This is a genomic window from Pedobacter africanus (assembly GCF_040548825.1).
GTDB classification, from domain to species: Bacteria; Bacteroidota; Bacteroidia; order Sphingobacteriales; family Sphingobacteriaceae; genus Pedobacter; species Pedobacter africanus_A.
Genome location: NZ_JBEPSL010000001.1, coordinates 2,363,731 through 2,479,073, shown reverse-complemented (window position 1 = coordinate 2,479,073; position 115,343 = coordinate 2,363,731). Strand labels below are relative to the sequence as shown.

At 45.1% G+C, this 115,343-nt stretch carries 80 protein-coding genes (2 of these 80 only partly in view); 65 read left to right on the top strand and 15 right to left on the bottom strand.

The genetic code is table 11. From position 1 onward, the window contains the following. A protein-coding gene (locus ABIE26_RS10040; protein ID WP_310137181.1) for an RNA polymerase sigma factor crosses the window boundary here: on the bottom strand, positions 1-263 show its 5' end (the start). 343 nt of this gene lie to the left of the window's left edge; 263 of the gene's 606 nt are visible here — the first part of the coding sequence; its start codon is at positions 261-263; the stop codon falls past the left edge of the window. A gap of 185 nt (positions 264-448) precedes the next feature. On the opposite strand from ABIE26_RS10040, the gene ABIE26_RS10035 reads away from it, so the two are divergent. The 4 genes from ABIE26_RS10035 (at position 449) to ABIE26_RS10020 (ending at position 7,962) form a co-directional block, all read left to right on the top strand. Beyond that, entirely contained in the window at positions 449-1,639 is a 1,191-nt protein-coding gene (locus ABIE26_RS10035; RefSeq protein ID WP_310137184.1) for a FecR family protein, read from the top strand. Positions 1,640-1,856: 217 nt separating this feature from the next. Further along, on the top strand, positions 1,857-5,348 hold the full coding sequence (locus ABIE26_RS10030) for a SusC/RagA family TonB-linked outer membrane protein (protein WP_310137186.1): 3,492 nt from the start codon (positions 1,857-1,859) through the stop codon (positions 5,346-5,348). 11 nt (positions 5,349-5,359) lie between these two features. Further along, positions 5,360-6,775: a RagB/SusD family nutrient uptake outer membrane protein gene (locus ABIE26_RS10025; protein ID WP_310137187.1), complete on the top strand. Its 1,416-nt coding sequence runs from the start codon at positions 5,360-5,362 to the stop codon at positions 6,773-6,775. 14 nt (positions 6,776-6,789) lie between these two features. Further along, positions 6,790-7,962, top strand: coding sequence for a TlpA disulfide reductase family protein (locus ABIE26_RS10020; protein WP_310137189.1), 1,173 nt, complete (start codon positions 6,790-6,792; stop codon positions 7,960-7,962). An 11-nt stretch (positions 7,963-7,973) separates the two neighbouring features. Here the strand turns inward: ABIE26_RS10020 and ABIE26_RS10015 are convergent, their stop codons facing one another. From ABIE26_RS10015 to ABIE26_RS10005, 3 genes are read right to left on the bottom strand one after another with little or no spacing between them, the layout of a single operon-like run. Then, on the bottom strand, positions 7,974-8,522 hold the full coding sequence (locus ABIE26_RS10015; RefSeq protein ID WP_310137191.1) for a DinB family protein: 549 nt from the start codon (positions 8,520-8,522) through the stop codon (positions 7,974-7,976). Between the two features lie 60 nt (positions 8,523-8,582). Continuing rightward, positions 8,583-9,122 (bottom strand): Crp/Fnr family transcriptional regulator, encoded by a 540-nt coding sequence (locus ABIE26_RS10010; RefSeq protein WP_310137193.1) that lies wholly within the window; start codon positions 9,120-9,122, stop codon positions 8,583-8,585. 59 nt (positions 9,123-9,181) lie between these two features. Continuing rightward, a complete protein-coding gene (locus tag ABIE26_RS10005; RefSeq protein ID WP_310137195.1) occupies positions 9,182-11,053 on the bottom strand; it encodes an FG-GAP-like repeat-containing protein in 1,872 nt (623 codons plus the stop codon). Between the two features lie 350 nt (positions 11,054-11,403). Between ABIE26_RS10005 and ABIE26_RS10000 the strand changes: the two genes are divergently transcribed. The 3 genes from ABIE26_RS10000 to ABIE26_RS09990 all read left to right on the top strand — a co-directional run bounded on the left by ABIE26_RS10000 (position 11,404) and on the right by ABIE26_RS09990 (position 16,276). Then, positions 11,404-12,378: a 3-keto-disaccharide hydrolase gene (locus tag ABIE26_RS10000; protein ID WP_310137198.1), complete on the top strand. Its 975-nt coding sequence runs from the start codon at positions 11,404-11,406 to the stop codon at positions 12,376-12,378. A gap of 413 nt (positions 12,379-12,791) precedes the next feature. Next, positions 12,792-14,669 (top strand): hypothetical protein, encoded by a 1,878-nt coding sequence (locus ABIE26_RS09995; RefSeq protein ID WP_310137201.1) that lies wholly within the window; start codon positions 12,792-12,794, stop codon positions 14,667-14,669. Positions 14,670-14,677: 8 nt separating this feature from the next. Then, positions 14,678-16,276 carry a sulfatase gene (locus tag ABIE26_RS09990; protein WP_310137203.1) on the top strand — a complete coding sequence of 533 codons (1,599 nt, stop codon included), beginning with the start codon at positions 14,678-14,680 and terminating at the stop codon, positions 16,274-16,276. A 59-nt stretch (positions 16,277-16,335) separates the two neighbouring features. Here ABIE26_RS09990 and ABIE26_RS09985 read toward each other — a convergent pair whose 3' ends face one another. The 3 genes from ABIE26_RS09985 to ABIE26_RS09975 all read right to left on the bottom strand — a co-directional run bounded on the left by ABIE26_RS09985 (position 16,336) and on the right by ABIE26_RS09975 (position 22,460). Beyond that, entirely contained in the window at positions 16,336-17,919 is a 1,584-nt protein-coding gene (locus ABIE26_RS09985; RefSeq protein ID WP_310137204.1) for a SusD/RagB family nutrient-binding outer membrane lipoprotein, read from the bottom strand. A gap of 31 nt (positions 17,920-17,950) precedes the next feature. Then, positions 17,951-21,019, bottom strand: a complete 3,069-nt coding sequence (locus ABIE26_RS09980) for a SusC/RagA family TonB-linked outer membrane protein (protein ID WP_310137205.1) — start codon at positions 21,017-21,019, stop codon at positions 17,951-17,953. A gap of 232 nt (positions 21,020-21,251) precedes the next feature. Next, entirely contained in the window at positions 21,252-22,460 is a 1,209-nt protein-coding gene (locus ABIE26_RS09975; protein WP_310137206.1) for a glycoside hydrolase family 88 protein, read from the bottom strand. Between the two features lie 297 nt (positions 22,461-22,757). Here ABIE26_RS09975 and ABIE26_RS09970 point away from each other — a divergent pair, with 297 nt between their 5' ends. The 20 genes from ABIE26_RS09970 (at position 22,758) to ABIE26_RS09875 (ending at position 52,930) form a co-directional block, all read left to right on the top strand. Next, the gene (locus tag ABIE26_RS09970; protein ID WP_310137208.1) at positions 22,758-25,913 is read left to right on the top strand and encodes a SusC/RagA family TonB-linked outer membrane protein; all 3,156 of its coding nucleotides are present in this window, start codon (positions 22,758-22,760) and stop codon (positions 25,911-25,913) included. A 17-nt stretch (positions 25,914-25,930) separates the two neighbouring features. Further along, positions 25,931-27,559, top strand: a complete 1,629-nt coding sequence (locus ABIE26_RS09965; RefSeq protein WP_310137209.1) for a RagB/SusD family nutrient uptake outer membrane protein — start codon at positions 25,931-25,933, stop codon at positions 27,557-27,559. A gap of 2 nt (positions 27,560-27,561) precedes the next feature. Continuing rightward, complete coding sequence (locus tag ABIE26_RS09960) at positions 27,562-29,205, top strand: sulfatase family protein (protein WP_310137212.1); 1,644 nt, start codon at positions 27,562-27,564, stop codon at positions 29,203-29,205. 6 nt (positions 29,206-29,211) lie between these two features. Further along, complete coding sequence (locus ABIE26_RS09955) at positions 29,212-30,711, top strand: sulfatase family protein (protein WP_310137215.1); 1,500 nt, start codon at positions 29,212-29,214, stop codon at positions 30,709-30,711. A 5-nt stretch (positions 30,712-30,716) separates the two neighbouring features. Then, positions 30,717-32,105: a sulfatase family protein gene (locus ABIE26_RS09950; protein WP_310137217.1), complete on the top strand. Its 1,389-nt coding sequence runs from the start codon at positions 30,717-30,719 to the stop codon at positions 32,103-32,105. Positions 32,106-32,147: 42 nt separating this feature from the next. Beyond that, positions 32,148-36,218: a hybrid sensor histidine kinase/response regulator transcription factor gene (locus ABIE26_RS09945; protein WP_310137218.1), complete on the top strand. Its 4,071-nt coding sequence runs from the start codon at positions 32,148-32,150 to the stop codon at positions 36,216-36,218. Between the two features lie 92 nt (positions 36,219-36,310). Continuing rightward, on the top strand, positions 36,311-37,243 hold the full coding sequence (locus ABIE26_RS09940; RefSeq protein ID WP_310137222.1) for an ROK family protein: 933 nt from the start codon (positions 36,311-36,313) through the stop codon (positions 37,241-37,243). 2 nt (positions 37,244-37,245) lie between these two features. Beyond that, positions 37,246-38,502 (top strand): MFS transporter, encoded by a 1,257-nt coding sequence (locus tag ABIE26_RS09935; RefSeq protein ID WP_310137224.1) that lies wholly within the window; start codon positions 37,246-37,248, stop codon positions 38,500-38,502. A gap of 100 nt (positions 38,503-38,602) precedes the next feature. Further along, positions 38,603-39,484: a sugar phosphate isomerase/epimerase family protein gene (locus ABIE26_RS09930; protein WP_310137227.1), complete on the top strand. Its 882-nt coding sequence runs from the start codon at positions 38,603-38,605 to the stop codon at positions 39,482-39,484. Between the two features lie 162 nt (positions 39,485-39,646). Next, entirely contained in the window at positions 39,647-40,579 is a 933-nt protein-coding gene (locus ABIE26_RS09925) for a sugar phosphate isomerase/epimerase family protein (protein WP_310137230.1), read from the top strand. 45 nt (positions 40,580-40,624) lie between these two features. Next, a complete protein-coding gene (locus tag ABIE26_RS09920) occupies positions 40,625-41,626 on the top strand; it encodes a sterol desaturase family protein (RefSeq protein WP_310137233.1) in 1,002 nt (333 codons plus the stop codon). 115 nt (positions 41,627-41,741) lie between these two features. Next, entirely contained in the window at positions 41,742-42,788 is a 1,047-nt protein-coding gene (locus ABIE26_RS09915) for a LacI family DNA-binding transcriptional regulator (RefSeq protein ID WP_310137236.1), read from the top strand. Positions 42,789-43,027: 239 nt separating this feature from the next. Further along, positions 43,028-45,307: a glycoside hydrolase family 95 protein gene (locus ABIE26_RS09910; protein ID WP_310137238.1), complete on the top strand. Its 2,280-nt coding sequence runs from the start codon at positions 43,028-43,030 to the stop codon at positions 45,305-45,307. A gap of 68 nt (positions 45,308-45,375) precedes the next feature. Continuing rightward, on the top strand, positions 45,376-45,960 hold the full coding sequence (locus ABIE26_RS09905) for an RNA polymerase sigma factor (protein ID WP_310137241.1): 585 nt from the start codon (positions 45,376-45,378) through the stop codon (positions 45,958-45,960). A 2-nt stretch (positions 45,961-45,962) separates the two neighbouring features. Then, positions 45,963-46,697: a tetratricopeptide repeat protein gene (locus ABIE26_RS09900; RefSeq protein ID WP_310137243.1), complete on the top strand. Its 735-nt coding sequence runs from the start codon at positions 45,963-45,965 to the stop codon at positions 46,695-46,697. A 27-nt stretch (positions 46,698-46,724) separates the two neighbouring features. Then, positions 46,725-48,110 (top strand): S8 family serine peptidase, encoded by a 1,386-nt coding sequence (locus ABIE26_RS09895; protein ID WP_310137245.1) that lies wholly within the window; start codon positions 46,725-46,727, stop codon positions 48,108-48,110. 6 nt (positions 48,111-48,116) lie between these two features. Next, a complete protein-coding gene (locus tag ABIE26_RS09890) occupies positions 48,117-50,903 on the top strand; it encodes a CHAT domain-containing protein (protein WP_310137248.1) in 2,787 nt (928 codons plus the stop codon). A gap of 105 nt (positions 50,904-51,008) precedes the next feature. After that, positions 51,009-51,437, top strand: coding sequence for a hypothetical protein (locus tag ABIE26_RS09885; protein ID WP_310137250.1), 429 nt, complete (start codon positions 51,009-51,011; stop codon positions 51,435-51,437). 73 nt (positions 51,438-51,510) lie between these two features. After that, complete coding sequence (locus ABIE26_RS09880) at positions 51,511-51,981, top strand: hypothetical protein (RefSeq protein ID WP_310137252.1); 471 nt, start codon at positions 51,511-51,513, stop codon at positions 51,979-51,981. Between the two features lie 19 nt (positions 51,982-52,000). Further along, on the top strand, positions 52,001-52,930 hold the full coding sequence (locus ABIE26_RS09875) for an HTTM domain-containing protein (protein ID WP_310137255.1): 930 nt from the start codon (positions 52,001-52,003) through the stop codon (positions 52,928-52,930). 430 nt (positions 52,931-53,360) lie between these two features. Here the strand turns inward: ABIE26_RS09875 and ABIE26_RS09870 are convergent, their stop codons facing one another. Continuing rightward, positions 53,361-54,125 (bottom strand): IS3 family transposase, encoded by a 765-nt coding sequence (locus ABIE26_RS09870; RefSeq protein WP_310137258.1) that lies wholly within the window; start codon positions 54,123-54,125, stop codon positions 53,361-53,363. Further along, a complete protein-coding gene (locus ABIE26_RS09865) occupies positions 54,122-54,640 on the bottom strand; it encodes a transposase (protein ID WP_310137262.1) in 519 nt (172 codons plus the stop codon). Before ABIE26_RS09865 ends, ABIE26_RS09870 begins: the two co-directional genes overlap by 4 nt. Before the next feature lie 230 nt (positions 54,641-54,870). Here ABIE26_RS09865 and ABIE26_RS09860 point away from each other — a divergent pair, with 230 nt between their 5' ends. The 7 genes from ABIE26_RS09860 (at position 54,871) to ABIE26_RS09830 (ending at position 65,737) form a co-directional block, all read left to right on the top strand. After that, positions 54,871-55,446: an RNA polymerase sigma factor gene (locus ABIE26_RS09860; protein ID WP_310137264.1), complete on the top strand. Its 576-nt coding sequence runs from the start codon at positions 54,871-54,873 to the stop codon at positions 55,444-55,446. A gap of 54 nt (positions 55,447-55,500) precedes the next feature. Further along, positions 55,501-56,598, top strand: a complete 1,098-nt coding sequence (locus ABIE26_RS09855) for a FecR family protein (protein WP_310137265.1) — start codon at positions 55,501-55,503, stop codon at positions 56,596-56,598. 194 nt (positions 56,599-56,792) lie between these two features. Further along, entirely contained in the window at positions 56,793-60,521 is a 3,729-nt protein-coding gene (locus ABIE26_RS09850) for a SusC/RagA family TonB-linked outer membrane protein (protein ID WP_310137267.1), read from the top strand. Between the two features lie 12 nt (positions 60,522-60,533). Then, positions 60,534-61,994: a RagB/SusD family nutrient uptake outer membrane protein gene (locus ABIE26_RS09845; protein WP_310137269.1), complete on the top strand. Its 1,461-nt coding sequence runs from the start codon at positions 60,534-60,536 to the stop codon at positions 61,992-61,994. Between the two features lie 36 nt (positions 61,995-62,030). Further along, positions 62,031-63,161 carry a TlpA disulfide reductase family protein gene (locus ABIE26_RS09840; RefSeq protein ID WP_310137272.1) on the top strand — a complete coding sequence of 377 codons (1,131 nt, stop codon included), beginning with the start codon at positions 62,031-62,033 and terminating at the stop codon, positions 63,159-63,161. A gap of 20 nt (positions 63,162-63,181) precedes the next feature. Beyond that, positions 63,182-64,342, top strand: coding sequence for a TlpA disulfide reductase family protein (locus tag ABIE26_RS09835; RefSeq protein WP_310137275.1), 1,161 nt, complete (start codon positions 63,182-63,184; stop codon positions 64,340-64,342). A gap of 15 nt (positions 64,343-64,357) precedes the next feature. Next, entirely contained in the window at positions 64,358-65,737 is a 1,380-nt protein-coding gene (locus ABIE26_RS09830) for a thioredoxin family protein (RefSeq protein WP_310137278.1), read from the top strand. Between the two features lie 65 nt (positions 65,738-65,802). Here the strand turns inward: ABIE26_RS09830 and ABIE26_RS09825 are convergent, their stop codons facing one another. After that, complete coding sequence (locus ABIE26_RS09825) at positions 65,803-66,720, bottom strand: bestrophin family protein (RefSeq protein WP_310137282.1); 918 nt, start codon at positions 66,718-66,720, stop codon at positions 65,803-65,805. Positions 66,721-66,779: 59 nt separating this feature from the next. On the opposite strand from ABIE26_RS09825, the gene ABIE26_RS09820 reads away from it, so the two are divergent. Further along, positions 66,780-67,151 (top strand): DUF4180 domain-containing protein, encoded by a 372-nt coding sequence (locus ABIE26_RS09820; RefSeq protein ID WP_310137284.1) that lies wholly within the window; start codon positions 66,780-66,782, stop codon positions 67,149-67,151. Positions 67,152-67,165: 14 nt separating this feature from the next. Here ABIE26_RS09820 and ABIE26_RS09815 read toward each other — a convergent pair whose 3' ends face one another. Continuing rightward, positions 67,166-67,942, bottom strand: coding sequence for a LuxR C-terminal-related transcriptional regulator (locus tag ABIE26_RS09815; protein WP_310137287.1), 777 nt, complete (start codon positions 67,940-67,942; stop codon positions 67,166-67,168). A 113-nt stretch (positions 67,943-68,055) separates the two neighbouring features. On the opposite strand from ABIE26_RS09815, the gene ABIE26_RS09810 reads away from it, so the two are divergent. The 11 genes from ABIE26_RS09810 to ABIE26_RS09760 all read left to right on the top strand — a co-directional run bounded on the left by ABIE26_RS09810 (position 68,056) and on the right by ABIE26_RS09760 (position 79,942). Further along, positions 68,056-68,649, top strand: a complete 594-nt coding sequence (locus ABIE26_RS09810) for an RNA polymerase sigma factor (RefSeq protein WP_310137289.1) — start codon at positions 68,056-68,058, stop codon at positions 68,647-68,649. Between the two features lie 96 nt (positions 68,650-68,745). Continuing rightward, positions 68,746-69,906 (top strand): FecR family protein, encoded by a 1,161-nt coding sequence (locus tag ABIE26_RS09805; RefSeq protein ID WP_310137292.1) that lies wholly within the window; start codon positions 68,746-68,748, stop codon positions 69,904-69,906. A 213-nt stretch (positions 69,907-70,119) separates the two neighbouring features. Then, the gene (locus tag ABIE26_RS09800) at positions 70,120-73,383 is read left to right on the top strand and encodes a TonB-dependent receptor (protein WP_310137295.1); all 3,264 of its coding nucleotides are present in this window, start codon (positions 70,120-70,122) and stop codon (positions 73,381-73,383) included. Positions 73,384-73,400: 17 nt separating this feature from the next. Then, positions 73,401-75,041, top strand: coding sequence for a RagB/SusD family nutrient uptake outer membrane protein (locus ABIE26_RS09795; protein ID WP_310137298.1), 1,641 nt, complete (start codon positions 73,401-73,403; stop codon positions 75,039-75,041). 25 nt (positions 75,042-75,066) lie between these two features. Further along, a complete protein-coding gene (locus ABIE26_RS09790) occupies positions 75,067-76,281 on the top strand; it encodes a BT_3987 domain-containing protein (RefSeq protein ID WP_310137301.1) in 1,215 nt (404 codons plus the stop codon). A 22-nt stretch (positions 76,282-76,303) separates the two neighbouring features. Next, entirely contained in the window at positions 76,304-77,359 is a 1,056-nt protein-coding gene (locus ABIE26_RS09785) for a DUF6528 family protein (RefSeq protein WP_310137304.1), read from the top strand. Beyond that, positions 77,356-78,204: an endonuclease/exonuclease/phosphatase family protein gene (locus tag ABIE26_RS09780; RefSeq protein ID WP_310137307.1), complete on the top strand. Its 849-nt coding sequence runs from the start codon at positions 77,356-77,358 to the stop codon at positions 78,202-78,204. The genes ABIE26_RS09785 and ABIE26_RS09780 overlap by 4 nt, the downstream gene beginning before the upstream one ends. Positions 78,205-78,217: 13 nt before the next feature. Next, positions 78,218-78,457 carry an SGNH/GDSL hydrolase N-terminal domain-containing protein gene (locus ABIE26_RS09775; protein WP_310137309.1) on the top strand — a complete coding sequence of 80 codons (240 nt, stop codon included), beginning with the start codon at positions 78,218-78,220 and terminating at the stop codon, positions 78,455-78,457. A gap of 5 nt (positions 78,458-78,462) precedes the next feature. After that, positions 78,463-78,600 (top strand): hypothetical protein, encoded by a 138-nt coding sequence (locus ABIE26_RS09770; protein WP_310137313.1) that lies wholly within the window; start codon positions 78,463-78,465, stop codon positions 78,598-78,600. A 132-nt stretch (positions 78,601-78,732) separates the two neighbouring features. After that, positions 78,733-79,023, top strand: a complete 291-nt coding sequence (locus ABIE26_RS09765; protein WP_310137316.1) for a DUF255 domain-containing protein — start codon at positions 78,733-78,735, stop codon at positions 79,021-79,023. 10 nt (positions 79,024-79,033) lie between these two features. Then, a complete protein-coding gene (locus ABIE26_RS09760) occupies positions 79,034-79,942 on the top strand; it encodes a TlpA family protein disulfide reductase (protein WP_310137319.1) in 909 nt (302 codons plus the stop codon). A 193-nt stretch (positions 79,943-80,135) separates the two neighbouring features. On the opposite strand, the gene ABIE26_RS09755 is transcribed toward ABIE26_RS09760, so the two are convergent. Continuing rightward, positions 80,136-82,583, bottom strand: coding sequence for a mechanosensitive ion channel family protein (locus tag ABIE26_RS09755; RefSeq protein WP_310137320.1), 2,448 nt, complete (start codon positions 82,581-82,583; stop codon positions 80,136-80,138). Between the two features lie 198 nt (positions 82,584-82,781). Here ABIE26_RS09755 and ABIE26_RS09750 point away from each other — a divergent pair, with 198 nt between their 5' ends. Continuing rightward, a complete protein-coding gene (locus ABIE26_RS09750) occupies positions 82,782-82,973 on the top strand; it encodes a hypothetical protein (protein WP_310137322.1) in 192 nt (63 codons plus the stop codon). Here ABIE26_RS09750 and ABIE26_RS09745 read toward each other — a convergent pair. After that, on the bottom strand, positions 82,966-84,372 hold the full coding sequence (locus tag ABIE26_RS09745; protein WP_310137324.1) for an arylsulfatase: 1,407 nt from the start codon (positions 84,370-84,372) through the stop codon (positions 82,966-82,968). The two genes, ABIE26_RS09750 and ABIE26_RS09745, sit on opposite strands and share 8 nt — an antisense overlap. Before the next feature lie 219 nt (positions 84,373-84,591). Between ABIE26_RS09745 and ABIE26_RS09740 the strand changes: the two genes are divergently transcribed. Continuing rightward, positions 84,592-84,933, top strand: a complete 342-nt coding sequence (locus tag ABIE26_RS09740) for a hypothetical protein (protein ID WP_310137326.1) — start codon at positions 84,592-84,594, stop codon at positions 84,931-84,933. A gap of 17 nt (positions 84,934-84,950) precedes the next feature. Here the strand turns inward: ABIE26_RS09740 and ABIE26_RS09735 are convergent, their stop codons facing one another. Beyond that, the gene (locus ABIE26_RS09735) at positions 84,951-85,913 is read right to left on the bottom strand and encodes a hypothetical protein (protein ID WP_310137327.1); all 963 of its coding nucleotides are present in this window, start codon (positions 85,911-85,913) and stop codon (positions 84,951-84,953) included. Between the two features lie 210 nt (positions 85,914-86,123). On the opposite strand from ABIE26_RS09735, the gene ABIE26_RS09730 reads away from it, so the two are divergent. The 5 genes from ABIE26_RS09730 (at position 86,124) to ABIE26_RS09710 (ending at position 93,756) form a co-directional block, all read left to right on the top strand. Continuing rightward, positions 86,124-86,687 carry a hypothetical protein gene (locus ABIE26_RS09730; RefSeq protein ID WP_310137332.1) on the top strand — a complete coding sequence of 188 codons (564 nt, stop codon included), beginning with the start codon at positions 86,124-86,126 and terminating at the stop codon, positions 86,685-86,687. A 196-nt stretch (positions 86,688-86,883) separates the two neighbouring features. Further along, positions 86,884-90,966 (top strand): hybrid sensor histidine kinase/response regulator transcription factor, encoded by a 4,083-nt coding sequence (locus ABIE26_RS09725; protein WP_310137334.1) that lies wholly within the window; start codon positions 86,884-86,886, stop codon positions 90,964-90,966. 38 nt (positions 90,967-91,004) lie between these two features. Then, positions 91,005-91,883: an SAM hydrolase/SAM-dependent halogenase family protein gene (locus ABIE26_RS09720; protein WP_310137335.1), complete on the top strand. Its 879-nt coding sequence runs from the start codon at positions 91,005-91,007 to the stop codon at positions 91,881-91,883. 57 nt (positions 91,884-91,940) lie between these two features. Continuing rightward, a complete protein-coding gene (locus tag ABIE26_RS09715; RefSeq protein WP_310137337.1) occupies positions 91,941-93,155 on the top strand; it encodes an alpha/beta hydrolase family protein in 1,215 nt (404 codons plus the stop codon). Positions 93,156-93,177: 22 nt separating this feature from the next. Beyond that, positions 93,178-93,756 carry an RNA polymerase sigma-70 factor gene (locus ABIE26_RS09710; RefSeq protein ID WP_310137339.1) on the top strand — a complete coding sequence of 193 codons (579 nt, stop codon included), beginning with the start codon at positions 93,178-93,180 and terminating at the stop codon, positions 93,754-93,756. Between the two features lie 376 nt (positions 93,757-94,132). Here the strand turns inward: ABIE26_RS09710 and ABIE26_RS09705 are convergent, their stop codons facing one another. Next, the gene (locus ABIE26_RS09705; RefSeq protein WP_310137341.1) at positions 94,133-94,693 is read right to left on the bottom strand and encodes a hypothetical protein; all 561 of its coding nucleotides are present in this window, start codon (positions 94,691-94,693) and stop codon (positions 94,133-94,135) included. A 232-nt stretch (positions 94,694-94,925) separates the two neighbouring features. On the opposite strand from ABIE26_RS09705, the gene ABIE26_RS09700 reads away from it, so the two are divergent. The 12 genes from ABIE26_RS09700 to ABIE26_RS09645 all read left to right on the top strand — a co-directional run. After that, positions 94,926-95,513: an RNA polymerase sigma factor gene (locus ABIE26_RS09700; protein ID WP_310137343.1), complete on the top strand. Its 588-nt coding sequence runs from the start codon at positions 94,926-94,928 to the stop codon at positions 95,511-95,513. A gap of 94 nt (positions 95,514-95,607) precedes the next feature. Beyond that, positions 95,608-96,753: a FecR family protein gene (locus ABIE26_RS09695; RefSeq protein ID WP_310137345.1), complete on the top strand. Its 1,146-nt coding sequence runs from the start codon at positions 95,608-95,610 to the stop codon at positions 96,751-96,753. A gap of 188 nt (positions 96,754-96,941) precedes the next feature. Continuing rightward, positions 96,942-100,415 carry a SusC/RagA family TonB-linked outer membrane protein gene (locus ABIE26_RS09690; RefSeq protein WP_310137348.1) on the top strand — a complete coding sequence of 1,158 codons (3,474 nt, stop codon included), beginning with the start codon at positions 96,942-96,944 and terminating at the stop codon, positions 100,413-100,415. A gap of 12 nt (positions 100,416-100,427) precedes the next feature. Further along, complete coding sequence (locus tag ABIE26_RS09685) at positions 100,428-101,852, top strand: RagB/SusD family nutrient uptake outer membrane protein (protein ID WP_310137350.1); 1,425 nt, start codon at positions 100,428-100,430, stop codon at positions 101,850-101,852. Then, positions 101,852-103,009: a TlpA family protein disulfide reductase gene (locus tag ABIE26_RS09680; RefSeq protein ID WP_310137352.1), complete on the top strand. Its 1,158-nt coding sequence runs from the start codon at positions 101,852-101,854 to the stop codon at positions 103,007-103,009. The genes ABIE26_RS09685 and ABIE26_RS09680 overlap by 1 nt, the downstream gene beginning before the upstream one ends. A 144-nt stretch (positions 103,010-103,153) precedes the next feature. Beyond that, positions 103,154-104,296 (top strand): FecR family protein, encoded by a 1,143-nt coding sequence (locus ABIE26_RS09675; protein WP_310137355.1) that lies wholly within the window; start codon positions 103,154-103,156, stop codon positions 104,294-104,296. A gap of 181 nt (positions 104,297-104,477) precedes the next feature. Then, entirely contained in the window at positions 104,478-107,927 is a 3,450-nt protein-coding gene (locus tag ABIE26_RS09670; protein ID WP_310137357.1) for a TonB-dependent receptor, read from the top strand. An 11-nt stretch (positions 107,928-107,938) separates the two neighbouring features. Further along, a complete protein-coding gene (locus ABIE26_RS09665; RefSeq protein WP_310137360.1) occupies positions 107,939-109,405 on the top strand; it encodes a RagB/SusD family nutrient uptake outer membrane protein in 1,467 nt (488 codons plus the stop codon). Positions 109,406-109,417: 12 nt separating this feature from the next. Continuing rightward, positions 109,418-111,298: a glycoside hydrolase family 97 protein gene (locus ABIE26_RS09660; RefSeq protein WP_310137363.1), complete on the top strand. Its 1,881-nt coding sequence runs from the start codon at positions 109,418-109,420 to the stop codon at positions 111,296-111,298. Positions 111,299-111,419: 121 nt separating this feature from the next. Continuing rightward, positions 111,420-111,998, top strand: a complete 579-nt coding sequence (locus ABIE26_RS09655; protein ID WP_310137366.1) for an RNA polymerase sigma-70 factor — start codon at positions 111,420-111,422, stop codon at positions 111,996-111,998. Positions 111,999-112,071: 73 nt separating this feature from the next. Continuing rightward, positions 112,072-113,211, top strand: a complete 1,140-nt coding sequence (locus ABIE26_RS09650) for a FecR family protein (protein WP_310137368.1) — start codon at positions 112,072-112,074, stop codon at positions 113,209-113,211. Between the two features lie 204 nt (positions 113,212-113,415). Further along, a protein-coding gene (locus tag ABIE26_RS09645) for a TonB-dependent receptor (RefSeq protein ID WP_310137370.1) crosses the window boundary here: on the top strand, positions 113,416-115,343 show its 5' portion. The gene runs 1,447 nt beyond the window's last position; 1,928 of the gene's 3,375 nt are visible here — the first part of the coding sequence; it begins with the start codon at positions 113,416-113,418; its stop codon lies beyond the right edge, outside the window.

Below are 115,343 nucleotides of genomic sequence, written 5' to 3'. Positions count from 1 at the left end.
TAATTGTACACCAGGTTTTGTGCTACCGTATACATATAGGCCTGGAAAGATTTTTCGGTATCCAGTGTACTGCGCTTGTCCCATAGCTTTATAAAAAGTTCCTGAAGCAACTCGTCGGCAATGTCTGCATTTTTTACCATGCGGAGCACCCTGTAGTAAAGCGGTGGGCTATAGGCTTTATACAGTGCATTAAATGCCTGTTCGTCGCCACGGCTCAGTCTTACTAGTAAATCTTTCTGATATTTGTCCTCCAGGATTCTCAAGCTCCAAATGATATGTATTTACAAATTTAACACATTTTCAGCGTTTTTAGCGATGGGCCAGGTTTTGTAAATGATTTAAAAATATTAATCTGATTAACAGGCTGTTGTGTTTTTGTTTTGTTTTTTTTTCAATTAGGGTCATTGGATTTTGGCCTGGCGGTGTATTAGCTAACAAATTACCGGAAATGAAAGCCTCTGTAAACCATCTTTTTCATAAATATCTGCTCAACGGCTGTAGTGACGAGGAGATTAAGCTGCTGCTTGAACACTTTAAAACTGAAGATGAGGCAGCGGGTTTAAAAGCACTTATTGTTGCAGAACTTAAGCAGCAGGAAATGCCTGTTAATGCAACTGACATAGACCGGAGACTGGAACGGATCTATCAAAAAGTAAATGTCCATATCCGAAATGAAAATCAGGTTGTTAAGCTCCAAAATAACAGAAACCTAAGCTATATTGCCATTGCCGCATCTGTGGTCATGGTGCTAAGTGTTGGCCTGTATTTTTATAAAGGCTCAGCTAAACAGGAGCAACCACAGCTGGTGATGAACAATGATATTGCTCCGGGCAAAAAATCGGCAACATTAACATTGGCCAATGGAAAACAGATTGTGCTCTCAGCTCAAAGCAAGGGGCAGCTGGCCAATGAGGCTGGGGTCAGCATTTCAAAGACCGCCGAAGGAGAACTCCTTTATAAAGTAACCGCGAATGATCCTGTGAAACCCGGGCAGATGAATATTTTATCTACAGGCAGGGGAGAAACTTATACGGTAAGTTTGCCCGATGGAAGTAAGGTCTGGTTAAATGCCGCATCCTCAATCCGGTTTCCGGCCTCCTTTGCTGCTTTAAAACATAGAACGGTAATGCTCGCCGGAGAAGCTTATTTTGAAATCGCAAAAGATAAACTGCACCCTTTTGTTGTGCAGACCGACAGGCAGAAGACGGAAGTGCTGGGAACCCATTTTAACATCAATAGCTATAAAGAAGAAACCGTTACAAAAACTACTTTACTTGAAGGAAGTCTGCGTGTTACATCGTTGGCCGCTGGTAATGCCGATGAAAAAATCTTAAAACCAGGAGAGGCCTCCATATTGACGCAGGCGAGGGGCATTAAAGTGGGACCGGCAGATACCAGGGAAACTATGGCCTGGAAGAACGGATTTTTCCGCTTTACTGCACAGCCTATTGATAAGGTGATGCAGCAGATCAGCCGTTGGTATGATATTGAGGTAAGTTATGCAGGGGAAATGCCTGAAGAGCAATTTAGCGGGGCTATAGCCCGAAACAAAAACATAAGTGAAGTGTTGGGTATGTTGAGTTATGCCAGGGCCGTAAAATTTAAAGTAGAGGGAAGGAGGGTGACGGTAATGAAATAAAATGCTACGCAACAGGCCACAAAAAAACCAGCCCGACAGCAATCGGACCGGTTCAAGTACGGGTGGCAATAATTAATACGAATATCAACTCATTGCTGGATGCCGAGAATCTGGAAAATGCAAGGCAGACAGCTTAACAACCGAACCTAAACAAATGTACAAAATTTGCACCCAAATGCTGTGCGCATTGCAGGCACAGTATAAAATATGGAGAGTTATGAAGTTAACCACTCTGCTCTTATTTGCAGCGATTATGCAGGTCAGCGCCGGAACGTACGCGCAAAGGGTATCCCTGTCACTTAAGGAGGCCAAACTCCTGACCATTTTTGATCAGATCAGTGACCAGACAGGCTATAGTTTTGTGGTTACCAATTCTATTTTGAAAGATGCTTCAACAGTGACCATAAATGTAAAAAATGCGGCACTTAAAGAGGTACTGGAACAGGTTTTCAGAAACCAGCCTTTTGAATTTACCATCAATAACAATTCGGTATTGGTGAAAAGAAAAGAAACATCTGTTATTGAAAAGCTCATCGGACAGTTTACAGCGATTGATGTCAGAGGGAAAATAGTTGACGAAAAAGGTCTTCCTCTTCCTGGAGCAACTGTAAAAGTTAAAGGGGGCAGCAAACAGGTGCTTACCAATACCGAAGGTAATTTTACCCTGAACAGTATAGAAGAAAATTCTGTGCTTGTCATTTCCTTTTTGGGCTATAAAAATAAGGAAGTAAATGCAGCAAAGGATGTTGGCACCATAAGCCTGGAAGTCTCGGCCGGAGAATTGAATGAGGTAACCATATCAACGGGTTACCAGACCTTGCCAAAGGAGCGGGTTACCGGTTCTTTTTCCAGTGTTTCTGCAAAGGACCTGGAGCAGCAAAGGCTAAGCAATATGGGGTCCCTGCTGGAGGGCAGGATACCTGGTTACAACAACGGCCTCATCAGGGGCACAACTTCCATGACACAGAAATTGTATCCTTTGTATGTCGTTGACGGCTTCCCGATTGACAATGTAAATCTGAATTCAACTGAAACAGCTACAAATGGGATCCCCGGCTTGAACCTGGAGGATATTGAGAGCATCACCGTATTGAAAGACGCTGCCGCGGCCTCTATATACGGTGCCCGCGCAGCCAATGGCGTAGTTGTTATTGTGACCAGAAAGGGCAAAAAGGGCAAGCCCCAGATTTCTGCTTCGAGTACCTGGACGGTGTCGCCTTACCGCATGTACAATGACAATTTTACCAACGCTGCAGATGTGGTAGACCTGGAAAGGGAATGGGCAGCAAACAACCCTAACCTGAAAACGGCAAATGCAGCTACTTATGCGGCAAACCTGCTGCAGAATATTGCATACCCAAGTCAGGGTATCAATTCCATTCTTCGTTATTATGCCGGCCAGATCACGCAATCTGCCATGGAAACAAAACTGAACGAACTGGCATCGGCAGGTTATCAGTATTACGATGATGTAGAAAAATACAGCAAACGCAATCCCTTTTATCAGCAATATAACCTGAATGTGGGTACTGCAACCGAAACGAATGCCTTATATGCATCTGTAACTTACCGTAACAATAAAGCGGAAGATAAATATGCAGGTGACGAAACCATAGGTTTTAACCTCAACAATTCTACCCAGATCAGTAAATGGTTGAATATGCAGATAGGAACTTATTTATCCTATAACGAAGAAGCAAGGCAAAGTTACAATACGCTTTCTCCGGGCTATTCGTACATGCCTTACGACAGGCTGGTTAACCCTGATGGTAGTTATCTTACATCGCTGGCGGCATCACGTTTGAGCGCCAATACTATGAATGTTATCCAGAACAATGGCTTATACAACATGGACATTACCCCGCTCAACGAACAATCCATGAACCTTGGTAAGCAAAAAAATATGAGTGGCCGGTCGTTCATTAAACTGAATGCAAAAATTGACGATTGGATCAGCTACAATGCGAGTTTTCAATATGAATATGCTACTGGCCGTTTAAATCGCCTGTACGATAAAAACACGTATTATGTGCGCAGCTATGTGAACAGCTTTGCAACCGGAAACCCCGGAACTACCGCAACCTTTAATGTGCCTTATGGTAACATCAATTACAGTCAGAACAGGTTTAACAATTCCTATAACTTCCGGCAGCAGCTGAATATTGACAAAACCTTTGCTGAAAAACATAACCTTACTGCAATTGCAGGAACGGAGCTCAGAAATTCAAAATTGAGTACTGATCTTAAATACCTTTATGGTTATGACCCCCAGACATTGAACAACGTTTTGCTGAATGAAAAATTGCTGGGCAGTTTTGGCGGAGGTTTGCTGGGTGGAAATACCTTTAACAGCAGCTCCAGGGCCGAAGACATCAATCGCTTCATTTCCCTGTATGCGAATCTGGGTTATGCCTACGATGGTAAATACTTGCTTACCGGTAGTGTGCGCTGGGACAGGTCTAACCTTTGGGGTACAAGTTCGAAGTATCAGAATACGCCAATATGGTCATTTGGTGCGGGCTGGAATATCTATAAAGAGTCCTTTTTTGATGTGGCCTGGGTTGATGTGCTGAAGCTTAGGCTGTCTCATGGTATCGCTGGTAACGTAGATCCTTCAAATGCACCTTTTATGACGGTAAATTATTATGCCAACAACAATGTAGGCGGTGTATACGGTTCTATAGGCTCCAGGCCAAACCCATTGTTGTCCTGGGAAAAAACAACTACAACCAATGCCGGTCTAGATTTTACCTTGTTTAATAACCGCTTAACAGGAACATTGGATTACTATTACAAACAGGGCCGGGACCTGTTGGCTAATACCATGGGCGTGCCAACAGAAGGTTTTGGTTATTCAACTTATGCCATCAATAACGGACAAATGTCCAATAAGGGCATTGAAGTATCATTATCTGGTGATATTGTCCGCTCAAATGACTTAACCTGGAACCTGGGTGTTCAGTATGCCAACAATAAAAATAAGGTTACCTATGTTAATGTGGAGGCCCCGGTTTACTTTCTGCAACTGGATTATCCGCAAGCCTACCCCCGGATTGGAAATCCATACAACGCCATATACAGCTATCGCTGGGCCGGACTGACTTCTACTGGTTTGCCGCAGGTGTACAACGATAAAGGTGAAAAAGTACTGGCCTCTCCGGCCAACCTGCAATCGGTACATTACGCAGGTACAACTGTGCCGGTTTACAGTGGTTCCTTAAATAACATGCTGGAATACAAGAATTTTACCTTTTCTTTCCTCCTTACATTTGAAGGCGGGCATAAAATGAGAAATACTTTCCTGCCGGTGCTGGGCTCGGCATATAACGGTACCCTGGGAGGATATGTAACCCAGATCAGTGCGGTAAATAAAGACATTGTGAACAGGTGGAAAAATCCGGGCGATGAAGCCAGGACCAATATCCCGAGATTGGTGTTTGGCGAAGATCCTGCGTATAACAGCCAGAGCATGGACATTTATCAGAAAGCAGATATCAATGTTATTGATGCTTCCAATCTGCGCCTGAGAAACATCTCACTGGCCTATAAACTTCCCCAGGCTATCGCCAGAAAAGCGGCCATGAGCAATGTAAGGTTCCAGTTTAATGTAGAGAATGCATTCACCATTGCCAAAAGTAAAGAAGCCAAGTATTTACTGAACGGATATCGCTCGCCAAATTATGTATGGGGTGTTTATGTTAATTTTTAAGTGATTGAGATATGAAGACAATATTTTTAAATAACCTGAAAATGTCGGTTTTGCTGTTATTGCTCATCAGTTTCAGCGGCTGTAAAAAATTTATAGATGTTATTCCTCCCGGAAAAAAAATCCCTAAAACTTTCGCAGATTATGAGGCTTTAATACGCGATGAATATGGTAACCACCGGGCAGTGATTACCCAGGCGCTATTGTTGCAGAACGATAAGTTCGAATCCAGTTCAAACCTGAACTATTACCCGCTTTATACTGCCAATTATTTCTGGAATGAAAGCGCTGACAGGATAGCCATGAACAATGCAGATGAAACCACTTACTATGCTGGTTACGGTGCAATTTCAACCAGTAACCTGCTTGTTGAGCATGCTGGTGAAGCTACTGAGGCCACACAGGCACAAAGAAATGAGCTGATTGCACAGGCAAAAGTTTTAAGGGCACTGAATTATTATATTCTGGTCAACTACTATGCCGATACCTACGAAGAAGCAAATGCAGCGACTAAACTAGCTGTTCCGCTCATATTGAGTGCCGATATTGGTGCGGCATATACCCAGGTAAGCATTAAGGATATTTATGCCTTTATGCTGAAAGACGTAGACGAAGCCATCCCGGCTTTGCAGGCCACCAGTGCTACCGTATTGCACCCTAACCTGGGTGCAGCTTATGCTTTGAGGGCAAGAATTAACCTTACTATGGGCAGGTACCAGGAGGCATTGACGGCTGCTAACGAAGCTTTAAAATACAACGACAAACTGTTTGATTGGGTTCAATACTACAATACCTATAAAACACAGATTGAAGCGCCTAATGTATATACGAATGCGCCATCTCCAATGGGACATAATTATGTAGAGAACTATTATTTCCGTCATGGAGCTACCAATCAGCCCGGTAGGGAAGCTGCAATCCGCCTGGACCGGGCAACACGGTTTGAAAATGGTGATGCCCGTTTTAAATCGAGATGGAAATTAAGAACGGTTGGCGCAGATACCTATCATACCAGCATCACAACAGGTTTTTACAATATTGGCGGTCTGACCACTACTGAAGTGTACCTGATCAAGGCAGAGTGCCAGGCGCGTTTAAGTGATGTAGGAGGGGCAATGACGACACTTAATGCTGTACGTGTTAAGCGTATTTTTCCGTCAAATTATGTGGCACTTACCGCTGCAAATACTGCCGATGCTGTAAAACTGATACAACGTACGAAGGCTAATGAGCTGATATTTGGTATCAATGTATTTGCCGATGCCCGCAGGTTAAACAAAGACCCGCAATATGCAGTTACACTTACCAAAACAGAGAATGGCAGCAACTATAGTCTTTCACCAAATTCACATCTGTGGACCATGCCGTTCCCATATGGTGCAATTAAAAATCCGGGTAACGGAACATTGAAACAAAACGTAGACAAATAATTTAACTGTTCGATATGAAATCAATTAAAATAGGGGCAACATCAGTATTGCTGTTGCTGGCAATATTTGCAAATGCTTCCATCCTGCAAAAAGGATATAACATTAACGGGACATTTAAAGGTTTGGCTGATGGAACTGTGTTGGAACTTATCCCCTCCGGTACCCATGACGAAGAAAAGGCCGTAGCCAGCACGGTGATCAAAGACACCAGGTTCAGTTTTAACGGTACTGTAGATGGGCCAAGGTTGTTCAGGATTGCCGTAAAAGGGACCTATGGCGGCTGCCAGGTTATGGTATACCATACGAAAATTTCCATCACCGCTAATGCGGCGATTGCGGAGCGAAACAACAATAAATTTCTGGATTTGAAAGCGTTGAAAATTACCGGAAGCCCCGTGCATGAAACGTATTTGGAAAAAGTAGCCTACAGGGAAATGCTGAACGCGGATCATGAAGCCTATAACAAAAGAGGTGAAGCCATTACCAGCCAGTTATGGGCTGCTAAAAAAGAAAAGAACCAGGCCAAAGTCGATTCCCTGATCAATACTCCTGCGTACAAGCAGTTAATGGCAGAAGAAAAAGCTTTTTTTGATAAGGTAGGAAAGGTGTCAACTGAAACCATTCAGGCACATAAAGACTCCTGGTGGGGAGCTTTCCTGATGCTGAATGCTTACAGTTATTTTACACCTGAGCAGAAACCGCTGTTTGAATCTTTATCTGATGCCGCAAAAGACAGTTATTATGGCCGCAAGATAAAAGACGAACTGTTCCCGAAAGGATTTTTAAACCAGAAAGCACCGGTTTTCGAGGCGGCCAGCAGTGCAAAAAAAGATGCAGACCTTAGCCAGCTGGTAAAAGGCCATAAATATACGCTGGTAGATTTCTGGGCTTCCTGGTGCGGGCCTTGCCGAAAATCTATTCCAGGGCTGAGGGCTTTGTACGAAGAAATGAACAGCAAAGGACTACAGATTGTAAGTATTTCCATTGATAAAAAGGAATCCGATTGGCTGAAGGCCGAACAGGAGGAAAACCTGAAATGGCCAAGTTTCCTGGACAAAGGGACAACTTCTGCAGCCTGGAAAGTCAGGGCTATTCCGGCCATGTTCCTGCTCAATGAGAAAGGTGTTGTAGTTGCAGAAAATCTGAACCTTGAGCAACTTAAAGCTAAGTTAAAAGAAAGCATATAAAAGTTTTTTGCTTAGTTGACCATATTCAAGGCCTGAAGCATATGACGTTCCGTATGGTAGACCATAAAACGGAGTGTATCGCCCATATTCAGTTTAATGAACCGGCTCAATGCAGTTTCGACCTTTGGCTTATTCAGGTCAATGTTGAGGCATTGTTTTAACAACACTTTTAACAATTCCTGCTGCTTCAAAAAACGTTCGATTGTAAGGGTAACCAATAGTCCGCTTTCGGCTGTCATATGCTTCATGGCCTTGTATTTTTTTACCTTATTACCTTTTACCTGTATCATATTGGCAAAATAGTTGCCCAGCATCCCACCTTTAAAGCTGAGTTTGCCCTTACCTGGTTTTTGCTTCAGGATCTGTGCTTCAATTTTGGGCAGATAAAAATCGCCATAAAGGTTTAAATGTTCCAGGCATTGAAGTGCATTCCATTCCTGAGCATGGTTTTTGAAATTCAGCTGTTCGCTGCTTAATGTTTTAAGGTAGAGGGCCTCTGATATTGATTTTTCTGTTTTGCTTAAGAGCGCTGCGATGAGCACCTGGTTTTCTGCTTTCATAATTGATCTTTGATTCGATGCAAATTTGAAAAGAACGGATTTCCTGGTCCTTGATTGAAATCAAGAATTTCGGATCCGGCTTAAAGTCTCGGGCGCCATTCTTAAATAGGAGGCGATGTACTTCAATGGGATGTGCTGGAAAAGATCCGGACTGCGCCGCAGAACCCTGTTCAACCGCTCTGTAGGCGATAGCGTAAGCAGGTCAATCTCCCGTTCCATTTGCTGGACGATGACGGTCTCCATTAAACCGAGGTAGCCTCTCAGGTGGGCTTCATCCTGGTGGACCAGCTTTAAGACTTCCTCCCTCGAAATTACTTTGAGGGTAGTTTTACGGATGGCCTCTATATAAAAATCGGAAGGTTTGCCGCTAATGTAAGACGCTAATGAATTGATAACTGAGCCCGTGTAACCAAACCTGATGGTTTGTTCTTCATGCTCTGATAACAGAAAAACCCTGATGGCACCAGAGGCCACATAATAAAGGTTTTTTTCAATGTCTCCCTGTTGCAAAATAAAATCTCCGCGGGCAAATGATTTGCTGGTTCCGGAAATTTTTATCGTTTCTGCCAGCTGGCCGATAAAAGGAAGTTCATTACGCATAACTGGTTTAAAATAAAGCAGGCTGCAAAATACGATTTACAGCCTGCTTTATTACATTTTTATTTGGCGAAGTAGTTTCTCAGTTCGCCGGTATACTCTGCATAGTTCCAGCGGATCTGGTCTGCTTTCCCGTCACCGGTAATGTCTGCAAAATAGAAATTGGTATCTGCACTTTGCGAGGTACCCCTTAAGGAATAGATGGGGCCGCCAAAAGCATTTCCTGTAGTTGCAAAATAAGCTTTTATTTTGCCGAGGTAAAGGTCTGGCCGCCAGTAAACCTTATCGGCCCTGCCGTCACCATTGATGTCTGCAAAATAGAATACGGTTGATGCCGAAACGCTGCTGGCCCCAGAGTTGCTGAATGTTGAGGAAGCGGTAAAGGTGCCGTCGCCATCGGATAAATAAACCATGGTTTTTCCCGAATTCAGTGTAGGGTGCCACAGTATTTTGTCCATCTTTCCATCACCGTTTACATCGGCATAATAGAAAATAGTTCCCCCGGTAGTACTGGCACCTTCTGCACCATTTACTACCGAGCTGCTGAAGCTGCCGCCGGAGGTAGCCAGGTAAACCCGGGTTTTCCCGGAATCGAACGTTGCGTTCCAGTATATTTTGTCGGCCTTTCCATCCCCGTTTACATCTGCAAAATTATAAACCGTTGTGGTGCCTGCGCTTGTTCCTTCAGGGTTATCTACAACAGTTGCGCTGAAGCTGCCGCCGGTTGTAGCCAGGTATACACGTGTATGTCCGGAGTTTAGGGTCGGATTCCATAAAATCTGGTCGGCTTTACCATCGCCGTTTACATCGGCATAATGGTAACGCGTTGTGCTGAGCGTGGAAGCGCCGGCAGTATGTACCACAGCCGGAGAGGCAAAGGTGCCGTTGCCGTTAGACAGAAATACCTGTGGCCTGCCGCTATCGTAGGTAGGGTTCCAGTATATTTTATCCTGCCTGCCATCGCCATTTACATCGGCAAAGTAAAAGTTTGTACTGGCGCTGGCGCTTTTACCATTGGCATCGGTATGCGGACCGCCAAATATGCCCGGTACATAGGTGGCGATGATTGGCCAGTGGTCTGAAGGCCAGTAACCGCCATAGCTGGTGGTAATTACACTGGAAGAGGTGAAGGCCATGCTCCTGTCGCTCATGATCCAGTCTAGCTTTGAGTTGCCGGTAGCATCCCAGCCATGGAAAGTATAGTCGCCGGTACTGTCGCCCAGCGCATCTACTACGTCCAGGCCGCTTTTAAGATTTCCGATTTCGGTAGTACCCGGTTGCGCATTAAAATCACCAAACACAATTACCGGCAGGTTATCGGTATTGTATTGGTTTACCATATCAACCAATGCATTGGCGTTGGCAATACGTGTAGGCTGTGAATCGAACTGCCAGTGGCTGTTGCTGATGAAATATTTGTTGGAGGTGGTATTGTCCAGCAGCACTACCCATGTGGCTGTATTGATAATGGGGGAGGCACCAAGCCTTACCGTACCGCTTCGCTCCAGTGTAAACCTGGAGGTTTTATAGAAAATGGCTTTAGGGGTAGTGGTGATGGCGGTGCTGTAATATTCGCCATAGCCCAATGCCGACATTTGCGCCCTGAACCAGGTCTCAAAGAAATCGTCAGAAAATTCCTGTACACCGAAAACATCCGGGTTATTGTCAACAATGATCTGGCGGATGTTGCCTTTGCGCTGGTCAAGCGATTGAGGGTCGCCGGCATCGTCGTGCCTTACGTTAAAGGAAAGAACTTTGAAAGGACCTTCACCGGCCAGCAATGCGGCATTCGATAGTGCTTGCGGAGGTCTGCCTTTGGCATCCTCTTCCGGTTTGTTCATTTCGGCCTGCTTGCATCCTGCAAAGCAAAGCGCAGCAGTTAAAGTCAGGATTGACTTTTTCAGGCCATACCGGCCCAGCATTGTTTTCTTCATTTTGATGTAGTTTAAGTGATATTTAGTTTTTGGTTACGAATGCGTTTAAAAATAACCCCAACTCACGCTTGATGTATTTTGCTGCTGCTGCCTGATCTAAATACTGGTTACATCAATGTCTTTAAGAATAAAAAATATAATTTAATGTTTGTAAAGTACTAATATAATATTTTTTAATAAATTGAAATGTTATGTAATTAAAAAATAAATGTTATGAAATTTATAAAGGCAGTTTGCTGCACCGTTTGTGCAAAAAACAAATAAACCTTATCTTGCCGTTCACATACAAACCTGCCATTTGGACCATCTGGCTTAAAATGAACCTAAAAATGTTATTTAAAGAAAATCTAATGCGTAAAAACTTCCTTGCCCTGGGCATAGGCTGTTTATTGATGACTGGTACAGCTCCGGCCTTGCAGGCATCTGAAAATTCTACACCGGTTAGCATCCGTACCACTGCAGAGGCTAAAGACTTAATCGGGCGCTGGGACCTTACCGTTGATGTAAATGGTAAAACTGCGCCTTCCTGGCTGGAGGTGAAACTTTCGGGCTTTAAAACCCTGGTTGGTTATTTTGTAGCGATGTCGGGCAGCGCAAGACCAGTAGCCGAAGTGAAGTTTGACAATGGTAAATTCAGATTTGAGATTCCGCCGCAATGGGAAAGCGGAAGCCAGAACATGATCATAGAAGGGGAGCTGACAGCCACCGGTATGCTAGGTACCATGACCGATTGCGATGGAAAAAAATATAGCTGGAAAGGTGTTAAAGCTCCTTATTTAAAAAGAACAGCAGCCCCGGTATGGGGTAAGCCCGTTAACCTGTTTAACGGCAAAGACCTTAAAGGCTGGAAAGCCAGTGGCGAAAACCAGTGGATAGTGAAAAATGGCATATTAACGAGTCCGAAAGCAGGTTCAAACCTGATCACCGAACAAAAGTTCAATGATTTTAAACTGCATGTTGAATTTAAATATGCCAAAGGTGGCAATAGCGGCGTCTATTTGAGAGGACGTTATGAAACGCAGATAGAAGACAGTAAAAAAGATGCACATCCAAACAGTGTATTGTTTGGCGGTATTTATGGCTTTTTAACGGCCAATGAAATGGTAACCCTGGGGCCTGATCAATGGCAAAGTTATGACATCACCCTGGTTGGCCGTATGGTAACCGTGGTGGCAAATGGCAAAACGATCATCAGCAACCAGGAAATCCCGGGCATTACGGGAGGAGCGCTGGACAGCAATGAAGGCGAACCAGGACCAATTTATCTGCAGGGAGACCACCAGCCCATTGAGTTTAGAAAAATTGTGATCACTCCGGCCAAGTAAAGCTATTTTGCAATAGGTATAAAACTCCCTGTTAACACCGTTGGCAGGGAGTTTTTATTTTGCGCCAGCTGCTGTTTTCAGGTGTGATGCCAGATGTAGCTGTGTTTGTGCTGCGTTAGGGCTGTGTTCGGGCTGCGTTCTGGAGTGACAGCGCCTGGAACAGGTATTGCCTACCCTTTGTTAAGGCCTGTGGTTATATCAAGGCCTTACCAACCCCTTGTCAATGCGCTTTCAACGCAGCCTCAAAGTAAAACGCAGCCCGAACGCAGCCCAAACACAGGTCGAACACAGGTCGAATGCTGATTTCAATCAAATTCAAAAGTATTTAAAACAGAAGTGAAACTGTGCGGTGCAGTATTTTCATAAATTCGTTTGAATGGTGTGAAGGAAAAACAACAATCTAAATTGAGATCATGAGGATAACCATCTTATTTGTACTGCTAATTGTTTCAGGCAATTTATTTGCCCAGAAAGATCCTTACCGGGCTACATTACAATCCCTATGTGATGTACTGCTTACCACGCAGATCAGCAAAAGCTCCGATCCAAACTTCGGTGCCCTGGTTTGCAGGTCTGCCAATCCCGAAAATCACCCCATACATTCGCGGGCAGCAGAAGCCGTGTACCCTTTTGCCGTGGCCTATAAACTTACCCGCAAAATTCAATATCGTGATGCTGCCATTAAACTGGGCAACTGGCTGGTAAAAATCCAGGAAACAAAAGGCAAAAATGCCGGGGGATGGAGCGAGAGCTGGCCCGATCCTGAACAAAAAGGCTGGCATGGAACTACTACCGATCAGCTGATCTCGCTGGCCGGTGCCTATGCCATTCTGAAACCCTGGCTCAATGCGGCAGAAATAGAAAGCTGGAACCATACCATGAATGCCGCTGCCGATTATATCGTAGCCACATTCCCCCTGGGGAATATCAATTATAATCCTACCGGTGCCGCTACTTTGCTGTATACTTATAAGGTTGCTGCCAGACCTAAACAGAGCTGGCTCATCAAAGCCGATTCCCTGATGAACAACAGCACCTTAAATTTTGTAACCAGCGATAATTTTTTGAGTGGTGAAGGAAAAGGGGTTGATGAAGGCTATAATATTGCGCAAAGCATAGGCTATATTGCACTTTATGCGCTATTGAAAGACGATCCCCGGATCAGGCAGATTGCGGCCAATTTGCTTAAAACGCATACCTTGTTTGTATATCCCAATGGCACCATCGACAATTCATGGGGTACACGCGCTTTCAAATGGAATTATGAAAGCGGAACAAAAACTGCCCCTGGTGTTTATTTCAGTTTTGCCCTGCTGGCCGACATGGACCCGCAGTTTGGGGCAGCTGGATTAAAATGCCTGGAATATTTAAATACACATGCCATGCAGGATGGCTGGATTGGTTACGGCCCGCATGCTGCAAATCACAGCAGCAGTTCCCCGCCCTGCAATTACTCTACTTTTGCAAGGGCACAGAGCATTGCACTGGCCATTGAATATGGCGCCAAAACCAATGCTCCGGGAAAAGCTTTATTGCCGGCACAGCAGCTCAACTGGTACCGGTTTTTTCCGGATATTAAGGTGGCGGTTATCCGTACCCCTAAAATGATGGCCACGGTATCGGCTTATGGCGAAATAAGAAGATATCCGCGCGAATCTGTGTGCCGTGGTGGCAGCATTACCAATCTTTGGTACGACGGCTTCGGGGCAAACGGCTTTTTACAGTCTTCCTCTGTTTCTGCTTATGACAGGACCGAAGCCATGCACATGCCTGTGGAAAAGAACCTGCTTCCGCTCACATCCAGGATTGAGTTTACAAAAGATACCGCTTATTATGCCAATATATTTGAGGCCGATGGCGAAATGAATGTGCTGCAGGAGGCTGATCATGTTAAAGTAAGCACAGCTGGTAATATGCAAACCATTAAAGGCGTAAAATCGGCCAGCAGTTACAGTTTAACCAACCGTTTTTATGACAGTTATCTTGTAAAAGAGATTACCGTAAAAGGGGAGGATCAGCAATACCGAATTGTTGAGCCCATAGTGAAAGATAAGGGAACGACCTTCCGGTTGAAAAACGACAGCACGGTGATCATCAAAACAGCAGCTTCAAATGAGGAATGGGAATTAAAAGTGCTGAACAGCACCCTGCCTTATAAAATAACGCTGGGCAAAGATGCAGACCGGTACTGGTCGCCTTTCCCTGGCGTAGAGGCCTATCCGGTAATCATCAGTTTCAGCACAGGCTCAGCAGCCCCGCAAACGTTAAAAATAGCACTTGGTAAAAAATAAATACAATTATGATCTTAAGAACTCCGCTCGTTTCTTTTTTAATTCTGGCTGTATCCGGTCTCTCCGGCTTTGCCCAAAAGCCCGATAAGCCTAATGTTTTGTTCATTGCAATAGATGACCTGAAACCGCTGCTGGGTTGCTATGGCGACCGTTTGGCTAAAACGCCCAATATAGACCGGCTGGCGAAAATGGGTACGGTTTTCAAAAGCAATTACTGTCAGCAGGCGGTTTGCGGCCCAACCAGGGCCAGTATCATGACCGGAATGCGCCCTGATGTGACCAAAGTATGGGATTTGAAAACCAGGATGCGGGACATGAACCCGGATATTCTGACCATCCCACAATATTTTGCCAGTCAGGGTTATTCTACCCAGGCCATCGGCAAAATTTACGATCCAAGATGTGTGGACGAGGACCTGGATAAGCCCAGCTGGACTGTTCCGCATTACAAAACAGATAAAAGCTATTATGCCGCTTCAACCGGGCAACCTGTTTTAAATTATTACCAGGCAAAGGATACCAGGGCGCTGGTTGAAAAACAGAGGAGGGAGGCCGGTGAAAAGACCTTAACCGATCAGATGCTGCCGGCTACCATCCGGCCTTCGATGGAATGTGTGGATGTACCCGACAATGCTTATATCGATGGGGCCAATTCACTTCAGGCAAAGGATATTTTAGCTGCGCTTCAAAAGAAAAACAGGCCCTTCTTTTTTGCAGTGGGCCTGGCCAAACCGCATTTACCTTTCAATGCGCCTAAAAAGTATTGGGACCTTTATGAACGTGACAAGATGCCGGTGGCAGCATTTCAGGAGCAATCAAAAAATGCAGTGGACGTGGCTTATCAGAATTCGGGAGAACTGCGTGCTTACTCGGATATTCCGGCCTTACTGGCCTTTACCGATCAGAAAAGCTATGGGGTAACATTGCCTGTAGCGCGGCAAAAGGAATTGCTACATGGATACTATGCCGCAGTTTCCTATGCCGATGCACAGATTGGCATGGTGCTGAATGCCCTGGACTCACTGGGCTTAAGTAAAAACACGATTGTTGTGCTTTGGGGCGACCACGGATGGCACCTGGGCGATCATAACCTGTGGTGCAAACACTCCAATTTTGAGGAAGCCACACGCAGCCCACTCATTTTTTCAGCCCCTCATATTAAACCTTCTGCTACCCAATCCCTTTCAGAATTTGTAGATGTTTTTCCTACACTTTGTGAACTGAGCGGTATTCCGGTTCCGGCCCATCTGGAAGGTAAAAGCCTGGTGCCGCTGATGAAGAACCCGGGCGCTGCAGTTAAGGAATTTGCGGTAAGCCAGTACCCAAGAAGTGCCAATGCCATAGAAACACAGCGCATGACGGATGCTACAGCTAAGATCATGGGTTATTCCATGCGTACAAAAAGATACCGTTACACCATCTGGGTAGAAAATTTCAGGACTGACCAGCCATTTAAGGCCTCTGCTGTTGTAGGCCAGGAATTGTATGATTATGCGCAAGACCCCCTGGAAAAGGTTAACGTGCTGAATGATAAAAAATATGCGCAGACGGCCAGGCATTTGAAAGCTGAAATGATCCGTTATTTTAAAAGCAAAGAGAAGCGCTAGGCTACAATACACCAGCATAAAAAAGGTGTTACAGATTACTGTAACACCTTTTTTGTGGTTTAAGGGGTCCACCACAGTTTGGTAGTGACTTTATCCGGCCCGCCCAGTTTGCTGATGCCCGATGCCAGTCCGCCGGCATTTGCAGAGGCCTCAATAGGAGGATAGGTTAGCCTTTTTACCGCAGCCGGGTCACTGGCCGGCGCATCGGTATTGTCGGAATTTAAACGGGGATACAATTTAGGAAAACCCGTTCTTCTGACTTCGGCCCAGGCCTCCAGTCCGTACGGATAAAGTGCCAGCCATTTCTGGGTACCTATCTGCTCTCTTTGTACAGCTTCTGTACTGCCAAAGGCAACCGGAATGTTTGTCATGGCCGGTGTATTGTAAATGTCGCCCAGGGCTGAAGGTGTGCTGGTGCCGGTTTTGTAATTCCCGATCACTGTGGCATCTGTTACACCCCATTGTGCCATAGAAGCATCAATACCCTGCTGATAATAACTCTGCGCCGTACCTGCGCCCACTGTCCAGTTGTTCAGTTTGGCTTCGGCCATTAAAAAGAAGGTCTCTGCTGCGGTAAAAAGCGTCCAGGGAGCTACACCGCGATTGGCGAAACCAAATGAAGAATTGATATTACTGTTGTTGGCCACATTGTTTTGAGCAAGGCCAATCTGCACCTGCGATAATCCGTTGCGGATGCCTTTGTATACACCGCCACTGGCAGGGTCAAAAAACTTCTGTAAACGTGGGTCGTTATAGCCTTTTAATACGCTTTCCATGGCAGCACTCATACGAAATTCATTAAATGAGGATATAGAGGCAGTAAGGTGCGGAGTTGTTGTACTCACTTTCATCAGGGCATTGTCGGCATTGGCCGTAATCATACCGCCGGCTGCGGTAAGCGCAGCTTCGGCCTGCAGGCGGCCCAGCGCAGGATCTTTTTTAGACACGCGCATGGCTGCCCTTAACCAGAGGGAGTTACAGAATTTTGTCCATTTCTTTACATCACCACCATAAATCAGGTCCCCTTTTTCGAAATAGCGGGTGGTACCGGTATAGGCAGACAAAGTGGTATTGGCCTCTTTCAGTATTTTAAAGAAATCTTTATAGATGTCTTCCTGGCTGTCGTACCATACTTCGGTATTGCCATTGCCGGCCTGCGAATAGGGGATGGCGCCCCAGTTGTCGGTTACCGGCATAAACATAAACACCTTCCATACTTTAGTGATGGCGTGTTTTATAGGGTCCTGCAGTGGCCCGCCTTCTTTGGTTTGTTCCATTACTACGCTAAGCTGGGCGTTGGCATTGCTGTAAAAATGGTTCCAGCCATCGTTAAGCCAGTTGCCCACCATTACGTTCCTGTCCGACTCGGCAGATTGCGAGGTATTGGAGAAATATTGTGCCTGTGCATCCGAATAGCGGTTTGCGAAACGCTGGAAGGGGGTGGCACCAGAATTGGTGGTATTTGGGCCAAAACAGCCCCGGTATTGTGCTGCAGAAAAGATATATTCCAGTGTGGCATTGTCTACCGTCGAAATTTTGGTTTTATCTGTATTCAGGTCTTCAAAATTTTTGGTGCAGGACAGCATTACTGTTGCTGCCAGTAAGGTACCTAGTGTCTTTTTTATATAATGTGCTTTCATCATGGATATGAATTATTCTTCGGACAAGTCCGGATTAAAAAGTAAGGTTTAACGAGAGACCGAATGAGCGGGTGGTTGGCGGAGCAAAAGCCTCGATACCAACGGTAGAATTTCCGCTTCCGATCACCTGCTCCGGATCAAAGCCCTCGGCGCGGTTCAGCAAAAAGAACAGGTTACGTCCTGTTAGCGAGATGCTGGCCGATTGAAAAGGCTTTCCGTTTAAAAGTTTGCCGCTCAGGTTATAGCCCAATACAAATTCCCTTAAACGGATGTTAGAGGCGTCGTAAGTAAATACCTCACCTGCAGGGGTGTTCCTTCCACCCACTTTTTTCCAGTACTGTTCTGCGGTAATCTGTTTGTTGTTTTTGCTGCCATCGGCAAATACGCCGTCAAATATAAAACCATCGCGGTTTTGGGCCGTTTTTGCGGCTACACCGTCGGCATAGATATTGGCATTGGTAAATGAAGATACCACGCCACCCATGCGGGCGCTGATGACAAAGCTGGTAAAGAAGTTTTTGTACGAAAATTTGTTCACGATGCTGCCTGTCCAATCCGGACGTGTATTACCCACATATACATCCTGTGCGCCGCTGATTACAGGAAGGCCATTGACATCAACAATGATCTGACCGCTGGCATTGCGCAGGTAACCGCGACTATACAGTTCACCGAAAGGTTTACCCTTTACAATTTTAACCGTATTCATAAAGTCGCCTGCGGTGGTTAACAGAAACTCATTCAGCGTAGGCGAAATCTCCAGTACTTTATTGTTGTTTTTGGCATAGTTTACTGACACATCCCATTTAAAGCTGCTGGTTTTTACCGGGCTGCCGTTCAGCGTAAATTCTATACCGTCGTTTTTAATGTTACCGGCATTGATGTACTGGCTGGCCCATCCCGAACCTGCCGGCAGGGTAATGGCCAGCAATTGATTTTTAGAGTTGCTGTTGTACCAGGTCAAATCAAAACCTAAACGGCTGTTAAAGAACCTGGCTTCCAGGCCCAGTTCCTGGGCAGTGGTAATTTCCGGTTTCAGGCCGGGTATTGGCTTGGTAGCATCCCTGCCAATGGTAACACTGTTGCCCCCCTGAAATGAAGTATAAGTCTGACTAAGGTTATACGGGTCGGCATCGTTACCGGTTTGGGCAAAAGAGCCCCGTAATTTGGCAAAGCTGATGAATTCCGGAAGTTTATACATCTCCGAAAGTACTGCGCTAAGACCTACCGAAGGGAAAAAATAGCTGTTGTTCCCTTTGGGCAGGGTAGACGACCAGTCGTTCCGGCCGGTAACAGTTAAGGTTAAATAGTTTTTATAGCTCAGGTCGGCCGTTGCATACAGCGCCTGTTTTTCTTTCTGATAAATGCTCCTGCTTGGTGTTGAACCATTGGTATTGCCTACCGTAAACAGGTTTTCGATGATGAGGCTATTGTTCCGGGTACCTGTGGTTACAATATCATTTTTTTGGATATTTCCGCCAAAATTAGCGTTTAAGGTAAAAGCTTTGGACAGGTTTTGATTGTAAGAGAACAGGAAGTCGTGGTTGATCTCGCGTACATCTCTGGTATTGAGCTGGTAATCGCCCTGAGGCGCTATAACATAAGTATCGTTGTACCATTTAAATTCACCGTTGTCGGTATACCTGTCGATTCCCGAGCGCAGCATTACATTTAATGAGGGCAAGATCTTGTAGGTTAAAGCGGCAAAGCCGGTAAGCCTGTTTCTTTCCTCATCAGCAAGGTTCCTGTTTTTTGCCCAATATGGATTGGCTGCAGCAGTGGCGCCGGGGTTCCAATAGTTCTGGCGTAAAAAGCCTGAGCCATTGATATAATCGTAGTTCTGCAGATCTTCAGGAGCAATGTTGATGGGCACGCGGTAGATGCCCAGGTTAGGGTTATCGTTACCACCCCCAACACCTGGTCGGTTGATGATGTCCTGGTTCAGGTAGGTGGCTTTGAGATCTGCAGTAAAACGTTCCCCAAGTTTTCCGCTGGCCCTTAAGTTGAAATTATGACGTTTCAGTTTGTTGTTGTCTATGATACCCGTTGCGTTGGTATTGGTATAGGAGAAATAAACCTGTGCCTGTTCCGTGCCTGCATTTAAGGCAATGCTGTTTACCAGGTTGGTCCCCTTGCTGTAAAAATCCCTGAAATTATCCGGATGCGCAATATAGGCATTGGTTTTGCCTGCATCGGCAGGGTCTTTACTCCAGGTAGGAACCATTTTGCCGTCCAGCTTTGGCCCCCAGCTTTGTTCGCCCGAAGCACTGAAGATGCCTGAAGCACCTTGCCCGTATTCGGTCTGGAATTTTTGTAAAAAGATAGGTTGTTCTATTTGCAGGCCACCGGTATAGCTGATGCCTACGCCTTTGCGCTGCTTACCTTTTTTTGTGGTAATGATAATGGCCCCGTTTGAAGCCCGGCTTCCGTACAAAGCTGTGGCGGAAGCACCTTTTAAAACGTTTATGGATTCTATGTCATCCGGATTGAGACTGGATATGCCATCTCCTGAATCTCTGCCTCCATTAACCCTTCCGGCCTGGGCCGTAGAATTATCCAGGGGCACGCCATCTACTACCATCAGGGCCTGGTTATTGCCACTGATGGAGCGGTCGCCGCGTAGGGTTACCCTCGATGAACCACCCAGGCCAGAGGAAGAGCGGACCACATCAAGTCCGGCTACTTTTCCGGTAAGGGAGTTCACCACGTTCAATTCCCTTGCTTTGGTGAGTTCTTCGGTATTTACTGTTTGGGTAGAATACACCAGCGTTTTCTTTTCCTTAGTGATACCTAACGCAGTAACTACCACTTCATTCAGGGCTTTACTGTCGCTTACCAATACGATACGCAAAGTATTGCCATTTACCTGTTTTTCCTGGCCGATATAACCAATATAAGAGAAAACAAGTGTTGCATTGGAGGGCGCATTGATGGAGAAGGCTCCATTAGGATCGGTAGTGGTTACTGTTTTGGTGTTTTTTACAGTTACGGTAACCCCGGGTAAAGGCAGCTGCGTTTCATCAACTACAGTACCCTTGACCTGAGCAAGTGCAATCGTAGCCATGAAACAAAGTCCAGATAATAAGGAAAGTTTTCTTTTCATACATTTAATAGTTTGGTTATCAAACCAAATCTATCTTTCCCTATGCGCTTTGGGTTTCGCTTTTGATTTTTTTGATTTAGGTTTTGGCCAGTTCATCTGGATTTCTGCAAAATTCAAAGTCTGTTACTTTTTAAACGGATGATTTGCCAGGGCAGCTTGCGCGCCGGGCAAAAAAAAAGCCTGAATGCGATAGCATTCAGGCTTTAACAGCACTAATCCTGGTTGTTCCGTATTAAGACTGGTTCAGGGTTTTCAGGTCGATCTTTTTCAGCGCTGCATAACGTTTTAATGCTTCAAGGAAATAATAATCGGCATAATTTAATGGCGTGTCAATCTCTGAATTGTACAACAGCGCGCCTACGCTATGTTTCAGAATAAAAAACTTGTTCTCACCTGGTTTGGCCAGGTACTCATCAGAAGATAAGGTTTTCAGGATATCCTCGGCATATTTAAAATATTTCTGTCCGTCTTTAACCTGCGTGCTCAGGTCTAACAATGCAGAAGCAATTACAGCAGCAGCAGAGGCATCCCTTGGAGACCTGTCGCGGTTATGTACATCAAAGTCCCAGAGCGGAATTTTGTCGGCCGGCATTGCAGGATGGTTCATGATAAAGGCTGCAATGTGTTCTGCCTGCTCAATAAATTTCTTGTCTTTGGTATCCTTATAACTCATGGTATAACCATAAAGGCCCCATGCCTGTCCGCGTGCCCATGCCGATTCGTTGGTGAGGCCCTGGTGTGTTTCGCGCTGCAGTACTTTTCCGCTCAGGGTATCGTAGCTGATGACATGATAAGAGCTGTAATCTTTCCTGAAGTGGTTTTTCATGGTAGTTACGGCATGTGTTTTAGCGGCATTAAACCATTCCGGTTTATTGAATTCTTTACCGGCCCAGTATAGATATTCCAGGTTCATCATGTTGTCGATGATCACGGGATATTGCCAGTGGCCGAAATCCCAGGAGCGGATTACGCCTGCTTTTTTGTTGAAACGGGCATATAAGTTGGCTGCACCATTTTCTAAAGGTTTAAGGTAAATTTTATCGCCGGTTAATCTTAAGGCATTGCCATAAGAGCAATACAGCATAAACCCCAGGTCGTGTGTATCTTTTATGTATTGTATTGAATCCAGCGCCAGGGTAAATCTTTTTGCTTCGGCGGCCAGGTTTTGATCTCCCGACAGCTCATAGCCATACCACAGGCTGCCCGCAAAGAAACCGGTGGTCCAGTCGCGCAGTGGCGCAAGCCTTACCGTACCATCCGGATTGATAGACCTTGGGTTCATTCCTGGTGTATAGGTCTGCGCAGCTTTGGTTAACTGGTACACTGCAGTTTTTGTAGATTTCTTTAACCAGTCATCCCCGTTGCCTTTCGTGACTGCCATACTATTTACTGAGCCCATCAGGGCGATAGCTGCAGCAAACGTACTGAGTAGTGTTTTCATATTCCGATCTAAGTTTTGTTTTTAATGTTGATGAAGGTAGGAAGAGTAAAAAAGACAGGCTTTCAGAATGGGATATATTCATTTAAAAATTGTTGAATCCTGAAAATATTTGTTTCCCGGTGCGCGATAAGCTTCACCATAAAATAGGTTATTGATGGCAGAGCTTGTATTTTTGTAAAATAAACAGGGGATTAATCAAAAGTGATAGCATTTTAAACAATATCTAAATCCGTTCTTGTTATACTGCTTTACATTCGTTTTGTCAATAAAACCAAATTATGTAAATCCAAAAATGTTATGAAACGATTTTTACTGCTATTAATTATTGTTGCGGGTAACCTTACGCTCTATGCCCAAAATATAAGTGTAAAGGGGGTGGTTACCGATGAAGCGGGCAACCCGCTACCCGGTGCTACTGTAACCGAGAAAGGTGTTGCCAACGGAAAAGTAACCGATAACAATGGCGCGTATGAAATCAGGGTAAAACAGGATGCCATACTGGTCTTTTCTTTTATCGGATCGACCACTACCGAGCGTGCTGTTAAAGGGCGTACCGTTATCAATGTAAAACTTGCTGATGACAACAAGAACCTGAACGAGGTGGTTGTGATTGGTTACGGTACAGTGAAACGTAAAGACCTGACCGGATCGGTTTCTTCGGTAAAAGGGGAGGAGATAAGTAAAGTACCTGTGCCAAACGTAGCGAGTGCTTTGCAGGGCCGCGTTGCAGGGATGACCGTTGCGCCATCTGACGGAACGCCGGGTGCCCAGCCTACCATTACCATAAGGGGTGGTGGTTCCATTACCCAAAGTAACGAACCTTTATATGTAGTGGATGGTATTCCGCAAACAGACGGACTAAGCTTTCTTGATCCTATGGATATTGAAAGTGTGGACGTGCTGAAAGATGCCTCTGCTACTTCTATTTATGGTGCCCGCGGTGCAAACGGGGTAATCCTGATTACGACCAAACAGCCTAAAGCCGGAAAACTGACCATAAACTACGATATGTATTATGGTGCAAAAAAGATAACCAGGGAACTGCCTTTGTTAAACCCCTACCAGTATACCTTATTACAGTATGAAAGGTCTTTGGGGAATGCTACAGAGGAGGATCGTTATCTGAGGACATTTGGTGCTTTTTCAAGAAGGGATGAACTGTATGCCGGAAAAGCTGGCATAAACTGGCAGGATTTAGCCCTGGGCAGTACAGCAAACAGTCAGTACCATAAAGTAAGCATGAGCGGCGGAAGTACTGAAACCAGGTTTAACCTGTTTTATTCCCACAATAACGATGAAGGCACCATGCTAAACAGCTCTGCTGAGAAAGATGTGATGAAACTGACGGTGAACCATAACCTGGGTAAAAAATTGAAGGTAAACGGAATTGTAAACTACTCTAACCAGAATGTCTATGGAGTGGGTACCAGAGAAGGCAATAACCGTTTTAACCAGCTGCAAAATATTCTGCAGTACCGTCCAACTTTTGGTATTGGTGGTAGTGATGACGACCTGATCAACCAGGATACCGATCCTTTTCTGGATGAGAATTCGGGCAATGTGCTTCAAAACCCGATTACCAATGCTGAATCACAATTGAGATCGGCCAATAGCAAGCTTTTGAATTTGAATGCTTCGGTTGATTATGAATTTTTTCCTGGTTTAACTTACCGTGGTTTGGTAGGTTTTAAAACCGCCAACAACAAAACAAAGCTGTTTAATGATGCCCGCTCTATGAATGCCAAACGTTCAAATGGACCCAACGGATCTATTGCCCAGGCCGATCAGAACGGCTGGAACTACAGCAATACTTTAACTTATGTTCCAAAATTAAAAAAATCGCATAGCCTGACCGTGATGGCAGGTCAGGAACAATTGTATAACCTGTCTGAGAACTTCTCTATGGCAGCAAGCAATTTCCCGAATGTGAATTTAGGACTGGATGATATTGGCCAGGGTGCTGTACTGGGCCCATTGAGCTCCAGGAAAGAAGACGACAAATTGTTCTCTTTGTTTGGAAGGGCCAACTATTCTTATAAAGACAGGTACCTTTTGTCGGCCAGCTTCAGGGCCGATGGTTCATCTAAGTTTGGTGCCGACAATAAATTCGGTTACTTCCCGTCTGCAGCTTTTGCCTGGAGGGTAAGTGACGAAAGCTTTATGAAAAACATCAAACAGATTTCTGATCTGAAACTGCGTGTAAGTTACGGTGCTTCAGGTAACAACCGTATTGGCAACTACCTGTCGCTGGACCTGTTCCAGTCTGGTTTTTATCCGCTGAACAACTCCAATGTAATTGCCGTTTTCCCTAACTCATTGCCTAACCCGGATTTGAAATGGGAAACGACCATCTCTAAAAACCTTGGTCTGGACCTGGGCTTATTTGGTCAGCGCGTACAATTAACTGTTGATGCTTATGATAACCGTATTTCCGACCTGCTGTTAAATTCAGTGGTTTCGGGTGTATCAGGTTTTAACAATATGCTGATCAATGTGGGCTCTACCAGCAATAAAGGTTTGGAGTTTACCTTAAATACGGTTAATATTAAAAAGAGCGATTTCAGCTGGAACAGTACTTTCAATATTGGTTTCAACAACAACAAGGTAACCAGCCTGAACAAAGGCGATAAGTTTATGCTGGCGAATTCGGGATGGGGAGAGAACCTGGAAAACGACTATATTGTAGAAGTAGGTAAGTCTGTAGGGCGTATGTATGGTTACAAAACCAATGGCATTTATACCGTAGATGATTTTGATTACAACGCTGCCACCCAGGTGTTCACTTTAAAAAGCGGCATTGCCCAGGATCCTAACAACGCTGCAAAGCCGGGCACTTTAAAATACGTGGATGTAAATGGAGATGGGGTAGTGAATGCTGATGACCGTTCGGTAATCGGAAATGCAACACCAAAATTCATCGGAGGTTTAAACAATAACTTCAGCTATAAAGGTTTTGATTTAAGTGTGTTCATCAACTGGTCATTTGGAAATGACATTTATAATGGAAACCTCCTGAACAACAGTCAGACCAATCTTAACAACATCAACACCATGGCTTATTTTGCCGATCGCTGGATTACTGTAAATGCTGCGGGGCAACGCATTACCACTCCCGAGGAAATGAATGCCCTGAATGCAGGTAAGACCATACCTTCGTACAATGGCAGGGGTTCTGCTTTGCGTCTTTACGATAAAATGATCGAAGATGGCTCGTTCCTGCGTATCAGTAATGTGAGCCTGGGCTATACCTTCCCTAAAAACTGGGTTTCGAAATTAAAAATGAGCGGTGCCAGGGTATATGTTACAGGATATAACCTGCATACCTTTACCAAATACAGCGGTTACGATCCGGAAGTAAGTACGGCTAACCCAACCCGTTTAACACCGGGTGTAGATTTTGGTGCTTATCCAAGAAGCCGTTCATTTGTGGCCGGTTTAAATGTTTCCTTCTAAAATTCAAGATTAAGATCATGAAAAGATATATTAAATTAATGGTTGTAGCCTCGGCTATATTTGTTATGCCAACTTCCTGCAAAAAGTGGTTGAAAGAAGAACCTTATTCCCTTTATGCAAGTGAAACCTTTTTTAAAACTACCGATGAAGCAGATATGGCTGTGCTTGGGGTTTATCAGCAAATGACAGGAACATTTGGCTACGGTTTCTACATGTCGATGGTATTTGATATTGACAGCGATATTGCCCAGATGCAAGGCGCAGTAATCAGTGACGGTCCACGGCAGGTTGCCCACTATTCTATACCTACTTCCCATTCCTATATGCTTGAGACCTGGAGACAGATGTACAGGGGCATCAACAGGGCCAACCTGGTAATTGAAAAAGTGCCGCAGATGGACCTTTTTAAAAATGGCACCGAAGCGCAGAAAGCTACCCTGAATAAAATACTGGGAGAAGCCAAATTTTTAAGGGGTCAGTATTATTTCGACCTGGTACGCCTGTTTGGCGATGTGCCCATGAAACTCAAATCTACCGAAGCTACAGATGATGTATTGCTGCCAAGAACTGAAAGGTACGAAATTTATACCCAGATCATTAAGGATATGACCGAGGCGGCTGCACTGATTCCTGAAAATTCCGCAAAATCTAAAGACGAAAGGGTAAGCAAGGGCGCAGTGAAAGGCATGCTTGCGCGTGTGGCTTTGTTTGCCGGAGGTTGGTCGTTGAGACAAAGCGGTCAGATGGAGCAGCCTTCTAACTATAAAGAATACTATGCACTAGCACAGAAAATGAGTTCAGAGGTAATGGCCTCGGGTGAGCATGCGCTGAATGCCAGTTATGAGCAGATCTTCAAAAATCATTGCAAGTTTATCCTGGAGCCTAAAGAATCCATGTATGAAGTGGCGCTTTTCAACGCAACCGGAGGCACAGCTAACAGTGGTGTGGTAGGTAGCTGGAATGCACCTATTGCCGATCTTGGAAACCCGTATGGCCGGGCCAACTCTTTCTATAAAACCACCGCGTTGTTCCAGAAAAGCTATAAGACCGGAGATTTACGCCGGGACGTAGCGGTTTGTACTTATAAACTGGATGTTACAGGTGCACAGGTTCCGCAACTTACCGGCCGCCTGGATGAAGGTTGGGCTCCGGGAAAATGGAGACGCGACTGGCAAAATACAGGAGCTAAAGATCCAAATAATACGGATCTTAACTGGACTTTATTGCGCTATGCCGATGTGCTCCTGATGCGTGCCGAAGCAGAAAATGAACTGAATGAAGGACCGAATGCAGCAGCTTACAATGCCATTAACCAGGTAAGGAGAAGGGCATATGGAAAACCGCTGAACACTGCTGACGCGACGGTTGATTTGCCGGCAGGTTTAAATAAACAGGACTTTTTTGAAAGGTTAAAACAGGAGCGTGCCTGGGAGCTTTGTTTTGAAGGCATGAGAAGGATGGACCTGATCCGCTGGAATATACTTGGAACAAGCATCAGGGCAACACAGGTAGCTTTAAAAGCCTATCGCAGCAATTATGCGTATGTTGCTGGAGATTACTTTAAAGACAATAAAAACGAATTGTATCCAATCCCTCAGATTGAAAGGGATTTGAATACCAACCTATCGCAAAACCCTAATTACTAAAAATGGTTAAACTGAAATTGATCTTTTCAGGTTTGATTGCTGGCATGGCTTTATCTTCATGCCAGCAGCCTAAACCTGCCGAAAGTGCCAGAAGGCCCAATATTGTGTTCATCATGACCGATGACCACACCATTCAGGCCATGAGTGCTTATGGCAGTAAGCTGGTTAAAACCCCAAACCTGGATAGAATTGCCCATGAAGGGATGCTGTTTAACAACTGTTTTGTAACCAATGCAGTTTGCGGCCCCTCCAGAGCTACCATCCTTACCGGAAAATACAGCCACCTGAACGGGCTTACCGACAATTCAAAGGTGTTCGACAGCACCCAGGTCATTTATCCGCAATTGCTGAAAAAGGCAGGTTACCAGACCGCTATGATCGGTAAATGGCACCTGGGCTCTAATCCTGTAGGCTTTGATTATTACAGCATTTTGCCCAACCAGGGACAATATTACCAGCCAGAGTTTATAGAAAATGGTAAAATGGTTAAAGAGAATGGCTATGTAACAGATCTGATTACTGACAAGGCCATCAGTTTTCTCGAAAAGCGGAACCAGGATCAGCCTTTCCTGATGATTTACCAGCATAAAGCCCCGCACCGGAACTGGCTGCCAGCCCCGCGTCACTTGGGCATGTTCGACGATCAGGTTTTTCCTGAACCGCCAACACTGCTGGATGATTTCAAAGGCAGGGGCAGGGCCGCGAAAGAGCAGATGATGAACATCTCGACCGATATGTGGCCTGCCTGGGATTTGAAAATGATGTCGACCGCCCAGCTGGATTCTATGGCCAGACTGCCCCTTAAGGCTAAGTTTAAAGATGCCAAAGGCGATGACTACAAACAAGCCAACGATCCATCGCTGGATAAAAGCCGCTTTTTTGAGGTTTACAACCGCATGAACGCGCAGGAAAAACAGCAATGGAAAAAAGTATACGACAAACGTGTAGCCGAGTTTAACAGGCTTAAACCTAAGGGCGACGACCTGGTACGCTGGAAATACCAGCAGTACATGCGCGATTACCTGGCCTGTGTGGTCTCGGTAGATGAAAACGTTGGCCGCCTGATGGATTACCTTAAAAAGATAGGAGAACTGGACAATACCATTATTGTATATACCTCCGATCAGGGCTTCTACCTGGGCGAAAACGGTTATTTCGATAAACGTTTCATGTACGATGTATCGTTCCGTACACCTTTGCTGGTCAGATACCCGGCTTCGGTTAAGGCCGGATCGGTAAGCAATGCCTTTGCCATGAACCTGGATTTTGCGCCTACCTTGCTGGATTACGCGGGGGTAAAAATCCCTGAAGATATGCAGGGGGTATCGCTAAGGCCGGTACTGGACAATGCGGGCAAAACCCCGGAAAACTGGCGCAAAGCTGTGTATTATCATTATTACGAGTACCCGAGCTGGCATATGGTAAAAAGGCATTATGGCATCAGAACAGCACGTTACAAGCTGATCCATTTTTACAATGATGTAGATGAGTGGGAACTGTACGATATGCAGAAAGACCCGCAGGAATTACACAATCTGTACAGTGATGCTGCTTATCAGCCTGTAATTAATGAACTTAAAGCGGAAATGAAAAAACTGCAGGTACAATATAAAGATACAGATCCAACTGAAACCCTTTCAAAATAGATGACGATGAAAATTAACCGTTTAAGATATATTCCGGCAGCGCTCATTCTGGTGCTGACCTGGGCATCCTGTTCCTCACCGGAGAAAAAGCAGGAACGTCCGAACATCCTCATGATCATGTCCGACAACCAGTCATGGAACCATGTGGGCAGTTATGGTGATAAAATTGTACGTACCCCCAATATGGACCGTATTGCGGCCGAAGGTGTGCGTTTTACCAATGCTTTCTGCAGTTCGCCTTCCTGTACCCCTGCAAGAGCGGCGATGCTGACCGGACAAGACATTTGGCGTTTAAATGAAGGGGCAAATTTATGGGGTGTATTGCCCGTTCAGTATAAGGTTTATCCTGATCTGCTCGAAGAATCGGGCTACCAGATCGGTTTTCAGGGTAAAGGCTGGGGACCCGGTAGTTTTGAAGCCAATAAAAGGCCAAGAAATCCGGCAGGAAATAAGTTTGGCAGCTTTGCAGAATTTTTGAAGGGTAAAAAAGAAGGTCCGTGGTGCTACTGGGTTAGCAGTTTGCACCCGCACCGCCCTTATGTAGAAGGTTCTGGTGAAAAAGCTGGTATTGATCCAAATAAAGTAACCGTTCCCGGCTATTTACCCGACCACATCAGTATCAGAAAAGACATTGCTGATTATTATGCTGCAATTGAAACCTTTGACCGAGAATTAGGGGAAACTATAGCGCAATTGAAGGCCAGTGGTGAGCTGGAAAACACGGTAATTGTGGTGTGCAGCGATAACGGCTGGCAAATGCCAAGGGGTTTGGCCAATCTTTATGATTTCGGTACACATGTGCCCCTGATCATTTCATGGCCGGGCAAATTTAAACAGGGGGTAGTGGCCGATAACATGGTTACTTTGAATGATCTGGCACCAACTTTTCTTGAACTGGGAAAAACGAAGGTACCAGCTGAAATGACGGGTAAAAGTTTATTGCCCGTTGTAGAAAACGGAAAAGAGGAAAAATCAAGAGATTTTGTGGTACTGGGCCGTGAACGACACGCTTTCGTTCGTCAGCATGGTCTGGGCTATCCTGGCAGGGCAATCCGTACCAAAGATTATCTGTACATTAAAAATTACGAACCAAACAGATGGCCTGCAGGTGATCCGCCGTTTTATGGAGACATTGATCCTTATATGTTCAACTGGCCCGGTGAAACCAAATATTACCTGATAGAACATAAAAATGATCCGAAAGTGAAGCCGCTTTTTGAATTGAGCATGGGCAAGCGTGCGGCGGAAGAACTGTTTGACATTCACAAAGATCCTGATCAGCTGCACAATCTGGCTGCGCTTCCGGAGTATCAGAAAGTAAAACAGGAATTGGCGGCTAAAATGCGCAATTACCTGATAGAAACGAAAGACCCGAGGGAAACAAACGGAAATTCAAAAGTGTGGGATACTGCTGATTATTTTAGTGAAGTAGATAAAACACCTAAACCAAGCAAAGAGATGCAAAAACGCTTTAAACTGGATTCTGCCTATAATTATCTGAAGTAAGAAAAATGAAGAAATACACCATAAAGGGCTGGATGTTTACGGCATTGTTTGCAGCCGCCGTACAAGCAGGTGCCCAGGCGCCAAAGTCTTCCCGGCCAAATGTGATCATTATCATGACCGATCAGCAGACCGCCGATGCCATGAGCAATGCCGGAAATAAGGACCTGAATACGCCTGCCATGGATGTATTGGCAGCCAATGGTACCCGTTTTACGCGGGCTTACTGTGCGCAGCCCCTGTGCACACCTTCCAGATCGGCCATTTTCAGCGGTAAGATGCCGCATGAGACGGGCTTTACAGGAAACTCGCCTGAAAAAGACGGGCAATGGGCAGACTCCGTATTGATGATGGGCAAAATATTTAAGGCAGGAGGCTACAAAACCGGCTATGTTGGCAAGTGGCACCTGCCTGTTCCTGTAAGCAAGGTTTCACAGCACGGTTTTGAAACCATTGAAAATACGGGGCCGGGTGATTATACTGATGCAGTTACACCATCGCGCTGCGCTGCTTTCATTAAAAAGAACAAAAACAATCCTTTCCTGCTGGTGGCCTCATTTCTGAACCCGCACGACATCTGTGAATGGGCCAGGGGCGACGAATTGAAAATGGACGTACTGGACGCCGCACCCGATACTTCGCAATGCCCCAAACTGCCTGCCAACTGGCGCATTCCGGCACATGAGCCGGCAATTGTAAGGGAGCAGCAGCAGTCGAACCTGCGCACCTATCCTTCTGCTGTAGGCTGGAACGAGACCCAATGGCGCAAATACCGCTGGGCGTATAACCGCCTGGTAGAGAAAGTGGATAACTATATCGCCATGGTATTGGGCTCATTGAAAAAATATGGGATTGAAGACAATACCATCATCATTTTTACCAGTGATCATGGTGATGGTTACGCTGCACACGAATGGAACCAGAAACAGGTGCTTTACGAAGAGTCGGCAAAAATCCCTTTCATCATTTCCAGAATAGGGCAGTGGAAAGCCCGGACCGACGATCAGCTGGTGTGTAATGGCATTGATATCATTCCAACCATATGCGGCTTTGCCGGAATTCCTAAACCATCTGGCTTAAAAGGACTTGACCTGAGCAGACGTGTGGCCAACCCGGCTTTAAAACTGCGCGATACGCTGGTCATAGAAACCGACTTTGCAGACAACGAGCGTTTGCTGGGCATCAGGGGCAGAGCGGTGATTACCAAAGATTTTAAATATATAGTTTACGATAAAGGAGAGATCAGGGAACAGCTGTTTAACCTGACAAATGATCCGGGAGAAATGGATAACCTGGCGGTTAAACCGGCAGGCAAAAAGACCCTGAACCAGATGCGCAGCTACCTGAAAAACTGGACCAAAGCACATGGCGACTCCTTTAACGCTTTGGTCAGATAGAGAAAAAAAGCGTATATTCAACGATTTTAAACGGGGGGTATCATGAGAAGGGCTGCTTTATACGGTTGTAGTTTGCTGGTAGTACTGGTGGGCCTGGTTTATGCCGGCTTTGCCCAGGACATGCCAGTGAATGGGATAAAGCGTTATTTCAGGGGTATTTCTGTAGATAAAGGACTTTCGCAAAGCACTGTATTTGCCATTGTTCAGGATACCCTGGGCTTTATGTGGATGGCCACACAGGATGGGCTTAACCGTTACGACGGAGAGAGTTTTGCCGTTTACAGGCCATCTAAAGGCGATAAAAACAGTTTACAGTCTAACTACATCCGTAGCATTTACCTGGACCATAAAGGGGCGCTTTGGATAGGCGGCAACCAGGGTGTGAGCAGGTACGATTATACCAGCAATAACTTTCAGAACTATAAACTGCCGCGAAAATCCGGGGAATGGTACATTTCCTCGATCATCGAGGATGCAGGAAAGCTGGTTTGGGCCAGTTCCACTTCAGGCGAATTGTTTTACCTGGACCAGCAATCGGATCAGTTCAAACAGGTGAATTTTGATGCATCTGCCCATGGCATAAAAAGCGTTACCCACCTGGCTTTACTCAAAAATACCTTGCTGGTAGGTACAGATGTAGGTTTGTTTAAAATGAATGCAGGTACCCGGAAACTTTCTGCAATAAACCTGGGTGCAAGCAAACCCAGGATCAACGAATTGTTTATGGAGGGGCAGTGGCTGTGGATAGGAACGGAAGGCAACGGCCTGATTAAATACAACCTGCTTAACGGGAATACCAGTCAATACCTGCACCAGGTAACCCAAACATTAAGCCTTGCCGATAACGATGTAAGGGGCATCAGCAAGGACACCCAGGGAAACATCTGGCTCGGTACCTTCAGAGGGCTTTCTATCCTTGACCCTGAAACAGGCGTTTTTCAGAATTATTACCACCAGTCGTCCATACCTTATACCCTTAACCAGAATTCGGTACGCTGTGTTTACCGTGATAAACAGAACGGTATGTGGATGGGGACATTTTACGGGGGCATCAACTATTACCATCAGAACGACATTAAGTTTAACCTGCTGAACCAGAATACAGGAGGGGTGTCATTGAACGATCAGGTGGTCAATGTCATCCGTCAGGATAAAAGCGGTAATTTCTGGATTGGTACCAATGATAAGGGCCTTAATTACTGGAACAGAAAAACCGGCAGCATTAAATATTATACCTATAAGGAATCAGGTACAGGTTCTTTAAGTTCAAATAACATTAAATCGATTGCTTTTGACCCGGGCGGGAAACTGCTGATCGGCACGCATAATGCAGGGCTGAATTTACTGGACCCTGCCAGCGGAAGCAGCAGGGTGTACCGGCATTCGGCCGCCAACCCGGAGAGTATCAGCGGCGACATGGTATATGCTTTGCTGAAAGACCGCCAGAACAGGATCTGGGTGGGTACCAGGACCGGTTTCGACCAGTTCAATACCAGCAGCAATTCCTTTTCCCATATTTATATGGATAAAGCCGGGAAACGTTTGACTTCTGACGAGGTGACCTATTTGCTGGAAGATTCCAAAAACAGGATCTGGATAGGTACAACGGATGGGGTAAATATTTTTTATCCGGACAATATGCTTTTCGATCCTTTTCCGGGCAGTATACTGAGCAATGATGTGGTCAATTGTATTGCCGAGGATAAAAAACAAAGGATATGGGTGGGTACACGTGACGGACTGAACCTTTTTGATGAGGGGACCCGCTCTTTTATCAGCTTTAACATGCGTAAGGATTTTCTGAAAGGCACTATTTATGGCATTCAGCCGGATGATGAAGGACTGCTCTGGATTTCTACAAATAAAGGCCTGGTTAAGTTTAATCCGGATACCCGTCAGGTACAGGTATTCGACAATAAAGACGGCCTGCAGAACAACCAGTTTAACCTGTATGCCTTTTGTAAGGCATCAGACGGCATGATGCTTTTCGGAGGTATCAACGGGATTTCCTATTTCTATCCTAAAGATTTAAAACAAAACAAGCAGCAGCTGAAGGTGACCTTTACCGGGCTGGAAGTGTTTAACAAAACTGTGGTGCCTGATGATGGCTACGATGTGCTGGACCGGCATATAGACCAGGCCGAAAAGCTTACTTTCAGGCATGACCTGAAACAGTTCAGCATTTTTTTTAATGCTTTTAACTATATCGCCCCCAATAAAACGAAATACCAGTATAAACTGGAGGGCTTCGATACCGACTGGCAGCTGACAGAAAATGTGTCTAAAGCCAGTTATACCAATCTGCAGCCCGGAACGTATATGTTTCATGTAAAGGCCATTGGTCCGCTGGGCGAAAGCAGTGCGGTAAAAAGTCTGGAAATTGTGGTGCTGCCACCCTGGTGGAACAGCAACTGGTTTTACCTGCTGGTATCTATGCTTGCAGCGGGCGCAGGGTATATGGTCTACAAAGTGGTTTCAGAAAGGATCAGGACACTGCACCAGCTGAAACTGGAACGTATGGAAAGGGAAAAAGTAAACTACATCAACCAGATGAAGATGGACTTTTTTACCAATGTTTCTCATGAATTCAGGACGCCGTTAACCCTGATCCTGGCACCGCTGGAAGAAATACTGAGCAAACCTTCGGCCGATAAGTCGCTCCGCAAGCACCATGAAATGATGCTGCTGAATGCCAAGCGGCTGTATCACCTGGTAGACCAGCTGTTTGAATTCAAGAAGACCGAACTGGGTACCAAAAAACTAAAGGTAAACAAAGCCGATATGGTCAGCTTTATCCACGAGGTATACAGTTCATTTGTTACCTTGTCTGATAAAAACCACATCAAATACACCTTCAATTCTACTGAAGCCAAGCTGTCTTTTTATTTCGATAAGGATGCCATTGAAAAGATCTTGTTTAACCTGCTTTCCAATGCCTTTAAATACACTTCGGCGGGCGGGACAATTGCGGTTGAGCTTTCTAAAAAGAACGGAAATGCGCTGATAAAGGTCAGCGACTCCGGAATAGGGATTGATCCCCAGCATCAGGACAGAATATTTGACCGTTTTTACCAGGTAAACGGACAGGAAATGAACCTGGGTTCGGGGGTTGGACTTGCATTTACCCGGCGTTTGGTAGAGCTGCACCACGGCCAGATCACTGTAGACAGTGCATTGGGCGAGGGGGCCAGTTTCCTGGTAAGCCTGCCGGTAGACGATGAACAATATGACGCCGATGAACATACGGAGAACGTAAATTACGCACTTTCTGTAGAGAATGAACCCTATAAAACTGAGGAGCCGGAACTGGCTGAAACCACTAAGGAAGATCCTGCTGTTGAAAAGGAGAAACTGCTGGTTATAGACGATAACCGGGAAATTGTGGCTTACCTGAGCAACTATTTTAGCCATACGTATCAGGTCAGCACAGCTTACGATGGTCGGGAGGCGCTGGAGCTGCTGGAAGAAGAACAGGTAGACCTCATTATCTGCGATGTGATGATGCCGGAACTGGACGGCATACATTTCTGTAAAAAAATAAAACAGAACATCCAGACCTGTCATATCCCTGTTGTGCTGCTTACCGCTAAAAACGAAACCGACCACCAGATCAAAGGCCTGGAGGTAGGTGCAGACGATTATGTAACCAAACCTTTTTCCATCGCTCTGCTGGAAGCCAAGCTCCAGAATATCGTCCGCTCACGCAAAAGGCTTAAGGAATATTATTCCAGCTCTACAGAGATCATTCCTGAAAACATTGCCTTTAATACACTGGATGAAGACTTTTTAAGGGAGGCCATTGCCATTATTGAAAACCACATTACCGAGTCGGATTTCTCTGTAGACAAATTCAGCAGGGAGATTGGCATGAGCCGCTCTAACCTGTACCTGAAATTAAAGGCCATTACCGGCGAGTCTGCTACTGATTTTATCAAAAGGATCCGCTTTAAGAAAGCGGTGGAACTGATGGAATCCAGGCAATATACCATTGCACAGGTGGCTTACATGTCGGGTTTCAATTCTCCATCTTATTTTTCTACTGCCTTTAAGCAATATTACGATTGCATGCCTACCGAGTACCTTGCAAAAAAGGATCTGGAGCGAAATTCCTGAGTTTTAGTACAAAATCTAAATCATAAAAGACAATATTGAAACCCTTTTGGGGGCTTTCGGGGTAATTTCGATTTTATAAACCTTTAGAAAAATTGAAAAAATCTTACGCTATCGGAATTGATGTTGGCGGCTCATCCCTGAAATGCGGACTGGTAAACAGTGCCGGAGAAGTTATCTATTCCTTTTTATTTCCATTGAACAATGTTTTAACCGAAGGGGAGGTCATTGCCTTTATCCATGCGGCCATACGCAAGTGTATTGAACAATCACCAGAAAAAGTACTGGGTGTGGGCATTGGCTTTCCGGGTATTGTAGACAACAATATTGTAATTGGCGGGGCCGACAACCTGCCCGGCTTTGAAAACCTGGACCTGGGCAGCATCATAGCTGCTTCTACACACCTGAATGTGGTGATCGACAACGATGCCAATATGATGGGCTGGGGCGAGCTGATCTACGGATCGGCAGACAACTGCTCAGACGTGGTTTTCATTACAGTGGGAACCGGTATAGGCGGGGGGCTGATCATAGAAGGCAAGCTGTATGGGGGCTATAAAAACAGGGGGACAGAGCTGGGGCACATCACCATACAGCATGGCGGCGTCAAATGCAGTTGCGGGGCCTCGGGCTGCTTTGAGGCCTATGCCTCTGTTGCGGCACTGATTGAGGATTATGCGGCTATGCATGGGACCGATGCTTCGGGCATTACCGGGAGGATGATTGTAGAGAATTACCGTGCAAACGAACCGCAGGCCCTGAAAGCCATGGGGAAACATTTTGATTATATGGCAGCCGGTGTTGCCAGCTTTATCAATGTTTTTAGCCCGCAAAAAGTTGTGATAGGTGGGGGGATCAGCGAAGCCGGTGATTTTTACATAGAGGAGATCAGCAAAAGGGTATTGCAGATGGCAATGCCCGGAACTAGTCAATATACCCGTATTGTAGCGGCAAGATTAGGCAACCAGGCTGGTTTGCTGGGCTGCGCGGCCAGGGTGTTTTCAAATTTTAACCATTTAAAAAACTAAATATGCAGCGTAACAATTTCCTGGTCGGCGTGATTTTGCTCATCTGGTTTGTGATTTCCTTTGTAACCAATATTCTGGGGCCTTTAATGCCCATCATTATCCAAACCTACAAACTGAGCCTTACAATGGCGGCATTTCTGCCTTTTTCATTTTTTCTGGCCTACGGGATCATGTCTATCCCTTCGGGGATCATGATCGAAAAGCTGGGCGAGAAGAAATCCATGCTCATTGCTTTCTCCCTGAATTTTATTGGCGCTATTGCCTTTGGACTATATCCGCAATACGGGATAGCCCTGGCTTCGCTGTTTATCATAGGCATAGGGATGGCCATGCTGCAGGTGATCATCAATCCATTGATGCGTACTTCAGGCGGCGAAGAGAATTTTGCCTTCTTTTCGGTACTGGGGCAATTGGTGTTTGGCCTGGCCTCCTTTATCAGCCCTTTTGTATTTTCGTACCTGCTTGCCGAACTGTCGGCAAGCCCGGTTCAGAACCCTTTTATTGGCATGCTGGCAGGCCTGGTTAAAGACGGCTTGTCCTGGACAGCGTTGTACTGGCTGTTCAGCTTTATCTTTTTACTGATCCTGGTATTGCTTTCCTTTATCAAAATGCCGGTGGTAGAGTTAAAGGATGATGAAAAATCGGGTGCCGGCAGTGTTTACCTCGGACTGTTAAAAAACAGGGATGTAATCTTGTTTTTTCTCGGAATTGTAGCCTACGTAGGTACAGAACAGGCATTGGCCAACTGGATGTCGGAATTCTTGAGGAGCTATCACCAGGTAGATCCCAATAAGGAAGGCGCGCAGGCGGTGGCCTGGTTCTGGGGCCTGATGTCGTTAGGCTGCCTGCTCGGACTTGCCCTGTTAAAACTCTGGGACTCCAGGGCAGTGCTGAAAGTGGCCACACTTATTGCCGTAGGGGTGCTTTCCATAGCCTTATTTGGCAGTAAAGAACTGGCGGTTTATGCTTTTCCGGCTGCAGGTTTTTTCATTTCAGTGATGTTCTCTATTATCTTTTCACTGGCCCTGAATTCGGTGGTACAGCACCATGGTTCCTTTTCGGGGATATTGTGTTCGGGTATTTTTGGGGGCGCACTGGTGCCTTTGATCATTGGCTCGCTGGGCGACTGGATAGGCCTGCGCTTTGCATTGATGTTCCTGTACATTACCCTCGCTTATATCCTGTTCCTGGCTTTTTATGCCAAACCTATTGTAAACAACAAAACGGTTAGCCTGAAACAGCTGCTGGGAAGAAAATAAATAATAACTATATTGCTACGCTCTTCTTACCGAATATCATTTTGGAAAGACAGCATAACAAATGTAACCCAGAGAATTGTCAAACATTAACTAACCGGATATGAATTTATTAAAAAATAGATTTGCTTTAAAACTACAAACAACGGCTGTCTTACTGGCTTGTCTTACCGCTTGTAAAAGTGTAAAAACAGGCGCTTCTAATGTTTCCATTAAAAATCCTGAGGCAAAATTAGGTTGGGAACTTGGTGCTCAGGCCTATACTTTCCGATTGTTCACATTTACCGAGGCAATTAAAAAGATCGATAGCTGTAACTTAAGGTATGTGGAGGCTTACCCGGGCCAGAAGATTGGTGGCGGTATAGAAGGAACAATGGGGCCGGATATGGATGAGGCTAAAAGAAAATCTGTGTTAGCGAAACTTAAAGAAAATCATGTAAAAGTCGTGGCATTTGGTGTTACCGCTGCTAAGAGCGAAGCTGACTGGATTAAGTTATTTGAATTCTGCAAGGCAATGGGTATTCATACCATTACTTCAGAGCCTAATGAAAAAGATTTGCAGTTGATATCCGACCTATGCGATAAATACCAGATCAATGTTGCCATTCACAATCACCCGGATCCCTCTCATTACTGGAATCCTGAGGTGGTATTAAAGGCCATCAAAGGAAAAAGCAAACGCCTGGGCGCATGTGCTGATATCGGTCACTGGGTACGTTCAGGATTAGATCCGGTTGAATGCCTGAAAAAACTTGACGGACACGTATTGCACTCACACATGAAAGATCTTCATGAAAAAGGTAAGGGGGGGCATGATGTACATTGGGGAGAAGGTGTTGCTGACATCCCGGCTGTTATTGCAGAGCTAAAGCGACAAAACTTTAAAGGGGCTATCTCAGCTGAATATGAATACAACTGGAAAAGCAACAGCGCTGACGTTGCCGCCAGTGTAGTTAACTTCCGCAACCTGGTATCTAAATTGTAACTGACCATCGCCGGATATTCCGGACTTTCAGCAAGAGGAGTGCCCAAAGCACTCCTCTTTTTTTATCCAATCTGCATCGCCGCAAGAGTTGATAAATCTTATATGTACAATTGTATGTACAATTAATAAAAATATTGTATTTTCAATTTTCAAAAGATAAATATGAGCTACAATCGACGACGTTTTATTGAGGACAGCATGACTGTCACAACAGCGCTGTTTTTAACATCGCTGGATGGCTTCGGATCAGCCAATCGTTTGCCCGGAAATGAGGCGAAGGGTTTTGATTTGAAAATTATGGCACCCTACTGGGGCTTTAATGGCAATGTAACCGACTTCTGCCAGAAAGCAAAAAAAGACGGGTATGATGGTGTGGAAATTTTATGGCCATCAGACCAGGTCACTCAAAAAGCATTGTTCAACGCGCTTCGGGAATACCAGCTCAGCGTAGGCTTTCTTTGCCGTGGAGACGAAACTGAGCCCGGGGTTCATTTTACCACATTTCAAAAAGTACTGGCCGAAGCAGCAGGGAACGCCTATCAGCCACCGCTGTACATTAATGTCCATTCAGGAAAAGACTTTTTTACCTACGATGAAAATAAAAAATTCATTGACTTTACCATTCATTACACCCAAAAAACAGGTGTGCCTATTTACCACGAAACACACCGGTCGAGGATGCTTTATTCAGCCCCGGCATCTTTGCCTTACCTGCAGCGAAATCCTGATCTGAGGCTTACGCTTGATATTTCGCATTGGTGTAACGTGAGCGAAAGCCTGCTTGAAGATCAACAGCAGACGGTTGACCTGGCAATTTCAAGAACAGACCATGTGCATTCCAGGGTTGGCCATGCCCAGGGCCCACAGGTAAGCGATCCGCGCGCCCCGGAATGGAAAGCTGCTGTAGCTGCACATTTTGCATGGTGGGATAAGGTAGTGGCTTTAAAAAAAGAACAGGGCAAAACACTGACTATGCTTACAGAGTTTGGCCCGCCTGCTTATATGCCAACCATTCCTTTTACCAACCAGCCCATCGCCGATCAATGGGCAATAAATGTGTTTATGATGCAGGCCTGGAAAAAAAGATACCTGTAAGCTTTTTAATAATTTAATAAACAATCAGCACCTAAAATTAGTCAGATGGATATTTTGCAGACATTATACAATGAAATTATAGGGTTCTTTGGCATCGGTGGCATCATAAAGATGGTACAGTCCGGCGATTACAGCGCTTTGTCTACCCTTGGCGGAATACAAATGGTAATGGGAGCCCTTATCCCATTTCTATTGCTTTTTGAAATTCTTCGGGCCTTCTTTTATAAGCGATTTAAGATAGAGGACTATAAGATCCCCTTCCTGGTATTTGTACTAAACCGTTTCGTTTCAAACTTCATTTCAATTGCCGCAGTAACATTTTGCATTGGCCTGCTCGAAAAATGGGCTGTTTTTACCACAACTTTTACCTGGTACTGGCTCATTTATGGTTACATCATATGGGAGTTTTCTCATTTTGTTTACCATGCCCTCGGACATAAAGTCCGGATCCTTTGGTGCCTCCATTCCACCCATCATGCACCACAGCAAATGAACCTTTCTGTTAATTTTGCCCATTTCTTCCTGGAAGCACCCTATGCCGATGTGGTGCGCACCTCAATTTGCATTTTACTGGGCGTTAATCCGGCGCTACTGTTTTTTATCATGTTCATCGATGGTTTCTGGGGATCTTTTATTCATATCGGCGAAAATATACTGAAAGACGCCAGGCTGGGTTTCTTAAACCACATTTTGCTAACGCCATCACATCACCGTGTACACCATGCAAAAAATCCATTGTATATGGACACGAATTTCTGCAACCTGTTAAACATCTGGGACCATGTTTTTGGTACTTATCAGAATGAAAGGATGGACATTAAAATAGAATATGGCATCACCAGGGAAATGAACCCCAACAGTTTATGGGATGTGTATTTCGGGGAATTTGTTTGCCTGGGAAAGGATATTGCTGCTGCCCCTGGCTTAAAAAACAAATTGCTGTACATCGTTATGCCCCCCGGATGGAGCCATTCCGGAGATCATAAAACTGCTAAAATTACAAGAACAGCATTTATTGAGGGTGAGCGTAAGGACAAAGATAAATAAAGCTTATCGGCTCCGGCTTTGTTGTTGTCTCAGGCATGCAGATCATTGATGCTGAAGAAATAGATATCCCAAGGCTACAGGGGTGTAAAGGCGTCTATTTTTTTAACTTTGCGGTATGACTCAATTACATCAGAAAGCTGTGACCTTACAAGATGTTGCCGATAAGACCGGATTGTCCAGATCCACTGTATCTAAAGCATTAAGGGACAGTCATGAAATTAGCGGAAAGACAAAGAAATTAGTTGCCGACTGTGCAAGGGAGTTGAATTACCATCCGAACCTCGCTGCAAGGAGTTTGAGGTATGGGCGGAGCCGTTCAATAGGTGTTGTTGTTTCAGAAATAGACAACCCGTTTTTTGCCCAGGTAATCAACGGTATCGAGTCTATAGCTGATGAAAAGGGCTACAGCATTATCATCACGCAGACACATGAATCTTATGAATATGAGCTGCGTAACGTAAGAGATCTTTACAGCAAATCAATAGACGGACTCCTGATTTCTGTTACGACAGAAACCCAGGATGCGGAACACTTACTTGAGCTGAAAGCCAGGGGCCTGCCGATTGTACTTTTTGATCGTGTAAGCGACAAAATTGAGGCACATAAAGTTATAGCCGATAATTTAAAAGGTGCTTACGAGGCCACCTGCCACCTGATTCGGTCCGGATACCGGAAAATAGCACACATTACCAGCTCTGCCAATGCATCGATTACTGCCGAGCGTTTACAGGGCTACAAACTGGCCTTGCAGGAACATCACATAGAATTGGATGAGCAATATATTAAATATTGCCCGCATGGCGGAAAAAATGATGAGGAGATAAAAGATGCCCTGGCAGAATTGTTAAACGTTGATAACAAGCCAGATGCTATTTTTACCGCTTCCGACAGGATCACGACCACAACATTGGCGCTGCTGAAAAAAAACGGGATCAGGATACCGGAAGAGCTGGGGCTCCTGGGTTTCACCAATACCCACCTGGCAGATATTTTGAACCCTCCGTTAAGTTCTGTATTCCAGCCGGGATTCGAAATGGGAGCAAAGGCCACCCAGCTCCTGATCAGCCAGATTGAAAATAAACGAACCGAATCATTTGAAACGGTGATTTTTCCAACTTCATTGTTCATCAGGAGTTCAACGATAACTGGTCACATGGGATAATTTAAAAGACTTTTTGGGCTTCAGTCACTGAAATCTGCTTAAAAATTGTTAGAGAAAAATTAAGGATATCTCGTTGGGAAACAATAACTTTAGGCAAGTTAAAACTCCTGTAGTAACGGAAGGGAATTTACAGCAGCAGTAAGGGTTATTTCGGGGGATCCTCTAAATTAATTATTAATCTGTGTCTCATGGTTTATGCCTCAAAAAAACTGCTTTCAGTAGTATTTTTCTCCTTTTTTATGACGATTTATGCTCTTGCCCAGCAACCCGGTTACCAGCTTTTTTATACCAAACCCGCCATAAAATGGACAGATGCCCTCCCCATAGGCAATGGCCGTTTAGGGGCTATGGTATTTGGTGGTATAGAAAAAGACCGCATTCAGTTTAACGAAGAAACATTATGGACGGGCGGCCCAAGGGATTATAACCATAAGGGAGCGGCCGCTTACCTGCCGCAGATCAGGCAATTGCTGTTTGAAGGTAAACAACAGGAGGCCGAAAAACTGGCTGCCGAAAAATTTATGGGTACCACAAGCAAACCCCTTGATCCCCAGGTTGCGCCAGAATTCCAGGCCAGCTATCAGCCATTTGGAGACTTGTACCTCGACTTTAAAACAGATGCCACGGCTGCTTCAAACTATAAACGTAAACTGGATCTGAATACCGCCGTAGCCAGTACGGCCTATAGCCTGAATGGCGTAAACTACCTCCGGGAGTATTTTGTGTCGCAACCCAACCAGGCAGTGGTGATCCGTTTGACGGCAGATAAAAAAGCAAATATTAGCCTGGATGCTGCTTTGTCCAGTCCGCATAAATACCATATGCTAAAAAAAATAAATGAAAATACCCTTGCCTTGTCCCTAAGGGTGAGCGGTGGTGTACTGAAAGGCGAGAGTCAGTTGCGGGCGGTAATTACCGGGGGAAAGCTGTTGATGGGGCAGGGGAAAATCAGCATTACAGCTGCTGATGCGGTAACGTTTTACCTGACGGCAGGAACCAATTTTGTAAACGACAAAGATGTAACGGGACTTCCGGCAAATGCCTGTATAAAAACCCTAACAGGCTTAACAACCAAAACCTATGCCCAGGTTAAAGCTGCCCATGTCAAAGAATACCAGAAATACTACCAGGCCTTTTCGGTAAGTTTTGGAAATGATGTGTATGCAGCTATGCCTACAGATGAGCGGATAGAGAAATTTGCCGGTTCGGACGACGCTGGTCTTGCGGCACTGTATATGCAGTATGGCCGGTATTTATTGATTTCAAGCTCCAGGCCGGGCACACAGCCCGCAAACCTGCAGGGCATCTGGAATGAACTCCTGACCCCACCCTGGGGCAGTAAGTATACCACCAACATTAACCTGGAAATGAACTACTGGCCAACAGGGGTGTTGAATCTGGGCGCAATGAACCAGCCGCTGTTTAAAAAAATAAATGCCCTGGCGAAAAATGGGACGCAGACTGCCAGAATACATTACAATGCAAACGGATGGGTATTGCACCACAATACCGATCTCTGGAATGGTACCGCACCCATAAATGCTTCAGATCATGGCATCTGGGTAACCGGTGCAGGCTGGTTAAGTCAGCACTTGTGGGAGCATTACCTTTTCACACAGGATTTTAATTTTCTGAGAAATGAGGCTTATCCGATTATGAAACAGGCCGCAGTCTTTTTTAGTGATTTTTTAGTTAAAGACCCAAAAACGGGCTGGCTGATCAGTACGCCTTCCAATTCGCCCGAAAATGGTGGACTGGTAGCCGGACCAACCATGGACCATCAGATCATCCGGACGCTTTTTAAGAACTGTATTGCGGCAACCGAGCTGCTGGGAACAGACACAGCTTTCAGGAAAAACCTGCAGCAGAAAATTACATTGATTGCCCCCAACCAGATTGGCAAATACAACCAGCTGCAGGAATGGCTGGAAGATAAAGATGACACCACAAGCAAACACCGGCATGTTTCGCATTTATGGGGCGTGCATCCCGGAAACGACATTACCTGGGATACACCTGATCTGATGCGGGCGGCCAGGCAATCCTTAATTTATCGTGGTGATGAAGGTACAGGCTGGAGCCTGGCCTGGAAGATCAACTTCTGGTCGAGATTTAAAGATGGAGAGCATGCCATGAAAATGTTGAAAATGCTCATCAGTCCGGCTGAAAAAGGAGGAGGAGCTTACCTGAACCTGTTTGATGCACATCCGCCGTTTCAGATCGACGGAAACTTCGGTGGTGCCGCAGGTATTGCAGAAATGCTTTTGCAGAGCCATACGCAGTTCGTTGAACTGCTGCCCGCATTACCAGCCGGTTTACCTGAAGGGGAAGTTAGAGGAATGGGGGCCAGGGGGGGCTTTTTGCTGAATTTTAAGTGGAGCAAAGGGGTGTTGACAGAATTTGAAGTGTACTCGAAAGGAGATGGTGTTTGCCTGTTGCGCTATGGTAACAAAATTACAAGTATTGCCACACAGAAAGGAATGACCTATAAGTTTAACGGGGACCTGGAAAAATTATGATTTAAAAGAATGACATCATCAGATTAATCCTTATCATTGTAACATTAGTGATGCAATAACTTATAAAAATGAGTTTAGTTTCAGATGCTGCATTGATTGAGGGACTGAAGGCGGGAGGATCACAACGGCAAATTTTCGAAAGAGATTTGTACAAGGCCTATTTTTACCTCATCCAGCATGGTACAAAGAAGTATGGCATCACTACCGAAGATGCAGCAAGTGCCTATTCAGATACCATCATCAGCATCATTCAGCAGGTTTTATCAGCTAAGTTCGAAGGAAGGTCTACCCTGAAATCCTACACCTATCAGATTTTTTCCAATAAATGTGTTGACCTTTTGCGAAAAGAAACGACTAATAAACGAAAAGCCGATCATGGAACGTCGTCTATAGACAGCCTGGTGATGGAGCTGCCAGACGGGGCCAGAAACGTAGTGCAGCAGCTGATTGCAAAGGAACAGCGGAGTAGTTTGCTGCAAAGGCTTCAGGAAATAGGTGAAAAATGCAAACAGGTACTGCTTTTTTTTGAAGATGGTTACAGCGACAAAGAAATTGCAGGCATGATGGAGTACAATTCGGCAGAAGTGGTAAAAACCAGCAGGTTGCGCTGCCTGGATAAATTAAAAAAATTAATGACCGGTAGCTTAATGTAAAAATGGAGGAACAGGCATACATAGCAGCTTATTTTGAAGATACATTGCCAGATGAAGCAAGGGCAGGGTTTGAAGAACGTTGTCTGAGCGACCCGCTGTTTGCACGTGAAGTGGCAGACTATGTGATGATGCGCGATGCACTGCGTGAGGAACTGTATCAGCAAAAACGCGAACGTTTCGCCGGACTGTATCAGGAGATGCAAGTGGGGACAGCCAGAAAACAGCCTTATTTCCAGTTTAAGAACCTGGTAGGGTATGCTGCTGCGGCCTGCATAGCCTTAATTGCCGCCTGGCTTATTTTCTTTGGCAACAAGCAACCCGGGGATCTGGCCAACGCTTATGCAGCCACTCATTTTAAACAATTGGGGGTAACCATGGGTGCCGGGGAACAGGAAAAGATGCAGCAGGGAATTGCGGCCTTCAACAAGGGGCGTTATACCGAGGCAGCCCATATTTTTAAAACCTTAAGTAAGGACAGCTCCCTGAAGGCGGAAGCGGTTAAAAACCTGGGTATCGCCCAGTTGATGGCAGGCGATGCTACAGGAGCGATTGCCAGTTTTGATGCACTTGCCGGGATGGACCTGTTTACCAATCCGGGGCTGTTTTACAAGGCAATAGCACTGATGAAACGTTCAGAACCAGCTGACACAGCAGCCGCACGCAAATGCCTGATGGAGGTTGTTGAAAAGAACCTGCCCGGAAAAAGTGATGCTGAGGACTGGTTGAAAAAGCTATAATGGTTGAACCCTATATCCCTAATCCAAATGAACCACCAAAATGAAAACCCCCAACGCCCTGCAGGACCGGCCTGGATCAGCCGGAAGAACCTGAAACTGGAAAGATTGCTGACCCAGTCGTACCGCAAGGATGAACTGATTGTCTTTTACAAAAGAAAACCGACAGAAAAAGACATCAATACCATTCGCGAATCTTTCAGGAAAGCTGGTTTCAAGGCCGATAACATTCAAATTGACAGCTGCGGCAATTGCGATATACCGGTGCAGCGCTGGAGGGCCAAAGGTATCCATACCCTGCTCAGCGGTAATTCCATCAGGGCCGGATCAGGGCCCGCAGCTACCACCGTAGGAGAATCTTATTCCCTTAACTTTCTGAATCAGGTGCCGGCCCCCTCAGCAAAAGAACTCGGTGAAAGCCTGAAGCGCGGATTTGAAGCCGGAAGAAACCAAACACCACAGCGTAAGAAAAATGAAATCGTGATTGCCGTATTGGATACAGGCTTCGATCCCAAACTGGCAGACCCGCAATACCTGTGGAGAGAAGCCGCGGGAACAAAAGGAGAAAAATGTTATCAGGATGTGCATAGCGGCTGGAATTTTGTGCAGGACAATGGCAGTTTTGAGGACGATAACCCGGGCCGGCATGGCAGCATCGTAAGTCAGTATATCATCAACCAGTTCAAACATTCCAAAACCAATGGGCTAAAGATCATGGCGCTGAAAACGCACGACCGGAATGGGGTGGGCGACTTGTTCAGCATCATTTGCGGCATCAATTTCGCCATCGCCAAAGGGGCGAAGATCATCAATGCCAGCTGGGGCTTTTACTACTATTTTGATGCACCGATACCCTACCTGAAAACGCTCATTACAGGTGTGCTCAGAAAAAAAGGCATTTTGTTTGTTACGGCTGCCGGCAACCAGATTGCAGCGGATGATTTAATTGCCAGGCAGATCTATCAGGCAGAATATGGGATCAGTTTAACAGACGATCAGCTGCGCGACCTGGCCATTCATAATTTTTACCCCGCACAGCTCAGTACAGCCACCAATAGTGTAATTGTGGCTACCACTACCGATGGGCGTACCGTAAGTGCTACGCAAAACTATTCCAATAAGTTTGTGGAACTGGGTGTAATGGCCGATCAGTTTACAAGGGCTGGAATGGATTTTGAAGTACCCTTTGACGGTGTAGCGGGTGCTTTTATCAGTGGTTCATCTTTTGCTACGGCCATTGCCAGCGGTACCATAGGTGCCAATTGTGATCCCGCTCTGTATGTGCCCGGTATTCAGAAACAAACCTTTTTACAGTCGCTGAAAACAATGGCGCTTGCCGGTGGCAGCGGAAATATACTGACCGACCTGCCCCCGCTGAGCAAAAAGTATGTGAAAAACGGATCCTGCCTGAAATAAAAGCGTATGCGGCCTTTTCATCAGATTTGTATATTGTTGCTGGTATTGCTGGCCCTCGGGACGCATGCAACGGCTATGCCCGACAGTATACTGGTTAAAAAGGTCAATGCAATTCATGGCGATGTAACTTATAGTCCGGCAAAAAAGATAAGCCTGTTTAAAACTTTACAGGCAGAGCTGTTTAAGTCGCATTATCCTAAAAATGCAGCTTATGCATTGCTGGTGCACCGCCTGGGCGATGCCTGCGATAAGGCTGGTGACCCTGAAAAGGCTGTGTTTTACACCAGGGAAGCGGTGATGGTCAATTCCTCGGGAAAGGCGGGTACCGATCCTTCGTTCCTGGTCAACAGTTATTTTAACCTTGGGGTGTTCTACAAGCGTTTGCACCTGCTCAAAGAAGCCCATCATTATTTTACGCGCTGCATTGCCACAGGCAGCAGGTACCCCGATAAGTATTTCATCGTTTTCATGGCTTTTGAGCAGCAGGCCTATGCCTGGTACCAGACAGGGGATTACCAGGAGGCGGTGCAAACCGCAGATGAAGGGCTCAGGTTTGCGGCAATAACGGGCGATCAGAATGCCCGGGCCGCTTTACTGGCCCAGCGCGCTCAGGCGGCAGGAGAACTTTCACACTTTGGAAGTGCAGAGGCCGATGTGAATATGGCCATTGCCCTGCTTGAAAAATCGGCAAACGACCCGGTGCATCTGGCCACTTGCTATTCGGTATATGCAGCCATATTGAGCAAAAGCCACAAACCTGATCTGGCCATACGGTATTACCGGAAAGCTTTCACCCTGAACAAGGCCAATGGTAACCTGGAGCAAAGCGCAAGGGACCTGCAGGATATGGGTTGTGTGTATGCCGATGAACTGCGGCAGGGCAAACAGGCACTGGCTTGTTACGCCCAGGGAATTGAACTGGCCATTGCAGTTGGCGATGTATATCAGCTTTCTGCTTTGTACGCCAATATCGGTGTGGTACATGGCTATGCAAAAGACTATACTAAGGCTTTAAAATATTATCAGAGGGCACTGAACACCCTGCCCATAAACTTTAAAGATACCAGCTTGAAAGCCAATCCCGATGTTCAGCGGCTGAAACTGGTAGCCAACGACTATTTTATGGTCACCATCTTGTCCAACAAGGGCGCTGCACTGCTCGAAAGGTATAAACAATTGCAAAAAAAGGAAGACCTGCTGCTGTCGCTAAGTACCTTTGAACTGGCAGACCAGTCACTCGATTTCATGCGCTGGAAACAGAGCACCAGCGAAAGTAAATTGATCTGGCGACAAAATACCAGGGAAATGTATGCGCATTGCATGGAGGTTTGTTACCAGTTGAAAGCAGTTGACAAGGCCTATTACTTTCTGGAAAAAAGCCGGGCAGTACTGTTAAACGATCAGCTGAACCAGGCGGGAGCCGAAACTATGCTGCCGGAACAGGAGCGGAGTAAAGAAAAACAGTTGCGCATAAAGGCAGGTATGCTGAGCGATCAGTTCCTAACCGGTTCATCAAAGGGAGCGGCTTATGCCCGCGCAAAAGAAAAATGGCTTACTGCCCAGCAGCAATGGGAAAATTACATTACTTCCCTGGAACGAAAATATCCGGCCTATTACCGCTACAAATATGACCGTTCCGTATATCCATACGCCGGTGTCAGGCGCAAAATGGGTAAAGATAAAACTGCCTTTGTTTCCTATTTTCGGGGCCAAAAAACCATCTACGCCTTAATGGTCTCGGGGCAAAGGCAAAGGCTCCTGAAAATCAACTACCCTGATTATGAACAGCAGAGCAGGCGGTTGATGACCTTATGCGCTTCACCGGCACTGTTGAACCAGAACTTTACCGAATACCGGAAGCTCGCTTTCAGTTTGTATGCCAATTTGTTCAAGCCACTGGCAGTACCTACTGCCCGCGTTGTCGTTTCGCAGGATGGACATTTTATCCCCTTTGAAGCGCTTGTTTCTGATACCGGTACAGCAGCCCTGGCCTACCTGGCGGGAAAGCATGCCTTTAGTTATGTGCCCACTTTCAGGATATTGATGAAAAAACAACAGGAACTTGCTGCTTCAGGAGATTTTCTTGGAATTGCACCTTTAAATTATGCATCAGGATCGGGTCTTTCCGAACTGAGGGGATCTGATCTTTCCCTGCGCAAAATCGCCATGCAATTTAAGGATCCTCTCGTACTAACCGGTGCGGATGCCACTAAAGCCGCTTTTCTGAAAAATGCAGGTAAGTATGCCCTGATCCAGCTGTATGTGCATGCCGATGCAAGCAGTTATGATACCCTGGATGTTAACAGACAGCCGCCGCAGGAACCTGTTTTGTACCTGGCCGATGCCCCGGTCAGGCTTGCGGAAATACAAAAGCTTCAGTTTAACCGAACCCAGCTGGTGCTGCTATCGGCCTGTAATACGGGCATTGGCAGGCAGGCCAGGGGCGAAGGGGTGTTCAGTATGGCCAGGGCTTTTATGGAAGCTGGCGTTCCGGCAAGCATTACCAGTTTGTGGCAGGTAGACGATCAGGTCACTTATAAACTTACCGAATCTTTTTATGCGCACCTGCGCGAAGGGCTGTCCAAAGACGTAGCCCTGAATACCGCAAAGCTTGACCTGATAGGAGATGAGGACAGGATGCACACGCTGCCTTACTATTGGGCAGCTGCAATTCTGATGGGAGATGCAGCTCCATTGCCCACTGTGGAGGACAAAAACTTCTACTCCTGGATCGCAGGATCTCTGCTTATTGCCATTTCAATGCTGTTTTTCTGGTTTAAAAGAAAAAAATAAAAAAAAGTTTAAAATGTTGTTTCCCTTCCGGTAAAGACCACGACTAATGTGGTGTGTCTAGACAACATAAAAATTGAATTATTTAAACCTTAAAAAACAGAAAAAATGAAAAATCTATTCATCCCATTGTGTGCAGCTTTATTTGTTATGTTTGGAACTACCGTTAAAGCTCAGCAGGAAACTGCAAAAGGTCTGATCGTTAATACTTCTTCACAGGCCGAAGTTGACAAAATCCTGGAAAGCCTGAAAGGCCAGGATGCCTCTACCTATCGTTTTACGGTTACCAGCTCAAAAGGTGGACGTTTAAGCTCCAAAACCTATGGTACCGCGGCTATTGGCAGTATCGACAAAATCGGTGGATCTTCGCGGCCGGTTGGCGGTGGTGTGGTAGCCAACGACATTGTGATCCTGGTTAAAAACGTATTCTCGGGCAAGGAAATACAGGATGCTGTCATCTCCAAACTGAATACCAACCTGTCGAAACAAGCTGTTAAAACCGTACAGATCAACAGGACGATGAGAGTAGTGCGATAAAACGACCCTTACATCACCTATTGTGGGGCGGGCCGTATAGCCCGCCCCTTTTTAAAACCTAAAACTAAAAACCATGAAAAATCTACACCTGAAATTGTTTTTCGCCATTCACTTGCTGTTTGTTTTTGTAGGTTCAAACCTGTTTGAGTACAAAAGTAAAACCATAGACAGCATTGTACTGCCCTATGCATCCTATACCGGCGGTGGCTTTGGTTACAGTTTCTTTTCGCCTAATGTAGGCAACCAGACCGTAGTTAAAGTTTATACCTTAAAGTCTGATAAAACATTGAGGCAGGATGCGTTTGGTACCGGGACCAGTATGTTCGACAGCAGGTTCGGGGCCGCCATACATACCTTCCGGAACAGAAAAGCCTACGAACTGATGTCACGTATTGTGGCGAGTTATGTTTTTGCCAAATATCCCGGCTCTGCTATAGCCCATATCTCGGTTGGCGAATACCAGGTGCCTACAGTTACGGCCTACCGCTTAAACCGGTCGCCCGCCACCTACCGGGAAGTTTATACCGGTACCTATACCCAATAAATCTTTAAACTTTAGCATTATGAAATCTTTTCAGCTTAAACCCGGCTTCCAGCTGGCCATACTGCGCATGGGGGTTGCCATTGCAGTGCTTTTTAAAATTTTTGCAGAATTTAATGACCTGGACATGCTGTTCAGCCAGCAAGGCATTATTCAGGGGGTGCTTTCCAAGCCAATGGCCGTAAAATATGCACTGGCACTTCCGGTACTGACCGATTTTTTTCACATTCATAATGAGCACCTTTTCCTCAGCATCACTTACCTGGTTTTTGGCGTTGCGGCCTGCGCTTTGCTCGTTGGCTATCAATCCAGGATCAGTGCTTTTGTCTGTCTGGTTATCCATATGATGGTATTTAACGGATATAACCTGCTGGCCTTTGGCTTCGATGGTTTTTTGTTCTCGCTGCTGTTCTACACCTTTGTTTTTCCGGTAGGTAAGGTATATGCAGTGGATGAAATGATGGGCAGGACCGGACCGGTAGATACTGAAAACCTTAAACTTTACCTGCTGGTGTTGCAGCTGCACCTTTGTGTGGTATACCTTACAGCCGGGGTTTCCAAAAGCGGGCAGGACTGGATGGGGGGAACTGCCATCTGGAAAGCCATCAACCAGCCCCAGTTTTATACAGATTTTACACCGTTCTTCCGTAAACTGCTGAGTTTTCCGGGCATGTCGGCACTTTTAAGCTGGGGAACGCTTTTTGTGGAAGCATTTTTCCCGGTATTGATATTTATCCGGTTCATGCGCATCAACCAATTAACGCTGATTGCCGTGGTCATGATGCATTTGTTTATCGGTGCGGTAATGGGACTGCAGTTGTTCGCCTGGATCATGATCGTATTTGATCTGAGCGCTTTTGCCGGTGTGTTCCTGCAAAAGAGGGTAGCAGCGGCAGATGATTTGGAAAGTGATAAGATCAGTGATTATATGTATCTGACGGGAAAGCGGTAGTCTGATGGAGCAGTGCTGATAGTTTAGCCTTGTTCCTAAGTTGCTTTTATTAGGTACTCTAGCTGCAGCGTAGCTGAGCCGAACCTGCTTCGCATTTTCCTCGCCCCAAACCGAACCAACTCCGAAGAAACACCGAGGAGAAAGCGACGTAGATAAAGTGTTGTCTAGTCCTAGTATAGCTTTACATGAGTCCTAGATTTATTTGGCATCGTCCTGAATTGAACTTAACATATCCTGTTTAAGGGTTACATGCTATTTCCTTCCGAATATAGCAATGCATTTTGTTGTTTTTGTCTAAGTTCCCATCTTTCTTTGTTATAGTTTTTCCATTGTTTATTGAGTTCTCCCTGCTTTTGATGCGCTTGCACAGGAGTCAGGTAGTCACAACTGGCATGTGGTCTTAAGTTATTATAGGCATTTATGGTTCTGTTCAGTTGATTTTAAGTTGCTCAAAAGTTCCTGTACTGCGTTCCAGATCAAACTCAGTTTTCAGGATTCCATTTACCCGCTCAGCGATTGCATTTTCATAAGGATCACCATTTTTAGTCATGCTTATAGCTATGGTTTCACCATTAAGCTCATCTACGTATGCCTTGCTGCAATACTGGGATCCCCTGTCAGAATGATGCATTAAGGTCAGCTTTGGCGTTTTTCTTTTGGCTATTGCCATTCTTAAAGCCCGTAGGCATCCTTCGGCAGAGAGGTCATTCTGGAGATGATACCCCATGATCTGCCTGGAATAAGCATCAGTGATCAGGCTCAGGTAGACAAAGGAGTTGTTGAGCCTGAGATAAGTGATGTCGCTTACCCAAACCTGCTCAGGCCTGGTGATCTGTTCAAAAGCCATCAGGTTATCATATCTCCTCATCCAGTGGTTGGAATCGGTGGTAATCACGCGCCTGCGCCTTCTGGTGACCAGCAAGCCTGTCGCTGCAAGCAAATCAAACAGATAATCCCGGCCTGCCGATATACCATGCTGAGAAAGTATATCCTTTAGCATAAAATGAAGTTTTCTGGTGCCCACCCCGGGCAGTTCTGTACGGATAGTATACACTTCCTGCAAGACAATATCCCTGATCAGCACATCTTTTTCTATTCTGATACGACTCTCATACCAGGCATTCCTGCTTTTGCCAAACAGCGAACATAGCGTTTTAATGCTAATGCCCTGTTCTTCACTGATGAGCTGAGTCACTGCTTGGCACCAAACTTTTTTCTGATATCCACTTTGAACTGGTCACCGGCAATATCAATCATAATTTCTAATGCCCTGATTTTAACCCTGGCCATCTCCAGTTCTTTCAATATCTCAGCTCCCCCTGGCTGCTGATCTGTAACAGCTTTGGTTTCTACAGGTATAGCAGAGAGTTCCCTCTGAGCTTTTTTATATTCCCTGAGCCATAAAGTAATGGTGTCACGGCAATCAATCTGATATTTGAGTTGTGCTTCACCTATGGTTGATCGTCCAGAGATGATTTCCCGGATGATCTTGTTCTTCTCTGCCGGGCTACGCCTTTTTCTTTTACTTTCAAAGTAGTTGCTACTGGCATAATTGTCTATCCAGCGATGCACCGTGTTGACACTTAAATTATGGCGTTCACAGACCATCTTAATGGCATGACCTTCTCGTTCGATCTCGGCAACTATAGACTTCTTGAAGGATTCTAAATAATGTCTACCGTACTTTTCACCTTTTATTTCTTTTGACATCGTACATAAATTTAATGATAATATTTCTTCGTGACGATGTTAAGTTTATTCAGGACGGGTCATGTAGTACAAGAACAATAATAGATCAGCAATAGTACAATATAAGCGTAACATTGATAGGTCTTATGCTGATGTACCTTAAAAAGATCTTTTTTCCTGTATGGTTTATTTCTTTTAAAAGCTTAGACTTGTAAAGTTTTTAGGTAAATTTATACCGGGAGTTGAATGCCATGCCTGCTTACAGTAAACTTAACGATACTGAACTGATTGCTTTATTGAAAGAAGGCAACAGGCAGGCCTTTGCTGCCATTTTTGATAAATACAACAGCCTGCTTTTTGCCCATGTCTATAAAAAATTACGCGACAGGGAAGAAGCAAAGGATATTGTGCAGGAAGTTTTTGCAGCCTTATGGGCAAAACGTGATCAGCTGAACCCGCAGGCTAGCCTGGGAGGCTACCTGATGCTGGCCGTAAAACACAAAACACTCGACCTTATAGGCCATAAGAGTATTGAATCCAGGTATTTTGATTCGCTGGCAGCCTTTGCCAGCTATACCGAAGGTGCTACAGACCACCGTGTTCGTGAAAAACAATTGCAGGACATCATAAGCCGCGAGATTGCTGCGCTGCCCCCAAAAATGCAGGCAATCTTTTTAATGAGCCGCGTAGATCAGCTGAGCCATAAGGAAATTGCACAGCAACTGAATGTTTCAGAAGAAACCGTTACCACACAGATCAAACGGGCCTTAAAAGTGCTTAGGGTAAGGCTTGGACTGGTGCTTTACCTGGTCATGTTTTTTAAATAGTATTTTTTTTTATTTCTTGTCACCCCTGCGGTGCCTTTATTCTTTATGGTAGTAATGAACAAAGAAGAAGCAAAGGAACTGATCTTAAAATACAATGCCGGACAGTGTACACCTGAAGAGCAGCAATTGGTGGACAACTGGTACCAGCAATTTGCCGCAGATGAAGGTACTGGCTTGTCCGAAACGGATTTTGAAGTGCTGAAAAAAGAAATGTGGGCGGCAGTACCTGAAGAAACAGGCACTCAGAAAACTCACAAATTATGGCCGCGTATTGCAGCTGCGGCTTCAATCGTATTGCTGGCAGGAGCTGCGTTGTGGTTTAGTCGTCCCTATATTCCCGGTTTACGAAATGAGACCAGTATAGTGTATACACATGATATTGCACCCGGTAAAAACAGGGCAACCATTACTATGGAAGGCGGTAAAAGGATAGCACTTAGCGATGGCAAATCGGGAGTAGTTGTAGCTGCGGGGAAGTTAAGCTATGATGATGGTAGTCCTGTGGCGGGCATATCGGGGGGCAGTGCTATGGAAATGGCAAGTGTGGTAACCCCGAGAGGCGGTACTTATGAAGTGGTGTTGCCCGATGGCAGTAAAGTACAGCTTAATGCTTCATCTTCCTTAAAGTTTCCTTCTAGCTTTAAATCCCTTGCAGAACGCAGGGTTGAGTTAAGTGGAGAGGCTTATTTTGAAGTGACCAAAAATAAGAAGCAGCCTTTTATTGTAAAATCCAGAAATCAAGAGGTACGGGTGTTGGGGACGCATTTTAACATCAACGCTTATACTGATGAAGCAAATACCAGAACAACCTTGCTTGAAGGTTCAATTCTGATCAATCAAAAAATATTAAAGCCTAACCAGCAGGCCGTGCAGGCGGATGGAAATATCAGTGTCAGGGAAGTAAATGCCAATGATGCAATAGATTGGAAGAACGGTGAATTCATATGTCGGGAAGAACCGCTGGAAAGCTTAATGAAAAAGATTTCCCGCTGGTACGATGTAGAAGTAGTATACAGTAACCCAGAGCTTAAAGAAAGAACTTTTAGCGGTTCACTGTCGCGCTATGACCATGTAATGGATGTGCTGAAGGCCATGGAATTTACAGGGACCATGAAATTTAAACTGGAAAACCGGACGGTCCGGGTATTATAAATCAACTGTTAACTAAACTGAAATTCAATGAGCAGAACTTTACCCTAGAACCCTACATGGCGATCAAAAAGAAACCGGAAAGTGGTGGAACACAATCCGGCAGAAGTTTGAGCCAACCTTTCCCAGCGGGCGGAACCGCAATGGGATAAATCAATAGAACAACTATTACTATCAACTCAAACCATTACAAAAGTATGAATAAAAATGCTTTTTATTCAGGTATGCTGCATTTTAAGCTGCCTGCAAAATTATTGTTAATCATGAGGCTGACCACTTTCATATTAATACTGTCACTAACCCAGGTCAGCGCTGCAAGCTTTGCCCAGCGGCTGAATTATGTAAAAAAGAACGCAAGTTTAAAAGAGATCTTTGCGGAAGTAAAGAAACAAACCGGATACCATGTTTTCTATGCCGATCAGGGCATAGATGTTAACCGCAAGGTAAATGTGGATTTCAGGAATACCGATCTGAGAACCGCGTTGAACCAGGTCGTAGCGGATCAAAACCTGGAATATGTGATCGATGCCAGGAACATCATCCTCAAGGCCAAAACGCTTTCCGTGTTTGAGCGGATCATCAATGTATTTAAAACCCTTGATGTGACAGGCCGTGTAGTAGATGAAGAAGGAAAACCGCTGGCGGGGGCCAGTATTTTTATCAGCACAGAAGAAAATGTGCTTCAGATTGCCAGATTGGGCGATAAGGGCATTGCACTTAAAATGAAAAATGTAGGGGCAATTACCAATGCAAATGGTGAGTTTACCTTAAGAAATGTAGACGAACGGGCGTTTATCATTGTCACTTTTCTTGGTTATAAGCCACAACAGCTTAAGGCCGCAAAAGACCTGGGAAATATATCTATGCAATTAGATGCCGGAAAGCTGGTGGAGGTTAACATCATGGTAAATACCGGTTATCAGACTTTGTCGAGAGAAAGAAGCGCCGGATCTTACGCCAAGCCCGATATGAAAATTCTGGAAGCCCGTTCGGGAACCACAAATGTGCTCCAGCGCCTGGATGGTCTCATTCCGGGCCTGGTGATCAATAACTCTTCGAGCCCGACCGGAAACGGCGGAGTAGGGAAAAGTTCAAGCGGTAATTCCGTTATGATCAGGGGTTTGAATACCTTGAATGCAAACCGTGATCCGCTGATTGTTTTAAATGGGGTTCCCGTTGATGATGTATCAAAAATCAACCCCAATGATGTGGAAGATGTAACCATTCTTAAGGATGCTACCTCAGCTTCTATCTGGGGTGCCAAAGCCGCCAATGGCGTAATTGTGATCCTAACAAAGAAAGGTAAAACCAGGGATGCCCTCAGCGTCAATTATGATGGTTTTGTAAACCTTCAGGGGAAACCGGATATCGGGAACCTGAATATGTTGAACAGCAGCCAGTTTATTGAAGCCGCAAAGGCAGTTTTTGATCCGAATTTAAATGCTTACGCTACCATATCAAAACCTGCAGGTGGTGGCAAGGCCCCGGTTATGCCACATGAGACCATTCTTTACAACCTTGAAAAATTGCCACAGGAGCAGGTTGATGCCAAACTTGCCCAACTGGCCTCTCAGGATGGTGTGGCACAGATGAAAGAACTGTTTTACAGGAATGCAGTACTGATGAACCATTCCATTTCCCTGACCGGGGGCGGCAATAAATACAGCTTTTATGGATCTGGCTCTTATACCAACACGCAGAACAGCAAGCCGGGCGACAAAAACAGGAATTACGGTCTTAACCTGCACCAGGATTTTCAGCTGAATAAGCGAATCAAATTTTACCTGATTACTGACCTCGTCAACAATGACCTGGGCTCTCTCAATTTTACACAACCAACCTCAGCGTTTCTGCCCTATGCGCTGTTCAGGAATCCGGATGGTAGCAATGCCGATTTGTCCTGGTTATACCGCGACAATATTGCCAGAACGGGCTATGAAAGTAAAAGTCGTGTAAGCCTCGCTTATAGCCCGCTGGATGAAATGAACAGGGGACGAACCAGCAGCAATATATTTACCGCAAGGGCAAATGGCGGTGCCAGTGTGAACCTGGTAAAGGGGCTGAGGTATGAAGGGGTTTTTAGTATCAGTAAAGCACAAACCAAAATCATAAATGACCTGGATCAGAACAATTATGATGTTCGTGCAGAACTGGCTGCTTTTACGCCCTTGAACGGATCAAAACCTTATCTGCCGGAAACAGGGGGACGCCATACCACTACAAATTCATTGCAGAAGAACTGGACCGTGAGGAACCAGCTGATCTTTGACCAGGCCTGGAAAAACGGCGAACACCAACTGGTTTTACTGGCAGGTCAGGAAGCACAGGAGCAGTTTTACAATTTAAGCGGTTCAGTGGTGAGAGGTTATAACAGCCAGCTGTTAAGCAATGCGATCATTGACTACAATTTGTTGTCGTTGGGGGTGGGCAATGTTGTAATGCCTACCAGTTCCAGTGGTACCAGTCAGTTAACTCCTGATTTTTACAATGAAACAGAATCCATGGTCAGGATTTCATCCTACTATGCCAATGGCGGTTATACCTTCAACAACAAGTATACCCTGAATGCGGCTACGCGTATAGACCAATCCAATTTGTTTGGTAAAGACAAATCGGCCCAGAATAAACCTTTATGGAGCTTTGGGCTGGCCTGGCAACTGGGGCGTGAAACATTTATGCAAAAAATTACCTGGGTAGATAAACTGATCCTTCGGAGCAGCTACGGACTTACAGGTAATTCTCCAAACCCCGGTAGTGCCGCTTCCAAGGATATCCTGGCAAAACTGTTTAGCGGATATGCAATTCTGTATCCGGAAGGAAATGGACTGGAAATGTCTACACCAGCCAATAAAAAGCTGACCTGGGAAACTACACGTAATTTAAATGTCGGGATAGACTTTTCCCTCCTGAAGAACAGGCTTGGCGGATCGCTTGACTTTTACAGTAAAAAAACTGAAAACCTTATTGGCGAGATGCCGGTCAATATTCTCACAGGTTATGCTACCATTACGGGTAATGCGGGTAATATGACCAATAAAGGGATAGACTTGAACCTGAATTCGGTGAACATCAGCACCCGGGATTTCAGGTGGAGCACTTTGCTTAATTTAGGCTTTAATAAAAATGAAATTACTTATGTGAACCGGGCCACACCTATTATCCGTGGTGATCAGCTGATCTCCAATCCTTATGTGCAGGGCTATCCTGCTTTCGCAGTATTTGCCTACAATTATGCGGGCCTGGACAGCAAAGGCGATCCGCAGATCAGACTTAAGGACGGCACGGTTACCAAGGCAAGATCTGTTGCGACTGTGGATGACATGAAATACATGGGGACATTTCAACCTAAACTGAGTGGTGGCCTCAGCAATACTTTTGCTTACGGGGATTTTACTTTAAGCCTGAATGCTGTTTATAACCTGGGGTATGTGATGCGCAGGGATGTAAACTCGCTGTTTGGCGGGCGTGGCTTGATTGCCAACAGCGGTTTTAACGCCATGTATACCGGTAACATCAATGCAGAGTTTGCAAACAGATGGAAAAAGCCAGGTGATGAGGCCTTTACCAATGTTCCGGCCTATACCACCGCTCCGGTAACCGCGGCACGTGGCAGCATGACCTATTATACCAATGCAGACCAGAATGTACTGGATGCCTCTTACATTAAATTGAGAGATATTACCCTTGCCTACAGCCTGCCAAAAGGCATTTTGTCCAGATTGCGTGCCGATGCAGTAACCTTCCGGGTCCAGCTTTCGAATGTGATGCTGTGGAAAGCAAATTCACATGGCATTGATCCTGAATTTATGGACGCCTATGGCGGATGGGATGGCTCTGCAAATATTGTTGGTATTTACAGTGGTGGTTATCGCAAGGTGCCGGTTAACCAGCATACCATTACGTTTGGTGCCCATGTTACCTTTTAATTTTAAATAACGATGATGAAGATTCATATTAAAATATACCTGCTGATGGCTATGGTTGTGGTAGCAGGCTTTAGCGCTTGTAAAAAAAGCTTTTTGGAGGTAGAACCCAAGGGAAAAGTAATTGCAAAAGCAACAAACGACTATAACCTGCTTTTAAACAATTCATCCTATTATACCAACGGTCAATTTAATCATGTGGTTATGGGCGATGAGATCGTTTCCGTTGACCCTTACTATTCTGCAATAGGTTCTATCCCTGCCAAACTTTCTTTTCAGTATGCCGACGATATTTATCTGCCTACAGAAACCCCTGTTGAAGCTGCGGCCATGCTGAAGTTATTGTACACTTACAATAAGATCATCAATGAAGTGATGGATTCTGAAGGTGGCAGCGAACAACAGAAACTGGCGATCAGGGCCGAGGCATTAACGAACAGGGCCTGGATCTACCTGTTTCTGATTAATTACTATGGCAAGCCCTACGCGGCAGCGACAGCTGCAAACGACCCGGGCTTTTTTATCATTACCACTTCGGATGTGAATGTCAATAAATTTGAGCGTTCATCGGTACAGGCTGTGTATGATTTTATTCTTGACGACTTGAAAACGGCCATCCCGAATTTGCAACTTTCGTTAGGAAGCAGGATGCGGGCATCTAAATCGGCTGCCGAGGCCCTGTTGGGGAAAACCTATTGGTTTATGGGCAAATACCCGGAGGCGCTGGCGCAATTCAACAATGTGTTTACCGATATGCCAACCAATTTCCTTATGGCTTTATTTGATTACAAGGTAAACCTGGCGCCGGGTGCAGCGTGGGGCTATAACCCGGTAAGCAGTCCGGATGGATACATTACCGGTCCGGCCAATGAATCGCAAAACCAGGAGGTTCTTTTTTACAAATCCATGCTTAGTGGTTATGCTTCTTTTCAAAATGATTTCATGCTGTCGGCAGCAACCATGGAGCTGTTTAAAACAGCAGGCAATTCGGACGAAAGACTGAAGCTCTATAGCGACAAACAGAATGGTGGCGGTTTGATTGCGACACCCGGGGTGCGAAGAAAAGCCGGATTTCCTTATATCCAGATTGGAATTACCTTGCCAGACCTTTACCTGATGCGTGCCGAATGCCGGGCCAGGGCAAATGATGTTGCAGGTGCTAAAGCTGATCTGGAAACCCTGCGTAAGAGCAGGATGTCTGCCTCGGATGCTACGGTGAACATTGCAGATCCACTAGCCATGCTAAAGTTTGTGCTGGATGAACGTATTCGCGAATTTGCCCTGCAAGGTCATCGCTGGTTTGACATGAGACGTTTATCTACCGACCCGCTTTTTTCCAATAAAACCTATACACATCAGGTGTTGTCAAAAACCGGGGATGTCATTGCCAGTTTTCCTTTGAAAACAGAAAGGCTGACCTTCCGTATACCGGGGAAAATTATGGACCAGAACCCGGGTACAGTAAATAACCCCTGATCAATCAATCTTGTTTTAATCTATAATATAAAAACAATGTTAAAAACATTAATTACTGCAGTATTGGGCCTGGCGGCCCTTGCTGCAAACGCACAAAATGGCTTTACCCTGAATGGAAAGCTCAGTGGCAACCATGAAGGGCAAAAAGTAATGCTGACTTACCGGGCTGACGATAAAGCAGTCAAAGATTCGGCTATAGTAAAGAACGGCGGCTTTCTGTTAAAAGGAAAGGTGGCAGACGCGGTAAAAGCACAGCTTACTTTAAAAGAGCTGGGGGAGGATAAAAGCCCGATGACCATGGAAAAAATGCTGGCACAGGACGCACAGGAATTTTTCCTGGAAAACAAAGATATCACTGTGACAGGCAGCACTATCAGGACTGCACTGATTAAGGGGGGAGCAGCCCAAGCTGACTATTTGTTGCTGAACTCCCAGCTGAAGCCTTTGCAGGACAAGATGAAGCCGCTGAGTGCAAAAATGCAGCAATATTCCAAGGAAAAAAATGACAAGGCAAAGGATGAACTGTTCCCGCAATTAAGGGCTATCCGTGTAGAGATGAATAAAGTAGAAGATGCCTTTATACAGCAACATCAGGATTCTTATGTTACACTTGATCTGCTGAATGGCAGGAGTGGGGTAATAGATGTGGAAAAGATAGGACCGGCATACAATGCCCTGAGCCCGCGCATGAAAGCCTCTTCACAAGGTAAAAAACTTGGGGAGCGTTTAAAGGTGGCCACGAAGACAGATATAGGCAAGCCTGCGCTCAATTTTGTACAGAACAATACCGAAGGAAAACCTGTATCGCTGGCTTCATTAAAGGGCAAATATGTACTGCTCGATTTCTGGGCCAGCTGGTGCGGGCCATGCAGGGCTGAAAATCCGAACGTGGTAAAGGCCTATAAAAAATTTAAAGACAAGAATTTTGAGATTATTGCGGTTTCACTTGACGATAAAAAAGAGGCCTGGATAAAAGCTATTGAAACCGATGGATTACCATGGATCCATGTGAGCGATCTGCAGGGCTGGAAAAATGCAGTGGCCGGTATGTATGATGTCAAAGCGGTGCCTCAAAATTTCCTGATTGGCCCTGATGGCGTTATCCTGGCCAAGAACCTGCGTGGGGAGGAGCTGGATAAACGTTTAAGTGAACTGATCAAAAATTAATAAACCCTTATTTATACAATATGAAAAGATACCTCTTAACAGTGTGCTGTATCATGGGCATGCTCCGCTGTATGGCCCAGGAAGGCTATACGCTAAAAGTTAAAGTAAATAATTTTAAAAATTATACGCCTTATATCGCCTACGCGGCAAATGGCAAATATGTGATTGATACTGCTTACATCAGAGAAAACGGCTGGATGGTATTTAAAGGAAAGGTAAGTGAGCCGGTAGTTGCCAGCTTTGGTTTGCGCCGCAACCCGGCAACGGTTATCATCAACGGGAGGGGAATGATTCCGGGCCCCGCGCTGCAGTTCTTTCTGACCAATGAAAGGATACAGGCCGAGGGCGATGCTGATGAAATCTACATGGCTAAAATAACCGGTGGCACAGCCAATGCAGAATGGGCCAGTGTTAAGCCTAAATTAAATGGACTGACCCGCCAAAACTGGACCACTTTGAAAAGCGCCTATGATAATTTCAAACCCGGTGATGACTCTGTTGCATTTAAAAAAGCCTATAAATTACGTGCAGAGAATTCAGCAAAAGAAGAACAGCTGAAGCTGGATTTTATGAAAAAGAACCCGGGATCGCTGGTGAGTATGTACTTTTTGTCGGGTATGCAAAACTCCCTGAGTTTCGAAGAACTGAAAACCACCTATGCTAAATTGGGCAGTGCCCATAAAAACAGTTCATTTGCCAAAGCCATTGCAGGTAAAATAGCCAATATGGAGGCCACAGCAATAGGCAAACAGGCAGTACCCATTCAAAAGAAAGACATCAACGGACAGCCTGTAAACCTGGAAACGCTGAAGGGAAAATATGTGCTGATCGATTTTTGGGGCAGCTGGTGCGGGCCTTGCCGCGCATCGCACCCACACCTTAAAGCGCTATATGCCAAATACAAAGCCGATGGTTTTGAAATCCTGGGCATTGCACAGGAACAGGGACAAACACTGGAATCCAGTCGTAAAGCCTGGATAAAAGCCATCGAAGAGGATAAGATAGACTGGATACAGGTACTGAACAATGAAGGGCTGGAACAGTTTGATGCTGTTAAATCTTATGGGGTCACTGCCTTTCCAACCAAAATATTATTGGATAAAGAAGGGAAGATCATCGCCCGAAATGTAGGCGACGGTAGCGAAATTGATGCAAAATTAAAAGAAATTTTTGGTAAATAACCTAACAATATACTGATGAAAAAATATATTTTATTGGCTTGCCTGGCCTTTTTAACAGGCAATTTGTTGGCCCAGGGAATTGAATTTGACCATGGCAGCTGGAAAGAAGTACTGACCAAAGCCAAACAGGAAGATAAACTGGTGTTTATAGACGTTTACACCAGCTGGTGCGGGCCCTGTAAAAAGATGGCAGCCGAGGTTTTTCCTTTGAAGGAAGTAGGCGATGTATTTAACCCGAACTTTGTAAATTATAAAATTGATGCAGAGAAAGGCGAAGGTATAGAAATTGCCAAAAAATTTGGGGTGAAATCCTATCCCACCTACCTGTTTGTAAATGGGGATGGCGAACTGGTTTACCGATCGGGCGGCTATAACCTGCCTAAGATATTTCTGAATGAGGCGGCCATTGCCATTAAGGAAAAACATGATCCAAAGCCTTTGGCCAAATGGGAGGATGAGTATACAGCTGGAAAAAGGGATAAGGATTTTCTGAAGGGTTACATCGGCAAACGTGCAGTGGTAAAGGCGCCCAATGGCCCATTACTGGAAGAAGTATTTCCGTTATTGACCGAAAATGATCTGTCGGACAAGGATTTTATGAGCAGTGTATTTGCTTTTGATCCGAACATGACCTTTGTACCTGGCGGAAAATTCTATAACTATGTAGTGGCAAATCATGCCAGGCTTGATCAGCTGATTGGAAAACGGGAAGGTTATGTGCTGAGTTTATTGGACGCTGGTACTTATCAGTATTTCCGGACGGACATTATCAAAAATAACAAAGAACAAATGCTGCCGGTAATGCTGGCTGCTAAAAAGCAATTGATGGAATTGTTGAAAAGGGAAGAGACCGATGTAGCTGTAAAAGGGTTGGTTATGGAGTACTACAAGGGTACAAAGAATGTGAAAAAGTTGGTGCCTGCTGCCCTGGATTACGTAAACAATGGTTTACTGAAGCTGGACATACAGGCAAAGATAGCTGCGGATAAAGCTGCCTACCAGAAAATGCGTGAGCCATATTTAAACGGTAAACAGGATTCGACCAAGGTAGAGAACTGGGCATCCATGCAAAGGGTCTCCGCCAATCAGAAAATGGTAGATTTCTCTTATAAGCTTCGTTCGGCTGCCGAGGCTATTTATAAACTGGTAGACGATCCTAAAATTCTGGGCCAGGCCATAGCATGGGCAAAAATGGCAGAAAGCTATTTCCCGCATTTTTCTACGGAAGCGGTGTATGCTGGTTTACTAATGAAGACTGGAAAAAAAGCAGAAGCTGCAGAGATGATGCTGAAAGCCAGTAAGGATAGTTTTATACAGGGTAATGACAAACAAAAACTGTTGCTAGCCAATGTAGAGAAGCTGAAAAAAGGCGAAGCTCCGGAAGAGCTTTGGTAAGTTTTAAAAATACAGAGCCTCGTTTCTTGTGTAAGCGAGGCTTTGTATTTATTCCATATCAACTCCTAATCGATGATGCCGCTATTGCTGGCTTCAGTCTCGGGTAGTTTTTCACCTGCCAGTTCCAGCAATGTACTTTCGATCATCCGGCACATGGCATTCAGGGCAAGGTCATTGGCTTCGGTTCCAAAAGGTTGCTCAATCTCATCTGCGATGGCCTCAAAAGCCACAAAGGTATAGGCGATAAAAACCACGATAAAGGGGGTGAACCATTGCAGGCTATCTACCAAACCAAATGGCAAAAGAAAGCAGTACAGGTAAACCGTGCGGTGCAGCAACACGCGGTAACTATAGGGGATCGGCGTGGATATTATCCTTTCACAACCGCCTGCGATATCCGATAACTTATCCAGGTTTTCATCAAAGCGCGCTTGCTGAATGGAGTCAATTTCATGATTGGCTTTGGCTTTCTTTACCCATTCTGCCATCAGTTTCATAAGTATTATAGGTTTATACCTTGCCGGGGCAACACGTTGAAATTGCGCTTCGGTAAGACGGTCTTTCAAATCCGGTAAAGCATCCGTACCTCTCAGCTGGTGCTTTAAAGCATAGGTAAAAGCGATCAGCAACTGAACAAAGTTGATGCTGAGTTTATGGTCTGCCGTGTTATTGGGCAATGTCAGCGCCTGGCGGGCCAGGGATCTGGTATCGTTCAGTAAAGCTCCCCAAAGCTTTCTTCCTTCCCAAAAGCGGTCGTAGCTTACATTGTTGCGAAAACCCAGGAACAGGGCCAGCACAAAGCCAAATAAAGTCAGAGGAACGGGGTTGAGCGGTATTTTGAATGAAAAAATGGTGCCCCGGAGCCAGACAATACATATGGACAGTGCAAAGAGTAAAATTAACCTTGGAAGAACCGTTGGCAGTACAGATCCCTGCCAGATAAAAAGCATTCTAAACCAGTGTTCCTTTTTTCTTATGATCATTCTGCAGACAAAGATAACTGAATCTGCTATCTTAGCTGCTTCAATGCTGAAATTTTAAGATGATGACTGTAAAAACGCACCAGCCCGCAGGGGAGAACCCTGTTAAAATTGCAGAAGTTACTGCTGAGGAAATCCTGATAAACACACCCGAAGAGGCATTGCAGTTGATGGTCGACCTGTATTACCAGGATTTTGACCGCATTATCCTGCACGAGGACAACATTACACCCGATTTTTTTGACCTGAAAACCGGTATTGCCGGGGAGGTTCTTCAGAAGTTCAGCAATTACAGGCTGAGGTTGGCTATTGTGGGCGATTTTTCAAAATATCCGGGCAAAAGTATCCGCGATTTTATTTACGAGAGTAACAATGGCCGGCTGGTTAATTTTGTTGGCTCAACGGAACAGGCCATTGAGAAGCTGATGAAATAAAGATTGACGACTGCCTAAATCAAGCCCCATTCTATACATTGTTTGATCAGCATCGCACTCCCGTTTGTTCCGGTCTTTCTCAGTAAATTTTTACGGTGCATACGTACGGTTTCTGGAGCTATAAACAATTGATCGCCTATCTGTTTACTGGAAAGCCCTTTAGCGATTAAAGGCAGTACTTCCATTTCACGTTTGGATAATTTAGGGATGGGCAGATTTGTATTTTGTACCGACAGGTCTATCTGGCAATAATCATTGCGTTTTCCTATCCCTGCAACGAGCACAATATGATTGTTGGTCTGGGTAATGTGATGGATGTCGGTATGGATGTTCAATGCTGCAATGAGACGGCCCTCATCGTCTTTGGAGAGGTGAATGGCCTGGTGATGAAAGAGACGGTAGGATCCGTCGGCTACCCGCATTCTAAAGCAGTACGATGTTTTGAGATGGAGCTGGTGTTCAAAGCCAATTTCGCTCATTTTTATCAAAGTGGCCTCTTCCGCACGTAACACGAAATCGACATCCTCGGGATGAATGAGGTCTATGATCTGCTGAAGGGTATATGGGTAATCTTTCAGGCCATGAATATATAGTGTGCGCTCGGAAACTTGTTGCAGGCTGTAATCTCCTACATTGATGACATAATAGTAACAGGAACCCATGGACATCATATCCATGAAATGGTCTATTGCAAGCTTGGGCTGGTCAGGTGCCAGCTTATCGGAAAGGGCAACCGGGTAATTTTCCCATACCTCTGCCAGCAGGTGTCTGTGCTTTTTTTGATATGCCATCAGCGTAATTTATGGTTTGCATGGCTAAAATAGAAGAAAGGAGGGTAAATTTCCGAAATAATTAATTATAATTGGTGGGAATTTAACCAGTATAAGAAAAATTGTTAATGCGGGTGCGTGAAATAAATTTTCGGGCTAAAGAAGCGGAATGGCTGCTTAAAATGGCCGCCGATGATCAGCGTGCTTTTCGCAGTATTTACGATACCTATAACACTAACATTTATAAATACGCGCTTCACCTGTTAAAATCAGAAGAACTTGCTCATGAAAATGTACAGGAAACATTTTTGAAATTCTGGAACATGCGGAAGGAAGCCGTTGGGGTACTGAACCTGGAAAGTTACCTGGTTACCATCAGCCGCAATGCTGCGCTGGATGTCCTCCGGAAATCGAGGCTTACTTTACGCTCGGAAACCACGATCAGGGAAAACTGGGTTGAAGGCCATAATGAAACCGATGAGAAGATCACACTTGAAGATACCAGGCGAATTTTGCAGGAAGGTATTGATCAGTTGCCGCCTCAGCAAAAACTGGTTTATGAGCTGTGCCACCGGCAGGGATTAAAATACAACGAAGCTGCGGCCCAGCTGAACATCTCGCCCAATACCGTTAAGTTGTATATGAAACTATCTCTGCGCTTTCTGCGTGGTTACCTTGCCCGGCATACAGACCTTGCTGCCATTTTTATCATTTTTAAATTATTTTAATCTTTTTTCATTTCCCTATACCCTCTCCTTACTGCCGTTCGTCTACCTAAGAAAAGGGGCGGCTTCAGGTGCCATGGTTAAATCCCTGAACGAAGGATGAATAAAGAAAGAATAAGCTATCTCTGTAAACAGTACCTCAGTGATAAGGCCAGTGCTGAAGAACTTCATGAACTGGAATCAGTTTTTCGGAATGACGATTTGGATGAGGAGGTTAAGGCAGTGTTGTCGGAAGTTTATGCCGACTTTCCAAAGGAAAATTATGCAGATCTTGATCAGGAGATTGCCGATCAGCTTTTCGAAAAGATAAGTATCAATACCAGGCAAACGACAACGGTTCGTATCTGGCCCCGCATATGGGTTGCTGCCCTGGCGCTTGTCATTCTCGGGGCCGGACTGTTTTACTACCAGGTAAAAACAGGTAAAAGCGAACTGGCACAAAATCAATTTAAAAATGATGTAGCTCCCGGAGGGAATAAGGCCGTTTTAACCTTGTCGGACGGTAAAACCATTAATCTGGAAGATGCAATGAACGGTGAAATCGGGACAGAGGCTGGCTCAGTGATCAGTAAAACTGCCGATGGGCAGGCTGTCTATAAAAGCGGTGTGGGTGTACAGGGTACAGCAAATACGGTTATGAATACGATGACAACACCTGCTGGTGGTACATATCACCTGGTGCTTTCTGACGGGACGGGTGTCTGGCTCAATGCGGGTTCTTCCATTACCTTTCCGGCAGCATTCAGTGGCCGTACCAGGGAGGTTAAAATCCAGGGAGAACTTTATTTTGAGGTTGCACACAATGCTGCAAAACCTTTCCGGGTGATTTCAAAGGGGCAATCCGTACAGGTTTTAGGTACCCATTTTAATGTAAAAGCTTACGATAATGAGTCTGTTTTAAAAACAACCTTGCTGGAAGGTACTGTAATGGTTGTTGCCGGTGCTCAGCAAAGTATGTTAAAGCCCGGCCAGCAGTCTGCCTTAAATGCGGGCAAACTGGAGGTAACAAATGTTGATGTGAATGAAATTATTGCCTGGAAGGATGGCTATTTCGATTTTACGGATGCCGACATACATACGGTGATGCGTGAATTTTCGAGGTGGTACAATGTTGACATCAGCTTTGCCAGTCCACCAACCAAAGATACATTTACCGGCAGGCTGCCCCGCTCATGGTCGCTGGCAAAAGTAATGAAGATGATGCGCTCGTCTGGCTCAATCCAGCTAACGGTTGAGGGAAGGAGGGTTATGGTACGGTAACCTATGCGTTAAAAGGCCATTGCCCAAAAAATAAAAACCAGTTGTGGTGGAACACAACTGGCGGATATCCGGAAATGGCCGATCATTTTTTGTGAACCAATCAAACTCATTTAACCAGACAAACAAATGTATAAAATTTATACCCAAAAACCGGGTGTGTTAGCTATGCACATTCACCAATTCCTGTTAGTTATGAGGTTAACCACCCTAATCATGATTTTAGGTATCGTACAGGCAAGTGCAACAACCTTTGGACAAAAGGTTACACTGGCTGTTAAGAATGAACCGCTGACTAAGGTCTTTAAAAAGATCAGTCAGCAAACCGGATACGGTTTTATCCTTTCCAACAAGATGATGAAGGATAGTAAACCTGTCTCTGTTGACCTGAAAGAGGTTACGCTTAGCGAGGCTTTGCGCATACTGTTCAGGGCGCAGCCCCTCACTTATGCCATTGAGGAGAAATCAGTAGTGGTTTCCAGGAAAGCGGACTTAGTCTCAGCTGGTAATACAACCGACCGGTTTCAGCAAACAGACATCAAAGGGAGGGTGGTCGACGAAAAAGGCTTGCCATTACCAGGAGTAACTGTAATGGTAAAAGAAACCAGTAAGGTAACCACCACGGATACCGAAGGACGTTTTTCCTTTAAGGGCGTTAGCGAGGGCAGCGTGTTGATTTTCAAATTTATCGGCTTTGAAACACAGGAAGTCCCTATCGGTCGCAACACTGATTTTAACATCATTCTGAAAGAAAGCCTGGAATCCCTGGAGGAAGTTGTTGTATTAGGCTTCGGACAAACCCAGAAAAAGATTGCCCAGACCGGGTCGGTTGCTGCTGTTTCCTCAAAAGAATTGAAGCAAAGTCCTGTAGCAAACCTTACCAATGCTTTGGCTGGCCGTTTACCCGGCTTAATTGCCCAGCAACGCAGCGGGGAACCAGGAAAAGACATCGCTTCTTTATTGATCCGCGGGCGTGCAACTTTTAACAGCGCACAGCCATTGATCACAATTGATGGTGTTCAGAAAGACCCCAGCGCTATTGGTAAACTTGATGTAAACGAAGTGGAGAACATTACCATTCTGAAAGATGCTTCTGCAACAGCACTGTATGGTGTAAAAGGGGCAAACGGAGTAATCATCATTACCACCAGGAGAGGAGCTGCAGGCCCTCCGGTAATTACAGCAGGCCTGCAAAGTGCCGTGTTGGCTGCTACACGTCTGCCGAAATTTTTGCGTTCCTATGATTATGCTTTACTGGCCAATGAGGCAGCGAAGAATGACAATCCACTGGTTACTCCACCATATTCTGATGTTGCGCTGGAAGCTTACCGGACAGGTTCTGACCCCATGCGGTACCCGGATATAGACTGGGTACATGAGATGATCAAATCATCGAGTTTAAACAGGGCGAACTTTAGTGTAAATGGCGGTAGTACGACTTCCAGGTATTTTGTCAATCTGGGGTATGTAGAGCAAAATGGTTTGTACAGGGCAACGAAACAGCCAAAGTATGATCCCAATGCCCAGATGAAAAGGTACAATTTCCGGTCGAATATTGACATGGATTTAAATAAAAATTTCTCTTTATCCCTCAATTTGTTTGGTGCCATTGAGAATACGAATGCGTCCAGGATAGCTTCTGATGCGTTGTTCGGCTATCTGGGTTCAGTTCAGCCCAATGCCGCGCCGATCAGGTATCCGACAGGATTTTACGGAAGGGACCCTGCAATGGGGGGCAATCCGCTTAAAGAACTGAACACCTGGGGCTTTACCCAGGGTTTTAATTCTTCGCTTTCCGGAATGTTATCGGCTACCCACAAACTTGATTTTATAACAAAAGGGCTGTTCATCAAAGGCAATTATTCTTTCGATGGTTATTTCCTGAACTCCTTCACCCGTTCGGAATCGGTTAGAAGTGCTTTTTATAATGGGACCGGCGATCTGAAGGATGAAGCCAGTTATACCTATGCGGGTTCAGACCAGGCACTAAGTGCGCCGGTGTCTACCTTTAGTCAGAACAGGGACATCTGGACCGACCTGTCTTTGAATTACCAGCGCGCATTCGGTGACCATAATTTTACCGGATTGCTGCTGGCCAACAGGACACAAAAAGTGATTGGCGGAGAGGTTCCCTATGTTTCGCAGGGGCTGGTAACCAGGATTGCCTACGATTACAAGAACAAGTACTTTGCTGAATTTGATGCCGGGTACAATGGTACCGATAACTTTGCCAAAGAAAGCCGGTACGGCTTTTTCCCTGCGGTATCTGCCGCCTGGATCCTTTCGAAGGAAAGCTTCCTGAAGAACATTTCCATGATAGATATGCTCAAGATCAGAGGTTCTTACGGACTTACCGGTAATGATCAGCTGAGCGGCAGAAGGTGGCTGTTTGTTTCGCAATTTAACCGGGGTGGAGGTTACCAGTTTGGCGATCCGCTGTCGACCCTGCAGGGGGTACAGGAAGGGGCGCTTGCAAATGCCGATGTAACCTGGGAGAAAGCACGCAAAGCCAATATCGGATTGGATGCAGTATTTGCAAAAGGTTTGCTGGGGATTACGCTGGATCTATTTCAGGAAACCCGGAATGACATCCTGATCACCCGGAACTCTGTCCCTTCCCTTATTGGGGTAAGCGCAGCAAATTTACCCCCGGTAAATTTTGGATCAGTAAAAAACCGTGGTTTTGAATTGGTATTGTCCCATAAACACAAAATTGGAGAACTGAGCTATAACGTCCAGGGAAATGTCTCATTTGCAAGAAATAAGATTCTTTTTATGGATGAAGAAGCCAAACCTTACGATTACCTGCTCAGGACAGGCCTGCCCATTGGCCAGCTATACGGACTAACGGCAATCGGCTTTTTTCAAAGCCAGGAAGATATTGACAACAGCCCTCAGCAGTTTGGTAAGCTGATTCCGGGCGATTTAAAATACAGGGACCTGAATAGCGATGGGATTATTGATGCCAATGATGCGGGGCCGATAGGCGGTACGGCTGTGCCGGAAATATTTTACGGTGCCTCCTTGTCGGTACAGTGGAGAAACCTGGACCTGAGCTGTCTTTTTCAGGGAGCCGGCAACGTAAATGTGATCCTGAACAATCAGGCAGCTTACGAATTCTGGAACCGTGGAAATGTGCTGGAGCAGCACCTGGGACGGTGGACACCTGAGACTGCCGCTACGGCGACTTATCCGGCACTGCATTACAGTGTAAATACGAACAACCACAGGTTTTCTTCTTTCTTTTTAAAAGACGCAAGTTATTTAAGGCTAAAGAACGTGGAAGTAGGATATACGCTCAAATTCAAGGCGATGAAAAGGCAATTGGGCACTACAGCTTTAAGGGTATTTGCAAACGCCCAGAACGTTTATACCTGGGACAAAGTGGGCGGGACATTTGACCCGGAAATCCCTGGCGGAAATGGTGCTGTATATCCTCAGCAACGTGTGTACAATTTTGGGCTTTCTGTTGATTTTTAACTAAAAACGATTGAATTATGTTACATAAAAATATTGCTTTGATGGTGCTTGTTGCACTGATGCTGACAGCTGGCTGCAAGAAGATAGATACTTACCTGGATAAAGCAGAATCGGGCGGCTTAACGGATGAAGAAGTGTTTACCAATTACGCTTACACCAGTGGTTTTCTGTCTGATATTTATAATTCTGCGCTGCTGCCCAATTGGGCACCCCTGGTTTATGGGTTCAGTTTTTCAACCATTACAGATGAAGCTCATGCCTCGCATGCGGATACACAGGGCTATGGACAGGCATTTAAGAATGGCACGCTTTCACCTACCTTAAATCCTAACGATATGTGGGCACCGAGTTATGCCAATCTGAGAAAAATCAACATGTTCCTGGCAAGGATAGACAATGTGCCGGTAGAAGCGGAACAGGCGGCAGACCAGTCGGCCGGAAAAATCAGGATGAAAGCTGAGGCCTTGTTTTTGCGTGCTTTTGTATATGCAGAACTGCTGAAACGTTATGGTGGGGTGCCTATTATTGACAGGGTATTGCAGATTTCTGATGATTTAAACATCCCAAAAAATACTTATAACGAGACGGTCGACTTTATTATAAAGGACTGTAACAGTGCCATCGCTGTACTTCCTCCTTCCTACACGGCCAGCAATGTTGGTCGTGCCACCAAAGGTGCAGCCATGATGTTAAAGGCCCGGGTATTGTTGTATGCGGCCAGTGCCTTAAATAACCCTGCAAATGACAAGACAAAATGGGAGGCCGCCGCTGCCGCTGCAAAGGAAGTACTGGACCTTCAGTTGTATGGCCTGGACGACAACTATAAACTGCTTTTTCATAAAAGGTCATCACCTGAAATCATTTTTCAATCGACCAGTAATTTCACAGACTGGCTTCAGCGCAACCTCCCACCCAGCCTAAAAGGATATGGTAATATCCATCCTTCACAAAACCTGGTAGATGAATATGAGATGAAAGACGGATCTGCATTTAGCTGGAGCAACCCTGTTCACGCTGCAAACCCTTACGCAAACCGCGACCCGAGGCTGGCCATGAGTGTGATCTACAATACCCGTACCTGGGGAACTGCAACCATTTATACTTACGTTGGATCCGGTACAGCAGATGCCCTGGCCTTTGGCAACAACAGCACCAGGACAGGATATTATCTGGCCAAAGCGGTAGACGAAAGCGGCACCTTAAGTGCCCCGATAAATTATGGAAGCCATTTTGAAATATTTATGCGCTATGCAGAAGCGCTTTTAAATTATGCGGAAGCAAAAAATGAGGCGCTGGACGCGCCCGATCAGACAATTTATGATGCAATCAATGCCATACGCGCAAGAAAAGGGGTTGAAATGCCTGCTTTGCCACCAGCGCTTGGCAAAGATGCCATGCGGCTGCGCATCAGGCACGAAAGGATGATAGAGCTTGCTTTTGAAAATCATCGCTTCTGGGATGTGAGGCGCTGGAAAATTGCACCGGATGTACTCACCAAAATGTATGGGGTACGCATTACAAAAACAGGAACAGTATATAAATATGAACGGTTTTTAGTGGAAGACAGGGTGTTTGACCAGAGTAAAAATTACCTGTACCCCATCCCGCAAACCGAAATTAATAAAGACAGGGCCCTGGTACAAAATCCAAACTATTAGGCCCCATCATTTAAATCACAAGAAAATGAAACATATATGCTGTAGAGTATACTATAAAATCGTACTGATTTTAATAGCTGCCGGTTTTTCGGCCTGCAAACAGGAACTGATATCCAATCCGGAGCAATATGCCAGATTATACATCGTGCAGGCCGGCACATATCCGGCAGTAAGGACCTTTATCATGAAGGATGAAGTGCAAACCATTGATATTGCCGCTGCCCGTGGGGGGATAGCCGACACCGGGCAGGATATAGACGTTACATTTAAGGTTGATAACGCATTGATCCAGGATTTTAACGAAAAGAACAATACTGCCTATGCAGCACTGCCTGAAGGAAGTTATGAACTGGAAAAAACTTCAGCCACAATAAGAAAGGGGGAGCGGGTCACCAGTCCTTTAAAGATCAGGTTAAAAACGCTGGGTACACTGGTGGCATTTAAACAGTACCTGCTTCCGGTAAGCCTTTCGGCAGATGCAGCGGTAAATGAGGATTTAAAAACGGCTTATTTTCTTATAGAAGGACAGCGGGAAGGCATCAACATCAGGGTGATGTCGCTGGATAAAGGTGCTGCGGTAACCAATCTGAATACCGTAGCTGATGTGATCAAGGCAAACAATCCCGATCTGTTGCTGGTAAAGGCCATGGACATCAATACCCTAAGAAGCGGTAAAGTGGACCAGGTAACGGCATTGTCGCAATTAATAGGGATGCCCAATTACCTGTTTGCTACTTCCATTGCAAGCTTTGATGGCGGCACCTATGGTTGTGCAGTCTTTTCAAAATACCCTATTGTTAAAAACGATACCTATATTTTGCCTACCGGCGATACCAATGCAGAAAAAGGCCCGCTGGGTGTAATCACCGTACAGGTAAACGATAACAATAAGCTGGTTTTTGCAGGTACACAACTGAACTCGAATGCCACGCGGCGTGCGGCCCAGTTGCCCGAGTTGCTCAGGATCATCCAGACCTATAATACGGATCCTCTAATTCTGGCGGGCAATTTTAACGATACGCCGCCTGCCGGGAGTGTTTATGCCGGCCTTGCAGGCATTGGGATGAATTTTCCGTGTACCAGCTGCCCTCCAAATAACCCCGCGGCAAACCCAACTGCTTATTCAGACTTTATGCTGTATAAAACGGCCGATCGCTTCCGGGTTCAGAGTTACACTGTAGGCAGTACCACAACCAGCACACATTTGCCGGTTATTACCCAATTTACTTTATACTATTAGTTCACCATTTAAATCCATTATCATGAGCATCATTAAAAATATTGCCAGCAGGATAACTCTGGTTTGTCTGTTTGGATTTGGCCTTTTTGGCTGTGATAAAATAAAGACCGATGAACAAAAGGAGAGGGCTGTCGTTAAAGCCAGTTCACAAAACGCCACCGATGCTGAAGTGTCTGTTGCTGGCTGTACTACCTGTTACATTGCAACAACCAATCAGGCCAACAACAGGATTGAACTGTATGACGAGACGGTAACCGACTGGAACACTGCTGCGGCATTGAAATGGTCCTGGTGGCCGGCCGATTGGGGTGGTTTCTCCAGCGCCGAAATAGCAGCCTGGTCTAATGTTTCTGATGTTAAAGTGCGCAATACTACGCATTGGTCCGGAACCAGCCAGGTGATTGTGGTCGCGTCCTCGGGAGGGCTGGTCGCCATTGCCGGTCACCCCAACGGATTGAGGAAATGGGCAAAAAATGTAGGCGGTAATCCCCATGCGGCAGAGCTTTTGCCGAATGGCAATATTGCAATCGCAGCGTCTACACCCGGCTGGATAAGAGTTTATGCTTCTTCACAGGGTGGCTCAAACAACACTTACGCGCAGGTTAACCTCCCGGCAGCACATGGTGTGCTGTGGGACCCGGTTAACAATTGTTTGTGGGCAATCGGAGACAATTTATATGCCTTTACCGTTGGCGGAACAGCTGCTAATCCCACACTCACAGAAATCGTTAGCCGCAGGTATACGGTTCCGGGTACCGGGCACGACCTTTCTCCTTTTTATGGAGATACCAATAAGTTATGGTTCAGTGAAACCTCAGGAACATGGTCTTATAACAAAACAACAAAAATAGCAACACAGGCCCCGGGAAGTGCTTTTCAAAGCAGTGTCAAAGCTATCAGTAATCAGACTGCATCAGGGCATATCGTAACTACAATACCAAGAACATCCTGTTCGCTAAATACCTGGTGTACAAGTTATGTTCATTTTTACAGCAATACAGGGCTTTGGCTGTATGACCGGATCAGGACAGGCGCTGCCTTTTATAAAGGACGGACTTTTAACCCCGCATATCAATGAAAGCAGCAAATTTTCTATTGTATATTTTAAGTGTCTTAGCCTTTACCGGATGTAGTAAAGTCGATTCGGAACTTAAATCTGAAGGTGCCGGGGTACCGGGTAAGGCCAGTGTTCAAACAACTGAAGCAGCGGCTGCCGCAACAACTTTTAAAACCATGTCGTATAATATCCATCGGGGGATATCACCTGTTACCAATACCATAGATTTGCAATGGATAGCTGATGTCATCAATAACCGGAACCCCAAGCCTGACCTCGTAGCACTTCAGGAAGTGGATGTGTTTACAGACCGCTCCGGGAGCACCATAAACCAGGCGAAAGTACTGGCAGAAAAAACGGGGATGTATTTTGCCTTTTTCAGAGCCATGTATTACGATGGGGGAGAATATGGCGATGCGATTTTATCCAAATATCCCATCAGGGCATATTACCGTTATGTGCTGCCTGCAAATGGTGGCGAGGGGCGCAGTATGGGAATGATAGAAGTGATGATAGATGGCAAGCCCTTTAACTTTGCCGTTACGCATCTTGATCATGTGTCGGAGGCCACCAGGCTATTACAGGCGACTGAAATTAACAGGATGGTCAAGGATTTCAGGTATCCGGTTATTCTCGGCGGTGATTTTAATGCAACGCCTGGCTCTTCAACAGTAACCAAACTTAAAGAATATATGGTGCTTGGCTGTAATGGTGGCTGTCCGTTAACGGCATCAGCGGCTAATCCAAATGTTTCCATTGATCATTTTTTCTATGAATCAAGAGGCTTTAACAGGTTTGACTACTATACCATTGTAACCCAGGCATCAGATCATCTGCCCCTGATAGCCACCTGGACATTAAAATAGTATCTTAGTGCTTATGCAGCGGTATAAATTCGTTTTATTATTTCTGACTGCCGGTTTATTAACCTTTCATTTTCAAAGTTTTTCGCAGGAAACGGAGGAAATAAAATGGTATAATCCGGCAGTTGCCGGTAAGCAGGTGATCCAGGGGCAGGCCTGGTTCAGCGAACTGAAAAACCCTTATGACCGTTTGCCAGCCAAAGCCGAAGATGATGTCAGAACAGCGGTATGGAACGGCAGCCTGAAGCTAAAATAGTATTAATGGGTTTGCTTCCACGGAAGGAACTTGAAACCAGAATTGCAGGATTGAATAAAACAATAGCAAAACTTGCCGGAATAAAGGATGTTGAGTACCTGAATACAGGTAAGCTATTGCTTGGTGCTTGCTGGCCCGACTGATTGATTCCAGGTTGTAATACTACACAGACGACCAAAAGTTAAAATGTGTTAAAAACACCAATTTAACCTTGCTGTAACATAAAGTTTGTATCTTCATCTAACTTTACAACTAACTTATAAATCACATTCACAATGAAAAAATTAATTTTATTATTTGTGCTCCTGCCTTTTTTGGGGCTGGCGCAGGATAAAGGAACCCACTTTGAGCATGGGCTTTCCTGGCAACAGGTAAAAGAAAAAGCGAAAAAGGAGAACAAGTATCTTTTTGTAGATTGTTTTACCACCTGGTGCGGTCCCTGTAAATACATGACCAGCACCATTTTCCCTCAGGAAAAAGTGGGCGATTTCTTTAACAAGAACTTTGTAAACGTAAAAGTTCAGTTCGATAAGACCAAAAACGACAGCGAAGAAGTGAAAAGCTGATGCAGAAGCCATGAGCAAAGAGTACAATGTAAGGGCTTATCCTACATTCCTGATCTTCTCGCCGCAAGGTGAGCTGGTGCACAGGATTGTTGGCGGTGGGGATGCAGATGGCTTTATTGCCAAGGCACAAAAGGCACTGAACCCTGAGACACAGTACTACACCATGCTGAAAAAATACGATACAGGTAAACCTTCTCCGGAAGATCTGAAAAAACTTGTTGCTGTTGCAGAAGATGCTTATGATGAAGAAAATGCTTCAAAATATGCAGCTGCTTACCTGGCCACGCAAAAGGACCTGTATACCAAAGACAACCTGGAGTTTTTGAGCAAGTATATCAAAGACAGCAAGAGCAAAGGCTTTGAACTGATCATGAAAAACCCTAAAAAAGTGGATGCAGTGCTTGGAAAAGGGAAATCAAATGAGATCCTGGGCGGTGTAATTCTTAAAGAAAATATTTATCCGGGATTAAGAACGCCAACTGCGAATATAGATTCATTAATTGCAGCAGCAACTGCAAAATATCCTGGTGTTGACATCACAAAATCTACCGATCTGCTAAAAGTTCAGTTTTATCAGGGTACAAAAAAATGGGATAAATTTCAGCCTGCTGTAATGGCTTATATGAAAAAATATGGTACAGAGGTAGATGCAGAGATGCTGAACAACTTTGCCTGGGCCGTTTTCGAGAACTGTAAAGATCCTGATTGCGTTGCCTCAGCATTGGTGTGGAGCAAACGTAGCGTAGACGAAACCAAAGAGAAAGAACCTATGTTCTTAGATACTTATGCCAACCTGCTTTACAAATCAGGCAAGAAAAATGAAGCTATTGCCATGCAGCAAAAAGCAGTAGACCTGGTTCCGGCCGATAAAAAAGGCGAATATCAGGCTACACTGGACAAAATGAAAAAAGGGATATAAAAAAAAGGTGCCTGAGCCCCTCAACTCAGACACCAACCCTTATATTAAAACTATGAAAAAATTCGAATTGATAGTATAAAGGTACATAGAGGGTGCCGATATCCAAATGGATGATAGGCAGAAAGGCAAATGCGATAGTTGAACAGGCAATATTGCCGGATGTAAGTGCACCGATCCTCTATACAAAATAAAGCTATTTTTCCTTATGGTCTCCCGGCAGGTTTTTAACAAAAATTTCCTGTTGGGCAAAAGGAATGACTATGCCTTCTGCTTTAAAGGCAGTAGTAATTCTGGATATCAGATCGCTCCTCAAGGGAAAATATTCCTTAATATTCCTGACCCAATAGATCACTTCCATTTCTATTGCATTATCACCAAATTCCTTAAAAAAAGCATCAGGTGCAGGGAAATGAAGAATCCTTTCATCGTCTTGTAAAATTTGTTTGAGTTGGTTACGGATATTTTCGAGGTTACTGTCGTACGCTACACCCACCATGAGGCTACATTTTTTAATGTTCTTGCTCATGCTGTAATTGACGAGCTGATTGCTCAGCAATTCGCCATTGGGTATAATGACATTAGGCCCATCAGAACTCGTTACGATACTGCTCCTGAAACCTATGGATTTCATGGTGGCAATTTTTCCATTGATCTCTATAATGTCGCCTACATTTACAGGCCTTTCGAAAGAGATGATCAATCCGCTGATCAGGTTGTTTACCAGACCCTGCAGGCCTAAACCCACGCCCACGCCTAGCGCGCCCAGCACAATTGCAAATTTATCGAGTGGGATGCCCGCGGCTGCAAAAGCAAAGAAAAGGCCTATGGTGATGATGAATATCCTGACGATCAGCAACCAGCTGCCGAGCGGTTTTTTACGTTTTTCTCCGGATTGATGAAAGGAATCGGGTTCCGTAGCAAAATACGATACCAGTCTGGAAAGTACAAAGGAACAAAACAGGATCAGGATAAAGACCAGTAGGCCCATAATGGAAAAGCTGTAGCTGCCAATTGTCCTGTCGGAAGTTAAAAAATCAATAACAGGAACAGAGAAACGCTTAAAACTGTAAAAGTTGCGTGCCACCAGCATAATCCACCCCAAAACAAATATCAGGTACAATGGCCAGGGCGTGTTTTCACCTACACGTTCAAAATTTACATAGAACAATTGGGCACTGGGTTGTTTATAGGCTTTGAAGGCCAGCGTAAGGCCCTGGTTAATGAGACGGATAACCCATAAAAAAACAATAGCGGTAACCACACCGATATACCCGCTTATTAAAAGGGTTTTGGAAATGTTGAAACGTCCGCAAATATTAAACAGTATAGAGGCTACCAGCAAAATGAACAGAAACATAATGGCGTATTTTATTTTTTTCTCCCGGAGTTCAATTCTATGAACTGTAGTAAGGATAAAAGCCGCGTAGATGCTGCCACATGCAGCAAGTGCAAGCATCAGGTAACGCTCTGGTCTGGAGGCCTGTAAAATGAAGTTTTCGGCACTCGCCGCTATAAAGAGCAGTACAATTACCGTCCAGAAACGCTGCCAGTATGGACTGATGTGCTGATGGAAAATGAGCCAGAGGCATATGGCTGAAACCACCCAAAGCACAGTGTTGAATATAAAAGGTGGTGAAGGAAAGACAAACTGAAAGATAGAAAGCACAATCAGGATTGCAGATAATAAAGGATATCGTACAACCAGCTGTTCGTTATAATCCTGGCTTAGCAATGATTCCTGATGGAGCTGGTATTTAAGGGAACGTAGAAAATACCAGGAGCAAATGATCAGTATAAACAGGAGCAGTAAAGAAAGCAAATGGTTCTCTACATAAAACCTGAGCATCATGCTTTCTTTGGCTATGGAAAAAGCAAGTATTTCAGCAAGTGGCCTGGATTTTACCGGCTTGGTCCAGATGTAGGGAAATTCCTGGTCAAAGGTATGGGCCGACAGCCTGGAGCTGTAAATGTCGATATCGCCCTGTACCGAGCGGAGTTCATAGGCCATCAGGTCCGTTCTTAACTGCAGTTCTTCCAGGTTGGCCGTAGCCTTTTCCAGGGCTGAATCAACCGGAGCCATTTCTTTCGCCGTTACATACATCCTTTTTACATACTTGATCAATCCTGCCGAATCCGAAGGCAAGGCATAAACAGATGGATCGTTAGAAAGCGAGTCGATTTTAAGTTTTATGGCTGTAAGTTTAGCCGCATAATTATCGAGGAGTTGTTTTTGTCTGGCCAGTCTGGCAGAAAGCTCGGTGAGCACTGCAGCAGATACCGTAAGATTGCGTTGGGTCTGGTTACTTCCCGGGTTAATCCAGATGCCATCCTTTACAATTTCGAGCGACTTTTTAGTATCCTTAAGAAACTGGTTCAGATGATTGGTATCTATAGCTTTTTTGAGCAGCAATTTGGCTTGCTGGTTCAGGTTGCGGGCATATTCCAGCATGATCCGCTGCCTGTTGGCCATTCTCTCTTCGCTGAATTCCCGCCGGCTTTTAATGGCCCCGTCTGTTGCGATCTTTTTCAGTTGTTTTACCAGTGGCGATTCCTGGGGGGTCTTTTCCTGAGTAGTATCCGGTTGTGCGGCAAGCGGATTAGTAAGCCATAAAAGTACAAACAACAGGGAAAGATGCTTCATGAGGAAAAATTTACCTTTAAATTAAGTAAATAAATTGAAATTGCAGTAAAAGCTATGCATGCATTATAAATCAACGGCCTGATGAGCCGGTTCGGCTATTGATTTTGCCTTTTTAACGATACTGCATTTCAGCAGGATTAAATCTGCCCTACCTTTAACCTGTCAGATGACTCATGTCTGGCTTTGAAAGGAGGGCGTATGAAAACGTATAACGAATGGGACTGGGAGATCAGCATGCTGTTTGACAGGAACCCCAACGGTTGTGAAAGATGTTGCCACTGTGTGCACCCCGCCGGGGATTGCGGCTGTGCGGATTGTCAGAAAAGGCATGCCTACAGAACTTATTACAGCCCGGTATTAGGCAAGTTTCAGGAATACAGGCTCAATTAAAAAAAGGAAAATCTTTGTGTTCAATATGCTCATTTTGCATGATTTTCCTGATTTTATCAACCACTTGCGGAAATGCTGAAGCGAGGTTCTTTGTTTCTGCCGGATCGTTGCTCAGATCATATAGCGCTATGGCTGCGTTTGGATTTTTAATGGCTTTTTCACGGATGCCTTTCCATTTGCCCATTCGGACGGCCTGCCTGCCGCCATCTTCATGAAATTCCCAATACAGGAATTCATGTTGCGTTTTTTTGCCTTTATTGAGCAGGACGGGTAAAATAGACAGACCATCTGTACGACCTGGCAGGCTTTGCCCAGCCAGGTCAGCGAAGGTTGGCATGAAATCCCAGAAAGCACCCACATGATCGGATACCTGCCCGGCTTTGATTTTTCCTGGCCAGTTAACGATCATCGGTTCACGGATGCCACCTTCCGAAAGCTGACGTTTTATGCCCCTAAACCCCGCGCTGCTGTTGAAGAAGGCAGGTTCATTTCCTCCTTCTTTGTGTGGGCCGTTATCGCTCGTGAAAATGATCATGGTATTTTTGTCCAGCCCTAGTTTCTTTAACCGGGCTACTACTTCGCCTACATAATTATCGAGCTTCGTTACCATAGCGGCATAAGCTGCATGGGGGTAGGCCTGGGGCTGATAGCCTATGCCATTCCAATCTTTTCCGATGGTTTTTGGCTGTTCGTTGAATTTCTTTTTATAATGTTCAAATACCGGATCACCGGCTGGCAATTGCAGGGCTGCATGCGGTAGGGTATAAGCCAGGTACAGAAAAAAGGGATTGGATTTATTCTGCTCCATAAAGGCCATGGCCTGTTGCTGGATCAGTTCCGGAGCATAATAGCGCTGCTCAGTTAGGGTGTTGTTCAATTCCACCCGCTGCTGGTTGTTCCACAAATGGTCCGGGAAAAAGTTATGGGACTGTCGCTGACAATTGTAACCGTAAAACTGGTCGATCCCCTGTTTTACCGGATCGCCTTCAGATCCGGGATAACCCATTCCCCATTTGCCAAAGGCCCCGGTTTTGTAGCCTGCAGCTTTAAACATCTCGGGTATGATATAGGCTGAATCGGGAAGCGGCAGCTGTCCTTCAGGTTTGATTTCATAATTACCCCTGATAGGGGTATGCCCGGTATGCAGGCCAGTCATCAGCGAGGCCCTGGACGGTGCACATACCGATGTGCCGGCATAGAACTGCGTGAAACGCATGCCACCTGCAGCCAGCCGGTCTATATTAGGCGTTTCAATGCGTTTTTGTCCGTAGCAGCCCAGGTCGCCATAGCCCATGTCATCGGCCAGAATAAAGATCACATTGGGTTTTTGCTGCGCAGCGGCAAAAAAGGCCAGTGAAGAAAGCAGTACTGTAAAGAATTGAACTTTGAATAATTTCATTTGTGCGAAGAAAGTTAACAGCATACCCCTAAAGTTACAATAAAGTAGCCAAGTACAAATTGGTATATGATCGGGTATGAATTTTTGAGCAATAATTTCCGGTTTTGGGTAACATAGGTAACGGCTCCTGCAGTCTTGATTACAAATAATAATGCCTGGCGATGTTTCCGGTAACTGGCCTGAATTTTGTTTAGCACCCCAAATAAACCAAACCAGATTATGCGAGTTAATTTTGAATGTCTGTATTTTTTAGACAATAACGACCTGTGCATTATTGAGATCAAAAAATACGTCCCTGATGATGCATCTGCTGCGCATAAATTTCAGTGGCTTCTGATTAACAAAAAGAACCTGGTGATCAAGCCCCTGCAATTCAGGTCTATGGATGCCTCCGGCGATCTGGCCGAACGTTTCTTTGACCTGGGCTATCTGAAGTTTGATCCCAAGAGTGGTATTTTTATTGAAAAATTCAATTCAGGGCAGTATTCCCTTTGCAATAAGACCTGTGAAGAGGTGCCAGACGAGTACCTGAATGCAATAGCCGGATTTTTAAGTAATTAAGGATTTTATAGCCTGTTTTAATTTTTATAAATTTCTGCAATAAGGGCATCGCATTCCTGAAAAGCCTGGTAAATGTACTTGTTCCGGTGCTTTTCTCCCTGTCCGCTAAAAGAAACTGATTTTCGCATCAGCCCCTGCATCCATGCTTTGGTTTGTTTACAGTAATCATGGTCTTCGGTTTTCAGAAAATTAAAAGTGTTGAACCGGTTAAAACAGGTCATGGTGCCATTCATCTCCGTCAGGTAAGCAATTGTTCCCAGCACATCACAGTTGTACCAGTTAAAGGTGTGTGCAACATCAATTGTTTTTTTGCTGCTCATGGCATACATGTTCATGTCGGTAAGGCAGTACCGCAATTGCATTACCAGGTCCTCGGCCAGGGAATTGTCGGCAATATATCCTGCTTCAAAGGCATATCTGATCTGCTCCAGGCTACCATGTATACTGTCTTTAGCCCATATTTCCGTACTCGGTATTTCAAGGTAAATCCGGTTGAGCTCCTGTGCAATCCTCAATACATCATCATCAATATAACTGCGGTTAAATTTCTGCGGCTGGTTGCCCAGGCTTTCAAACCAGAAAAACAATTTAAAAGCGGCGAGCTCGGGATATTTGAAAAGATGGAAGAGGGGAATGTCATCGGTAACGATGGTAAGGTGCTTTTCTTTTGATGCATGAATCAGTTTCAGGTTGTTCAGCAAATCCAGCAGATATTCGGCTATATCCGATTTTTCTCCAGATATTTTGGGATAGCTGAACGTAACTGTGGGTGCCTGTTCTGGTTGGTAAACTATGGGTACTTTAAAAGTATCGGCCAATTTTACCAGTTGTTGTAAGGTAACTGAACTCTGGTTTCTTAGCTTTTTATAAGCCTCATTCGGACTGATCTGCAGGCATTCTGCTATACTTTGTGCAGCATTCTGGTAAGGTGGTAAACTCAGCTTTAGCCGTTCAATAAAATTACGCTGGAGCTCTGTCATAAAAGATTATTGTTTGTAGTGATTTTTTTGGGAGATATTCTCTTAATAGCATAAAACTATTGCCGTTATTATTCTTTAAGATTATAAATTTTATATCTAATATATGAAAATAATTCTAAACATTATGATTTGTGATTTGTGTATTTTACTGAGATAATCTGATGCTTTACAGGTTTTTACATTTGCTCTGTAACCTAAAAATATAAGGATATGAAAAGAATGATTTTAACCGGTATAATGTACAATGTGCTGAGCTGTACTGCGGCTTTTGCACAGCAGGAAGATTCATCAAAAAGGGAAAAGTTTAATAATTTTTACATGATGATGGAATTTGGCAGGACCAATAAGGGGATTTCTGCGGTACAGGGCGGAATTTCACTGCAACTTGAAAACAATTATTTCAAGATTAAGGCCTCCTCACTTATCGAGCCTTATGAAAAAGACAGGCGGCATAAGGATGATCCGGTACCCGGGTTTTCTGACCTTAATTTTATCGCCGGCAGAAGCTTTACTTTTTTAAATAACCTGCAGTTTCAGGTCGGGACAGGTCTTTCGTTTGTCCATGAAACAGTGCAGCTCAGAATGGATGAACCTGGTTATTATGCTTATCACAATAAATATAAGGAACGCGTTACATTTGGCTTGCCACTTGAGCTGAGGTACAACTTCTTTATGACCAGGGGGCTCGCGATTAGCCTGACGGGACATGGAAATGCCAATTCCATCAGGAGTTATTACAGCGCATCAGCAGGATTGATGGTGGGCATGTTTTAGCATCCTTAAACCCGGAACGGCTGGATTATTAAACCTTTTATCTGTAGCTGGAGAAAGTCTTCGGTAGTAAGTAGTTTTAATGCGCAGGAGTCTTTTTAAGGATTTCTGCGTATTTATACAAAAGGCACTTTTTATAAGGGGCAATAGCGAATGTGAAAGTAAAACCTTATTTTTACACTGAACCAAATTGCTGCACATGTCGCCATTATTTTGCCGGAATAACCTATTGCTCCTGGCGGCCCTGATATTGGGCTATGGCGTGGCTTATGGACAAAAAAGCAAGATGAGTTTCAACCATCTTACCGTCGAAAACGGACTTTCCCAAAGCAGCGTCCTTTCTATAGCACAGGACAGTATGGGCTTTATGTGGTTTGGTACCAAGGATGGTTTGAATAAATACAATTCCCGCAGTTTTGAGATCTATAAGCGCGAAAAAGGGAATAAAAGCTCATTGAGCAGCAGCCAGAACATCAATGCGCTGATTACCGACCGCAAGGGAAACTTATGGGTGGGTACACAAAAAGGATTGAACCGTTACCTGCCCGAGAAAAATGCCTTTAAACGCTACCTGCATAATGCAAAAGACAGCAGCAGCCTGAGCAACAACATCATCAGGAGCCTTTATGAAGATAAAAAGGGCAACATCTGGGTGGGTACTGACAGCGGCCTGAATAAACTTGGTACCGATGGTAAATTTCAAATATTTTTACCTGGTAAACCTGGACTGGGGATTGCCCATCAGCTGGTAAAGGCCATCTGTGAAGACTACCAGGGCAATCTCTGGGTGGGTACACTTCAGGGGCTTACCAAAATCATTCAGCAAAAAGGGAGCTACCGCTTCGAATCCTATTACCACAAACCAGGTGATCCGAACAGCTTGATAGATAATGATATCAGTGTCATTTTTGAGGACCCAAAACACAACCTTTGGGTGGGCACACACAACAATGGCCTTGAACTGTTCGACCCAAAAACCGGTATCTTTAAACATTTTACAGCCAGAAAAGGGCTGCCTGGCAGCATCAGCAGCAATGTGATCCGGAAGATTAAGGTCGACCAGGACGGGCGCTTATGGGTATCTACGCTAAATGGAATCAATATTTTTAATTCTGAAACCAGGACATTTACTGTACTTAACCACAATCCCGAAGATCCATCCAGCCTAAACCAAAACTCCATTTACGACATTTTAAAGGATGCCACCGGGTCTATGTGGATGGGTACCTATTACGGTGGGGTAAACTTCTATCATGCCAATTCAACCCCTTTTAAAGGTTATAAATCTACCTCAGTCAAAAACGGCCTCAGCAGTAATGTGGTCAGTTCTATTGTAGAAGATGAAAAACACAATTTATGGATAGGTACCGAGGCCGAGGGACTGAATTATTACGACAGGGCTACGGGAAAGTTTACCAGCTTTAAACACGATCCGGAAAACCCGAGTTCTTTAAGCTCCAACCTGGTTAAAGCGATCTCTATAGATCAAAAAGGTAAGGTATGGATCGGTACTTATGAAGGAGGGCTGGATGTATACCTGCCCGGCTCAAACAGTTTTAAGCACTATAAACCGGATCCGTCGGATCCTAAAGCCTTGAATTCCAACAGAATTGTTTGCCTGCTGCACGACAGCCAGGATAGGCTGTGGGTAGGGACCAGGGCACATGGTTTATTTTTGTATAACGAAAACGAAGACAATTTCAGTCCGTTTACCCGGCAAAGCAATCAGCAGGACCTTAAGTTTACCCGCTACCTGTTTGAAGATTCAAAAAAAAACATCTGGATTGCAACCAATTCCGGTACCTATATCCTGGGGCCAAATGCAAAGCAGGTAAGACGGTTTACTGTAGCCGACAATATCAGCACTTTTGATGACATCAACCTGATACAGGAAGACATAAAAGGTACCATCTGGCTGGGCAGTTACGATTCCGGCCTTATCCGCTACCATCCTGCCAGCAACAAAATAAAATTCTATACTACGGCCAATGGCCTGCCCAGCAATGTGGTGCTTGGCGTTTTGGAAGACCATCATGGTTACCTCTGGATCAGCACAGCCGATGGGCTGGCCAAATTCGATAAAAAGGTATTCAAAACATTTACCGTTCAGGATGGACTACCCGGAAATGTGTTTAACTACAATTCCTTTTTTAAAGACAGCAAAGGCGAATTCTTTTTTGGTGGCTATAATGGTTTGGTCAGCTTTTTTCCCGATCAGATCAGGGAAAATAAAAAGGTGCCGAAAGTTATTTTTACAAGGCTCAGGCTTTTCAATAAAACTGTTGCCATTGGCGATGAAAGCAATTTGCTGAGCCGCAACATCAGCCTTACCAAAGAGATCACTTTTTCCCACTCCCAAAATATTTTCAGCTTCGACTTTGCCGTACTCAATTACATCAAGTCTGAAAAGAACAAGTACGCCTATAAACTCGAAGGGGTAGATAAGGACTGGAACTTTGTAACCTCGCCCACGGCTACATTTAACAATCTACCTTCAGGTACCTATAAATTGCTGATAAAAGGCGCCAATAACGATGGGGTCTGGACAGATTATCCGGAGGAAATTATCATCCATGTGCTGCCTCCATTCTGGAAAACCTGGTGGGCCTATCTCATCTATGGGATCTGCCTGTCTGCCATCCTTTTCCTGGTGTTCAGGTTTTTGTGGATAAGGGCTTTGCTAAGGAAAGAACACGAAGTATACCAGATGAAAATGGACTTCTTTACCAATGTTTCTCATGAGATCAGGACACCATTAACGCTCATTGTTGGCCCGCTGGAAAACCTGATTAACGATACAAAAGAGTCGCCCCGCCTAAACAGGCGATTGCTTACCGTTAAAAAGAATGCCGGCCGGCTTACGCGCCTGGTTAACGAACTGATGGATTTCAGGAAGGAAGAAGCAGGTAAAATGACCCTTAATGTTTCGCCAGAAAATATCGTTGAATTTGCCAAAGAGATCTACCTTTCGTTCCAGTATCTGGCCATCAAACACCATATCGATTACCAGTTTAAGAGCAGTGAGGATAATATTGAAGTTTATTTTGACCACAGCCAGCTGGAAAAAGTGTTTTTTAACCTGCTGTCCAATGCTTTTAAATTTACACCCGATTATGGGGTAATTGTGCTTTCTGTAAAACGGGGCGAGAAAGGTTATGTAGAGATTAGCGTAATTGATAATGGTAAAGGAATACCGGAAGATAGCCGCGACAAAATATTTACCAATTTTTACCAGGTAAAAGATCCGCTTTCCAGGCACAGCGGAACAGGAATTGGACTGGCACTTTCAAGAAAAATAGCCCGTTTGCATCATGGTGATCTGCTGTTGCTGCCCAACCAGCTGCCTGGCGAAACGAATATACAAACCTGCTTTTGCCTTAAACTGAAAACCGGCAGTCAGCACTTTAAAAAAGACGAGCTGATACCGCAGTACGTGAATGTAGAAAGTCCGGACCTGTACCGGTTGCCACAGGAAATTGCCCTGGAAGAAGAGCCTGCCCTCACAGAAGAAGGTATAGCTGAAGAAAGGGTGACCCTGCTGATTGTTGAAGACAACCCGGAAATACGTGATTTTGTGAAAGCTTCGCTGAAACCATTTTACCATATCCTGGAGGCTGAAGATGGAGGAAGGGGCGCGGAGATCGCCTTTGAAAAGATACCGGATATCATCGTCAGCGATGTAATGATGCCCGTTATGGACGGGCTTGAACTGTGCCGCACGCTGAAAACAGATCCCCGTACCAGCCATATCCCGATTATCCTCCTTACGGCACGTTCGGGAAACATCCATGAAGTAAGCGGGCTAAAAACCGGTGCCGAAGCTTATATCACCAAACCCTTCAGTATAGATGTACTGCAGCTCAACATCAAAAACCTGTTGTCGCTGCAGGCCAACATGCGGCGTAAGTTTAGTCAGCAGATCACCTTGCAGCCCTCCAACATCCTGATCGAATCTACCGATGAGGAGTTTTTGAACAAGATCATGGGCATCATCGAAAATAATTTTAGTGTGGATGATTTTAATGTAAACATCCTGGCCGCCGAAGTGGGGATGAGCACGCCTATTTTATACAAAAAAATCAAGACCCTGACCGGGCTTACTGTCAACAACTTTATCAAATCCGTGCGTTTAAAACGTGCGGCACAACTGCTTAAACAGGACGCCTATACGGTTTATGAGGTGGCTTATATGGTGGGTTTCAGTGACAGCAAGTACTTTAGTAAAGAGTTTGTGAAACAGTTTGGAAGAACACCGAGCGACTATATTACGGAGGAATTTTAAAGCCTATGGAAATGAAAATGCATTTGAACGCTATTTTTATGCTGTTATTTTTAAGTTTCGGCAGTGTGGCCTGTGCCCAGAACAAGATACTGGTGTTTCAGTCCGACTTCGGTTTAAAAGATGGCGCGGTATCTGCAATGAAAGGCGTGGCCATGGGGGTATCCACCGATCTGAAACTATTTGATCTTACCCACGAAATTCCTGCATACAACATTTGGGAGGCAGCTTACAGGCTGGTGCAAACGGTGCCTTATTACCCAGCAGGAACGGTATTTGTCTCTGTCGTGGATCCTGGAGTAGGTACAGAACGCAAATCTGTGGTGTTAAAAACCAAAACCGGACAGTTTATAGTAACTCCGGATAATGGCACCTTAACGCTGGTTGCTGAAGAGCTTGGCATGGCCGGTCTCAGACAGATTGATGAAGCCATCAACAGGCGCAGCAATTCAGGCCAGTCCTATACTTTTCACGGCCGCGATGTATATGCCTATACCGGCGCACGCCTGGCCTCGGGTACCATTACTTTTGAGCAGGTTGGGGCAGCGCTGCCTTTGGCAGTGGTTACCATTCCTTACCAAAAAGCGGTTCTTGAAAACGGAAAACTTAAGGGCAATATTGCTATCCTTGATGTCCAGTATGGCAACGTGTGGACAAACATCAGTCAGCAGCTGCTTAAAAAAGCAGGCATTAAATATGGCGATGTACTGCTGCTCTCTGTTTTTCATAACGGTAAACAGGTATACCAGGGGGATATGCCATTTTTGGAAACCTTTGGGGCGGTTGCTACCGGAAAGCCGCTGGCTTACTTTAACAGTTTGATGCAGTTGTCTTTTGCGCTGAACCAGGGCAGCTTTGCCAATACCTATAAAGTTGGCAGCGGACAGGAGTGGAGTGTAACCGTAAGCCAAAATCGCTGAATAAAAGGCCAATAATTTAAGGGGCAACCCGCCCTGAATCCAGTATCTTTGGTCAGGATGCTAACCAGATATCAAATTATATTGCTAACAGCTGTATGGGGCATCATTACCATGCCCCGCGGAAATGCCCAGATAAAGCATACCCTCTGGGATACCAAAGAGATTTACAACATACCTTCTTATAAAATCTTAAGCACTGATTCTGCTATAGGTATCATTTACAAGGGACTTAGCTATAAAGGGCAAGCCAAAAATGTATATGCCTTTTACGCCAGTCCGGGTACCCTGAGCGGCAACCGCACGGACGATAAGCAATTGCCTGCGGTAGTGCTGGTTCATGGCGGCGGGGGCACTGCTTTTAAAAACTGGGCCATTATGTGGGCCAAAAAAGGTTATGCAGCTATTGCCATGGATTTGCGCGGCAACGATTTCAATAAAAAACATATTGCCGGTGGTTTTGATGAGCCGGAATCCGGAACACCTTATTTTACCATCACCCCAAATTTAAATGAGCAGTGGATGTACCAGGCCATAGGCGATGTGCTGCTGGCACATAACCTGATCCGCAGTTTTAAGGAAGTGGACAGCAACAGAACTGCGCTTACAGGCATCAGCTGGGGCGGGATCATCAGTTGTGCACTGGCTGGGATTGACGATCGCTACAAAGCTGTAGTACCCGTGTATGGCTGCGGTTACCTGTTTTATAATACCGCCATGTGTAAGGACCTGGCAAAACTCGGGAAGACCGATAGTGCCACCTGGGTCAAACAATACGATCCATCGCAATACCTGAAAAAAGCAAAAATGCCCATCCTCTTTGTAAACGGCACCAACGACAGCCATTTTTACCTGGATAGCTATGCCAAAACTTACAGTTCTGTTAAAAACAGGAGCCTGTCTGTAAAAATCGGCCTCAAACATAACCATTCGTATGGCTGGGCAAACAAAGAGATTTTTACGTTTATAGATAGCTACCTGAACCACACAGCGCCTTTGCCGGCTATGCAGGCACCAAAGTTTTCCGGAAACAAAATTACTGCGATTTTTAAAGCTGCTGCACCTGTTGATAAGGCCTATCTGAATTACACTACAGATGCATCGCCCTTGATAAAAGATAAAAAATGGGAGCGGATAGAACTGAAAACTGAAAATAACAAGATAACTTTACCCGGCCTGCCTGCCGGAACAAACATATGGTATTTGTCGGTAACCGACAGCAGGGGGATGGAAGTATCGGGTGATTTGCAATGGAAAACGGTGATTAATCACTAAAATTATATCAGAAAATTAAACTATGCCTTACAACCAATTAACTGATGAAGAATTGGCTGGTCTCCTTAAAACCGGAGATCATATGGCATTTAGTGTTATTTTTGACCGTTTTTACGGTTTACTTTTTGTACATGCCTGTAAAACCATACGAGATGAGGAAGAGGCGAAAGATGTAGTTCAGGAGTTGTTTGAGACCTTATGGACGCGTCGTGAAAGCATCACCTTTGAGCAGAGCTTATCGGCTTACCTGTATGCAGCTATCCGCAACCGCATCATTAACCGCATTTCGCACCGGCAGGTAGAAAACAAGTATATAGATTCGCTGCGCGATTTTATTGACCGCGATACTTATATGGCCGATTACAGGCTTAGGGAAAGGGAAATGAAGCGTATGGTAGAGCGGGAAATTTCGTCGTTACCGGCTAAAATGAAAGAGATCTTCGAACTGAGCAGAAAGGACTACCTGTCATATAAGCAAATAGCGGTCAAACTGCAGCTTTCTGAGCATACCGTGCGAACACATGTTAAAAAAGCACTCAGGATATTGAAGCCAAAGTTGAGTTTGATTACCTATTTGTTCCTGGTTTATTACCTGTTTTAACATCTAGATAGAGACCAATCAATAGCTATTTATTTTTTATCATGTTGTTCAAAAAGAGGTACCCATGTGCCTGTAAATAAAATGGCATATTGTAATTTTTATCAGCTTTAAAATATTGTGCAATATCCCATGTTTTTGCTATGATTGTACCACAGTTTAGTGAAGTTTTTAATGAGCAAGACAACCAGAAAATCGCATGGTTGGATTTACTGGACGAAGCTTACCACCAGTTGCATTTCTTTATGCACAAAGCAGATTTAATAGAAAAATTGATGTTCAGTTATATGATAATGTCACTACGCAGTTTAAAATAATGAGGATATAACCTTTGCTGTTTACGGGGCTAATGTAGTTGCAGTGTTTTTAGAATTATATGCTATTTTAGTTTCTCTGAAACTTCTTTGAGCTTTTTCAGGTCTGCTAAATGGGTATTAGGACTACTTTGGTAATTAATTGAGTAATAAACCAACTGGCTTAATTGCTTAGATTTTTTCTTGTCTTTTAAATCAAACCTGGCGATATTTGGATTGACGGCATGGATCGGAAACGCTATTACATTAAACAATCCATTCAGAATTACGCCAAAGGTTGCTGCGGCTGCTTCGTCTTTCAAACCAGGCGCTTTATTGCCCCAGTGATCAACCATCTCACCTTTTTGATCCACCTTGTATTCAGTTTGGGGCATATCGTTTAAGAAATCCTGGGTTTTATAGTGCTTTTTGATCGTTCTGATTTTTACCAATTGAATATCCGATATTTTGATAGCTGTAAACCGGCCATCAATATTTAGAATAACATTGGTCGAATCCACTTTTTGTAGAATACCTTTCAGTTTACCTGATTCGGTTTCTAAAATAGCTTTATACGGTTTGATGGTTTGTGCATTACTTGTCAAAAAGAGACAGCAAATGAGCGAGGCAAGCAAAAGTATTTTCATAATCGGTAGATTAGTGCTTAAAGTTAAGCAAACAATTTTAAATGACAGTACTAAATACTGGCTGTTGCTACGCCGCTTTCTGTAGTTTGTTTTTGTTCCAGATGGTTTCCAGCTAAGAATAATTTTCCAGGCTCTGAAAATGTTTGTAGTTTTAGCGTACACAAATGTTTACGATGAACAAGAACGCTTTAGTAGCTGTTTCCCTTACATTTTAGCTAAGTTTGTATTAAGGATGGTGGATTATCTTGAACTTTCTGATGAAGAATTGGCGGACTTGCTGCGGGGCGGGGATGAACCTGCATTTACGGTAATTTACCACAGGTACTGGCGCCTGATGTATGCGCATATCTACAAAATGCTGCGCGATGAGGACGAAGCTAAGGACCTGCTGCAAGACTTGTTTAGTGGTTTATGGATTAACCATACCGGCTTTCCGCAAAACATTAATTTGTCGGGTTACCTTTATGTGTCTGCCCGGAACAAAGTGCTGAACCTGATACGCAAACAGAAATACCGCAACGATTACCTGGGTTCTCTGGCTGCGTTTGCCAGCGAAACCAGCAACGAAACGCTGGAACTCTTAAACGAGCGCGACCTGCTGGCAGCCATTGAACGCGAAATCCAAAATCTGCCACCCAGAATGCGCCAGGTTTTTGAAATGAGCCGAAAGGAAAACCTGAGCCATAAAGAAATTGCTGCACGCCTGGGTACATCAGATGAGACAGTTAAAAAGCAGATCAACAAATCATTAAAACAGATTAAACTGGGGTTAAAAGATACCGGCACTACTGCTTTGGCATTGCTGCTGCTGTTAAGATAGCTGGCAAAAGAAAAAATATTTTACCAGGCAATACCCCCAGTCTGTTTTTCATGTGTTTTGTTATTAAAGGCCGTATAGGGAGGCCATGTTATCAATGAATAAAGAGGGAGCAGACAGGATCTTAGAAAAGTATTTAGCCGGCCAGGCCAGTGCAGAAGAAACAGCGCTTATAGAGCATTGGTATCTCAGCGCTTCGGATGAACGGAAACTGACCGATGAGGACAGTTTTGAATGGCTTGGCGAAGAGCTTTGGCAGGGTACTAAAATGAGGGCAGGATTGACTCCTGCCAAAAAGCCGGTAAGCAAGCTTTGGCTGCGCATGGTTGCAGCGGCCGCTGTTATTTTGGTAATGCTATGGTTTTACAAAGACAAGCTACCAGGTTCCAATCCTGAGCTGGTCATTGCAATAAACCATGCTGCCCCAGGCCATAATCAGGCGACTTTAACATTTGCCAATGGCGAAACCATTCAGCTTAGCGGTGCAAAAACAGGAGTGGTGATCGATACTGATCAGCTAAGCTACAATGATGGCAGTCCGGTGAATACACCTGCTGAACCAAAAACTGCTGCTACTGTAGTTCAGTTAACCGCCGCTACCCCGCGCGGTGGTACTTACCAGGTAACCCTCCCTGATGGCACTCAGGTTTGGTTAAACGCAGCCAGTAAGCTTGTCTTTCCTTCCAGATTTAACGGCAGGGAAAGAAAGGTACAGTTGAGTGGTGAGGCCTACTTTGAAGTAGCAAAAAGAGGAGCGCACATGCCATTTATTGTTGTCAGCAAAAACCAGGAGGTGGAAGTACTGGGTACCCATTTCAACATCAGCAGTTACCCTGATGAAAACAGCATGAAAACTACCTTGCTGGAGGGGCGTGTGCTTGTCAAAAATACCCTGTCGGATGAGCAGCACAGCATTATCCTGAAACCAGGGCAACAAGCTGTTGTGGGCTCCGGTTCGGGCATAAAAGTAACAGAGGCCGATCCGGAACTGGCTACAGCCTGGAAAAACGGGTTGTTTTATTTTAAAGATGCCGACCTGAAAACCATATTGCGCACATTTTCGCGCTGGTATGATATCGACGTCATTTCAACAGAATTTCCTGGCGACAGAAAATTCTCGGGCAAGTTATACAGAAACATGGATGCCCCTCAGGCACTGCAGGTATTGAAACTGCTTGACGTAGAACTGAGCCTGGAAAAAGGCAGGCCGAAAGTACCTCAGAAAAATATTGTTAAACCTTAAACCCAACAAAAAGCATGATTAAAATACTAACCTGAGCCACACTTAGGAATGGAAAAATGCGGAGGTGTTACCAGCACCCCCGCATAAATGTCCGGACCAATCCCCTGAGGGAAAACAATTCATCTAAACCATTTTTTATTAATCCAAACTTTACAAAAGTAGTGAAATTAAAATTTCTAGTAAGAATTATGAAGCTTACCACCTTGATGTTATTTGTAACATTAATGCAGGCAAGTGCTGTAGGATACGGCCAAAAGATATCTTTATCGGAGCAAAATGTGCCGATAGAAAAGGTCTTTAAAGCAATTGAGAAACAAACGGGCTATGTGTTTCTGTACGACAACAATATTTACAGGCAACGCGTAAGCATCCATGTAAAAAATGCAGGTATAGAAGAAGTGCTGAACACGCATTTCAAATCACTTCCCTTAACGTTCAGCATTGTTAACGGCAATAATATTGTTGTAAAACAAGCAACTCAATCGCTCGCGGATAAGGTATTGAACCTGTTTAACCAGAAGAACCCCATTAAGGGTAAAATTACCGATGAGGGAGGACGGCCAATACCGGGCGTTACCATCCTGAACAAAACAACCGGGAAGGGCACCATTTCCGAAGGGTCTGGTGCTTACAGCATTGAAGCCGACAAGGGCGATCTGCTGGTGTTCAGCTATATCGGTTATCAGCAAAAGAGGGTCTCTGTTGCAGAACAAACTACCATCAACATTTCCATGGAGCCCGAAACTTCCAGCCTGGACCAGGTGGTGGTAGTGGGTTATGGCAATACCAAAAAGAAAGACCTTACCGGTTCAGTGGCTGTAGTAAACGCGGCAGACCTCAAAGATGCGCCTTTTGCTACGGTAGACAATGCCCTGGCCGGCAGGGCCAGTGGAGTGCAGGTTACCAAGGCCGATGGCTCTCCGGGCGGTGCCGTGCGCATCAGGATCAGGGGATCCAGTTCTTTACTGGGCGGAAACGACCCCCTGTACATCATTGATGGCGTACCGGTCCAGGTAACCAATAACTTCGTTAACCCGGGATTTGATGTCGGCAGTCCTGTGGGCAACGAAATTAACGGGATGGGAAGCATGAATGCAGGGCTATCTACCGCCTTTACCAATGGCCTGAATAGTCTTGGCGGCCTTAACGTAGAGGACATTGAATCCATCAGTATCCTTAAGGATGCTTCCTCCACCGCAATTTACGGCTCAAAGGCAGCAAATGGGGTAGTGATGATTACCACCAAAAGAGGTAAAAAGGACATGAAACCCCAGATCACTGCAAATTACTATTCAACCGTAACCACGCCTAAACTGCCCAAATTGTTAAATGCAGAGCAGTACAGGATGCTGCTTACGGAATCGGCACAGAATTTATTTGATGCTGCCGAGGCCGCAGGCGATGACTATATCCCTGAAAATGTAGATCAGATACTGAACAGCCCCGACACGTTTTTCGGCAAGGCCAATACCAACTGGCTGAAAGAAGTAACGCGCAATACCGTGTCGCACAATGCCGATCTTTCTGTACAGGGAGGTGGCGCAGCATCCAAGTATTTCAGTTCCATTTCCTTTAACCGGACACCTGGTGTGTTAAAGTCTACCGACTATGAGCGCGTAGCCGGCAAGCTGAACATTGAGAATGAGATTGGCAGCAAATTCAGGTTCATCACCAATTTAAACCTGGGCTATACCAACCAGAACATTGGGGATGGTGCTTATGGACAAGCCTTAAGGGCAAGACCAGACCTGGCACCTTACGACGAAAACGGCATGCCGGTTTCATTTGCAGGACGCGCGGGCGAAGATTACATGGGCTATGAAAACCCGGCTGGCCTGTTGCAGGCTACAAACAATGCCAAAACATTCAGTATGCTGGGCTCATTGTCTGCAATATACGACATCACCAAGGCACTGGAGTTTAAGAGCACCGTTTCCCTGAACATGCAGACCTATAACCAGCGCAATTACATGCCCAGCTTTATCCTTACCGGAAATTATTTTGGCAGTACCTCCGGAAATTCAGGTATTGGCAGTAATTCCAACAGCAGGATGAGCAATTGGTTCCTGGAAAACACGCTTACCTATAACAAAACCATCGCCGACATTCACGATATCAATGTGCTGGCAGGTACATCCTATGAAACCAGGAAAAACAGCTTTTTCAGTGCTACGGCTTCAGGATATCCAAATGACCATTCCTTAAATAATCTCTCTTCGGCCATAACCCCTTTATTTACACGTGGCGATGAACCAGGTGGTCCGCAGAGTTATTTATTATCCTTCTACCTGCGTGCAAACTATACTTTAATGGATAAATACCTGTTCACCTTTACCGGGCGGACAGATGGTTCTTCCAAGTTTGGTACCAACAACAAATTTGGCTATTTCCCTTCGGCCGCTTTGGGCTGGAGGATTTCCAAAGAGAACTTCCTGAAAGACGTGAAATGGATAGAAGACATTAAACTGAGGGGAAGTTACGGGCTTACCGGAAGCCAGAACATTGGCGACCAGATGTACCGTACCTTATATACACCTAAGGCTTATGCCGGGGCCAATGCCTTAACACCAACCCAGCTTGGTAATGAGAACATTAAGTGGGAGAGTACCAAATCTGTAGACCTGGGACTGGATGTTTCTTTGTTTGGCAACAGGTTACAGCTTACGGCCGATTATTACGATAAACGCACCAATGGGGCACTGCTTAACCTGCCAATTGCACCAAGTACTTCATACTATACCTTGCTCGCCAATACGGCCGACCTGAAAAACAGGGGCTTTGAGTTCAGCATACAGGGTGATATTATAAAGCAAAAGGATTTCAGGTGGAACGCTTCCTTAAACCTGACCTGGAACAAAACTATTGTGACCAGGCTGGACCCGACGGCCAGCTTGCGTCAGATCGGAAACATGACCGGCCTGGAATGGCAGAATACCCTGATGAGGGAAGGAATGCCTTTGGGAATGATGCTGGGTTATACCTTTATGGGTATCATTAAAACCCAGGACCAGCTGAATGCCTATAAAAAAGAGCTTGGTCCGCTGCAGCCTATTTTATATCCTTACCTGGGCATTGGCGATCCGATGTACCAATTGGATTATGAGTATTTTAAATCGCGTAATTCAGCACTTGCCGATCAAAGGACAATCATGGCGCATGCGGCACCTAAGTATTACGGAGGTATGAGCCAGGCCTTCAGCTATAAAAACCTGGATTTGCAATTGTTCTTTACCTTTTCGCAAGGAGGCAAGCTGCTCTGGGGCGATCATGTAAGCAGTCGTCAGTTCTCTGGGGCGGCCAATGCCAATGTGATTATGCTGAACCGCTACCATGCCGGCAATACCAACACCGATCGCGAGCGCCTGGTGCTGGAGGGAACCATGCCGATGCCTTCCAGCATCGATGTATTCAGTTCCTCCTACCTGAAATTGAGGACCATGAACCTGAACTACAGGTTTAACAAAACAAAATGGATGCAGCGGGCTGGATTGAACAATACCTCGGTCTTTATGTCGGCCACCAATCTGTTTACCCTGACTAAATATCCGGGAAATGATCCTGAAACCACCAATGATACCTATAGCGTAGGCGGTGGTTATTTTGACGTGAGCAATTACCCGGTAGTGCGCACATTTTCATTAGGACTTAAACTTGGATTTTAACACAACATTGAAATGAAATACATACAATACAGATTATTGCTGCTTTTGCTCGTCGCGGGTACCTTTATCTCCTGCGACAAGCAGCTAAACGTTTACCCTACCAACAAGCTGGTAGATGGCAATGTGATCATAGACCTCAAAAGTGCTGAAACCGTATTGAACGGTGTTTATTATGCTTTTGCCTATGCAGGCATGGATAACTTAACTGGAATAGAATCTGTGAGATGGGCCACCGTTAATGAGATCATGCCTTCAGAACTGGCCGGAACCCTGGCTTATGCTTACGGACAGGATGGGTTTATGAATATGGCCTACCGCAATCCCAACAATATCCTTAGCTCCAAATGGGAGTATGGTTACGATATTGTAAATGCGGCCAATGGTTTTCTAAAGAATGTAGTACCCGTAAAAAACATCCCGGAAGAACGTAAAAAACAAATGATTGCGGAGGCGAAGTTCCTCCGTGCTTTTGGAAATGCAGACCTGCTCTTTTATTTTGGGCAGTACTACGATATCAACAGCAAATACGGGATTATATTGAGGAACGAATTTGTATCTGCAGAACAAATACGAATGGCCCGAAGTTCTGTAGCAGCTTCTTATAATGCCATCCTTAAAGACCTGGACGAGGCGATTGCAGATTTGCCTCCAAGAGGCAGCAAGATCCACTATACTAACCTCTGGGCAGCCAAAATGTTAAAGGCCCGTGTGCTGATCAACCGTGGGGCAGCAGGGGATTACGAACAGGTAATTAACCTGACGGAGGATATCATACTGAACGGTAATTTTAAGCTTGAACAAAATTTAAAGGATCTGTTCCATGTAAAAGGCTTCAGCAGTGAAGAGGTGATGCTGGCGGTGCAGCCTTTTCCTACTGAGCGGCACAAGTTTTACCTCAACAATAGCAGCGTAGATTTTTATGTGACACCGGCTTTAAAGGATTTGCTGACCGACGATCCGAGGAAAGACTGGATGTATAAAGACGCAAAGAATATCAATGGAATTTTGCCTTCCATCACAAAATACTATTCAGGAAATGCAATGCTGCCGGTTAAAACACCTGTGGTATGCAACAGCTATGCCTTCCGCTTAACGGAGGCTTACCTTACCCAGGCAGAGGCCATTACCCTGGCAAAGGGTGATCTGGCAAAGGCTAAATTACGTTTAACAGACGTGATGAAGCGTGCCGGACTTACCGATTTTAGTAACGTGGATAAAGCAAATACACCCGAGGCCCTGCAATTCTTAATTGTACAGGAAGTCAGGAAAAATTTCCTGCAGGAAAGCGGGCTGGACTGGTTTGCGATGCGCAGGCTTCCTATGGCTACGCTGCAAAGCATAAGGCCAGCTGTTAAATCCCGATTCTCTTTTATACTTCCAATTCCAATGGCCGAGATGAGCGCCAATGGCCTGATGGAACCCAATCCTGCTGAATAATGATGAATAAGTTCTATACATTAGCCCTGGTCCTGATCACAGGATCAGGCATCAATGCCCTTGCACAAAGTCCTGCTCCGGCAAAAAAAGTTGTTTTCAAAGGCCAGGCCGATGTGAAATACAACGGCGAATATATTTACCTGTTTGCCAATCAGCCCAAAATGGTCCGCGATAGCGCAAAAATCACCAATGGTGCTTTCAGTTTTTCCAGACCATTTACAGAGGCCGGAGAATATGCCTTTTACAGTGGCTATGAGAAAAAAACTACAGGTGATTATTCGGTACTGGTCATTCCATTTGAGAAAGCTTCGGAAATGAGCATCAAAGCCGATATGCTGCGTTTTAATCAGTCGGAAGTAAAGGGGAGCAGCGGTTTTTTTATTTATGACGCATTTGCAAAAGCTACAGATCCGGTTTATGAAAAGCTGATGACCGATCTGATCGCTAAATACGGCAAGGCTTACCTCTATGATATGAAGCGGGATACTACAGCGCAGAAATATAAAGACATGATAGCGGAGTATACCAAAGGAAAAGCAGCCTATAATGAACTGCTGAAAAAGCAGCTGATCAGTACGGTAAATGCGCACCCGAATTCCTTCGCATCGGTATTGCTGATGCAAAGTTATGTAGAGAACCTGGACCTGCCCACTGCGGAAGCGCTCAGTAAAAAGCTGGATCCGGCGGTAATGGACAACTTTTTTGGCCGTAATTTACTGAGCCAGGTCAATGGCCGCAAGAAATCTGCTATCGGCAGTTTTATTGAAGATTTTACTTTAAATGACCCGAAAGACCAACCACTGAAGTTCTCTTCGCTAAAGGGTAAATATGTGCTGATCGATTTCTGGGGAAGCTGGTGCGGCCCATGTCATGTGGCCTTTAAGGAACTACGGGCCTTATATGCCAAATACCAGGGTAAAGGATTTGAGATTTTAGGTTTGGCTACAGAAAACAGTAAGGCAGCCTGGCTTAAAGACCTGGAGAAGGAAAAGCTACCCTGGTTACAGGTGATAGATGAGCAGGGCAATAAAAGTGTTTCCCTGCAGCAATTTGCCATCGGCAAATACCCGACTACGGTGCTGGTCGACCCTACAGGAAAGATCATAGGCCGGGATCTGGACATGAAGTCGCTCGAGGCAATACTGGATAAATTGTAGTTTTCTCCAGCTCACAAATACCAACCCTGAAAGGCGAGACCGGCCGGGGTTGGTATTTTTTTTATTTTTTTTTAAAACGGAGTACCCTATACCCCCTAAGCTTCCTGTCATACTGTTATAAAACCAAAAAAACAGGTAAACGGTATGCAGAAGGATCCGCACAAATTGTTGGAAAAATATAAAGCCGGCAGTTGCTCTGAAGAAGAAAAAGCAATTGTGGAAAGCTGGTACCTGGAACTGGAGCGGCAGCAGGCACCTGCGCATGAGGTCATCACCAAAAGCAAAGATGAGGTCTGGACCTCTCTGGCTGAAAAGACTGCTGAACGCTTCGATAAATCTGCATCCCGAAAGGTATATCTCTTTAAAGCTGCTGCATGGGCAGCTGTAGTGTTTTTAGTGATATCGGCTGTATATTTAGCTGGCAATCGCCAAAAAACAACCTCTTTAACAAACAGCACTGCAAAAAATGATATTGTGCCGGGTGGGGATAAAGCCTTTCTGACCCTGGCCAACGGCCGGAAAATTTCCCTTACCGATGCGGCCAATGGCGAAATAGCCAAAGAGGCCGGGTTAAGCATTACTAAAACCGCTGATGGACAGTTGGTTTATACGGTAAAAGAGGATACTGAAACCAGCACCAATTTATGGAATACTATTGAAACCCCTAAAGGGGGTAAATACCAGATCAATCTGCCCGATGGTACCCGCGTTTGGTTAAATGCGGCTTCTGCGCTTCGTTACCCTGCAAAGTTTGCGGGAGATAAGCGGGTGGTAACCCTAACCGGAGAAGGTTATTTTGAAGTAGCTAAAAACCGGGAGATGCCCTTCGTCGTTAAAACTGCCGGACAGGAGGTACAGGTATTGGGTACGCATTTTAATATCAACAGTTATGCCGATGAAGGCAGCGTTAAAACCACCCTTGCCGAAGGTTCAGTCCGTGTAATACCGGTTGCAGAAGCTGAAAAGGTGACCTTAAAACCTGGCGAGCAAAGCGAGCTGGATAAAAAGGGAATACAGGTGAAAAAAGCAGACCTTGAGGCCGTGCTTGCCTGGAAACAGGGCGATTTTATTTTCGATGGGGAAGACCTGAAAAGCATCATGAGAAAAGTAGCCCGCTGGTACGATGTAGAGGTGATCTATAAAGGCGCATTCGACAACCTGAAGTTTGGCGGCTCCATATCGCGCTCAAAAAATATTTCATCCGTACTCGGAATTATGGAAGAAACCGGCAGCGTGCATTTCGATATTGAAGGCAAGCGTGTTACGGTAACAGATAAAACAAAATAAACAGCAAAACCAAAAATTTAAACAGCATGAAAAAAAGAAATACCATACCGCATAGCCCTTAGACTGAGGTAATAATGCCATCAATAAAAAACCGGAAGTGTTGCAACCACCCCCGGTAAAAAAATGGCTGGGATTGCCCTCCAACAGTTAATTTTCGTTTAAACCCCAACTAACCAAATGTATGAACTTTTACACACAATCCGTATGTAAGCCAAGAGGCTTTGTACATAAATTTCTACTGGTGATGAAAATAACCACCATATTACTGGTCACCGTATTTTTGCAGTTTGCCCAGGCCGGTAAGGCCCAGCGCATCACTTTATCGCAAAAAGGTGCGCGACTGGAACAGTTATTTAAAGAAATCCGGAAGCAGAGCGGATACGATTTCTTTTACGACCTGAACGCATTGAAGAATGCTAAAAAGATAGACCTTTCCGTACAAAATGAGACATTGGAAGAAGTACTGAAACGTTGCTTTGAAGATCAGCCTTTTACTTTTGTGATTAAGGACAAGGCGGTAATTGTAAAACCCCGTGAGCGCCAGACGGCCCTGAATAACACTACTGTTGTACAGCAGAAAATAGACATTAAGGGTAAGGTAACCGACGATAAGGGGGAACCATTGCCTGGTGTAAGCATTAAGCTGAAAGGCAGCAGTACCGGGGCCATGACTGATAGCAATGGTAATTTTGCCTTAACATTGCCCGATGGTTCAGGAACACTCGTTTTTACTTTTATTGGTTTTGCCACGCAGGAAGTCCCGGTAAACAACAGGACCAGCATCAATGTGGTGATGAAAGAGGAAGATAAGGCGCTTACGGAAGTAGTAGTGGTAGGTTATGGTACCCAGAAAAAGGTAAATCTGACCGGAGCCGTTGCCTCTGTTTCTGGTGATGAACTCACTACCCGCCAGGCACCCAATACAACTTCCTTACTGCAGGGGCGTATGCCGGGAGTGCAGGTGACCCAGAATTCCGGACAACCTGGAGCGGAAGCCGCCAGTATCCAGATCCGTGGTATGGGTACTTTCAGTAAAGCTACCAACAATCCGCTGATCTTGATAGATGGAGTTGAAGGGGACTTAAATAATGTGAACCCCAACCAGATTGAAAATATCTCGGTGCTAAAAGATGCGGCTTCTGCGGCAATTTATGGCTCCAGGGCTGCAAACGGTGTAATTCTGGTGACCACAAAAGCAGGTAAGGCCGGCAGGTTAAATGTCGATTACAGTTATAATTTTGGTAGTCAGCGTGCCACTTCTATGTACGACAGGATCACCAATTCCGTCGAGTTTATGGAATTGCTGAACAAGGCAATTGATCATACCGGAACAAGTACCAATCAGCGTTATACACCTGCACAAATTGAAGCCTATCGCCAGGGTGCAGTTAGCAACCCTGCTCAGTACCCTAGTTTTGACTGGATGGATGCGATTTTCCGCAAAGCACCTATGCAGCAGCATTACCTGAGTGTAAACGGAGGTAAAGAAGGTACAACCTATAATTTTGGTGCAGGTTATCTGGATCAGGATGGTATGCTGATCGCCACTGGCTATAAACGATACGATGTACAGTTTAATTTCAAAACGGAACTGAACAAAAGGGTAACTTTCGGAACCAACATTTCCTTCTCAAAAGGAAAGCGTAATGAAACGGCACTAAACGGGAACTTTGAGGGAAATTCGACGGAAGATCAGATCCTGAGCGCCCTTGCCGCTCACCCTACGTTTACCCCTAAACTGCCTGATGGCAGCGGAAGGTATGCTGCCAAAGCTTATATATTCGAAGGTGGCAACAAAAACCCGGTAGCCATGGCCGAAAACGGTGGCAGGTACCTGAATAACCACTATGCTTTGGCCTCTGCTTATTTGAACGTAAACATTCTTCCAGGGTTAAAAGGCGAGATCAAAGGTGCTGTAAAATACAATGAAAGAGAAACCAAGGTGCATATCGTGGGTGTTCCGGGATACATGTTCCTGCCTGAAGCCAATGGAAGTTACCTTTACAACACCCAATGGAATGGTACGGTTGGTGAAAACAACCTGACCGTCCGCGATGACAAGGACGTACAGTACACCATTTTCGGAACCCTGAACTACAATAAAAAAATTGCAGAAAATCATAACCTGAACGCTCTGCTAGGTGTTAGCCAGGAGACCTTCAGGTACGACCGCCTGCAGGGTTTCAAAAGAAATGCACCTTCAGGCGATCTGCTTGATCCAAGTATTTTTGAACCGGGCGGACAAACAGTTGATGGTTTGAGTTATGAATGGGCATTGCAATCCCTGTTTGGAAGGTTAAACTACGATTATAAGGAAAAATACCTCCTGGAACTGAACTTCCGTAACGACGGCTCATCCCGTTTCCCAAGAGGTAATAAATGGGGCTTTTTCCCTTCCGCATCGGCCGGATGGAGGATCAACCAGGAAGATTTTCTGAAAGATGTAAACTGGATCAGCAGCTTAAAGGCAAGGGTATCCTGGGGACAGGTCGGTAACCAGAACGTAACCCGTACGCTTTTGACTGAAGATATGCCTTATCCTTACCAATCCGTTTTAAACCCCTACCTGTATTTTATAGGGGGTAGTTTACAGCAGGGAGTTACCCAAACCGACCTGATCAACCGCAATGTACAATGGGAAACAACAACCGTGACCAATGCAGGTTTGGATTTCAGCTTGTTCAACTCAAGTTTGTCTGGCTCGGTAGAATGGTACAACAAGCGTACCACTGATATTTTGAGGGAACTTCAGGTGCCCGATTTTATCGGACTTACGGGGCCAACAGTAAACAGCGGAGAAATGAAAAATACAGGTTTTGAGTTCTTGCTGGGTTATCAGGGTAAAATAAACGATTTTCGATATAAGGTGCAGGGTAATTTTGAGACCTATAAAAACAAACTGGTAAAGTTTGGTGCACGTGAAATAGATAATACCAATGGCTACATCCGGCAGGAAGGTTTGCCTTACAATTCCTTTTATATGTACCTGTTTGATGGCATTTATCAGAACCAGGCCGAGATTGACAACGGACCGACCCCATTGGTAAAACCAAAACCAGGCGATATGAAGTACCGTGACGTAAGCGGGCCGAATGGTGTGCCAGATGGCAAAATAACAACAGATGACCGTGTCGTGGTAGGGGGAGCTTTCCCTAAATTTAATTACGGTTTGACAGTAAATGCCGATTACAAAAATTTTGACCTCAGCTTCTTTTTTCAGGGAGTACAGGGACGTAAAATTTATGTAAGAGAATGGGGGATTGCACCTTTCAGACAAGCTGGTCCGCCGCCGACTTTCTGGAGGAATGCCTGGGACGGCGAAGGGAGTTCCAATACCATACCACATATTTTTAATGAGCTCTATGCACCGAATACACAGGTGTCTAACTGGTGGTTGCAGGACGCTTCTTACCTGAGGTTAAAGAACCTGCAGCTGGGCTATAACCTGCCGGCCAAATTGCTGAATAAGGCAAAAATTCAGGCCCTGAGGTTATATGTGTCAGGCGACAACCTGCTTACCTTCACCAATTTCTTTGAAGGAAGTGACCCTGAAAGGGCATCGGCAAATGGAAGGGCTGCCATTTACCCACAGGCAAAAATTTATTCATTCGGACTTAAGGTTACGCTTTAAACAGGAATAACATGAAACTAATTATAAAAACCGGAATGCTGTTGATGTTGGTTGCGCTGGCCACATCCTGCAAAAAAGAACTGGATAAGGATCCGCTTTCCAATCCAAAAGAAGAAAATTTCTGGCGTACAGAAGGAGAGGCCAATAAAGCCCTGGTAGCTTGCTACGCCAAACTCAAAGAACCTATTTTTTCCAATGGCAAAAACCAAAGCGGAAATGGCCTGTACTGGGAAGCATTGTCAGACAATGCTTCGAATACATCAGGTTATGAGTCTTTTGATGTAGTGATGCGGGGTGACCATAATTCCGCCACCGGAGGTATTGTCAGTAAAACCTTTACTTTCGGCTTTCAGGGCATTGCAGCATGCAATTATTTCCTGGCCAATGTAGATCGGGTACCGAATCTGCCGGAAGCTACCAATAAAAAGATGAGGGCCGAAGCGATGTTCCTAAGGGCCTATTATTATAACGAACTGACGCAGCTTTATGGCGATCTGCCTCTGATTTTACAACCTGCTGTACCAGGAGGAGATTTCCTGAATACACCAAGGTCGCCAAAAGCTGATGTGGTAACCCAAATCCTGAAAGATGTGGATTATGCAATCGCCAACCTTCCGCAATTGGCCTATACAGACGGCCGTGCGGTTAAAGGTGCAGCCATTGCTTTAAAAACAAGGGTCTTGTTGAACAATGAGCGTTTTGCCGAGGCCGCTACCACAGCATGGAGCCTGATCGGTGATCCTGCCAATCCTTTCCAGCTGGCACCAGACTATGCAGGTATTTTCTTTGGTGCTCAGGCCAATAACAAAGAAATCATGTTCTCCGTACAGTTCAGAGCGCCTGATGACTTCCATTCGCTGGACCAGATTATTGGCGGCCGTATGTCTATATTTCCTACAGTTGAAATGAGAAATGCTTATGAGCCCAACGACCCGCGCAGGAAAATGACCATTTTTGAAGCGGGCGATCCATGGGCCTACAACAAGGACGGCTTTAAACAAACCGGCAGTACTGCCGAGGGCCAGATCCCTTATACCGGAATGGCCATAAAAAAATGGGTTAATCTTTCCGTTAATAATGCTTCCGGTGCTACATTGAGTGATCAGCACATGATCAAGATCCGCTATGCAGATCTGCTGCTGATGTATGCTGAAGCCATGTTTGAAAGCGGACAAGGCGCCGATAGCCGCGCGTTGAAAGCCCTGAACGATGTAAGGGCAAGACCTGGTGTAAATATGCCGCCTAAACTGGCGCTTACGCGTGATATCATCAGAAATGAGCGCCGTGTAGAGCTTGCTTTTGAAGGCCTGCGCTACAACGATCTGATCCGCTGGAAGATTGCGGCCCAGGTCATCCCTCAAGTCCCTTACAATAATGCGGGGGCAAAACGTAAATTCAAATCATATCTGTTCCCAATCCCGTTGGGGCAAATGGATATCATGAGAAACGTTTGGACACAGAATCCTGACTTTTTGTAAATATATTTGGTTATGGTTAGGATTAATTACCTGCTTTTGCTGCTGTTATTTGCGGCAGCAAAAGCTTTTTCACAAACCAGTATCGTTGTGAAAAGCCCCGATCAGAAAATCTCATTTAACCTTTCTGTACAAAAGAACAAACTCAGCTATTTCATCTCCGGCAACAACAGCCAGGTAGTTGAACCTTCTGCTATCAGCATGTCTGTTGATGGGGCAACCATTACGGAGGCTGTGGCTCTGGGCAGGCCCGAAGTTTACGAGCTCGACGAACAGTATCCCTGGTATGGTGTACATTCCATTGCCCGCAACCACTATAAAGGTGCAAAAATACCGGTTTCAAAAGGAGGCTTGAATTATTTTTTAGATGTGCGTGTTTTTAATGACGGCGCTGCCTTCAGGCTAATTGTTCCGGGTAAAGAACAGGAGAAAAGAATTGCAGACGAGGCTACGGTATTTACTTTGCCCAAAGGTACTGCCGCCTGGTACCATGATCTGTACATGCACTATGAAGGTGTTTATGAAAAGAGATTATTGGATACGGTAAAAGCCGGGCAATGGGCAGCGCCTTCAGTAACCTTTCAGCTGCCGGCCAGTAAGTTTTATGTGGCTATAACCGAAGCTGATCTTAAAAACTATGGCGGTATGGCCCTGCAAAGCAATGGAAAACAGGGAATGGTGCTGCGGCTGCCGCAAAATCAGCCTACTTCGTACCCTTATAAACTCCGTTATAGTCCGGACGATACCTTGAAACGTTCGAAACCCGCTGCAATTACCGGAACCATCCATACACCATGGCGGGTAATCATGATTGCAGAGAACCTGCATGGCCTGGTCAACAACGATATGGTGCATAACCTTTGTCCGCCGCCTGACAAACAGCTGTTTCCCGAAGGAATCAAAACAGCATGGATAAAGCCCGGGCCTGCAGTGTGGAGATACCTGGACGATGGCGGCGAAAATACGGTGGCCAATATGAAGGAATTTTCAAGAATGGCTGCAGAACTGGGTTTCAAACACAATATCCTGGAAGGGTTTTGGAGGCGCTGGAGCGACAATGAACTGCAGGACCTGGTGAATTATTCGAAGGAAAAAGGCGTGGGGATCTGGCTGTGGGAACACTCAAAGGATTTATGGGATGCCGGTAAAAGGCAGGCCTTCTTTAAGAAGTGCCATGACATGGGCATAGCCGGTCTGAAACTGGATTTCTTCGATCATGAAGGTAAAGATGTGGTAGACCTGTACCAGGATATTCTTAAAGAAACAGCGGCTTTGCAGCTGATGCTGGACTTCCACGGGGCAAATAAACCTACCGGTACGGAACGTACCTGGCCAAATGAACTTACACGCGAAGCGGTTAAGGGTATGGAAGCCAGTAAACTGGCCGACAGGGCCGGACATAATGTTACGCTTCCTTTTACCCGTTTTATTGCCGGACATGCGGAATATACTCCTGTACATTTCGGTGAACGACGTAAAAATACCACATGGGCACACCAGGTGGCTACAGCTGCAATTTTCAGTGCTCCTTTGCTTACCTATGCTGCCAGTCCGCAAAACCTGCTGAACAATCCTGCGGTGGAAATGATCAAAAGCATTCCATCCGTTTGGGATGAGACCATCGTTTTACCGGGATCGGCAATAGGAGAGGCTGCAGTATATGCCCGCCGGAAAGGCGATACCTGGTTCCTGGCTGTAATAAACGGTTCGAAACCTAAAAAACTGAATATTCCTTTGTCTTTTCTTATCCGTGATGCCTATAAAACCATGGAGGTGAAAGATACAAAAGGGAATACAGGGGCTTTAACGGTAGAAAACAAAACCTATCGTAAAGCCGACAGTATCCAGCTTGAACTCGGTGAAGGGGGTGGATATATAGCCAGATTTGATCTATAAGTAATTTGCTTTGTGATTTATGCCAAAATCACTGAATGTAATGCCAAACTGAGCAATTTCTAATGTATTACATTTGGTTAGAAGCTAACCAAATGTAATACCAAGATAATTTAATCATTTTATGTCGGTACAACACTTACATACGGATGAAGAATTATTTGTGCTGCTCAGAACAGGGGATCACGATGCCTATAAGCAGATTTTTGAACGTTTTTATGGCGTACTCTACCTCCATGCCCTGAAAATACTACGCGATGAGGATGAGGCTAAAGACATTGTTCAGGAACTCTTTGAGCTGTTATGGCGAAAAAAGGATACCCTGTTACTGAACGGAAGTCTTTCTGCTTATCTCTACACGGCAACCAGGAATATGGTGCTGAATCTCATTGAACACAGGAAAGTGAAAGGACGCTACCTGGATTCGCTTAAGGAATTCATTGATGAAGATCCCTGCCTGCCAGATGCACTTGTGCGGGAAAAAGAATTGAAACATATCATTGAACAGGAAATCGAAGCCCTTCCTGTAAAGATGGGTGAGATTTTCAAACTGAGCCGTACTGAGCACCTGTCTCACAAAGAAATCGCATCACAGCTGCAGCTCTCCGAGCTTACGGTAAAAACCCAGGTAAAAAGGGCCTTAAAGATATTGAAACCCAAATTTGGCTTCATCATTGGTTTAATTACCACATTTATTTCCTGATTTTTTTATTCCACGTACCCCCAGCGGTACCCGCTTCCTGTCATACATCTTGAAAACCAGAATGGTAAATTAAATGATGACAAACGATCCGGAAAAGCTGTTGAGTAAGTACAACGCAGGTTTATGCACTGAAGCCGAAAAAGCGATGGTGGAGAGCTGGTACCTCAAACTGAGTGCAGAGGAAGCCGCGCAATTGGATAAAACATCTGCGCTGCGCAATAAAGAAGCAATATGGAAGGAACTTAGTGCAAATAAAACGCGAAAATACAGCCGGAGATTAAAATTTGCTGCTGCGGCAGCATTCCTGCTGGTCGGGAGTATAACTGCACTATATTACAGGCAGTCGGAGACTGTAAAATCCGCTGTAAGCAGGCAGGTGAATTCTACTGCCATAGTGCCCGGGGGCAACAAAGCTTTTCTTACCCTGGCCGATGGGCGGAAAATTTCCCTGACTGATGCTGACAGCGGTGAAATTGCACAGCAGGAAGGATTAAGTATCCATAAAACAGCAGATGGACAGCTCGTATATGCGGTAGCTGATCAGAAAAAAAGAGATCGTAAAGGCATGTCGGCCTTTAACACCATAGAAACGCCAAAAGGAGGACAATACCAGGTGAATTTACCAGATGGTACAAAGGTCTGGCTGAATTCGTCTTCGTCGTTACGTTATCCCACAAAATTTGAGAACGAAAGGCGTGTAGTACAGCTGAAAGGTGAGGGGTATTTTGAAGTGGCCAAACGTAAAGTGAAATTTCTGGTGGAAACAGGCGGACAGGAAGTGGAAGTACTGGGAACGCATTTTAACATCAGCAGCTATGCGGATGAGAAAGACATTCAAACAACTTTATTGGAGGGCTCGGTCCGTGTAAATATTGCAGACGGAGCAGAAAAGATTTCCAGGCTGCTGAAGCCGGGTGAGCAGAGCTTGGTTACCGGCAGCGGGATTGTGGTAAGGGATGCAGATATGGAAGCCGTAATGGCCTGGAAAAATGGGGATTTTGTATTTAAAAAAGAGGACCTGAAGAGCATCATGAACAAAATTGCCCGCTGGTATGATGTAGAGGTGGTTTATAGCGAAAATCTGGACCACCTGAAGTTTGGGGGATATGTATCGCGATCTAAAAGCATCAGCTCGGTACTCAAGGTAATGGAATCTACCGGCAAGGTGAAATTTAGCATAGCAGGAAAGAAGGTCATCGTGAGCAGACCATAAAAACAACAAATAATAATAACCAAATAGCAAAACAAGTATGAAAAAATGAGACAACAAGCAACTTAACTAAGCATTACAAATGCCAGGGCCTGCGGCCTGCTGCAGGTCAAAAAAAACCGGAAGTGCTTGGAACCACCTCCGGTAAAAATGGCTGGGATTACCCTCAAACTGTTAATTTTTCGTTTAACCCAACTAACCAAATGTATGAACTTTTACAAACAATCTGTAGGTAAGCCACCCGGCTTACGACAAAAAATACTTATGCGCGTTAAATTTACCAGCATTTTATTACTCAGCGCCTTTCTCCAGTTTGCACAGGCCGGAATGGCCCAGCGCCTTAGCCTTTCACAGAAAAATGCTACGCTGGAAGAGATATTTAAAGAGATCAGGAAACAAAGCGGTTATGACTTTTTCTACGATGAAGCGGACCTCAGAAAAGCCAAACGGATAGATCTGTATGTAAAGAACGAAACGATTGAGCAGGTGCTTGACCGTTGTTTTGCCGGGCAGCCTTTTACCTATCTGCTGAGTGAAAAAACTGTTGTGATCAAAGAGCGGCTCAGGGAAAATAGCATCAATACGGTGGTTAAGATAGACATCCGTGGCCGCATCACCGATGAAAAGGGCGGTCCGCTGCCTGGTGTCAGTGTAAAGCTCAAGGGCACATCAACCGGTACGGTGAGCGATCAGCAGGGAAACTATACCTTAGCTATACCTGATCAAAAAGGTATACTTGTATTCAGCTTTGTTGGCTTTGCTACACAGGAAATTCCTTTAAACGGAAAGACCACCATCAATGTCAGACTGGCAGAAGAAAATTCGAGCCTGTCTGAAATTGTAGTAGTAGGCTATGGCACACAGAAAAAGGTGAATCTGACGGGCTCCGTATCGACTGTAGCTTCTGCCGAACTGATCAAAAGGCCTGCACCCAATGCGAACCTGTTGCTGCAGGGCAAGGTGCCGGGCCTGCAGATCATACAGAATTCTGCACAGCCAGGCCAGGAAAACCCTTCTATACAAATTCACGGTGTAGGTACTTTTGGGGCTAACGGAAATAATCCGCTGGTGCTGATCGATGGTGTACCGGGTTCACTGAGCAATATCAACCCGAACATGATAGAAAATATTTCCGTTTTAAAAGATGCGGCCTCTGCAGCAATTTATGGGGTGCAGGGAGCAAACGGGGTAATCCTGGTCACCACCAAAATGGGTGCACAAGGCAGAATGAATATTGAATATGGCTACAACTATGGCATACAGCAGCCTGCAGGTGTACCCGATCTGATCTGGAATTCGGTTGAATTTATGGAACTGAGCAATGAAGGTATCAACCGTACCGGGCAAAATGTGGCCAAGCTGTACAGTCAGGCACAGATTGATGCTTACCGCAATGGGAATGGCTCCGCACAGTTTCCCAATACCGACTGGGCCAAACTGATGTTTAAAAATGCACCTATGCAACAGCATTTTCTCAGTGTTAACGGTGGCGAGGGCAAAACCACCTATAATTTTGGCCTGGGTTATCTGGACCAGAAAGGTATCCTGATCGAAACCGGGTATAAAAAGTACAATGCCTCACTGAATTTCAAGACACAAATGAGTAAAGTGGTCACTTTTGGTACCAATATCAGTTTTATGCAGGGCGACAGGAGAGATCCGGTAGACAATGCAGAGAATCTGGTATTGAGCATCTACGCCCAGCATCCGCTTTGGTCGCCCTACCTGCCCGACGGCAGCGGAAGGGTAGTGAGCAAGGCCTACGATTTTGAGACAACCAACCAGAATGCCTATGCCGTAATGAAGACCAGCAAAGACCTGAACAGGGAGTATGGCATCACCGGGATCAGCTACCTGAACTTTAACCTGGCGAAGGGCCTTACCGGTGAAATAAGAGGGGCAGCCAGGTACAATACCGATCTGCAGACCGCACAACGCATTCCTTTGCCTACATTTCTGTTTCAGCCTGATGCACAGGGTGTGTATAAGCCCCAGCAGAACTACCTGGGCAACTTTATTACCCTACGCAAAACCAAACAGGAATCTATCAATTATACGGCGTATGCAACGCTGACCTACGACCGGACCTTCAATGAAAAACATCATTTCAGCGCTGTCGGAGGGTACAATCAGGA

What these genes read in the sequence shown, in the direction of transcription:
- ABIE26_RS10035 (WP_310137184.1), top strand. Translation starts at nt 449, where the DNA reads ATGAAAGCCTCTGTAAACCATCTTTTTCATAAATATCTGCTCAACGGC.
- ABIE26_RS10030 (WP_310137186.1), top strand. Translation starts at nt 1,857, where the DNA reads ATGAAGTTAACCACTCTGCTCTTATTTGCAGCGATTATGCAGGTCAGC.
- ABIE26_RS10025 (WP_310137187.1), top strand. Translation starts at nt 5,360, where the DNA reads ATGAAGACAATATTTTTAAATAACCTGAAAATGTCGGTTTTGCTGTTA.
- ABIE26_RS10020 (WP_310137189.1), top strand. Translation starts at nt 6,790, where the DNA reads ATGAAATCAATTAAAATAGGGGCAACATCAGTATTGCTGTTGCTGGCA.
- ABIE26_RS10015 (WP_310137191.1), bottom strand. Translation starts at nt 8,522, where the DNA reads ATGAAAGCAGAAAACCAGGTGCTCATCGCAGCGCTCTTAAGCAAAACA.
- ABIE26_RS10010 (WP_310137193.1), bottom strand. Translation starts at nt 9,122, where the DNA reads ATGCGTAATGAACTTCCTTTTATCGGCCAGCTGGCAGAAACGATAAAA.
- ABIE26_RS10005 (WP_310137195.1), bottom strand. Translation starts at nt 11,053, where the DNA reads ATGAAGAAAACAATGCTGGGCCGGTATGGCCTGAAAAAGTCAATCCTG.
- ABIE26_RS10000 (WP_310137198.1), top strand. Translation starts at nt 11,404, where the DNA reads ATGCGTAAAAACTTCCTTGCCCTGGGCATAGGCTGTTTATTGATGACT.
- ABIE26_RS09995 (WP_310137201.1), top strand. Translation starts at nt 12,792, where the DNA reads ATGAGGATAACCATCTTATTTGTACTGCTAATTGTTTCAGGCAATTTA.
- ABIE26_RS09990 (WP_310137203.1), top strand. Translation starts at nt 14,678, where the DNA reads ATGATCTTAAGAACTCCGCTCGTTTCTTTTTTAATTCTGGCTGTATCC.
- ABIE26_RS09985 (WP_310137204.1), bottom strand. Translation starts at nt 17,919, where the DNA reads ATGATGAAAGCACATTATATAAAAAAGACACTAGGTACCTTACTGGCA.
- ABIE26_RS09980 (WP_310137205.1), bottom strand. Translation starts at nt 21,019, where the DNA reads ATGAAAAGAAAACTTTCCTTATTATCTGGACTTTGTTTCATGGCTACG.
- ABIE26_RS09975 (WP_310137206.1), bottom strand. Translation starts at nt 22,460, where the DNA reads ATGAAAACACTACTCAGTACGTTTGCTGCAGCTATCGCCCTGATGGGC.
- ABIE26_RS09970 (WP_310137208.1), top strand. Translation starts at nt 22,758, where the DNA reads ATGAAACGATTTTTACTGCTATTAATTATTGTTGCGGGTAACCTTACG.
- ABIE26_RS09965 (WP_310137209.1), top strand. Translation starts at nt 25,931, where the DNA reads ATGAAAAGATATATTAAATTAATGGTTGTAGCCTCGGCTATATTTGTT.
- ABIE26_RS09960 (WP_310137212.1), top strand. Translation starts at nt 27,562, where the DNA reads ATGGTTAAACTGAAATTGATCTTTTCAGGTTTGATTGCTGGCATGGCT.
- ABIE26_RS09955 (WP_310137215.1), top strand. Translation starts at nt 29,212, where the DNA reads ATGAAAATTAACCGTTTAAGATATATTCCGGCAGCGCTCATTCTGGTG.
- ABIE26_RS09950 (WP_310137217.1), top strand. Translation starts at nt 30,717, where the DNA reads ATGAAGAAATACACCATAAAGGGCTGGATGTTTACGGCATTGTTTGCA.
- ABIE26_RS09945 (WP_310137218.1), top strand. Translation starts at nt 32,148, where the DNA reads ATGAGAAGGGCTGCTTTATACGGTTGTAGTTTGCTGGTAGTACTGGTG.
- ABIE26_RS09935 (WP_310137224.1), top strand. Translation starts at nt 37,246, where the DNA reads ATGCAGCGTAACAATTTCCTGGTCGGCGTGATTTTGCTCATCTGGTTT.
- ABIE26_RS09930 (WP_310137227.1), top strand. Translation starts at nt 38,603, where the DNA reads ATGAATTTATTAAAAAATAGATTTGCTTTAAAACTACAAACAACGGCT.
- ABIE26_RS09925 (WP_310137230.1), top strand. Translation starts at nt 39,647, where the DNA reads ATGAGCTACAATCGACGACGTTTTATTGAGGACAGCATGACTGTCACA.
- ABIE26_RS09920 (WP_310137233.1), top strand. Translation starts at nt 40,625, where the DNA reads ATGGATATTTTGCAGACATTATACAATGAAATTATAGGGTTCTTTGGC.
- ABIE26_RS09915 (WP_310137236.1), top strand. Translation starts at nt 41,742, where the DNA reads ATGACTCAATTACATCAGAAAGCTGTGACCTTACAAGATGTTGCCGAT.
- ABIE26_RS09910 (WP_310137238.1), top strand. Translation starts at nt 43,028, where the DNA reads ATGACGATTTATGCTCTTGCCCAGCAACCCGGTTACCAGCTTTTTTAT.
- ABIE26_RS09905 (WP_310137241.1), top strand. Translation starts at nt 45,376, where the DNA reads ATGAGTTTAGTTTCAGATGCTGCATTGATTGAGGGACTGAAGGCGGGA.
- ABIE26_RS09900 (WP_310137243.1), top strand. Translation starts at nt 45,963, where the DNA reads ATGGAGGAACAGGCATACATAGCAGCTTATTTTGAAGATACATTGCCA.
- ABIE26_RS09895 (WP_310137245.1), top strand. Translation starts at nt 46,725, where the DNA reads ATGAACCACCAAAATGAAAACCCCCAACGCCCTGCAGGACCGGCCTGG.
- ABIE26_RS09890 (WP_310137248.1), top strand. Translation starts at nt 48,117, where the DNA reads ATGCGGCCTTTTCATCAGATTTGTATATTGTTGCTGGTATTGCTGGCC.
- ABIE26_RS09885 (WP_310137250.1), top strand. Translation starts at nt 51,009, where the DNA reads ATGAAAAATCTATTCATCCCATTGTGTGCAGCTTTATTTGTTATGTTT.
- ABIE26_RS09880 (WP_310137252.1), top strand. Translation starts at nt 51,511, where the DNA reads ATGAAAAATCTACACCTGAAATTGTTTTTCGCCATTCACTTGCTGTTT.
- ABIE26_RS09875 (WP_310137255.1), top strand. Translation starts at nt 52,001, where the DNA reads ATGAAATCTTTTCAGCTTAAACCCGGCTTCCAGCTGGCCATACTGCGC.
- ABIE26_RS09865 (WP_310137262.1), bottom strand. Translation starts at nt 54,640, where the DNA reads ATGTCAAAAGAAATAAAAGGTGAAAAGTACGGTAGACATTATTTAGAA.
- ABIE26_RS09860 (WP_310137264.1), top strand. Translation starts at nt 54,871, where the DNA reads ATGCCTGCTTACAGTAAACTTAACGATACTGAACTGATTGCTTTATTG.
- ABIE26_RS09855 (WP_310137265.1), top strand. Translation starts at nt 55,501, where the DNA reads ATGAACAAAGAAGAAGCAAAGGAACTGATCTTAAAATACAATGCCGGA.
- ABIE26_RS09850 (WP_310137267.1), top strand. Translation starts at nt 56,793, where the DNA reads ATGAATAAAAATGCTTTTTATTCAGGTATGCTGCATTTTAAGCTGCCT.
- ABIE26_RS09845 (WP_310137269.1), top strand. Translation starts at nt 60,534, where the DNA reads ATGATGAAGATTCATATTAAAATATACCTGCTGATGGCTATGGTTGTG.
- ABIE26_RS09840 (WP_310137272.1), top strand. Translation starts at nt 62,031, where the DNA reads ATGTTAAAAACATTAATTACTGCAGTATTGGGCCTGGCGGCCCTTGCT.
- ABIE26_RS09835 (WP_310137275.1), top strand. Translation starts at nt 63,182, where the DNA reads ATGAAAAGATACCTCTTAACAGTGTGCTGTATCATGGGCATGCTCCGC.
- ABIE26_RS09830 (WP_310137278.1), top strand. Translation starts at nt 64,358, where the DNA reads ATGAAAAAATATATTTTATTGGCTTGCCTGGCCTTTTTAACAGGCAAT.
- ABIE26_RS09825 (WP_310137282.1), bottom strand. Translation starts at nt 66,720, where the DNA reads ATGATCATAAGAAAAAAGGAACACTGGTTTAGAATGCTTTTTATCTGG.
- ABIE26_RS09820 (WP_310137284.1), top strand. Translation starts at nt 66,780, where the DNA reads ATGATGACTGTAAAAACGCACCAGCCCGCAGGGGAGAACCCTGTTAAA.
- ABIE26_RS09815 (WP_310137287.1), bottom strand. Translation starts at nt 67,942, where the DNA reads ATGGCATATCAAAAAAAGCACAGACACCTGCTGGCAGAGGTATGGGAA.
- ABIE26_RS09805 (WP_310137292.1), top strand. Translation starts at nt 68,746, where the DNA reads ATGAATAAAGAAAGAATAAGCTATCTCTGTAAACAGTACCTCAGTGAT.
- ABIE26_RS09800 (WP_310137295.1), top strand. Translation starts at nt 70,120, where the DNA reads ATGATTTTAGGTATCGTACAGGCAAGTGCAACAACCTTTGGACAAAAG.
- ABIE26_RS09795 (WP_310137298.1), top strand. Translation starts at nt 73,401, where the DNA reads ATGTTACATAAAAATATTGCTTTGATGGTGCTTGTTGCACTGATGCTG.
- ABIE26_RS09790 (WP_310137301.1), top strand. Translation starts at nt 75,067, where the DNA reads ATGAAACATATATGCTGTAGAGTATACTATAAAATCGTACTGATTTTA.
- ABIE26_RS09785 (WP_310137304.1), top strand. Translation starts at nt 76,304, where the DNA reads ATGAGCATCATTAAAAATATTGCCAGCAGGATAACTCTGGTTTGTCTG.
- ABIE26_RS09780 (WP_310137307.1), top strand. Translation starts at nt 77,356, where the DNA reads ATGAAAGCAGCAAATTTTCTATTGTATATTTTAAGTGTCTTAGCCTTT.
- ABIE26_RS09775 (WP_310137309.1), top strand. Translation starts at nt 78,218, where the DNA reads ATGCAGCGGTATAAATTCGTTTTATTATTTCTGACTGCCGGTTTATTA.
- ABIE26_RS09770 (WP_310137313.1), top strand. Translation starts at nt 78,463, where the DNA reads ATGGGTTTGCTTCCACGGAAGGAACTTGAAACCAGAATTGCAGGATTG.
- ABIE26_RS09765 (WP_310137316.1), top strand. Translation starts at nt 78,733, where the DNA reads ATGAAAAAATTAATTTTATTATTTGTGCTCCTGCCTTTTTTGGGGCTG.
- ABIE26_RS09760 (WP_310137319.1), top strand. Translation starts at nt 79,034, where the DNA reads ATGAGCAAAGAGTACAATGTAAGGGCTTATCCTACATTCCTGATCTTC.
- ABIE26_RS09755 (WP_310137320.1), bottom strand. Translation starts at nt 82,583, where the DNA reads ATGAAGCATCTTTCCCTGTTGTTTGTACTTTTATGGCTTACTAATCCG.
- ABIE26_RS09750 (WP_310137322.1), top strand. Translation starts at nt 82,782, where the DNA reads ATGAAAACGTATAACGAATGGGACTGGGAGATCAGCATGCTGTTTGAC.
- ABIE26_RS09745 (WP_310137324.1), bottom strand. Translation starts at nt 84,372, where the DNA reads ATGAAATTATTCAAAGTTCAATTCTTTACAGTACTGCTTTCTTCACTG.
- ABIE26_RS09740 (WP_310137326.1), top strand. Translation starts at nt 84,592, where the DNA reads ATGCGAGTTAATTTTGAATGTCTGTATTTTTTAGACAATAACGACCTG.
- ABIE26_RS09735 (WP_310137327.1), bottom strand. Translation starts at nt 85,913, where the DNA reads ATGACAGAGCTCCAGCGTAATTTTATTGAACGGCTAAAGCTGAGTTTA.
- ABIE26_RS09730 (WP_310137332.1), top strand. Translation starts at nt 86,124, where the DNA reads ATGAAAAGAATGATTTTAACCGGTATAATGTACAATGTGCTGAGCTGT.
- ABIE26_RS09725 (WP_310137334.1), top strand. Translation starts at nt 86,884, where the DNA reads ATGTCGCCATTATTTTGCCGGAATAACCTATTGCTCCTGGCGGCCCTG.
- ABIE26_RS09720 (WP_310137335.1), top strand. Translation starts at nt 91,005, where the DNA reads ATGCTGTTATTTTTAAGTTTCGGCAGTGTGGCCTGTGCCCAGAACAAG.
- ABIE26_RS09715 (WP_310137337.1), top strand. Translation starts at nt 91,941, where the DNA reads ATGCTAACCAGATATCAAATTATATTGCTAACAGCTGTATGGGGCATC.
- ABIE26_RS09710 (WP_310137339.1), top strand. Translation starts at nt 93,178, where the DNA reads ATGCCTTACAACCAATTAACTGATGAAGAATTGGCTGGTCTCCTTAAA.
- ABIE26_RS09705 (WP_310137341.1), bottom strand. Translation starts at nt 94,693, where the DNA reads ATGAAAATACTTTTGCTTGCCTCGCTCATTTGCTGTCTCTTTTTGACA.
- ABIE26_RS09700 (WP_310137343.1), top strand. Translation starts at nt 94,926, where the DNA reads ATGGTGGATTATCTTGAACTTTCTGATGAAGAATTGGCGGACTTGCTG.
- ABIE26_RS09695 (WP_310137345.1), top strand. Translation starts at nt 95,608, where the DNA reads ATGAATAAAGAGGGAGCAGACAGGATCTTAGAAAAGTATTTAGCCGGC.
- ABIE26_RS09690 (WP_310137348.1), top strand. Translation starts at nt 96,942, where the DNA reads ATGAAGCTTACCACCTTGATGTTATTTGTAACATTAATGCAGGCAAGT.
- ABIE26_RS09685 (WP_310137350.1), top strand. Translation starts at nt 100,428, where the DNA reads ATGAAATACATACAATACAGATTATTGCTGCTTTTGCTCGTCGCGGGT.
- ABIE26_RS09680 (WP_310137352.1), top strand. Translation starts at nt 101,852, where the DNA reads ATGATGAATAAGTTCTATACATTAGCCCTGGTCCTGATCACAGGATCA.
- ABIE26_RS09675 (WP_310137355.1), top strand. Translation starts at nt 103,154, where the DNA reads ATGCAGAAGGATCCGCACAAATTGTTGGAAAAATATAAAGCCGGCAGT.
- ABIE26_RS09670 (WP_310137357.1), top strand. Translation starts at nt 104,478, where the DNA reads ATGAACTTTTACACACAATCCGTATGTAAGCCAAGAGGCTTTGTACAT.
- ABIE26_RS09665 (WP_310137360.1), top strand. Translation starts at nt 107,939, where the DNA reads ATGAAACTAATTATAAAAACCGGAATGCTGTTGATGTTGGTTGCGCTG.
- ABIE26_RS09660 (WP_310137363.1), top strand. Translation starts at nt 109,418, where the DNA reads ATGGTTAGGATTAATTACCTGCTTTTGCTGCTGTTATTTGCGGCAGCA.
- ABIE26_RS09655 (WP_310137366.1), top strand. Translation starts at nt 111,420, where the DNA reads ATGTCGGTACAACACTTACATACGGATGAAGAATTATTTGTGCTGCTC.
- ABIE26_RS09650 (WP_310137368.1), top strand. Translation starts at nt 112,072, where the DNA reads ATGATGACAAACGATCCGGAAAAGCTGTTGAGTAAGTACAACGCAGGT.